General features: G+C 65.6%; 93 protein-coding genes and 1 other RNA gene. 49 read left to right on the top strand and 45 right to left on the bottom strand.

The features are described 5' to 3' along the window. Positions 1 to 198 precede the first annotated feature (198 nt). Genes bchO through bchI form a run of 3 tightly spaced genes read right to left on the bottom strand, consistent with a single transcriptional unit; the run spans position 199 to position 3,708 of the window. Positions 199 to 1,074, bottom strand: coding sequence for an alpha/beta fold hydrolase BchO (gene bchO, locus IOC82_RS05530; protein WP_290545185.1), 876 nt, complete (start codon positions 1,072 to 1,074; stop codon positions 199 to 201). A gap of 1 nt (position 1,075) precedes the next feature. Beyond that, positions 1,076 to 2,698 (bottom strand): magnesium chelatase subunit D, encoded by a 1,623-nt coding sequence (locus tag IOC82_RS05525; RefSeq protein ID WP_290545184.1) that lies wholly within the window; start codon positions 2,696 to 2,698, stop codon positions 1,076 to 1,078. Continuing rightward, positions 2,695 to 3,708, bottom strand: coding sequence for a magnesium chelatase ATPase subunit I (gene bchI, locus IOC82_RS05520; RefSeq protein WP_290545183.1), 1,014 nt, complete (start codon positions 3,706 to 3,708; stop codon positions 2,695 to 2,697). The genes IOC82_RS05525 and bchI overlap by 4 nt, the downstream gene beginning before the upstream one ends. A gap of 79 nt (positions 3,709 to 3,787) precedes the next feature. On the opposite strand from bchI, the gene IOC82_RS05515 reads away from it, so the two are divergent. Continuing rightward, the gene (locus tag IOC82_RS05515; protein ID WP_290545182.1) at positions 3,788 to 4,360 is read left to right on the top strand and encodes a DUF4202 domain-containing protein; all 573 of its coding nucleotides are present in this window, start codon (positions 3,788 to 3,790) and stop codon (positions 4,358 to 4,360) included. A gap of 29 nt (positions 4,361 to 4,389) precedes the next feature. On the opposite strand, the gene IOC82_RS05510 is transcribed toward IOC82_RS05515, so the two are convergent. The 14 genes from IOC82_RS05510 to ccoN all read right to left on the bottom strand — a co-directional run bounded on the left by IOC82_RS05510 (position 4,390) and on the right by ccoN (position 24,367). Beyond that, complete coding sequence (locus tag IOC82_RS05510; protein WP_290545181.1) at positions 4,390 to 5,151, bottom strand: FkbM family methyltransferase; 762 nt, start codon at positions 5,149 to 5,151, stop codon at positions 4,390 to 4,392. Between the two features lie 52 nt (positions 5,152 to 5,203). Then, positions 5,204 to 5,506, bottom strand: coding sequence for a hypothetical protein (locus IOC82_RS05505; RefSeq protein ID WP_290545180.1), 303 nt, complete (start codon positions 5,504 to 5,506; stop codon positions 5,204 to 5,206). Positions 5,507 to 5,738: 232 nt separating this feature from the next. Beyond that, positions 5,739 to 6,131 carry an AGE family epimerase/isomerase gene (locus tag IOC82_RS05500; RefSeq protein WP_290545179.1) on the bottom strand — a complete coding sequence of 131 codons (393 nt, stop codon included), beginning with the start codon at positions 6,129 to 6,131 and terminating at the stop codon, positions 5,739 to 5,741. Positions 6,132 to 7,228: 1,097 nt separating this feature from the next. Continuing rightward, positions 7,229 to 8,437 (bottom strand): AGE family epimerase/isomerase, encoded by a 1,209-nt coding sequence (locus tag IOC82_RS05495; protein WP_290545178.1) that lies wholly within the window; start codon positions 8,435 to 8,437, stop codon positions 7,229 to 7,231. A 361-nt stretch (positions 8,438 to 8,798) separates the two neighbouring features. Beyond that, on the bottom strand, positions 8,799 to 10,892 hold the full coding sequence (gene pbpC, locus IOC82_RS05490) for a penicillin-binding protein 1C (RefSeq protein ID WP_290545177.1): 2,094 nt from the start codon (positions 10,890 to 10,892) through the stop codon (positions 8,799 to 8,801). A 1-nt stretch (position 10,893) separates the two neighbouring features. Beyond that, entirely contained in the window at positions 10,894 to 16,110 is a 5,217-nt protein-coding gene (locus IOC82_RS05485) for an alpha-2-macroglobulin (protein ID WP_290545176.1), read from the bottom strand. A gap of 299 nt (positions 16,111 to 16,409) precedes the next feature. Then, positions 16,410 to 16,562: a cbb3-type cytochrome oxidase assembly protein CcoS gene (gene ccoS / locus IOC82_RS05480; RefSeq protein WP_290545175.1), complete on the bottom strand. Its 153-nt coding sequence runs from the start codon at positions 16,560 to 16,562 to the stop codon at positions 16,410 to 16,412. After that, positions 16,559 to 18,850, bottom strand: coding sequence for a heavy metal translocating P-type ATPase (locus tag IOC82_RS05475; RefSeq protein ID WP_290545174.1), 2,292 nt, complete (start codon positions 18,848 to 18,850; stop codon positions 16,559 to 16,561). The genes ccoS and IOC82_RS05475 overlap by 4 nt, the downstream gene beginning before the upstream one ends. Beyond that, complete coding sequence (locus IOC82_RS05470) at positions 18,850 to 19,332, bottom strand: FixH family protein (RefSeq protein WP_290545173.1); 483 nt, start codon at positions 19,330 to 19,332, stop codon at positions 18,850 to 18,852. The genes IOC82_RS05475 and IOC82_RS05470 overlap by 1 nt, the downstream gene beginning before the upstream one ends. A 4-nt stretch (positions 19,333 to 19,336) precedes the next feature. Next, positions 19,337 to 20,866, bottom strand: coding sequence for a cytochrome c oxidase accessory protein CcoG (ccoG, locus tag IOC82_RS05465; RefSeq protein ID WP_290545172.1), 1,530 nt, complete (start codon positions 20,864 to 20,866; stop codon positions 19,337 to 19,339). Between the two features lie 120 nt (positions 20,867 to 20,986). After that, positions 20,987 to 21,874: a cytochrome-c oxidase, cbb3-type subunit III gene (ccoP, locus tag IOC82_RS05460; protein ID WP_290545171.1), complete on the bottom strand. Its 888-nt coding sequence runs from the start codon at positions 21,872 to 21,874 to the stop codon at positions 20,987 to 20,989. Between the two features lie 3 nt (positions 21,875 to 21,877). Next, positions 21,878 to 22,039 carry a cbb3-type cytochrome c oxidase subunit 3 gene (locus IOC82_RS05455; RefSeq protein ID WP_290545170.1) on the bottom strand — a complete coding sequence of 54 codons (162 nt, stop codon included), beginning with the start codon at positions 22,037 to 22,039 and terminating at the stop codon, positions 21,878 to 21,880. 5 nt (positions 22,040 to 22,044) lie between these two features. Continuing rightward, on the bottom strand, positions 22,045 to 22,770 hold the full coding sequence (gene ccoO / locus IOC82_RS05450; protein WP_290545169.1) for a cytochrome-c oxidase, cbb3-type subunit II: 726 nt from the start codon (positions 22,768 to 22,770) through the stop codon (positions 22,045 to 22,047). A 19-nt stretch (positions 22,771 to 22,789) separates the two neighbouring features. Next, positions 22,790 to 24,367 (bottom strand): cytochrome-c oxidase, cbb3-type subunit I, encoded by a 1,578-nt coding sequence (ccoN, locus tag IOC82_RS05445; RefSeq protein ID WP_290545168.1) that lies wholly within the window; start codon positions 24,365 to 24,367, stop codon positions 22,790 to 22,792. A 297-nt stretch (positions 24,368 to 24,664) separates the two neighbouring features. Here ccoN and IOC82_RS05440 point away from each other — a divergent pair, with 297 nt between their 5' ends. Beyond that, the gene (locus tag IOC82_RS05440) at positions 24,665 to 28,171 is read left to right on the top strand and encodes a NahK/ErcS family hybrid sensor histidine kinase/response regulator (protein ID WP_366935648.1); all 3,507 of its coding nucleotides are present in this window, start codon (positions 24,665 to 24,667) and stop codon (positions 28,169 to 28,171) included. 184 nt (positions 28,172 to 28,355) lie between these two features. On the opposite strand, the gene IOC82_RS05435 is transcribed toward IOC82_RS05440, so the two are convergent. The 4 genes from IOC82_RS05435 to IOC82_RS05420 form a co-directional block, all read right to left on the bottom strand. Then, a complete protein-coding gene (locus IOC82_RS05435) occupies positions 28,356 to 29,420 on the bottom strand; it encodes a M48 family metallopeptidase (RefSeq protein ID WP_290545166.1) in 1,065 nt (354 codons plus the stop codon). Between the two features lie 4 nt (positions 29,421 to 29,424). Beyond that, positions 29,425 to 30,495: a YjgN family protein gene (locus tag IOC82_RS05430; RefSeq protein ID WP_290545165.1), complete on the bottom strand. Its 1,071-nt coding sequence runs from the start codon at positions 30,493 to 30,495 to the stop codon at positions 29,425 to 29,427. 87 nt (positions 30,496 to 30,582) lie between these two features. Further along, positions 30,583 to 31,236: a response regulator transcription factor gene (locus IOC82_RS05425; protein ID WP_290545164.1), complete on the bottom strand. Its 654-nt coding sequence runs from the start codon at positions 31,234 to 31,236 to the stop codon at positions 30,583 to 30,585. Between the two features lie 69 nt (positions 31,237 to 31,305). Then, positions 31,306 to 31,944, bottom strand: coding sequence for a hypothetical protein (locus IOC82_RS05420; protein WP_290545163.1), 639 nt, complete (start codon positions 31,942 to 31,944; stop codon positions 31,306 to 31,308). 84 nt (positions 31,945 to 32,028) lie between these two features. Here IOC82_RS05420 and IOC82_RS05415 point away from each other — a divergent pair, with 84 nt between their 5' ends. From IOC82_RS05415 to IOC82_RS05370, 10 genes are all read left to right on the top strand, one after another. Continuing rightward, entirely contained in the window at positions 32,029 to 34,317 is a 2,289-nt protein-coding gene (locus IOC82_RS05415) for an NADP-dependent malic enzyme (RefSeq protein WP_290545162.1), read from the top strand. A gap of 12 nt (positions 34,318 to 34,329) precedes the next feature. Then, entirely contained in the window at positions 34,330 to 36,321 is a 1,992-nt protein-coding gene (locus IOC82_RS05410) for a hydantoinase/oxoprolinase family protein (protein WP_290545161.1), read from the top strand. Between the two features lie 278 nt (positions 36,322 to 36,599). Further along, entirely contained in the window at positions 36,600 to 37,088 is a 489-nt protein-coding gene (locus IOC82_RS05405; protein WP_290545160.1) for a hypothetical protein, read from the top strand. A gap of 126 nt (positions 37,089 to 37,214) precedes the next feature. Beyond that, positions 37,215 to 37,982: a TerC family protein gene (locus IOC82_RS05400; RefSeq protein ID WP_290545159.1), complete on the top strand. Its 768-nt coding sequence runs from the start codon at positions 37,215 to 37,217 to the stop codon at positions 37,980 to 37,982. A gap of 83 nt (positions 37,983 to 38,065) precedes the next feature. Beyond that, the gene (gene ettA / locus IOC82_RS05395; RefSeq protein ID WP_290545158.1) at positions 38,066 to 39,721 is read left to right on the top strand and encodes an energy-dependent translational throttle protein EttA; all 1,656 of its coding nucleotides are present in this window, start codon (positions 38,066 to 38,068) and stop codon (positions 39,719 to 39,721) included. A gap of 85 nt (positions 39,722 to 39,806) precedes the next feature. Beyond that, the gene (locus IOC82_RS05390) at positions 39,807 to 40,406 is read left to right on the top strand and encodes a L,D-transpeptidase (protein ID WP_290545157.1); all 600 of its coding nucleotides are present in this window, start codon (positions 39,807 to 39,809) and stop codon (positions 40,404 to 40,406) included. 103 nt (positions 40,407 to 40,509) lie between these two features. Beyond that, on the top strand, positions 40,510 to 41,124 hold the full coding sequence (locus IOC82_RS05385) for a L,D-transpeptidase (RefSeq protein ID WP_290545156.1): 615 nt from the start codon (positions 40,510 to 40,512) through the stop codon (positions 41,122 to 41,124). 6 nt (positions 41,125 to 41,130) lie between these two features. Then, positions 41,131 to 41,823: a YafY family protein gene (locus IOC82_RS05380; protein WP_290545155.1), complete on the top strand. Its 693-nt coding sequence runs from the start codon at positions 41,131 to 41,133 to the stop codon at positions 41,821 to 41,823. A gap of 60 nt (positions 41,824 to 41,883) precedes the next feature. Continuing rightward, complete coding sequence (locus IOC82_RS05375) at positions 41,884 to 42,306, top strand: SRPBCC family protein (protein WP_290545154.1); 423 nt, start codon at positions 41,884 to 41,886, stop codon at positions 42,304 to 42,306. Next, positions 42,303 to 42,725 carry an EVE domain-containing protein gene (locus IOC82_RS05370; RefSeq protein WP_290545153.1) on the top strand — a complete coding sequence of 141 codons (423 nt, stop codon included), beginning with the start codon at positions 42,303 to 42,305 and terminating at the stop codon, positions 42,723 to 42,725. Before IOC82_RS05375 ends, IOC82_RS05370 begins: the two co-directional genes overlap by 4 nt. On the opposite strand, the gene IOC82_RS05365 is transcribed toward IOC82_RS05370, so the two are convergent. The 3 genes from IOC82_RS05365 to IOC82_RS05355 form a co-directional block, all read right to left on the bottom strand. Further along, positions 42,717 to 43,601, bottom strand: a complete 885-nt coding sequence (locus IOC82_RS05365) for a LysR substrate-binding domain-containing protein (RefSeq protein WP_290545152.1) — start codon at positions 43,599 to 43,601, stop codon at positions 42,717 to 42,719. The genes IOC82_RS05370 and IOC82_RS05365 overlap by 9 nt on opposite strands. Positions 43,602 to 43,708: 107 nt before the next feature. After that, the gene (locus IOC82_RS05360) at positions 43,709 to 44,257 is read right to left on the bottom strand and encodes an ABC transporter substrate-binding protein (protein ID WP_290545151.1); all 549 of its coding nucleotides are present in this window, start codon (positions 44,255 to 44,257) and stop codon (positions 43,709 to 43,711) included. 100 nt (positions 44,258 to 44,357) lie between these two features. Continuing rightward, a complete protein-coding gene (locus IOC82_RS05355; protein WP_290545150.1) occupies positions 44,358 to 45,269 on the bottom strand; it encodes a lysophospholipid acyltransferase family protein in 912 nt (303 codons plus the stop codon). Between the two features lie 250 nt (positions 45,270 to 45,519). Here IOC82_RS05355 and IOC82_RS05350 point away from each other — a divergent pair, with 250 nt between their 5' ends. After that, on the top strand, positions 45,520 to 46,140 hold the full coding sequence (locus tag IOC82_RS05350; protein WP_290545149.1) for a glutathione S-transferase family protein: 621 nt from the start codon (positions 45,520 to 45,522) through the stop codon (positions 46,138 to 46,140). Positions 46,141 to 46,184: 44 nt separating this feature from the next. Here the strand turns inward: IOC82_RS05350 and metF are convergent, their stop codons facing one another. Both metF and IOC82_RS05340 read right to left on the bottom strand, forming a co-directional pair. Then, entirely contained in the window at positions 46,185 to 47,066 is an 882-nt protein-coding gene (gene metF / locus IOC82_RS05345) for a methylenetetrahydrofolate reductase [NAD(P)H] (protein WP_290545148.1), read from the bottom strand. Then, positions 47,063 to 48,049: a metalloregulator ArsR/SmtB family transcription factor gene (locus IOC82_RS05340; protein WP_290545147.1), complete on the bottom strand. Its 987-nt coding sequence runs from the start codon at positions 48,047 to 48,049 to the stop codon at positions 47,063 to 47,065. Before IOC82_RS05340 ends, metF begins: the two co-directional genes overlap by 4 nt. A 201-nt stretch (positions 48,050 to 48,250) precedes the next feature. On the opposite strand from IOC82_RS05340, the gene IOC82_RS05335 reads away from it, so the two are divergent. Further along, positions 48,251 to 48,856, top strand: coding sequence for a phospholipid-binding protein MlaC (locus tag IOC82_RS05335; protein WP_290545146.1), 606 nt, complete (start codon positions 48,251 to 48,253; stop codon positions 48,854 to 48,856). Between the two features lie 73 nt (positions 48,857 to 48,929). Then, positions 48,930 to 49,520, top strand: a complete 591-nt coding sequence (locus IOC82_RS05330) for an ABC transporter substrate-binding protein (protein WP_290545145.1) — start codon at positions 48,930 to 48,932, stop codon at positions 49,518 to 49,520. A gap of 10 nt (positions 49,521 to 49,530) precedes the next feature. On the opposite strand, the gene IOC82_RS05325 is transcribed toward IOC82_RS05330, so the two are convergent. Next, positions 49,531 to 49,992 (bottom strand): c-type cytochrome, encoded by a 462-nt coding sequence (locus IOC82_RS05325; protein ID WP_290545144.1) that lies wholly within the window; start codon positions 49,990 to 49,992, stop codon positions 49,531 to 49,533. Positions 49,993 to 50,125: 133 nt separating this feature from the next. Here IOC82_RS05325 and IOC82_RS05320 point away from each other — a divergent pair, with 133 nt between their 5' ends. The 4 genes from IOC82_RS05320 to IOC82_RS05305 all read left to right on the top strand — a co-directional run bounded on the left by IOC82_RS05320 (position 50,126) and on the right by IOC82_RS05305 (position 52,574). After that, complete coding sequence (locus tag IOC82_RS05320; protein WP_290545143.1) at positions 50,126 to 50,779, top strand: extensin family protein; 654 nt, start codon at positions 50,126 to 50,128, stop codon at positions 50,777 to 50,779. 45 nt (positions 50,780 to 50,824) lie between these two features. Further along, on the top strand, positions 50,825 to 51,157 hold the full coding sequence (locus IOC82_RS05315) for a hypothetical protein (RefSeq protein ID WP_290545142.1): 333 nt from the start codon (positions 50,825 to 50,827) through the stop codon (positions 51,155 to 51,157). Between the two features lie 125 nt (positions 51,158 to 51,282). Beyond that, the gene (locus IOC82_RS05310) at positions 51,283 to 51,858 is read left to right on the top strand and encodes a DnaJ family molecular chaperone (protein WP_290545141.1); all 576 of its coding nucleotides are present in this window, start codon (positions 51,283 to 51,285) and stop codon (positions 51,856 to 51,858) included. Continuing rightward, a complete protein-coding gene (locus IOC82_RS05305; RefSeq protein ID WP_290545140.1) occupies positions 51,855 to 52,574 on the top strand; it encodes an N-acetylmuramoyl-L-alanine amidase in 720 nt (239 codons plus the stop codon). The genes IOC82_RS05310 and IOC82_RS05305 overlap by 4 nt, the downstream gene beginning before the upstream one ends. Here the strand turns inward: IOC82_RS05305 and IOC82_RS05300 are convergent, their stop codons facing one another. Continuing rightward, positions 52,575 to 53,039 (bottom strand): hypothetical protein, encoded by a 465-nt coding sequence (locus tag IOC82_RS05300; protein WP_290545139.1) that lies wholly within the window; start codon positions 53,037 to 53,039, stop codon positions 52,575 to 52,577. On the opposite strand from IOC82_RS05300, the gene IOC82_RS05295 reads away from it, so the two are divergent. From IOC82_RS05295 to IOC82_RS05185, 23 genes are all read left to right on the top strand, one after another. Further along, the gene (locus IOC82_RS05295; protein WP_290545138.1) at positions 53,038 to 53,343 is read left to right on the top strand and encodes a hypothetical protein; all 306 of its coding nucleotides are present in this window, start codon (positions 53,038 to 53,040) and stop codon (positions 53,341 to 53,343) included. The two genes, IOC82_RS05300 and IOC82_RS05295, sit on opposite strands and share 2 nt — an antisense overlap. Continuing rightward, positions 53,340 to 55,001 (top strand): amidohydrolase, encoded by a 1,662-nt coding sequence (locus IOC82_RS05290; RefSeq protein ID WP_290545137.1) that lies wholly within the window; start codon positions 53,340 to 53,342, stop codon positions 54,999 to 55,001. The genes IOC82_RS05295 and IOC82_RS05290 overlap by 4 nt, the downstream gene beginning before the upstream one ends. 49 nt (positions 55,002 to 55,050) lie before the next feature. Continuing rightward, positions 55,051 to 55,452, top strand: an RNA gene (gene rnpB, locus IOC82_RS05285) — RNase P RNA component class A. A gap of 110 nt (positions 55,453 to 55,562) precedes the next feature. Further along, positions 55,563 to 56,561, top strand: a complete 999-nt coding sequence (gene rsmH / locus IOC82_RS05280; protein ID WP_290545136.1) for a 16S rRNA (cytosine(1402)-N(4))-methyltransferase RsmH — start codon at positions 55,563 to 55,565, stop codon at positions 56,559 to 56,561. After that, positions 56,561 to 56,917: a cell division protein FtsL gene (gene ftsL, locus IOC82_RS05275; RefSeq protein WP_290545135.1), complete on the top strand. Its 357-nt coding sequence runs from the start codon at positions 56,561 to 56,563 to the stop codon at positions 56,915 to 56,917. The genes rsmH and ftsL overlap by 1 nt, the downstream gene beginning before the upstream one ends. Beyond that, positions 56,914 to 58,635 carry a penicillin-binding protein 2 gene (locus tag IOC82_RS05270; protein ID WP_290545134.1) on the top strand — a complete coding sequence of 574 codons (1,722 nt, stop codon included), beginning with the start codon at positions 56,914 to 56,916 and terminating at the stop codon, positions 58,633 to 58,635. The genes ftsL and IOC82_RS05270 overlap by 4 nt, the downstream gene beginning before the upstream one ends. A 2-nt stretch (positions 58,636 to 58,637) precedes the next feature. Continuing rightward, on the top strand, positions 58,638 to 60,092 hold the full coding sequence (locus tag IOC82_RS05265) for a UDP-N-acetylmuramoyl-L-alanyl-D-glutamate--2,6-diaminopimelate ligase (RefSeq protein ID WP_290545133.1): 1,455 nt from the start codon (positions 58,638 to 58,640) through the stop codon (positions 60,090 to 60,092). Further along, positions 60,085 to 61,509, top strand: a complete 1,425-nt coding sequence (locus IOC82_RS05260) for a UDP-N-acetylmuramoylalanyl-D-glutamyl-2,6-diaminopimelate--D-alanyl-D-alanine ligase (RefSeq protein WP_290545132.1) — start codon at positions 60,085 to 60,087, stop codon at positions 61,507 to 61,509. The genes IOC82_RS05265 and IOC82_RS05260 overlap by 8 nt, the downstream gene beginning before the upstream one ends. Further along, the gene (gene mraY / locus IOC82_RS05255; RefSeq protein WP_290545131.1) at positions 61,509 to 62,597 is read left to right on the top strand and encodes a phospho-N-acetylmuramoyl-pentapeptide-transferase; all 1,089 of its coding nucleotides are present in this window, start codon (positions 61,509 to 61,511) and stop codon (positions 62,595 to 62,597) included. Before IOC82_RS05260 ends, mraY begins: the two co-directional genes overlap by 1 nt. Before the next feature lie 3 nt (positions 62,598 to 62,600). Beyond that, positions 62,601 to 64,022, top strand: coding sequence for a UDP-N-acetylmuramoyl-L-alanine--D-glutamate ligase (gene murD, locus IOC82_RS05250; RefSeq protein WP_290545130.1), 1,422 nt, complete (start codon positions 62,601 to 62,603; stop codon positions 64,020 to 64,022). Further along, positions 64,006 to 65,151: a putative lipid II flippase FtsW gene (gene ftsW, locus IOC82_RS05245; RefSeq protein WP_290545129.1), complete on the top strand. Its 1,146-nt coding sequence runs from the start codon at positions 64,006 to 64,008 to the stop codon at positions 65,149 to 65,151. The genes murD and ftsW overlap by 17 nt, the downstream gene beginning before the upstream one ends. Continuing rightward, positions 65,151 to 66,239, top strand: coding sequence for an undecaprenyldiphospho-muramoylpentapeptide beta-N-acetylglucosaminyltransferase (gene murG / locus IOC82_RS05240; protein WP_290545128.1), 1,089 nt, complete (start codon positions 65,151 to 65,153; stop codon positions 66,237 to 66,239). The genes ftsW and murG overlap by 1 nt, the downstream gene beginning before the upstream one ends. Positions 66,240 to 66,243: 4 nt before the next feature. Next, the gene (gene murC / locus IOC82_RS05235) at positions 66,244 to 67,659 is read left to right on the top strand and encodes a UDP-N-acetylmuramate--L-alanine ligase (protein WP_290545127.1); all 1,416 of its coding nucleotides are present in this window, start codon (positions 66,244 to 66,246) and stop codon (positions 67,657 to 67,659) included. Then, positions 67,656 to 68,585, top strand: coding sequence for a UDP-N-acetylmuramate dehydrogenase (gene murB / locus IOC82_RS05230; RefSeq protein ID WP_290545126.1), 930 nt, complete (start codon positions 67,656 to 67,658; stop codon positions 68,583 to 68,585). The genes murC and murB overlap by 4 nt, the downstream gene beginning before the upstream one ends. After that, the gene (locus IOC82_RS05225; RefSeq protein WP_290545125.1) at positions 68,582 to 69,514 is read left to right on the top strand and encodes a D-alanine--D-alanine ligase; all 933 of its coding nucleotides are present in this window, start codon (positions 68,582 to 68,584) and stop codon (positions 69,512 to 69,514) included. Before murB ends, IOC82_RS05225 begins: the two co-directional genes overlap by 4 nt. Continuing rightward, positions 69,511 to 70,365 carry a cell division protein FtsQ/DivIB gene (locus IOC82_RS05220; RefSeq protein ID WP_290545124.1) on the top strand — a complete coding sequence of 285 codons (855 nt, stop codon included), beginning with the start codon at positions 69,511 to 69,513 and terminating at the stop codon, positions 70,363 to 70,365. The genes IOC82_RS05225 and IOC82_RS05220 overlap by 4 nt, the downstream gene beginning before the upstream one ends. A gap of 40 nt (positions 70,366 to 70,405) precedes the next feature. Then, positions 70,406 to 71,731 (top strand): cell division protein FtsA, encoded by a 1,326-nt coding sequence (gene ftsA, locus IOC82_RS05215; protein ID WP_290545123.1) that lies wholly within the window; start codon positions 70,406 to 70,408, stop codon positions 71,729 to 71,731. A 57-nt stretch (positions 71,732 to 71,788) separates the two neighbouring features. After that, positions 71,789 to 73,105, top strand: coding sequence for a hemolysin family protein (locus IOC82_RS05210; RefSeq protein ID WP_290545122.1), 1,317 nt, complete (start codon positions 71,789 to 71,791; stop codon positions 73,103 to 73,105). A gap of 138 nt (positions 73,106 to 73,243) precedes the next feature. Then, a complete protein-coding gene (ftsZ, locus tag IOC82_RS05205) occupies positions 73,244 to 74,842 on the top strand; it encodes a cell division protein FtsZ (RefSeq protein ID WP_290545121.1) in 1,599 nt (532 codons plus the stop codon). A 69-nt stretch (positions 74,843 to 74,911) separates the two neighbouring features. After that, positions 74,912 to 75,874 carry an outer membrane protein assembly factor BamD gene (locus IOC82_RS05200; RefSeq protein WP_290545120.1) on the top strand — a complete coding sequence of 321 codons (963 nt, stop codon included), beginning with the start codon at positions 74,912 to 74,914 and terminating at the stop codon, positions 75,872 to 75,874. A gap of 44 nt (positions 75,875 to 75,918) precedes the next feature. After that, positions 75,919 to 77,589 (top strand): DNA repair protein RecN, encoded by a 1,671-nt coding sequence (gene recN / locus IOC82_RS05195; protein ID WP_290545119.1) that lies wholly within the window; start codon positions 75,919 to 75,921, stop codon positions 77,587 to 77,589. A gap of 3 nt (positions 77,590 to 77,592) precedes the next feature. Then, on the top strand, positions 77,593 to 79,701 hold the full coding sequence (gene ligA, locus IOC82_RS05190) for an NAD-dependent DNA ligase LigA (protein WP_290545118.1): 2,109 nt from the start codon (positions 77,593 to 77,595) through the stop codon (positions 79,699 to 79,701). 150 nt (positions 79,702 to 79,851) lie between these two features. Further along, the gene (locus IOC82_RS05185) at positions 79,852 to 80,886 is read left to right on the top strand and encodes a hypothetical protein (protein WP_290545117.1); all 1,035 of its coding nucleotides are present in this window, start codon (positions 79,852 to 79,854) and stop codon (positions 80,884 to 80,886) included. Between the two features lie 10 nt (positions 80,887 to 80,896). Here the strand turns inward: IOC82_RS05185 and IOC82_RS05180 are convergent, their stop codons facing one another. Continuing rightward, positions 80,897 to 82,681: an aminopeptidase P family protein gene (locus tag IOC82_RS05180; RefSeq protein ID WP_290545116.1), complete on the bottom strand. Its 1,785-nt coding sequence runs from the start codon at positions 82,679 to 82,681 to the stop codon at positions 80,897 to 80,899. 301 nt (positions 82,682 to 82,982) lie between these two features. Here IOC82_RS05180 and IOC82_RS05175 point away from each other — a divergent pair, with 301 nt between their 5' ends. Both IOC82_RS05175 and IOC82_RS05170 read left to right on the top strand, forming a co-directional pair. Further along, a complete protein-coding gene (locus IOC82_RS05175; RefSeq protein ID WP_290545115.1) occupies positions 82,983 to 83,192 on the top strand; it encodes a cold-shock protein in 210 nt (69 codons plus the stop codon). 441 nt (positions 83,193 to 83,633) lie between these two features. Beyond that, complete coding sequence (locus IOC82_RS05170) at positions 83,634 to 83,828, top strand: DUF1127 domain-containing protein (RefSeq protein ID WP_290545114.1); 195 nt, start codon at positions 83,634 to 83,636, stop codon at positions 83,826 to 83,828. A 3-nt stretch (positions 83,829 to 83,831) separates the two neighbouring features. Here the strand turns inward: IOC82_RS05170 and IOC82_RS05165 are convergent, their stop codons facing one another. Together IOC82_RS05165 and IOC82_RS05160 are read right to left on the bottom strand one after the other, a co-directional pair. Continuing rightward, entirely contained in the window at positions 83,832 to 84,782 is a 951-nt protein-coding gene (locus tag IOC82_RS05165) for a 50S ribosomal protein L11 methyltransferase (RefSeq protein WP_290545113.1), read from the bottom strand. A 99-nt stretch (positions 84,783 to 84,881) separates the two neighbouring features. Then, positions 84,882 to 86,693 carry an ABC transporter ATP-binding protein gene (locus IOC82_RS05160; RefSeq protein WP_290545186.1) on the bottom strand — a complete coding sequence of 604 codons (1,812 nt, stop codon included), beginning with the start codon at positions 86,691 to 86,693 and terminating at the stop codon, positions 84,882 to 84,884. Between the two features lie 242 nt (positions 86,694 to 86,935). Here IOC82_RS05160 and IOC82_RS05155 point away from each other — a divergent pair, with 242 nt between their 5' ends. Continuing rightward, positions 86,936 to 88,327 carry a DHA2 family efflux MFS transporter permease subunit gene (locus IOC82_RS05155; protein ID WP_290545112.1) on the top strand — a complete coding sequence of 464 codons (1,392 nt, stop codon included), beginning with the start codon at positions 86,936 to 86,938 and terminating at the stop codon, positions 88,325 to 88,327. Positions 88,328 to 88,361: 34 nt separating this feature from the next. Here IOC82_RS05155 and IOC82_RS05150 read toward each other — a convergent pair whose 3' ends face one another. From IOC82_RS05150 to IOC82_RS05140, 3 genes are all read right to left on the bottom strand, one after another. After that, positions 88,362 to 90,719 carry an ATP-dependent helicase gene (locus tag IOC82_RS05150; RefSeq protein ID WP_290545111.1) on the bottom strand — a complete coding sequence of 786 codons (2,358 nt, stop codon included), beginning with the start codon at positions 90,717 to 90,719 and terminating at the stop codon, positions 88,362 to 88,364. Between the two features lie 58 nt (positions 90,720 to 90,777). Further along, positions 90,778 to 90,972, bottom strand: coding sequence for a hypothetical protein (locus IOC82_RS05145; protein ID WP_290545110.1), 195 nt, complete (start codon positions 90,970 to 90,972; stop codon positions 90,778 to 90,780). An 85-nt stretch (positions 90,973 to 91,057) separates the two neighbouring features. Beyond that, positions 91,058 to 91,543, bottom strand: coding sequence for a thioesterase family protein (locus IOC82_RS05140; protein WP_290545109.1), 486 nt, complete (start codon positions 91,541 to 91,543; stop codon positions 91,058 to 91,060). 35 nt (positions 91,544 to 91,578) lie between these two features. On the opposite strand from IOC82_RS05140, the gene IOC82_RS05135 reads away from it, so the two are divergent. Both IOC82_RS05135 and IOC82_RS05130 read left to right on the top strand, forming a co-directional pair. Next, complete coding sequence (locus IOC82_RS05135; RefSeq protein WP_290545108.1) at positions 91,579 to 92,970, top strand: FAD-linked oxidase C-terminal domain-containing protein; 1,392 nt, start codon at positions 91,579 to 91,581, stop codon at positions 92,968 to 92,970. A gap of 38 nt (positions 92,971 to 93,008) precedes the next feature. Further along, on the top strand, positions 93,009 to 96,776 hold the full coding sequence (locus IOC82_RS05130) for an AsmA family protein (protein ID WP_290545107.1): 3,768 nt from the start codon (positions 93,009 to 93,011) through the stop codon (positions 96,774 to 96,776). 42 nt (positions 96,777 to 96,818) lie between these two features. Here IOC82_RS05130 and IOC82_RS05125 read toward each other — a convergent pair whose 3' ends face one another. The 3 genes from IOC82_RS05125 to fumC are packed head-to-tail and all read right to left on the bottom strand — an operon-like array spanning position 96,819 to position 98,598. Continuing rightward, complete coding sequence (locus IOC82_RS05125) at positions 96,819 to 97,034, bottom strand: ribbon-helix-helix domain-containing protein (RefSeq protein ID WP_290545106.1); 216 nt, start codon at positions 97,032 to 97,034, stop codon at positions 96,819 to 96,821. Then, on the bottom strand, positions 97,034 to 97,210 hold the full coding sequence (locus tag IOC82_RS05120) for a DUF4169 family protein (RefSeq protein WP_290545105.1): 177 nt from the start codon (positions 97,208 to 97,210) through the stop codon (positions 97,034 to 97,036). The genes IOC82_RS05125 and IOC82_RS05120 overlap by 1 nt, the downstream gene beginning before the upstream one ends. Next, positions 97,210 to 98,598, bottom strand: a complete 1,389-nt coding sequence (gene fumC / locus IOC82_RS05115) for a class II fumarate hydratase (protein ID WP_290545104.1) — start codon at positions 98,596 to 98,598, stop codon at positions 97,210 to 97,212. Before fumC ends, IOC82_RS05120 begins: the two co-directional genes overlap by 1 nt. Positions 98,599 to 98,690: 92 nt before the next feature. Between fumC and IOC82_RS05110 the strand changes: the two genes are divergently transcribed. Further along, complete coding sequence (locus IOC82_RS05110; protein ID WP_290545103.1) at positions 98,691 to 99,878, top strand: MFS transporter; 1,188 nt, start codon at positions 98,691 to 98,693, stop codon at positions 99,876 to 99,878. Here IOC82_RS05110 and IOC82_RS05105 read toward each other — a convergent pair. Next, on the bottom strand, positions 99,828 to 101,027 hold the full coding sequence (locus IOC82_RS05105; protein WP_290545102.1) for an MFS transporter: 1,200 nt from the start codon (positions 101,025 to 101,027) through the stop codon (positions 99,828 to 99,830). The two genes, IOC82_RS05110 and IOC82_RS05105, sit on opposite strands and share 51 nt — an antisense overlap. Positions 101,028 to 101,199: 172 nt before the next feature. Next, positions 101,200 to 101,943, bottom strand: a complete 744-nt coding sequence (locus IOC82_RS05100; protein WP_290545101.1) for a DeoR/GlpR family DNA-binding transcription regulator — start codon at positions 101,941 to 101,943, stop codon at positions 101,200 to 101,202. Between the two features lie 82 nt (positions 101,944 to 102,025). Here IOC82_RS05100 and IOC82_RS05095 point away from each other — a divergent pair, with 82 nt between their 5' ends. After that, complete coding sequence (locus IOC82_RS05095) at positions 102,026 to 102,397, top strand: DUF4406 domain-containing protein (RefSeq protein WP_290545100.1); 372 nt, start codon at positions 102,026 to 102,028, stop codon at positions 102,395 to 102,397. Here the strand turns inward: IOC82_RS05095 and IOC82_RS05090 are convergent. The 6 genes from IOC82_RS05090 to IOC82_RS05065 form a co-directional block, all read right to left on the bottom strand. Then, positions 102,394 to 103,326: a CehA/McbA family metallohydrolase gene (locus tag IOC82_RS05090; protein ID WP_290545099.1), complete on the bottom strand. Its 933-nt coding sequence runs from the start codon at positions 103,324 to 103,326 to the stop codon at positions 102,394 to 102,396. The two genes, IOC82_RS05095 and IOC82_RS05090, sit on opposite strands and share 4 nt — an antisense overlap. Before the next feature lie 22 nt (positions 103,327 to 103,348). Further along, on the bottom strand, positions 103,349 to 105,235 hold the full coding sequence (locus IOC82_RS05085) for a potassium transporter Kup (RefSeq protein WP_290545098.1): 1,887 nt from the start codon (positions 105,233 to 105,235) through the stop codon (positions 103,349 to 103,351). 42 nt (positions 105,236 to 105,277) lie between these two features. Next, entirely contained in the window at positions 105,278 to 106,228 is a 951-nt protein-coding gene (mepA, locus tag IOC82_RS05080) for a penicillin-insensitive murein endopeptidase (RefSeq protein WP_290545097.1), read from the bottom strand. A gap of 8 nt (positions 106,229 to 106,236) precedes the next feature. Continuing rightward, positions 106,237 to 106,755, bottom strand: coding sequence for a ClpXP protease specificity-enhancing factor SspB (locus IOC82_RS05075; RefSeq protein WP_290545096.1), 519 nt, complete (start codon positions 106,753 to 106,755; stop codon positions 106,237 to 106,239). Between the two features lie 87 nt (positions 106,756 to 106,842). Then, a complete protein-coding gene (locus IOC82_RS05070; protein ID WP_290545095.1) occupies positions 106,843 to 107,235 on the bottom strand; it encodes a type II toxin-antitoxin system HicB family antitoxin in 393 nt (130 codons plus the stop codon). Between the two features lie 11 nt (positions 107,236 to 107,246). After that, the gene (locus IOC82_RS05065) at positions 107,247 to 107,429 is read right to left on the bottom strand and encodes a type II toxin-antitoxin system HicA family toxin (protein ID WP_290545094.1); all 183 of its coding nucleotides are present in this window, start codon (positions 107,427 to 107,429) and stop codon (positions 107,247 to 107,249) included. Between the last annotated feature and the right edge of the window lie 190 nt (positions 107,430 to 107,619).

Genomic DNA, 107,619 nt, shown 5'->3' with positions numbered 1-107,619 from the left:
TTAAATCCGCTCAGCCGCAACACCTGTGGAAATGTGGACAAGGCTCCGCCTTGCCCACAGTCCCACAGGAGAACAAAAGACAAGAAGCGGACATTTGATGTGCTACCAAAACCGGACAAGTTAATTAGCTATCGACAGGGGGCAGAAGAAAGATGCGCGCAGGGTCTTATCACGCGGTGCGGGAGAGGACTGTCGCCGCTACCGCAGCACGAAGGACGCTGGGTCGGCGATGATGGCGGCCGCACCCGTCGGGTCCTCCTCGTGGGCGAGGTGGCCGAGGCCCTTGATTTCGACGAGGCTCGCCCTGGGCGCGAGCTTCGCGGCCTCGGCGGCGCGGGCGGGGGGGATGGTGCGGTCGCCGGTGGCGTAGGCGAGCGTGATGGGGACGGGGAGGTTTTTCAGGTCCTGCGGCACCCAGTGCAGGTCCCAGGCGGCCATCATGCCCAGCGTTCCCGCGATGTGGCCTTCGTTGGAGAAGAGCTTCTGGTAGAGCGTGATGCCTTCCGCGTCGATGGTGGAGCCGGTGTCGCGCAGCAGGCGCTCCACCGCCTTGCGGTCGGCCATCTTCGCGAACATCTTTTGCACGATGGTGGCGTTGGCGAAGGTCCTGGCGAGCGGCGAGAAGAACTGGCCCGCCACGCCGGTGACGGGGAAGAAAGCGCCGTTGAAGCTCACGATGTCATGCGGCGCGAGGAGGCGCTCCACCGCCATGCGCACGAGAACGGCGGCGCCGGCGGAGTGGCCGGCGGCGCGCACGGGGTTGACGTTCAGTGTCCGGAGCAAGATGGCGACGGCGGCGGCCATGCCGGGAAGCGACAGGCTGTTCTTGGATGGCGGCTGGGTGAAGGCGTGGCCGGGAAGGTCCACCGCCACCACGGTGTAGTGGGCGGCAAGTTTCTGCATCACGCCGCGCCAGGAGTGGGTGGCAGCGCCCGTGCCGTGGAGGAGGAGCAGGGCGGGGCCTTCGCCCATCACCTGCACGTGCCAGCGCATGCCAGCGGCCTCGACGAAGCGGCTCGCTGCGTGGTTGGGCCAGTCGCGGCCATCCCTGGCCCAGTCGAGGTAGTAGCCCATGTCAGGCCTTCATGGCGGCGTTGACGGAAGCCGAGATGCGCGAAGCATCGGCGTGGGGCAGTGGCAGATAATCGGCCCCCATGGCCCCGGCCAGCTTGGCCGCAGGGCCGGTGCGCGTGCCGGAAAGGTCGATCATCAGCGTCCTGAAACCGGCAAGCCGCAGCGCCTTGGCGGCGGCCTCGGCATCGCGCAGGGCCACCGCGCGATCAGCGGTGCCGTCCCGCGCGATGTTAGCCTTGCCGTCGGTGAGGAAGACAATAAGCGGGATGCCGCCGGAGCGGCGCACTTGGGTAGCCACCAGCATCGACTGCTCGATCCCCGCCGCGAGCGGCGTGCCACCGCCGCCGGGAAGATCGGCCAATGACTTCTTGGCGCGCTGCAGCGAGCGGGTGGGCGGCAGCAGGACGTCCGCCTGCTTGCCGCGGAAGGCGATCAGGGCCGTGCGGTCACGCCGCACATAGCAATCCGCGAGCAGCAACTCGATGGCGCCCTTGGCCTCCGCCATGCGGTGGAGTGCGGCGGAGCCTGACGCATCCACCACGAAGATCGCCGTCGTCTCGCGCTTCTCCTTGAAGCGGCGGATTCGGAAGTCGGCCTTCTCGACCTGCACGCCTTTTCGAATGGGGTTGCTGCGGCGGCGCAGCGGCTGCCATGGGGCGGCGGCGCGCAGCGTGTCGATCAAGGCGAGGCGGGCGCCGTTCTTCGGCTCGCCCTGGCGCGTGCCGGCGGGGCGGCCGCGCCGCAGGCCGGCCTTCTGCGAGACGGCACCGGCCCCGGCCTTGGAGCCGGGCTGGCGCAGGTTTTTCTCCAGTGCCGCGAGAAGGCCCGGCGGCAGTGACGCCTTGACCGCGTCAAGCAGGCGGTCGGCCAGTTCCCGCGGGGCGGGGGAACCATCCTCCTCGCCGGGTTCGGGCGCATCCTGCGGCGCGGGCTGGTCAGGCTCCTCCGCCGGCGGTGCGGGCCAGGTGACGGCGCGCGGCGCGAGGATGAGGCTTGCGGCAAGCCGTGCGTCGTCTTCATCCACTTGCCCGCGGCCATCCAGTGCCGCCGCCGCGCGCGCCGCGCGCAGCGCCATGACGGCGGGGCGGATGGAGGAGAGGCCCAAGGCCAGCGCCGTCTGGCACAGGCCTTCGGTGATGGCATCAGCGATCTCGACGAGCGGCAGGAGAGTGCGCGCCGCGCCGATGTCGATCTCCAACGGTTCGAAGCCGGTGAGGTCGAGCCTGAAGGCCACGCGCTCGGCGAGGATCGGCGGCGCATGCTCGCCGTCGATGCCTTCGTCATGGGCGATGATGGTGAAGGCGGCGCCATGGTCCATGGCGGCGGCGATGAGGGCGGCCTTGTCAGGCGACAGGCGTTCGGCGGAGGTGAGGAGCAGCAGGCCATCGGTCTCGGCGAGGAGGCCGTGGTCGTGCACCGGAGCGCCCGATTTCAACGTGGCGGCGACGTCGATCGAACCCGTGAGGCGGTCGATGCCGATGTGGGGGGGGATGCGATGGGTCCGGCGCTGCGAGAGATGGCGGAGCGATGCGAGAAAGGCGTCGGCCGGGCCCTTGACGATGGCGCCCTTCAGGCCCTCGGGGTCGAGGGCCAGGAGCGCGCAGGCGAGGGCCCCCCCGCTCACGCGCCGAACACTTCGGTGACCGCACGGTCGATGCGGGTGGTGGAGCCCGTCTCGTCCAGCGGATTGCGGCGCAGGCGGTGGCGCAGTGACGGCGCTGCCATGCGCTTCAGGTGATCGTCGGTGACGCGCTTGGCGCCGTCATAAGCCGCGAGCGCGCGGGCGGCGCGCATCAGCGTCAGCTGGCCGCGCAGCCCGTCGGTCTTGAGGTTGATGCAGAGTGCTGCGGCGCGCTCGAGGACCGCATCCGGCACCTCGACGCCGTTCAGATGCTTGCGGGCTTTGACGATGCGGCGGCGCGTCTGGTCTTCCTGCCTCTCCCACAGCGCGGTGAAGCCTTCCGGGTCGCGCTCGAAGGCATCGCGGCGCTTGACGATCTCGACCCAGGTCTTGACTTCCGTGGGCGTGCGCACCTCGACGGAGAGGCCGAAGCGATCGAGCAACTGCGGGCGGAGTTCGCCCTCTTCCGGGTTGCCGCTGCCCACCAGCACGATGCGGGCGGGGTGGCGGACGGAGAGCCCCTCGCGCTCGACCACGTTCTCGCCCGAGGCGGCGACGTCCAGCAGCAGGTCGACGATGTGGTCCTCCAGCAGGTTCACCTCGTCGACATAGAGATAGCCGCGGTTGGCCTGGGCCAGCAGCCCCGGCTCGAAGCTCTTCTCGCCATGCGACAGGGCGCGCTCGAGGTTGAGCGAGCCCAGCACCCGGTCTTCCGTTGCGCCGAGCGGCAGGTCGACGACGGGGATGGGAACCTTCCGCACCTTGTGGGTCTCGGTCTTGCGGCAGGCCTCGCACTGGGCGGAGGGGCTGTCCGGGTCGCAGTGATAGGCGCAGGAATTGGCCCTGATCTCCGGCAGCAGGGCGGCCAGCGCCCGCACCGCGGTGGACTTGCCCGTCCCGCGGTCGCCAAAGGCGAGGAGGCCGCCGATTAGCGGGTCCACGGCGGTGAGGAGCAGGGCCTGCAACAGCTCGTCCTGGCCCGCAATGGCAGAGAAGGGGTAGCGCAGTGTCATGGCGGTCTGTGTAACATGAAATAGACACAGGGCAAATGCGCCGGTTGCACGGGGGGCCGGGTTCGGCCAGTCTCGACCCATGCCAGACCAAGCACCTGACCGGCTCACCCGGGCCTATGCCCTGATCGATGCCGCCAATGCCCGCGACCCGGCGAGCCAGGCGGAGCTTTACGGGCGGCGGATGACGGAGACGCTGGAGAGCTTCCGGCCGGATGCGCCCGAGACGCTGAAGATCGCCGCGCGGGCCCAGCACATCGAGCGCTGGACCATTCCGCGCGCCTCCTATCCCGAAGGCCGTATCGCCTATCTCACCTGGCGCAAGGACCTGCAGAAGCTGCACGCCCGCCGCGCCGCCGAAATCATGGCGGAGTGCGGCTATGCGGAAGACGAGATCGCGCGTACTGGCGCGCTGCTGCGGAAGGAACGGTTGAAGCAGGACGCGGATGCGCAGACGCTGGAGGACGTGATCTGCCTCGTCTTCCTGGCCCACGAGGCGGAAGCCTTCATCGCCAGGCACGACGACGGCAAGGTCAGGGACATTCTGGCGAAGACCGCGAAGAAGATGTCAGCGGTGGGATTGGCGGCGGCGGGGTCAGTCCCGATGGGTGACCGGCTGCGCAGGCTTCTCGGCGAGGCGCTGACCCAAGGCTGAATGTAGCTTCCTCCCGCAATCCGAGCGGATCAGGAGCGGGTGGCGACGATCCAGCCACGGCTGTCCGTCTGGTTCCGCACGGATGTCGTGAAACCGCATTGCCCGAGTTTCTCGAGCAGCATGCGCTCCCCCGCCCCGCTGACCAGATCGCAGTGATAGAGCACGAGCAGCTTCTCGAACCTTGACAAGGTGGGGACATCTGCAGACATCAGGATCGGGAATTCCGCGCCCTCGCAATTGAGCTTGGCGAAGTCCACGCGTGGGATATTGCGCTCGAACAAATAGCGCGCGAGGGTGGCGCAGGCCACGCTCTCTGCCGGTCCGCTGAAATCGAAGGTCGTGGAGTCGCCCCAGCTCTCGCCCTCGGTCGCGAGATAGAGGCGGCAGTAGCCGTTTCTGTCGCCCAGCGCGAGGTGGTCGGCAACCACATTGTCGGCGCCATTCACGAAGAGGTTCGTTTTGAGCAATGCGAAGGTCTCGCGCCGCGCCTCGATGGCGCAGACCCGCGCCACGCGGCGGGACAGGAGCAGGGAGAAGTCGCCGAGATGCGCGCCCACGTCGAGAACCGTGTCGGAGCTCTTCGGCTGATACTCGGGAACGCCGCAGAGAAAGATGTCGTTCTCGAAACTGTGCGAGAGCACGGCTTCATCGGATGATGCCGTCCAGTGTGCAACCGTGAAGCCCATGTGGCGGCGGAGCTTCAGTGTCTTGGCCTTCTCGGCGCTGAAGCCGGCCATTTCGGCGAAATTCTGCGCCCGCTCCAGCAAACTCCGATCGTCAGGCTCTGCCACGTGGCCGTTCTCTCTTAGTCTGTCCGCGCCGATATGCCGGCCGGCGGGCGGTTCACTCGTGCTCGCCATCGTGCCGGCGACCGGAAAAGCGCGCAAAGACCTGGGGCTTCGCCGCGGCCGTCGACAGCACGGCAACGGTGATGGCCGCAGCACCGATCAGAAGGGCGTGGCCCACGATGCTGGCCGCGAGAAAGGCGTAGCTTCCGATGGCCAGCGAGAAGCAGACCGCCCACATCAGGCCCAGGCCCTGCAGCACGTAGTGGCGCATGGCGATGTCGGGAATGTTACGGAGCGGGCTCACCTCATGGTCGAAAATGAAGTTCCACGCATGAACGATAGGATTTTTGTTTTTCATCCGCCGTGTATGGGCGCTCTTGCCCCGCCAGGCAAGCTGCGTTTACTCGGGCCGGCAGGAGCATCACGCGCAACACGAAGATGACGCCTGCGCGTCAGGGCACAGGCTTTCGGGCAGGACCGCGGCGCAACTTGCTATAGCGGCGGGCGGTCAATTGACTCCATTAGGATTTCCCTCCCCACAAGGGGGAGGGAAAACGATCGCGATTCTATATGACCGGCCGCCGCTCTAGTCATTGGCTCTCGACCGCCTTCATCAGGCTGCCCGTCGCGGGGAACAGCGGGATCAGGCAGGCCTGGAGCGCGTGGTAGATGTCGGGCTTTCCCGTGAAAAAGCGGTCGATGGGCTTCAGGTCGCCGCCGAGTTCTGGATACCAGCCGCCATTGGCGGGGTCGATGAAGTGGGTGGCCGAGAAGTCCCAGACCTTGCGGTACCAGTGCTCGTAGAAGGGGTCGGGCTGCAGCGCGTTGAGGAAGGCGGCGGCGCCGATCGCTTCGGTGGCAGGCCACCAGATCTTGTGGGTGATGGCGGGTTTGTTGTCGAAGTCGAGCGTGTAGTGGAAGCCGCCTTTGGCCTCGTCCCAGCCGCGGGTGACGGCGCTGCGGCGTGCGGCTATTCCGATCACGAGATCGCCCGCACCGGCTCGCTGCTCCGGAAGGAGCGGCTGAAGCAGGATGCCGATGCGCAGACGCTGGAGGATGTGAACAGAGGGTTGATGGTGCGCTTAAGGGGTAGCGGTAATCAAGACATCTAGAGCAGTATTATCACATTGGTAATTGGCATGAGGCTCAACAACAAAGTAGAGGCTGTCCGCTGGAACGACGGACACTGCTGTACCGAAAACAGCTCCATGATTCCCGTTGGCAATAACTCCACTTCCAAGAACAGTTGTGTTCTTGTAGACAACCCACTTCACTCCATCGCCACAGTTAGGGTCTATATCGGAAAAACGGGCTAGAACGCGAACTGCACTGGTCGTACTTCCCGCCCATTTTACGATTACTGGTTGAGTAGGACTGGGATGCAGCGACACCAGTCCCTTAGTGAAGTTGGCAGTAACAGACGTGAAAGACAGACCGGGAACTATAACAACTCCAGTAGTAAAAACATTCCCCCAGTAAAAAACGTTGGTCGCAGACGTAAAGGTGAGTAAGGGCAAAGGTGTACCGACAGTGCCAGACCAGAACGACCAAGTTCCGACAGCATTACCCACATAGGACGGGACAATGGGATACCCAGGGATCGACATTACGTCCCTTGATAAGTTCCAGGACCTGGCGGGAGCAGCGAGCACGTTTACACTGCTCATCAAAACAAAAGAAGCTGCACTTAGTGCCATAAGGCGACGACGCAACATTTTGGCCTCCTTGCAAGTTAAAATTTTTAATAGCACATCGAAACACCCTCCGCAAGCTCGAAGTGTCGTGAGGGAAATCTGACATTCCCGATCCAAGGCCCATCGAGCTTATTTGCAAGGCCCTCAAGGGTCAGGTCGCCGCCCGCTTCGATCTGCTGCAACATCCACTCCCGATGGGACCTCTGATGTTGAGAGGAACATGCCCGCCGGTCTTGCCCAGCTTGACGCTGCCCGTCTTTCGATAGAGCGCCATCTAAAGCATGATCCGCAAAAGTGGAACCACTTTTGCGATAAAATCATGCTCAAGCTATTGATCTGGCGCATGTTCTTGTCGATCAGGTGAGTCCACCTGATCGGAACATGCGCTAGGCGCTGCTGACTGCATGCATCAGGCTGCCCGTCGCCGGGAACAGCGGGATCAGGCAGGCCTGGAGCGCGTGGTAGATGTCGGGCTTGCCGGTGAAGAACTTGTCGATCGGATTCAGATCGCCGCCCAATTCGCCATACCAGCCGCCATTGGCGGGGTCGATGAAATAGGTGGCCGAGAAGTCCCAGACCTTGCGGTACCACGCTTCGAGAAACGGGTCAGGCTTCAACTGGCTGAGGAACGCGGCAGCACCGATCGCTTCGGTGGCGGGCCACCAGATCTTGTGGGTGAGCGCTGGCCGGTTGTCGAAGTCGAGGGTGTAGAAGAAGCCGCCCTTTTCCGTGTCCCAGCCGCGGGTGACGGCGCTCTTGAACAGCTTCTGCGCGGCCTCGATGTGCCAGGCCTCCTTCCTGCCGTCGAGCACCCAGAGCTGGGCCATGAGGCGTGACCATTCGAGCCAGTGGCCCGGCGTGGTGCCGGCGGGGCGGAACATGTCGGAGCCCTTGTAGCCCTTGTCGATCTTCCACTGCGCGTCGAAATGCTCGGCCACCACATAGTCAAGCGAGACGGCGTGTGTGCCGATGATGAGGCTGGCGATGCGCTTGGCCTTGTCGAGATAGGCGGCATCCTGCGTTGCCTCGAAGGCGGCCATCAGCGCCTCGGTTAAGTGCATGTTGGAATTCTGGCCGCGGTAATCGGAGATCTTCGCCCAGTCGCGGGCATATTCCTCCGACACCGCACCGTAGTGTTCATCCCAGAAACGGGTGTTCAGCACGCCGGTGACGTCGGCAAGCATCTCCTTGCCGAGCGGGTGGCCGGTCATGCTGGCGTCCGCCGCGGCCAGCAGCACGAAGGCATGGCCATAGGCCTGTTTCGAATCGTCCCTGAAGCCCTCGTCGTCGAGCGACCAGCAATAGCCGCCATGCACGTTGTCGCGGTGGCCTTCCCACAGAAACCGCATGCCGTGATCGACAATGCTCTCCGCCCCCGGCCGGCCGAGCCTGGCGGCGATGGCGAAGCAGTGAACCATGCGGGCCGTTGAATGTATCTGACGCACGGCGCCGAAGGGCAGGCCCGCCGCATCGAGATCGTGGAAGCCGCCCTTCGGGTTGACCGAATTGTGCTGGAACAGATCGAACAGGGCATTGGCCTGGGCCTTCAGCCAGTCGCGGTGCCAGGGGCGGGTGGTCCAGTTGGTGTCGGGCATGGCAATCCTTCACTGCAGTCTCTCTGGACCTAGAGCATGATCCGCAAAAGTGGAACCGACTTTTGCGATAAGATCATGCTCAAGCTATCGATCTGGCGCATGTTCTTATCGATCAGGTGATTCCACCTGATCGGAACATGCGCTAGCATGAGTGGGCGCGCAAATGAACGTCCCAACTGGCGCATCGCGCCGGCACGTGAAACGAATAGGATTCCCCTCCCCCTCGTGGGGAGGGGCAGGGGTGGGGGGCCCACGAGTCCAGATTTTTGAACATCAGAGCCCGGGGACCCCCACCCTTAATCCCTCCCCACAAGGGGGAGGGAAACGCGATCCGGCCCGCTATGACTGCTCTCGGCTCTTGTCATTCGACGCGCACGCGCGCCGAGGCTGTTTTGCCTTTGGCGTCGATCACCGACAAGCGGGCAAATCCATCTGGCGGCTGGTCCCAGAAGGCATCGCGCCGGAATTCGCCCTGGGCAATGGGAATGCCGTCGGCGAGCCAGGTGAAGGGGGGCGTTCCGCCATAGACCTTGAGGCTGACGGCGGGAGCTTGATCGCCATCGAGGTCGATCCGCGCGCCATCGGGTGGGAAGGCGATCGTGGGCGGCGCATCGCGGCTGGCGGTGGCGACCTCCGGCAGGGCGTTGGGGCGGAAGCGCTGCAGATTGGCAGGAAGCTGATTGGTGGTGGCGATGACGGTGCCCGGAGGCGCGGGGCCCAGCGGCACACGTGATGCGCCGATGCGCTGGAAGGCCTCGAACAGAATAGGGGCAGCGGCGATGCGGCCGATGACGCCGGGCACCGCCGCGCCATCCGGCCGGCCGGCCCAGACGGCAATGGTGTTGGCGCCGTCATAGCCCACCGCCCAGGCATCACGGTAGCCATAAGAGGTGCCGGTCTTGAAGGCGATCTGGCCCCCCAAGGCATTCTGCGGCGTGGGCGCGCCCTTAAGCACGTCGCCGATCATCCAACTGGCGTTGGGCTCGAACAGGCGGCGCAGTGGCTTGGCATTGCGCTTTTCCGACAGCTGCCAGCTGAGTTGGACCGGCTCGCCGCCGCGGGCCAGCGCCACATAGAGGGCGGCCAGATCGGTGAGGCGCACGCCCGCACCGCCGAGGCCCACGGCGAGGCCGGGGCCGGCATTCTGCGGCAGCACCAGTTTCACGCCCGCGTTGGTGAGGCGCGCCATGAGGCGGTCGGCGCCGATGCCATTGAGGACCTGCAGCGCGGGCACATTGAGCGACTGCTGCAGCGCGGTGCGCACCGTGACGGTGCCGTGGAAACTATCGTCGAAATTCTCCGGCGCATAGGCGCCGTAACGCACCGCGCGGTCGTCGATGAGCGTTTCGGGGTGGACGAGGCCATCCTCGAAGGCGAGGCCATAGATGAAGGGCTTCAAGGTGGAGCCCGGCGAGCGCAGCGCATTGGCAAGGTCCATCTGACCCGCGCGCAGCGTATCGAAATAGCCCGTGCCGCCGACATGGGCGCGGACTTCGCCGGTCTCGTTGTCGACGACGAGGATGGCGGTGGCGACACCGGAGCCGATGAGCAGCGCGCGGTCCCGTGCCAGGGTTTCGAGCGAGGCCTGCAGATCGCGGGCAATGGTGGTTTCCGCCACCGCGCCGGGTGGTGCGGATTTGGCGATGTGTTCGGCCACGTGTGCTGCCAGCATGGGAAAGGCGAGGCGGCCTTTCGGCGCATCTTCCGATGCGGCGGCCTCCGCCTGATCGGCATTGACGATGCCAGCCGCGTTGAGGAGCGCGATGACGCGGTTGCGCGCGGCGATGGCCTGCCTCGGGAAGCGGTCGGGGCGGCGCGTCTCGGGTGCCTGCGGCAATGCCACGAGCAGGGCCGACTCGGCGGTAGAGAGCCGCTTCGGCTCCTTGCCGAAATAGGCGAGAGATGCCGCACGCGTGCCCTCGATGTTGCCGCCATAGGGGGCGAGTGCGAGGTAAAGGTCGAGGATCTGCTGCTTCGACAGCAGGCGCTCGATCTGCAGTGCACGGACCATTTCGGCGAGCTTGTCAGAGACGCTGCGCGCGGGGCGCGGTTCGAGCAGGCGCGCCACCTGCATGGTGATCGTCGATCCGCCGGAAACGACATGGCCATGCGTTGCGGCCTGCCATGCCGCGCGAAGCAGGGCCCAAGGGTCAACGCCCGCATGCGCGTAGAAGCGCTTGTCCTCATAGGCGATGAGCATCGCGAGGAAGCGCGGGTCGACATCCTTCGACGTGACGGGCAGACGCCAGTAGCCATCCTTCGTGATGAAGGGGCGGAGCAGCTTGCCGTCCTTGTCCGTCACCAGCGTCGAATAGGTGATGCCCTTGCCGAGGGGCACCGGCCCCAGGCGACGCAGCACCTCGCTTGCCGTGAAGCCCGCGGCGTTGACCGCGAGGATGCCGGCAAGCAGCCCCGCATAGAGGCGCAAGGGCCATCTGCTGCGGGGCGTCTTCATGTCAGGGCGCCGTCACCGTCACGCTGCCGGTAACGGTGCGGGCGTTGAGTTCGGGGCGGTACATGTCCTCCACCGTCGCACCCGGGTGCACGTAAACGCCGGGCGAAACGGCGCGCACCATATAGGCGAGCTTGGCGGTGGAATTGGTGAAGCTTGCCACGAAACGATCATCCCGGAACTCTGTGTAGGACGCGTTGGTGGTGTCCGAGAGCCAGGCGAAACTTGCCGTCGAGCCGGAGGAGACGAGCGTGGGGTTCTCGATCTCGAAGCCGGCGGGCAGCTTGTCGACGAGCAGGTAGTTGCCGTTCTCGTCCACGCCATGCTGTTTCATCACGCTCAGTACCGCGACGAGGCGGGTGTTCTGCTTGACGGTTGCAGGGTCCACCGGCTGGCCATCGGGCGTGAAATACTTGCGCTCGATCAAGAGGCCGTTGCTGGCCGCGGGCTCCGGCACGAGGGGCGAGCCGGAGACGGCGACGACGGCGCGCACCAGATTGGGCCCTATGTTCGTCACGGCCACATCCTTAGCAAGGGCAGCGGCATAATAGACGTGGTTGAAGGCGCCCTCATGCGGCGCGCCGTCGATGTCGATGCGGATGGTCTTGTCCTCCTTCAAAACAGCGCGGGCGGCGAGCGCCATCCATGCCATTTCCTGGGTTGAGGTATACTTGGTCCTGGCGCCCTCCACCCTGATCACCCACATCGCGGTTTTGATGACCTCGGGCTTTGCCTTCGATTCGGTGGCGAGCGCTAGGGTCGCCGAGGCATCGCGCAGCACGCTGCCATAATCCGCGCGGTATACCGGATTGTTTGTAGACTCAATGTCAATGGCGAGATTTCTCGTGGCGGTGGTGAAGGCGGAATCGGCGCGATCCCGGTCGCCAAGTATCGCAAGAGCCGCGCCGATCTGCGCTTGGGCGAGTCTCGTGCCGAAATTGGCCATCTTGGTGTCCGCTAGGTACTTGAGGTCACCCACCGGGGCGCGACCGGCGCGCGCAAGCACATAGAGTGCATAGGCCATGTCCTGGCCGCCGCCGTCCTCGATGTCCGGCGCGTTGCCGACCGTATTGCGGAGGTAGTCGAGGCTGGAGACCAGCACGTCTTCCGGCATGACATAGCCCTTTTCGCGGGCGCGCAGCAGGAAGTCGGTCACATAGGCTGTGAGCCACAGGCTCGAGTCGCTTTCATAGGCCGACCACAGGCCGAAGGCGCCCGACTGCGTCTGACGGTTAACGAGGCGGGTGACGGCCTTCTGAATACGGTCGTTGAGATCGGCGTCGAGCTGCTTTGGATCGACGCCCAGATCGCTCAAATAGAGCAGCGGCAGGGCACGGCTCACCGTCTGCTCCGAGCAGCCGTAAGGGTAAATGTCCAGCTGCTTTATGATGCCCGCGGCATCGATCTGCGGCAGCGTACTAATCGAAAGGGCAACTGAGCCGGTGCCGGGCACCGTCTCGGCGAGGAGGTCTTTGGAGAGCTTGAAGGTTCCGCCCCTGCCTTTAGGAAGCATCGTGGTGCGCCGCGTCACCATCGGGTTCGCCGGCTCGACGCCGAGCGCGAACTCCTGGTCGAGCAATATGTCGCCCGGGCCTTTCAAGGTGGCCACGATGCTGGCCGTGCCGTAGCTCGCGCCCTTCACCGGCACGATAACCGTGGTGCGCGAGCCAGCGGCGCCGAGCGTGATCTTCTGGATCGCGGTATTGGCTTCGGGCGTCACCGGGCCGTCGATCGAGACGCCGAGCGTGTAGTCGCCCGCAGGGCCTTCGGCATTGACGATGTCGAAACGCAGTTGCGAGGAGTCTCCCACCGCCAGAAAGCGCGGCAGCGTGCCCGAGACGACGACCGGGTCACGCGCAATCACATCCTTCGCGGCGTGGCCGACCTTGGTTTTCGACCAGGCCACCGCCATCACCCGGATGGCGCCGTTGAAGGCGGGAATGTCGAAGTCGATGGAGGCCGTGCCGTCATCGCCGACCTTGACGATGCCGGAATAGAGCGCCAGCGGCTTCTGGGCGGGCGGCGGCGCGTTGAAGGCTGCCCCTCCATCGCCACCCGAGCGCAGCTTGCCGCGCTCGCCCTGCATGCCGTCGATGAGCATGCCATAGATGTCGCGCAGCTGGGCGGAGAGCTGCTTCTGGTCAAAGTAGAAGTTGTCCGGCGCCGGCGGGTCATAACGCGTGAGGTTGAGGATGCCGACGTCCACCGCCGCCACGGTGATGAAGGCCTCCTCGCCGGCGGCGAGGTTACCGATCCTGACGGGCACGGTGAGCTTGCTGCGCGGCTTCATCAGCTCCGGCGTGTCGAGCGCCACATCGAGGGTGCGCGCCGCGCGGTCGATGCCGAACCAGGCAAGCCCCATGGCGCGCGACGGCATGCGCTTGGCCTTCACGTCCATCGGCTTATAGAGGCTCGCAAGCACATAGGCGCCCGTACCCCAGCCGTCACCCACGGTGAAGGTGAGCGTGGCGCCGCCTTCGGGCACATCGACCTGCTGCGTGGCCAGAAGCTTCTCGCCCACGATCTGCACTGTGGCTTTGCCGGCATAGCGGGCGTCAATCTTGACGCTGATCGTGTCGCCGGTCTTCACATCCGACTTGTCGAGCGCCACCTTCAGCGTGTCGGGCGTATCGGCCTTGGAGGTGTTGCCGGAGTAATAGCCCGAGGCGAAATCGACGGAGGCGGGCGTGATGCCCGGCGCACCGATCTCGAGGCGGTATTCGCCCCAGGAGAGGGTCTGCGCGAAGGCGGTGGGCTTGCCGCCGCCAAGGTCCAGCGAGCCATTGGCGATCTTGGAGGTGCGCGTGACGGCCTCCCACTGCCACTGGCCGTCGGTGTTGAACCACTGCCAGTCACGCACCAGGCGCTTCAGCGTCCAGGTGGCGCCCTTGACGGGCTTCAGCTTGCCGTCCGGGTCCACCGCGATGAGCGAGAAGGAGGCGGGCTGACCTTCGGGTGCCGCACCATCTTCGAAGTTCGGCCTGATGCCGATCATCGGCTGTTTCGCTTCGATGGGCAGGCTCGCGGTGCGCTCGACGGCGCGGCCGCCGGGCTCGCGCATGCGCACCGAGACGTCGGCCTTCAGCGGCTGCGAGGTGACGGGAAGCTCAGGGAGCGTGATCTCGATGCCGGCATGGCCGTTGATGTCGGTTTGCGGCAGGTCGGCTGCTGTCACCTGGATCGGGTCGAGGCGCTCGTCCATCAGGCCGAAGCTATAGGCTTTCCAGTCTGGGAAGGGGGTTTTGTCGGCATTGACGATCAAGCTGGCCTCGAGCTCCAGCCCCGCGCCGGGGGCGCCAAAGAGATAGCGGCCGTCGACCGTCATCTTCAGCGTGTCCCTGACCTTGGGCGTCTTCGACACGAGGTCGAACGCGATGCGGTCGGGGATGTAGTCCTCGACGAGGAAGGAGGTCTCGCCCACCGGGTCGCCCGCCGGGTCGGTATAGGCCTTGATGCGCCAGGTGCCGCCTTGCGCGCCTGGCGCGATCGCGAAATCTTTCGCGAAGCCGCCAGCCCCCTTGTCGTCAAGCTTCTGGGTGAGGAAGGCGACGCCATCCGGGCGCTCGACCACGAAGGTGAGCGGGAGGCCGGCGATGGCATTGGCCTTGTCGTCCCTCAGCAGCACGGTGGCATGCACCGTCTCGCCGCGGCGATAGACGCCGCGCTCGGCATAGACGAAGGCGTCGACCGCGGCGGACGGCGCGCGGCCGGTGACGCCGCGGTCGGTCAGGTCGAAGGCGGGCTGCTGCAGGTCGAGGAAGGTATAGTCGTTGTCCGCCGACTGCGCCACGACGAGGGCGGGGGCCTGGCCGCCATCGCCCTTCATCAGCCCCGAATCGAACAGCACATTGCCCGACACATCGGAGGCCGCTTCGCCCAGCACCTCGTTGTTGCGCGCGATGAGGCGGACCTTCGCGCCGCCGATCGGGTCTGCCGTGGCGATCGAGCGGAGGCTGACATGCAGCCCGTCCTTGCCGGACATGGTGGCGAGACCTAAGTCGGAGACGACGAACCACTGGGTGGCGACGCTGTCATATTCGTCGGGCGAACGTGACGCGGGGGACGCCGCCATCACATAGAGGCCGGGCTCGAGCTTGCCCATGGCCTCGTCCACCGGAATGGCGGTGGTGATGTCCTGGTTCTGGGGGCTGGGCGTTTCGAGTGTGCCCTGCCAGACGAGCCTGCCGTTTTCGCGGGCGATCCGCGAGGCGGAATAGCCTGCGATCTGGCCGCGGAAGTCATAGCCCAGCACGCTGCCGATCAAGTTGCGGTCGCCGATGCGGTAAAGCTTGAGGCTCGCTTGCGTGCTGTTGACCGAGATCAGCGGAATGCCGGTCTGGCCGGTGCGCGGCAGCACATAGGCGTTGCCGGTGAAGCGCACGGACGGCGCGCGGTCACGCACGTAGAAATCGAAGGTCACGTCCTTGGCCAGCGTATCGTCAGTGGCGTTGGGCAGGCCCTGGCGGGCGGTGATGGAATAACGCTCGCCATATTTCAGGCCTTCAACACAGAGCCGTGTTCCTTCCGCCGTGACGGCGGCGACGGGGCCGGGATCCTGCGTGAAGTAGGACGTGAAATCTGTCACCGTGCGTGACACCGGCTCCGACATTTCGAAGCAGGCCCGCGGCGGTGCGGCATCGGTGTCGACCTTGTAGTCCGAGACGCGGAATCCATGGTCGGCGCGCATCTGGTCGAAGGCCTGGCGGATGGCGGGGTCTTCCTGCAGCTTGAGGCTCTCCTTGTAGGCAGTGAGTGCGGGGCGCCACATCTCGCGCTTGGCGAAGCCTTGGGCCGCGAGGTTGAGGGCGATGGCTTCCTGCTTCGGGTCGCTTTCCAGCAAATAGGCCTTGAGGGCCGCGCCGATGAGCTTGGAGGGCAGGGTGTAGCCGTCGGAATCATTAATCGGCGTGGCGGCGGAGAGTTGCTGCGCGAGGTCGAGCCACAGCGTGCCGTTGGTGGGCTGCTTGGTCAGCAACTGCTCGATCGAGGCGGCGGCGAGGCGGGCATTGTTGGCGGCGCGGGCAGCGGCGAGATCTGCCTGGATCTCGGGTTGGGTTCGCTTCAGATCCTTCGCAATCCTGGCCAAATCGTTATCGTAGTCCTGCAGGTACCAGTTGAACTGGTCCACTGGGAAGGGCTTGGCGGCTTCAGAGGGTGAGGCGGCGAGGACGAACGAGAAGAAGGCGGCGAGGAGGAGGACGAGAGTGTTGAAGCTGTGCACCAGTGTCCTCTCCCGCAGGGCGGGAGAGGAAGGGGCCCCAACGCAGTTGGGGGAGGTGAGGGGACGCAGGCGCCGGCGGTGTGGCTGCGGCCCCTCATCTCCCCGTTGCGTTTCGCAACGGGTCCCGTCTTCTCCCGTTGGAGAAACGGGAGAAGACGTCAGGAAATCGCCAGGCGCCAACATCGGGGGCTCTCCGCAAGCATCGGGTGAAGCGTGGAGGAAGTGTCCGTCCGCCGCCGCCCGGTTGTCAATCAGGCGGATGACAGTTTCACCGGCTTTGCGGCGGAATTACAGTGGCGTCACGGCTTCGGGGTGTCGTCGTCCTGCAGGATGCGCCAGGCGGCGCCTTCGAGGTCGTCGTACTGGCCGGACTTCAAGGACCAGATGAAGGCGGCAAGCCCGATGCCGCCCATGAAGAGCGCGATGGGGATCAGGTAGATCAAAACGTTCATGCGGCGTCCCTCAGGGCTTTCGCGCCGGGCGCGGTGTCTGCGCGGAGCCTGGCAAAGCCCGGTTCGGCTGTCCTGCCCAGGCCCACGCGGAGCGCGTTGGCGATGACGATGATGGAAGAGGTGGACATTGCAACCGCAGCGACCAGCGGGGATACGAAGCCCGCCATGGCCAGCGGCACGGCCAGCACGTTGTAGCCCACCGCGAGGACGAAGTTTTCCTTCGCGATGCGCTGGGTGCGGCGGCCGATCTTGACGGCATTGGCGACGGCTGCGGCCGACTCGCCCATCCAAACGGTTTCCGCCGCTGTGCGCCCGATGTCGGAGGCGGACGACGGCGCCATGGAGGTGTAGCCCGCCGCGAGGGCGGGCGCATCATTGATGCCGTCGCCCACCATCAGAACCTTCTTTCCCGCCTTGGTAAGGGCATCGACATAGGCAAGTTTTGCCTGCGGGCTGGCGCGGGAGACGGCGCTGCCGATCCCCACGGCCTCAGCCACGCGGGTGACGGCGGCCTGGCGGTCGCCCGAGAGCAGGTGGACGGCAAGGCCCATCTGCTTGAGCGCAGCAACGGTCTCGGCGGCATCGGGGCGGAGCTGGTCCTCGAACTGGAACAGATTGGGCGGCTTGGCCCCCCGCCGGAAGGCGAATTCAAGCAGGCCCTGGTCCTCCGCACTCTCCTCCATGCGGCACCAGGCACGGCTGCCGAGCTTAACGGGTTCGCCCATGTAGGTGCCGGAGAGGCCGAGGCCGGGATGCTCCGCGATGTCGATGACGGCAAGCGGGGCAAGGCCGCGCTTCGCCACCTCGTGCACCAGCGCGCGGGAGAGCGGATGCTTCGAAGCCTGGGCGAGGCCAGCGGCGAGGGCGAGCGTACCGGTGGAGACCATCAGCGGGGAGACAAGCGCGGGTTCGCCTTTGGTGAGCGTGCCGGTCTTGTCGAAGATGACGGTGTCGACGCCAGACAACTTCTCCAGCGCCGCGCCATCCTTGATCATCACGCCGGAGCGGAACAGACGTCCGCTCGCCACCACCTGCACGGCGGGAACGGCCAGCCCCAGCGCGCAGGGGCAGGTGATGATGAGCACGGCAATCGCCGCCATGATGGAATTGTGCCAGCCATTGCCCAGAACCAGCCAGGCGATGAGCGTGGTGGCCGCCAGGGTGTGGACCGCGGGGGAATAGAAGCGCGCCAGCCGGTCGGCGATGCGGATGTAGCGCGACTGGCCCTGCTCGGCGGAGGCCATGAGCCGCACCAGTTCGCTCAAGAAGGTGTCGTTGCCGGCCGCGGTGATCTCCACCGTGATGGGGCCGGTGACATTCATCTCGCCCGCATGGACGAGCGAGCCCGGCTTCACCGTTTCGGGAGCCGTCTCGCCCGTCAGCAGCGAGCGGTCCATGTCGGAGGCCCCTTCGCGGATGAGGCCATCGGCGGGAAGCCGGTCACCCGCTGCGACGGCCACCAGCATGCCCGGTTTGAGTTCCCGCGCCGGCACGTAGCGCCGCGTGCCGTCGTCCGCGATAACGGAGGCGCCCTCCGACGACAGCGAGATGAGCTGCGAGATGGCCGAGCGGGCGCGGGCGCGCATCAGGTGGTCGAGGTAGCGCCCGGCGAGCAGGAAGAAGAGGAGCGTGACGGAGGCATCGAAATAGGCGTGTTCGGCGCCGTTGATGGTCTCGAACAGGCTCATGAAGGAGGCGAGCAGCACGCCCAGCGAAATCGGCACGTCCATGTTGACGCCGCCCAATCGCAGCGCGCTCACCGCCGAATAGAAGAAGGGGCGGCCCGCATAGGCGACGGCGGGAAGGGCGATCATCGCCGAAAGCCAGTGGAACAGATCGCGCGTGGCGCCCTCCGCCCCCGACCAGACGGAGACCGACAGCAGCATGACGTTGGAGGCCGCGAAGCCCGCCACCGCAAGGGCGCGCAGCAGCCGCGCATTTTCCGTGTCGTCCTTGGTGAGGCCGGTCTCGCGCGGGTCGAAGGGGCGGGCCATGTAGCCCAGGAAACCGAGGCGGTCGATCAGCGCCTGCGGCGCGATGGCGCCATCCTCGTAGACGACGGCCACGCGGCGGCCGGTGAGGTTGACGCGGACGGATTTCACGCCGGTGAGTGCGCCGAGGTCGGCTTCGATATGCGGCATCGCCTCCGGCCTGTTGGCCTGCGGCACCAGGAACTCGATGCGTTTCAAACCGGGGCCAGCGGCGGAAATCCAGCGTGCCGCATCCTCGCCCTCCAGCGTGAAGGGCTGGAAGTATTCGCCGTCGAGGGTGCAGCAGGGAAGGGTCATCAGGGGTTCACGACGAAGCGGAAGATCTTGTGATAGCCGGCAACGCCGCCGCCCTTGCCATCGATCTCGACCTCCCACAGGCCGGGCCCCAGACGGGCAGGGGCGGAATAGAGGCCCGAGCCCATCCAGGCGAAAGTGAGCTGCTGGTCTTGCCTGTCGGTGACAGTGCGCTGCAGCCTGCCGGTGAGGTTGAGGGTGTCGATGCTGGCGCCCTTGGCGTCGGCGAAGGCGACCGTCACGCTGTCTCTGTCGTGGGAGAAGCCGACGTTCCAGCCGAGCGCTTCCTGGGCCTTGGCCCTGGCGAGATCGCTGTTGAAGGACTGGCTCGCCACATAGCCGTTCTCGACCACCAGGCCCGACCACGTGGCGTTGGCGAGATAGGCCATCAAGAAATTGACGCCGAAGATCACGCCGAAGAAGGCGACGATCATCGCCAGCACGTGATGGCCCTTCAGTTCCTTTTCGGCGCGTGCCATGGACATAATCTTACTCCTTGCCGTTGGGGCCGTGGAAGAGGGCGTCATAGGTCTTGGATTCGGGCGCAGCGCCATCCTTCCGGTACAGCTCCTCGACCTTGAATTCGAAATTGCTGCGTTCCTTCGTGATGATCGCGGGGTCATCGGTCGAGACATAGATCTTGACCGCCTTGAGCTTGTCGGGGTCCACGGGGATCTCGAAGCTCGTGCCCTTGGCGCCGGTGTCGCCCACCATTTCCATCGTTGCGCCGGGGAGGCCGTCCACTGACAGGCGGAAGGTGCGGGGCTCCTGGCGCTTGTTGAGGATCTTGACCGTATAGCCGTTGCGGATAGCGCCATCGGACAGCGTCACGTAGAGCGGGTTCCTGTCCGGCACCACGTTCACGTCGAGCTGTGTGCGGTGGACGAGGGTGAAGAGCATTGCGAGGCCGACGCCGGCCCAGGCGGTGAAATAGATGATCGTCCGCGGGCGGATGAGATGGCGCCAGCTCCAGTGCTCGTTCTTGCCGGCCACGTTGGCGGCATAAAGATCGGACGTCGTGTAGTTGATCAGGCCGCGCGGTTTGCCGGTCTTGTCCATCACGGCATCACAGGCGTCGATGCACAGCGCGCAGTTGATGCACTCGAGCTGGTTGCCGTCGCGGATGTCGATGCCCATCGGGCAGACGGCGACGCAGGCGTTGCAGTCCACGCAGTCGCCGGCCTTGAGACCCTGTGCCTCCGCCTTCTTGCGGCCCGCGTGGCGTGGCTCGCCGCGCCAGGCATTGTAGGTGACGATGAGCGATTCTTCGTCCAGCATCGCGCCCTGGATGCGCGGCCAGGGGCACATGTAGGTGCAGACCTGTTCGCGCATGAAGCCCGCGAAGGTAAAGGTGGTGGCCGTCAGGACGGCGATGGTGAAATAGGCGACCGAGGGCGCCTGGCCGGTGACGAGGTCATGAAACAGGCTGGGCGCGTCGGCGAAGTAGAACACCCAGAAGCCGCCGGTCGCAATGGCGATCAGCAGCCAGACGAACATCTTGAGGGCGCGCTTCGAGAGCTTGGAGACAGACCATGGGGCCGCATCGAGCTTGATGCGGGCATTGCGGTCGCCCTCGATCTTGCTCTCGACCCAGATATAGAGGTCGGTCCACACTGTCTGCGGGCAGGCATAGCCGCACCAGGCGCGGCCGAACAGTGAGGTGACCAGGAACAGGCCGACGCCGGCCATGATGAGCAGGCCCGCGATATAATAGAATTCCTGAGGCCAGATCTCGATGAAGAAGAAATAGAAGCGGCGGTTGGCCATGTCGATGAGGATGGCTTGGTCCGGCGCATCGCCGGGCCTTGTCCAGCGCAGCCAGGGCGCCACGTAATAGATGCCGAGCAGGACGATGAGCAGCGTCCATTTCAGCCGGCGGTAGAAGCCATGCGCCTCCTTGGGGTGGATCGCCTCGCGCGAGGCATAGAGGGAACGGTTCTCGGCCTTGTTGACCGGAACGGCACTTTCCCTGTCGACCTCCTGCGGAGTGTCGAGCGTGTTGATAATCCGAACCATCATTCCCCTCGGAAACCCGGCTTTCCATTAGCAGATACTAATAGAACCGAAATCCGCCGTCTGCAGTGTGGCCGGAGGCCGCATGCCGTGATGTGATGGCATGCGGCCTCGCTGGCCTGATCGTTACTGGGTGACGGGCGCTTCGCCACCGCCCAGCGAGTGCACGTAGATCGCAAGTTCCTTGATCGCCGCATCATCGAGGCGCTTGGTCCAGGCCGGCATGACGCCCATGCTCGGCTTGTGAATCTGGGCCTTCACATTGTCGATGCCACCGCCATAGAGCCAGAGTTTGTCGGACAGGTTGGGGGCCCCGAACTCCCGGTTGCCCTTGCCGTCCTCGCCATGGCAGGCCGCGCAATTCTCCGCGAAGATCTGCTTGCCGGCGTCGGCCTTGCCCGCATCCGCCGTTTCGCCCGAGAGCGTCATGACGTAGTTGGCGACCTGGTCGATCTGCTCCGGCGTCAGGATGCCGTCGATTCCGAAGCTGGGCATCTGCGAGTCACGGGTGTTGGGATCGTCCGAGTAGCGGATGCCATGCTGCAGCGTCACGTAGATAGCCTCGGGCGTTCCGCCCCACAGCCAGTCGTCGTCGTTGAGGTTGGGGTAGCCCTTGCCGCCTGCCGCACCCGCGCCATGGCACTGCACGCAGTTCACCTTGAAGGCCGCTGAACCGCCCGCCTGCGCATAGGCGAGGAGCTTGGGGTCCTTCAGAATGTCAGGAAGGCTCATCGCGGCGATCTTGTCCACGGTTTCCTTCTGGCTGGCGGCGGCGGCCGCCATCTGCTGCTCGAGCTGGCCGCGAGAGGTCCAGCCGAGCACGCCCCTGCTGGCGCCGCCGGGCAGCGGCCAGGCCGGATAAAGGATCGTGTAGCCGATGGCCCAGATGACGCAGGCATAGAAGGTGTAGAGCCACCACTTGGGGAGCGGCGTGTTCAGCTCCTTGATGCCGTCCCAGGTGTGTCCGGTGGTCGCGGTTCCCGAGACGTCGTCCTTTTCTATGTTCGTTGCCATTTGTCAGTCCTCGGAACCGTTATCCAGGGGGATTTTCGCCAGCCTTTCGTATTCGGCCTTGGAACCGGGCCGGAAGACGAAGACGATAGCGCCGATGAAGAACAGGAACATCGCGACGAGGCCCCAGCTATCCGCCAATTGGCGCAGTAAGGTGTAATGTTCCATCGCCATCACCTCGACATGTCGGCTTTGAAGGTCGAGAAATCGACGAGCGTGCCGAGCACCTGGAGATAGGCGATCAGCGCGTCCATCTCGTCAAGCTTGCCGTCGCCTCCGAAGTCGCGGGCAACCGCCTTCGGATAGCGCTTGAGCAGGCCTTCGGTGTTCTGGCCAGTGGCCTGGGCCACCATGTCGGCCTCGGCGTTGTCGATGTCCTCCTGGCTGTACATGCCGCCCTTGCCGTTGTTCACCGTGAGGTTCATGGCCACCAGGTTGGCGCCGAAGCCCTTCGGATCGAGGGGCTTCTCCGCAAGAAAGGGGTAGCCCGGCATGATCGACTCCGGCACGACGTCGCGCGGATTGACCAGGTGCTGCCTGTGCCACTCGTCGGAGTACTTGCCGCCCACGCGCGCCAGATCCGGGCCGGTGCGCTTCGAGCCCCACTGGAAGGGGTGGTCGAACTGCGACTCGGCGGCGAGCGAGTAGTGGCCATAGCGTTCGACCTCGTCCCGGAAGGGGCGGATCATCTGGCTGTGGCACACGTAGCAGCCTTCGCGCACGTAGACGTTGCGGCCCGCCAACTCGAGGGGCGAATAGGGACGCATCCCATCCACCTTCTCGATCGTATTCTGGATGAAGAACAGTGGAACGATCTGGACGAGACCGCCGATGGTCACCACGAGCAAGCTGAATATCAGCAGCAGCGTGGCGTTCTTTTCGAGTGCTTCGTGCTTCATGGCGCCGGTGTCCTTGTTCTTATGCCGCAGCCGAAACCATGCCGACAGGCTGGCTCACGGGCTGGGCGCCCTTGATGGTGCGGTAGAGGTTGTAGACCATGATCAACCCGCCCACGAGGAACAGGGCGCCCCCGAAGGCGCGGATCACGTAGTACGGGTGCATGGCCTCGACCGTTTCCACGAAGGAATAGGCGAGGAAGCCGTTGGCATCGTACTCGCGCCACATCAGGCCCTGCATGATGCCGGCAACCCACATGGCCGCGGCGTAAACCACGATGCCCAGCGTTGCGAGCCACACATGCCAGCTGACGAGGCGCAGCGAGTAGACTTCCTTGCGGCCCCACAGGCGCGGGATCAGATGATACATGCAGGCCATCGAGATCATGCCCACCCAGCCAAGAGCGCCGGAGTGAACGTGGCCGATGGTCCAGTCGGTATAGTGCGACAGCGAGTTGACGGCCTTGATGGACATCATCGGGCCTTCGAAGGTCGACATCCCGTAGAACGCGACCGAGATCACCATCATGCGCAGCACTGGGTCCGTGCGGAGCTTGTCCCAGGCGCCCGAGAGCGTCATCAGGCCGTTGATCATGCCGCCCCACGAGGGCATCCACAGCATAATCGAAAACACCATGCCCAAGGTCTGCGCCCAGTCGGGAAGCGCCGTGTAATGCAGGTGGTGCGGACCGGCCCAGATATAGAGGAAGATCAGCGACCAGAAGTGCACGATCGAAAGGCGGTAGGAATAGATCGGCCTATTGGCGCGCTTCGGGATGAAGTAGTACATCATGCCGAGGAACCCGGCGGTGAGGAAGAAGCCCACCGCGTTGTGGCCGTACCACCACTGCGTCAGCGCGTCCTGTACGCCCGAGAACAGCGAGTAGCTCTTCGAGCCGAAGACCGAAACCGGGATCGACAGGTTGTTGACGATGTGCAGCATGGCGATCGTCACGATGAAGGCGAGGTAGAACCAGTTGGCCACGTAGATGTGGCTCTCCTTGCGCTGCAGCAAGGTGCCGAAGAACACCAGGAAATAGGCGACCCAGACGACGGTGAGCCAGAGATCGACGTACCACTCGGGTTCGGCGTATTCGCGGCCCTCGGTGACGCCGAGGAGATAGCCCGTGGCGGCCAGCACGATGAACAGCTGGTAGCCCCAGAACACGAACCAGGCGAGGTTGCCGAGCGCCAGCCTGGTGCGGTTCGTCCGCTGCACCACGTAGAAGGAGGTGGCGATCAGCGCGTTGCCGCCGAAGGCGAAGATCACGGCCGATGTGTGCAGCGGGCGCAGGCGGCCGAAGTTGAACCACTCGAGATCGGGGTTCCAGGCCGGATAGGCGAGCTGCAGGGCAATCACCACGCCGACGAGCAAGCCCACCACACCCCAGAACACCGTGGCGATGGCGCCGTAGCGCACCACGCCGTCCATGTAGCCCGAGGTGTCGGGCGCGGGCTTGCCGAAGCCGCGGGCCTTGAAGATGAGGGCGAGAATCGCCGCCAGCGCGAAGATGAACATGTGGATGGCGAAGGGCGTGTCCACCGCCTTGGCCCCCATGGTGATGGCAAACAGGGCGAGAAGGCCCCAGAGGGCCATCATCACCATGGCGCCGCCCCCGGAGGGCTGTCCCTTTTGTGTCAGTGTACCAGCCCCCATCGGAGACCCCCTTTCTGAAAATAATCCACCTGCACGAATGCGTTTTGGGGCGGGCAGGGGCATTGACTTGGATCAACAGGTTGCGGAGGCTTCCACGTCTGCGTGACGATTTGCGCACAAAGTCGGGGGGGCCGGGAGCGCTGAAAGCGTCGTCTCCCGCTTGAAGCAGCGGGAGAGAGGACATGTGCCCTTGATTCGGCGGGCGCACGCGCCGATCATCGCTTCGCGATGCTTGGGCAATTGACCATTCTGGGCGCGGGGCTGGCCTATCTGGGGGCGCTGTTTGCGGTGGCGGCGTGGGGCGACCGGCGGTCCAGGACCTCGACCACCCGGGCCGGGCGGCCCCTGACCTATGCCCTGTCGCTGGGGGTCTACTGCACGTCTTGGACCTATTTCGGCTCTGTGGGAATCGCCTCGCGCACCGGATTGGACTTTCTGCCCGTTTACCTGGGGCCGATTCTGGTCTTCGCGCTGGGTTGGAAGCTGATCCAGTCGATTGCCACCCTCACCAAGCGGCACAATATCGCATCCATCGCCGACTTCCTCTCGGCCCGTTATGGCAAGTCGGAGGCGCTGGGGGCGCTGGTGACGGTGATTGCGGTGATCGGCATCGTTCCCTATATCTCGATTCAGCTGAAGGCCGTGGCGGTGGCGCTGCACGTGCTGGTCTCAGAACCGCAATGGTCGCGCGACATCCTGCCGCCGTCCTCAGGCCTCGACGGTTTGTCGCTGTTCGTGGTGCTCACCATGGGCATCTTCGCCATCCTGTTCGGCACGCGGCACATCGACACGACCGAGCACCAGGACGGCATGATCCTGGCCATTGCCGTCGAATCGATGGTGAAGCTCATCGCCTTCGTGGCGGTGGGCCTGTTCGTGGTGTTCGGCATGATGGGGGGCATCGCCCCTTTCCTCGAAAGCGCCACGGCAGACCCGCGGGTGCGCGGCCTGTTCTCCGGCGGGCTCGATGGCGGGCAGTGGCTCACGCTCACGCTGCTCGCCGCCTTCGCAGTCGTCCTGCTGCCGCGCCAGTTCCACGTGGCGGCGGTGGAGAACGCCAATGCGGGGGAAGTCAAGCGCGCCGCCTGGCTGTTCCCGCTTTATCTCGTGGCCATCAACCTGTTCGTGATCCCAATCGCGGTGGCGGGCCTCCTCCTGCTGCCCAAGGGGGCGGACGGCGACACCTTCGTTCTGGCGCTGCCGGTTGCGGCGGGGAACCCGTTCATCGCGCTGATCGCCTTTATCGGCGGGCTTTCGGCCTCCACCGCCATGGTGATCGTCGAGTGCGTGGCGCTCTCCATCATGGTGAGCAACAATCTGGTCGTTCCGCTGCTGCTGCGCCGCCAGGTGGAGCGGGCCAGCCTGCACCAGGACATGGGCGAAACGCTGATCCTGATCCGGCGCTTCGCCATCATCTTCGTGCTCGCTCTTGCCTATGCCTATTACCGGATGATCGGCGCCCCAGTGGCGCTGGCCCAGGTGGGGCTGCTCTCCTTCGCGGCGGTGGCGCAATTCGCGCCGGCCTTCTTCGGCGGACTTGTGTGGAGGCGCGCCACGGCGCGGGGCGCCATGTGGGGCATCACGGCGGGCTTCCTCGTCTGGGTCTATACGCTGCTGCTGCCGGCCTTTGCCGACGCAGGCTGGATGGGCCGCGGCTTCATCGAGCCGGGACCCTGGGGGATCGGCCTGCTCAAAGCGCGCGCCCTGTTCGCCATGGAGTTCGACACGCTGACCCATGGCGTGATCTGGAGCCTGCTCGCCAATATCGCGGCCTATGTGGCGGGCTCGCTCACCCGCCAGCCGACGCCCATCGAGCGGGTGCAGGCCACGAGCTTCGTGTCGCGCGATATCCAGGCAGGCAACGGCACCGGCTTCAAGCTGTGGCGCACTGCAGTCACGTCCGACCGGCTGGAGGACACGGTGGCGCGCTATATCGGCGCGGACCGCGCGCAGGCCGCCTTCGAGGGCTTCCGGGCGCAGCAAGGGCAGACCGGGGTGAAGGGTGGGGAAGCCGACGTGCGGCTGATCCGCTTCGCCGAGCATCTGCTGGCCTCCGCCGTGGGTGTCGCCTCGGCCCGCCTCGTCATCGCGCTGATGCTGGAGCGGCACTCGACGCATGCCCGCGGCGCCATGAAGCTGCTGGACGATGCCTCGGCCGCGATCCAGCACAATCGCGATCTCCTGCAGTCGGCCATCGACAACGTGGACCAGGGGCTCGCCGTGTTCGAGCCGGGCCTGACGCTGATCTGCTGGAACGCGACGCTGCAGGACTTCCTCGGGCTGGGGAGCGACCTGAACCGGGTGGGAACACCAATCACCGAGGTGCTGGGCGCCTTTCTGGCGCGCACCGCGGCGGGCAAGGGCGCGGCCGACGACCGGGTGCGCAGGATTGCACTCACCCACGACGTGTTCCGCGAGCGGCGCACCGACACGGGCCATGTCTTCGAATTCCGCTCGAGCCCGATGCCGGATGGTGGCGTGGTCGTGACCGTGATCGACGCCACCGAGAGTGTGCTGGCGGCGGAAGAGCTGCAGCGGGTGAACGAGTCGCTCGAGCGCCGCGTGACGGAGCGCACCGCACAGCTCACACAACTGAACGAGCAGTTGGCCGCCGCCAAGGCCGAGGCCGATGCGGCGAACCTGTCGAAGACGCGCTTCATCGCGGCGGCGAGCCACGATATCCTGCAGCCTTTGAACGCCGCGCGGCTCTTCACCTCGACTCTGGTCGAGCGCATGAAGCGCTCCAAGGATGGCGAGCTGGTGCGCAACGTCGATTCCTCGCTGGAGGCGGTGGAGGAGATTCTTTCCGCCCTCCTCGATATCTCGCGGCTCGATGCCGGGGCGATGAAGGCGGAGGCCCAGCCCTTCCACATCGACGGCATATTGCAGGCGCTTACGGTGGAATTCGGGCCGGCGGCGCGCAAGAAGGGGCTGCAGTTCACCGTGGTGCCCTGCGGGCTGACGGTTCACTCCGACCGCAAGCTGCTGCGCCGTGTGCTGCAGAACTTCGTGTCCAACGCCATCAAATACACGAAGGAAGGCCGCGTGCTGATGGGCTGCCGGCGGCATGGCGATCTACTCAGGATCGGGGTGCATGACACGGGGCCGGGCATCCCCGAGTCGAAGCTGGAGATCATCTTTCAGGAATTCCAGCGGTTGCAGAGCGATGGCGATGGAACGTCAGGCCTGGGGCTCGGCCTCTCCATCGTCGAGCGCATGGCGAAGGTGCTGGAGACGCCCGTTCACGTGCGCTCGACACCGGGCAAGGGCTCGGTCTTCGCGGTGGATGTGGCCGTGGCGGCGGAGCGGCTGCGCGTGACCGCCGTTCCCAAGCCGCGCAAGGCGCAGCCGCCGGCACTGGCCGCCGCGGTGCGCGTGCTCGTCATTGACAATGAGCGGCCGATCCTCGAGGGCATGGAGATGCTGCTCACCGGCTGGGGCAATATCGTGCACACCGCGACGGGCCTGGAAGAGGCGCTCGCGGCACTCGCCGCGGCGGACGGCAAGGTGGACATGATCCTCGCCGATTATCACCTCAACAACGAGGACGGGATTTCGGTGATCCGTGCACTGAGGACCCGTGCGCGGCGGCCAATCCCCGCCGTGCTGATCACCGCGGACCGCACCCCGGCTGTGGCGGACCTCGCAGTTGCCCACGACGTGCACCTGCTCAGGAAGCCGGTGAAGCCGGCGGCGCTGCGGGCCGCGATGTCGCATGTGGCGATCCGGGCGGAGGCGGGGGTCTGATCCTCATTCCGGCATCGCCGCGAAAGTATAAGAAAGTTCGGATATAAGGAAAAAAAAACCTTGACAGCGCGCGCTCGGTGTGCTATGGTCGGATATTCTCAACAATTGGGTTTCGGGATGGCCTGCTCCACTTCGGTGCGGGCTGTTTATGCTTGGAAAGGGGGCGGGAATGGCGGGTCTGGCGTTACTGTGCGCCACCTTTTTTGCTCTCATCCGTTGGACAGTCCTTGCACCAGCCCAGCGCGCGGGCTTCGGCCTCCGCGGCGGCGCGGCGGTCGGCGGCGCCGGGGTGGGTGGAGAGCATGGTGGTTTGGTCCGAACCGGAGGCGCCGGCGGTGATGCGGTCGAGGAGGTCGATGAAGGCGAGAGGGTTGCGGCCATCGCTGACCATGATGGCCACACTGCGCTTGTCGGCGGCATCCTCGAACTCGCGGGAATAGGCGAAGGTCTGGAGCACGGCGGCCTGGTTGACCGCGTCATGCACCAGCTGGCCGGAATCGCCGCCGGCCAGCACCACCAGGGCGCTCAGCCCCAGCGCGCGGTAGACCTGCTGCAGACTGTGGCGCTGCTCGACATGGCCCACCTCATGGGCCAGCACGCCAAGGATCTCGTCATCCGACCGGGCCAGCTCGATGAGCTGGTCGGTGATGATGATGGTGCCGCCGGGAAGCGCTATCGCATTGGGTCCAATACGGCCGCCGTCGCGGAACAGGAGCTCGTAATCCTGGGTCTCGACCAGGGGTGCCGTGAGGCCGGCGAAGAGCGCGCGGATGTGGGCGGTGCGCTGCTCCGGGAGCTTAGAGGGTTCGAAAATGAAACGGTCGACGGTGTCGAGCGTGCCCTCGTTCATCATGCCGGAGATCGCCGGGGGGGTGATATCCGCCGCGGCGCGGGCGGCGAGCGGCAGGCCGTAGCGGTAGGTGACGGCAAGCAGCAGGATGGTGATGACCCCGGCCGCGGCGGCATATTTCCAGCTCGCCTCCAGCCAGTGGGCCACGGCGAAGAAGCGGTCCTGCCGCGGCAGGAGGCCATCGACCGGCGCATCGGCGGGGACCTCGAGCAGGCTGCCATCGGCGAAGGACAGCTTGCGCGGCAGGCGGCCGAGTTTTTCCGAGATGCCGCGCAGCTGCGGGCGGCGCGGATGCTCCTCGCCATCGACCAAGAGGCTGAGGCCCTCCGCATCGCGGGCGAGCCGCGCCGGGCGGCTGAGCGAGCGTTGGGCGTCGAAGAACAGGCCTGCCACATCCATGGTGCTAGAGTCCGAAATCGAAGCCGCCGAGATCGAGATATTCGGCGGCGGCGACGCTGCTTTTTTGGCTTTCGCGGCCGAGGAAGCCATCAAGCGGGCCTGCCGGGTGGAAGTGCGTCGATTGCGCAAGATAGCGCCAGTGCCGCACCGAGGCCACCGGCCAGAGCAGGCCCAACGTGCCCAGCACCATCAGCGCATTGCTGATCATGATCCACACATAGCGCCGGCGCGACAGGGTGGAGGACAGGCGGTGACCGCCGTCCAGTGTGGTGGTGTTGAAGACGATGTTGCGGACGCCGGCGCGATAGGCGTAAAATACTAAGAAGTAGGAGATGTAGAAGGAAATCACGCCCAAAAGGATGAAGATGGCCACCCTGTCATCTCTGCTGCCGCCCGTCACCAGGCGGGATTCCAGCATCAGGCCGCCGAACACCAGCACGGCCAACACGATGAGGAAGAACATCGTGGCGCCGAGATTGGCATAGAGACGGCCAAGCGGCGCATCGGTGTCGAACCAGGCGGTTCCAAAGCGCGTGTGGCTGCCCAGGTAATTGGCCCGGAAGCCGGAGGAGAAGGGGGCGAGAAGCCCCGCCGAGATGATGGCGAGCAGCGGCATCAGCACGAAGGCGCCCAGCCCCGCGAAATAGGCCCCCTGGAAGCCGAAGCGGAGGTTGCGGTAGCTCGTCATCTGGGCATTGAAGGCCAGCGACTGGTTGATGAACCACGGCAGCGCCACCAGCCAGGGAACGATCAGCAGCAGAAACACCGGACTGGTCTGGCTCAGAATATTCACCACCATCAGCGTGCCGACCACGATGAGCCGGCCGATGAGAATGCGGACAGGATCGGCGTGGTAGTCGAAGCCATGGCCCTGAAGCAGCGTGTTGCCATAGAAGTAGCGCAGCCGCCGGACCTTGGCCCAGGCGGAATAGATGCCCAGCGTGACGACGGTGAGCATAAGGTTGACGATCCAGATGCGATAATATTCGCTGGCGCTGCCGGTGAAGACGAAGGGTTCGGCCGGGCCCAGCGGCGCGGCGGCATCGGTTGGCTGTGGCCCGGACCCGTTGTTCATGAATTGTTTTCCTCCCCCAAGGTCATGCTTGGGCGCATAATGAATGGAAGGGCGGCGACAGCCAATGGCGGGCGTAGACGGCCAGGGTTAATGCTCCGCCGCCGCCACGCCGTCGATCCTGGCGGCGGCGATCACGGCCTGGGTGCGGCTGGAGACGTTGAGCTTCTGCAGGATGGCCGAGACATGGGCCTTGATGGTGGCCTCCGAGACGTTCAGCTCATAGGCGATCTGCTTGTTGAGGAGGCCTTCCTTCAGCATCATCAGCACGCGGATCTGCTGGGCGGTGAGGGTGGCGACGCGGCGGGCGATCTCCTCGCCCTCCTTGCCGGCGGCGGAGGACTGGGCAGACCCCTCGGGCACCCAGATATCGCCCTTGAGCAGCGCATTGACGGCGCCGACGATGGTGTCGATGCCAGCGGTCTTGGGGATGAAGCCGCAAGCGTTGAGGTTCAGCGCCTTCTGCACGAGGCCGGGGTCATCCGCCGCCGTGATCACCGCGACGGGCACGTTGGGGTATTGCGCGCGGAGGTAGATCAGGCCCGACAGCCCCTGGACTCCCGGCATGCGCAGGTCGAGCAGGATCAAGTCGAAGTCATCGTCCTCGTCGAGCAGTGCGGTGGCCTGACCGAGGGAGCCTGCGAGCGACACCCGGGCGTTGTCCACACCGCCGGAGACGGCGTGCTTCAGCGCCTCGCGGAACAGCGGGTGGTCATCGACGATCAGGATGCGCGTTGCCGCCATGGTTCAAAGGTTCTCCCCAATCCACCCGCGGCGATCTTCACCCAAGGGGAAGCGCTTGGCAAGCCTGGGCTATTCGATGGTCCCGCGGGGAGAGGACCCGAGCCGGCGCCTGGCATCGAGGAAGGTGCGGCGCATCCAGGGCACGTCAGGCGCCTGCCAGTTGGGAGGAAGCCCCACCACCATGTCGAAAAAGGCGATGGCGTTGGCGGGGTTCTCCGCCACGTTCTCGCGGAAGCTGTCCCAGAATCCGGGGTCGTCCGCAACACCCGACTCGGCCGGCTCGCCGGCCCCCATTTCGCGCAGCACGGCGGCCGCAACCGAGAGGCAGAAACTCGTGTAGGCATAGCCTTCCGGCCAGCGCTTCAGCCGGTGGTCGATGGTGGCGGGCAGCGCCGGCAGGCCTAGCCCGTCCGGCACGATGGCGGTGATGGGACGGGCGGCCAGGAGCTCCTTCAGCATCATGCCGGCGGCGAAAATGGTGAAGTCCTTGCGGTCAAGGCCGGCCAGGTGCTTGGTCTGGTCGAAGTTCTGTCGCCAGCGGGAGAAGGCCTCGGCGAGGGCCGCGTGGTCCACTTCCGCCGCGAGGCCCGTGCCCTTGAACAGGAGCTCGATGTTCTTCTCGAAGCTCCACAGGATCGTGCGGAAGCGGCGCGCCTCGTGGGCGAGGTCGCCGACTTTCCCGACTTCGGTCTTGAGGGGCGTAAGCATGGTCTCAGTCTAGCCCCAAGGGGCGGAGGCTTGCAAATCGGCGGCGAACGGGGCCACAAAGGCCTCCGAAGAGGGGAATTCCAGATGCCGTCACCCATGTCGAGCGACCTGAAGTCGGGCGCGCTGTTCTATCACGCCGAGCCGAAGCCCGGGAAACTGGAGATCCGCGCGACGAAGCCGCTCGGCAACCAGCGCGATATGGCATTGGCCTATTCGCCGGGTGTCGCCGCCGTGTCCGAGGCGATCGCCGCCGATCCGGCCCTGGTGTCGAAATACACCAGCCGGGCAAACCTGGTGGGCGTGGTCACCAATGGCACGGCGGTGCTGGGGCTTGGCAACATCGGGCCGCTCGCCGCCAAGCCGGTGATGGAGGGCAAGGCGGTGCTGTTCAAGAAATTCGCCGACATCGATGTGTTCGACATCGAGCTGGCGGCAACGAGTGTCGAGAGCATGGTGGCCTGCGTGGCGGCGCTGGAGCCGACCTTCGGGGGCATCAACCTCGAGGACATCAAGGCCCCGGAGTGCTTCGAGATCGAACAGCAGCTCCGTGAACGGATGAATATTCCGGTGTTCCACGACGACCAGCACGGCACGGCGGTGATCGTGGGGGCGGCCGTCACCAACGCGCTGATGCTGGCGGGCAAGGACATCGCCAAGGTGAAAATCGTGGCGAGCGGCGCGGGGGCCGCCGCACTCGCTTGCCTCAACCAGCTCGTGAGCCTCGGAGCGAAGGTGGAAAACATCTGGGTGACCGACCTCGAAGGCGTGGTGTTCAAGGGCCGCGGGAAACTGATGGACCGGTGGAAGGACGTTTTCGCCAAGGACACGCAAGCGCGCACGCTTGCCGATGTGATCGCCGGCGCCGACATCTTCCTTGGCCTTTCGGCGGGCGGCGTGCTGAAGCCGGAGCTTGTGAAGCAGATGGCCAAGGACCCCCTCATCCTGGCGCTGGCCAACCCCAACCCGGAAATCATGCCGGAGGAGGCGGTGGCGGTGAGGCCCGATGCGATGATCTGCACCGGGCGGTCGGACTATCCGAACCAGGTGAACAATGTTCTCTGCTTTCCCTACATTTTCCGCGGTGCGCTGGATGCGGGCGCCTCCACCATCAACGAGGCGATGAAGCAGGCGGCGGTGAACGCCATCGCGGGGCTTGCCCGCGAAACGCCGTCGGACGTGGTGGCCAGGGCCTATGGCGGCGAGGCGCGGCTGTTCGGCAAGGAGTCGCTGATCCCCGCGCCGTTCGATCCCCGCCTCATCTTGCGTGTCGCGCCGGCGGTGGCCCGGGCGGCGATGGAGAGCGGTGTTGCCACAAGGCCCATCGCGGATTTCGATGCTTATGAAGAGCGGCTGGGGCGCTTCGTGTTCCGCTCCGGCTTCGTGATGCGGCAGATCTTCGCCGCGGCCAGACAAGCGCCGAAGCGGGTGATCTATGCCGATGGCGAGGACGAGCGCGTGCTGCGCGCGGCCGAGGTGCTGCTGGAGGAGGGCATCGCCAGGCCCATTCTCATCGGCCGGCCGGCGGTGATCGAGAACCGGCTCAAGCGTTACGGACTCACCATTCGTCCGGGCACGGATTTTGCCATCGTCAACCCCGAGGATGATCCGCGCTACAAGGACTATGTGCAGACCTATGTGGATGTGGCGGGCCGCCGCGGCATCACGCCCGATGCGGCGCGGACGCTGGTGCGCACCTCGACGACTGTCATCGCGGCGCTGGCGCTCAGGCGAGGCGAGGCCGATGCGATGATCTGCGGGCTTGAAGGCCGCTACCGCGCCAAGCTCCGCCACATCCGCGACATCGTTGGGCTGGCTCCGGGCGCGCGCGAATTCGCGGCGATGAGCCTGATGATTACCTCGCGCGGCATCGTGTTCCTGACCGACACGCATGTGCAGGCGGAGCCTTCGGCGGAGGCCATGGCGGACACGGTGCTGATGTGCGCCGCCCACGTGCAGCGCTTCGGCATCACGCCCAAGGTTGCGCTCGTCGCGCATTCCGATTTCGGCGACTTCGACACGCCGATGACACTTCGCATGCGGGCTGCCCTCGCGATGGTTCATGCCCGCGCGCCGGACCTGATGATCGACGGCGAGATGAAGGCCGATACCGCGCTGATCGAGGCGGTGCGGCAGCGTAAGCTGCCGTCGTCCACCTTGAAGGGCGAGGCCAACCTGCTGGTGATGCCCGGCTTGACGTCCGCGAATGTCGCCTACCAGATCATGAAGGTCTTCGGCGACGCGCTGCCCGTTGGCCCCATCCTGCTTGGCACGGCGAAACCGGCGCATATCCTGACCGGCTCCGTCACCTCCCGCGGTGTCGTGAATATGACGGCCATTGCCGTTGCCGAGGCAGCGACCGGGGCCCGGGGCTGATGATCTAGGCCAATGACAGCAAAGACTTACCTGATCGGCGTCGATACCGGGGGAACCTATACCGATGCTGCCGTGATCGAGGCCCAGGGGCACCGTGTGGTGGCCTCCGCCAAATCCATCACCACCAAGGGCGACCTCTCCATCGGTGTGACGGGAGCGATTACGGCTGCGGTGGCGAAGCTGCCCGACGGGTTGAAGCCGGAGGACATCTCGCTCGTTTCCGTCTCCACCACGCTTGCAACCAATGCGGTGGTGGAGGGGCATGGCTCCGCTGTGGGCGTGATCCTGATCGGCTTCGACCAGGCCATGGCGGAGCGCACCGGGATCGCCAAGGCCTTCCCCGGCATGCCGATTGCCATGATCGGCGGCGGGCATGACCACAATGGCGAGGAATTAAAGCCGCTGGACGCCGGGGCGCTGGCCAGTGCTGTTGCCGCCATGCCGGTCGATGCCTTCGCCATTGCCTCGGCCTTTGCCGTGCGCAACCCCAAGCACGAGCAGCGCGCCCGCGAGATCGTGGCGCAGGCGACGGGGAAGCCGGCAACGCTGTCGACCGAGCTGACCTCCGCCCTCGACGCGCCGCGCCGCGCGCTGACGGCAGTGCTGAATGCGCGGCTGATCTCGCGCGTGTCGATGCTGATTTCCGCCGTGCGGCGCTCGATGAAGGAACTCCGCATCGACTGCCCGCTGATGATCGTGAAGGGCGACGGCACGCTGGCCCTTGCCGAGCGCGTGGCGCTCAGGCCCATCGAAACGGTTCTCTCCGGCCCCGCCGCCAGCCTTGTGGGGGCATCCTGGCTGTGCGGACGCAGCGACTTCATCATGTCCGATATGGGCGGCACGACGACGGACCTGGGCGTGCTGCGCGACGGGCGGCCGCAGGTGGCGGAGCAGGGGGCCGAGGTTGGCGGCTGGCGCACCATGGTGAAGGCCATCGATGTCAAGACCATTGGGCTGGGTGGTGACAGCGAGATTGCCATCGGGCTCAATGGCGCGATCGCCGTGGGCCCGCAGCGCGTTGCGCCCGTCTCGCTGCTGGCGTCCCGCTACCCGGAAGTCGTGGCGATGCTCGAAGCCGATCTCGCCGACACCGAGGGCGGGTCGCTGCACGGGCGTTTCGTGCTGAAGCCCTTCGGCGCCACTGCGTCATTGACCGCCGAGGTGACGCCCAAGGAGGCCGATCTGCTGGCGATGATCGGCGAGCGGCCGAAGCCCATCCGCAAGATCGCCGTTTCCTCCGCGGCGCAGCGCGCGCTCGCCTCGCTGAAGCGCAAGGGCCTCGTGCAGACGGGCGGCTTCACGCCGTCGGATGCTTCTCACGTGCTGGGGCTGCAGGACAACTGGCCAGGACCCGCGGCGGAACTCGCGGCGAAGCTGATGGTGCGCTTCCGCGACATGAAGCTGGGCGATGCGGCGCGCGTCGAGGCCTTCTGCCGTGAGGTGTGGTCGGAAACGGTGCGGCTGACCGCGAAGGTCATCCTCGACACGGCCTTCGGCAAGAGCTTCGGCGCGCATGAACTGGTGGATGCGGTGAGCTCCGGGCGTGGCAGGCTGGGGCTGGCGAAGGTGTCGCTGTCGCCGGCCCTTCCCGTTGTCGCCGTGGGCGGCCCGGTGCGGGTTTATTACGAGGAGGTGGGCAAACGGCTTGGCTGCGAGATGATCTTCCCTCCCTTTTTCGATGTGGCCAACGCGGTGGGCGCGGCGACGGGCGTCGTGGCGCAGGTGGTGACCGTCTCCGTGGAGGGTGACGGCAGCGGGCTGTTCCGCGTGCTGGGGCCGAAGGGTGCCAGCGTGTTCACGTCAGGCCCGCAGGCGCTGGCGGCGGCGGAAGAGCAGGCGCGTGCGCTGGCGCTGGAGGCGGTGCGGCAGCTCGGCGCCACGGATGCGCAGGTGCAAGTGTCGGTCACCAAGAGCCACCTGCCCGATGCGGTGGACGACAATGGGCTGCTGGAGGCGAAGATCAAGGCTGAAGCGATCGGGCGGCCGGAAACGGGAAGCCGCTGAGGGAGGACCGGGGCTGAAGCCGGGGTGAACCCTGCCGCGTGGCCAGAGCCCTCATCCGGCCTTTGGCCACCTTCTCCCATCCTGCGGACGGGAGAAGGACTCGTGGTGACACCGTCCAACGAGTCCTTGCCGCTAAAGCGGGAGAGGTTGATTGGCCGCAGTCACATGGGTGTTCGCGGCAATCCGCCCAACGCGCGAGGCGGCAATGAGTGCTCCGTTTGCATGACGTTGCATAGTGGGTAAAGCTGCGCCGAGAAACAGTTCTTTGGGTGGTGAGAATGAGGGTGTTGCTCGCGATATGGTGTATCGTCTATCTTGCTTGCACCGTGGGTCCCGGCTCTTACTTGATTTACGCCGGCGCGAAGGAACCAGCGCGTGCCATCTTCGATCACTTCGGGGGAATCGGCGCTCCGATGAACGACAATGTCGTCATCGAAGCCATGTTTTATGGCCTTGGTTTTCTGCTCCTGACGGCTGTGTTATATCTCGCCATCGCCGTTTTGAACGTCGTTGTGCTGGTGGATCTGTTCAGCGGGATGCGCAGCCGCTGGGCATTCCGCTATCTGGCCATTCTGAACGTGGTGTGTTGCGCGATCCTTGTCCTCCCGGCCGTGTGGCTTCGGATCAACTGGCCAACGGCTGCCATTCAGTACATCGTCTTCATTATCGTTCCTTCGTTTGTGTTCTTGCTAGGCCAGGCGTTGGCGGTCCTTGCAGTGATGCGGAGCGAGTGGGCTCGCGGTGCCAGCCCGCCTATTGGCGGATGAGGCCCCTGGAACGGTCTCATCGCACGGCGGGACTGCTGGCACAGCCCCGTGCCGGGCGGCGCTCAGGGTTGAAGGGCGGGCTGCTTCGAGCCATAAAGTTGCGTTGGGTATTTGGGGGGCACGGGCATGCAGGACTTCTTTGCGGAGCATTTTACCTTCATCACGACCGCGGAGGGCTGGGTGGCGCTGGTGACGCTGGTCGCCATGGAGGTGGTGCTCGGCATCGACAATCTGATCTTCATCTCGATCCTGTCCAACAAGCTGCCCGAGGCCGAACGCTCCCGCGCCAGGCGGCTGGGCATCGGCGGGGCGCTGATCATGCGCCTCGTGCTGCTGGCCGCGGTGGCATGGATCGCGCAGCTGACGCAGCCGGTGTTCGCGGCCTTCGGCCAGTCCTTCTCGTGGCGAGACCTGATCCTGCTGGCGGGCGGGCTCTTCCTGGTCTGGAAGGCGACGAAGGAAATCCATCACTCGGTTGACCCCGATGACGGCAAGGAGAACATGATGGGCCAGGCGACGCTGACCATCGGCGGCGCGATCTTCCAGATCCTGCTCTTGGACCTCGTGTTCTCGGTCGACTCGATCATCACCGCGGTGGGCATGACGGACCATCTGGCGATCATGTATATCGCGGTGATCGTGGCCATGGCGGTGATGCTGTTCGCGGCCGACCCGCTGGGCCGCTTCATCGCGGCGAACCCGTCGATCGTCATACTGGCGCTGGGCTTCCTCCTCATGATCGGCATGACGCTGATCGCCGACGCCTTCGAGTTCCACGTGCCGCGCGGCTACGTCTATGCCGCCATGGGCTTCTCGACGCTGGTGGAGGTGCTGAACCTCATGGCGCGGCGGGCGCGAAGGAAGAAGGGTGCGTTGGACCCGGGGCATGGATAGACGTCTTTTCCCGGCTTGCGGGAGAGCGCGCCGATCGGCTAGAAGCGGCGCAAATCCCTCAGTGCTGAAAGAGATCTTACACGATGGCCCGTCAGTTCATCTATCACATGCAGGGCCTCACCAAGGCCTATGCCGGCGGCAAGAAGGTGCTGGAGAACATTCACCTCTCCTTCTACCCCGATGCCAAGATCGGCATCCTCGGGCCCAACGGCTCGGGCAAGTCCACCCTGCTGCGCATCATGGCGGGCATCGACAAGGAGTGGAACGGCGAGGCCTGGCTGGCCGACGGCGCGACGGTCGGTTACCTGCAGCAGGAGCCGGAACTCGACCCGGCCCTCGACGTCATGGGCAACGTCATGGAGGGGGTGGCCCATAAGAAGGCGATCCTCGACGAATACAATGCGCTGATGGCCGACTATAATGACGAGAACGCCGAGAAGGCCGGCAAGCTGCAGGATGTGATCGATGCCCAGAATCTGTGGGACCTCGACTCCCAGGTGGAGCAGGCGATGGATGCGCTGCGCTGCCCGCCGGGGGATGCGCAGATCGACAATCTCTCCGGCGGCGAGAAGCGCCGCGTGGCGCTGACCCAGCTGCTGCTCCGGAAGCCTGACCTGCTGCTGCTCGACGAACCGACCAACCATTTGGACGCGGAGTCTGTGAACTGGCTGGAGCATCACCTGCGCGACTATCCGGGCGCCATCATGATCGTCACCCATGACCGCTACTTCCTGGACAATGTGACGGGCTGGATTCTCGAGCTCGACCGCGGCCGCGGCATTCCCTATGAAGGCAATTATTCCGCCTATCTTGGCCAGAAGGCCAAGCGCTTCGCGCAGGAATCGCGCGAGGATGCGGCGCGCGAGAAGGCGCTGGCGCGCGAGTCGGCGTGGATTTCCGCCAGCCCCAAGGCGCGGCAGGCCAAGTCCAAGGCCCGCATCAAGGCCTATGACGAGCTGCTGAAGGTGAACGAAGACCGCCTGAAGTCCACGACCGCGCAAATCATCATTCCGCCGGGCGAGCGGCTGGGCAATACGGTGATCAATGTCGAGGGCCTCAGCAAGGCCTATGGCGACCGGCTGCTGATCGACAATCTGTCGTTCAAGCTTCCCCCCGGCGGCATCGTGGGCATCATCGGCCCGAACGGGGCCGGCAAGACGACATTGTTCCGTATGCTGACGGGGCAGGAGAAGCCGGACAAGGGCGCCATCACCATCGGCGAGAGCGTGCATCTGGGCTATGTCGACCAGTCGCGCGATTCCTTGGATCCCGATAAGACGGTCTGGCAGGAAATCTCCGGCGGCAACGACGTGATCTATCTGGGCAAGCGCGAGATGAATTCGCGCGCCTATACGGGGGCCTTCAACTTCAAGGGCGCGGACCAGCAGCAGAAGGTGGGCAACCTCTCGGGCGGGCAGCGCAACCGCGTGCATCTGGCCAAGATGCTGAAGTCAGGCGCCAATGTGCTGCTCCTCGACGAGCCGACCAACGACCTCGACACCGAAACGCTGGCGGCGCTTGAAGAGGCGCTGGAGGATTTCGCGGGCTGCGCGGTGGTCATCAGCCACGACCGCATGTTCCTCGACCGTCTGGCCACCCACATCCTCGCCTTCGAGGGCGACAGCCATGTGGAATGGTTTGAGGGCAACTTCCAGGACTACGAGGAAGACAAGAAGCGCCGCCTGGGCGAGGACAGCGTGATGCCGAAGCGCATCAAGTACAAGCAGTTTGCAAGGTAGTTCCGGACTCACGGGTGATGGTTCAGCACGCCTTGACGAAATTTCGGCGCATTTCTGAACGATTTCTTACGGCATGGAGGTGGCCATGTCTCTCGACCGGCGGGCAGTGCTTAAACTCGGTTTTGCGGCGGGATGCTTGGCGGGCGGGACCGCTGGCCTTCGGGCGGAGGAGGTTGCGCCGGTTTTCGCCTCGGAGGCCCAGCAGGTGCCTTACCGGTTCCGGCGGCGCGACGTGTCGTATGAGACGGCGGAGCCGCCCGGCACGATCGTCGTGGATACGCCGCAGCGGTTCCTCTATTTCATCACCGGCCCCGGCACGGCCACGCGCTATGGCGTGGGCGTGGGCATTCGCCAGAAGCTCTGGTCGGGCGAGGCCGTCATCAAGCGCAAGGCGGAATGGCCCGTGTGGCACCCTTCTCCGGAGCGGCTGGCGCAATTTCCGAAGCTGATCAGATACGAGCCCGATGGAATGCCGGGCGGCGCGGACAATCCGCTGGGAGCGCGCGCCATGTATCTCTATCAGGGCGATGCCGACACGCTCTACCGCATCCACGGCACCAACCGGCCCACCGGCATCGGGCGGCGGGTCACGTCCGGCTGCATCAGCATGCTGAACATCGACGCCGTCCATCTCTATGACCGTGTCCCTATCGGCACGCGCGTGGTGGTGCTGCCTGCCGCTTAAAGCCTTCGATCGCGCCTGCGGGAGACCGGGAGCAGAGGTGGATGACGCCGCCGGCGGCGCGTGCTAGGAAGCCCGGACTTTCAACCCTCGCGACTCGGATGCCATGACCCTCTCCCGCCGCCTGTTCCTTGCCTCGCTTGCCGCCGCCGCCGCCGCCGCCGCGACCCCGGCGCTTGCCGATGATGTTCCCGCGCCGGACCTGAGCCAGGAGCCCTTCCCGGTGAAAGACGACGAGCGCAAGGTCGAATACAAATATCGCCGCAAGCAGATGGCGTACAACACTTCGGAAGCGCCCGGAACCATCGTGGTCGATCCCAAGGCGCGCTTCCTCTATTTCGTGCTGGGGAACGGCGAGGCGATCCGCTATGGCGCGTCGGTGGGCAAGCAGGGCCGGACCTGGTCCGGGCAGGCCACCATCGGCCGCATGGAAAAATGGCCGACCTGGACACCGACGCCCGAGCACATCGCGGAATTCCCCAAGCTGGTGAAATACGTGCCGGGCGGCATGCCGGGTGGCCCCGAAAACCCGATGGGCGCGCGCGCCCTCTATCTCTATCAGGGTGACGTCGACACCATCTACCGCATCCACGGCACCTATGACCCCTCGATGATCGGGCGCAAGAAGACCGCGGGCTGCGTGAGCCTCTTGAACGTCGATATCATCGACCTTTACAACCGCGTCCAGCTTGGCACCAAGGTGGTGGTGCTGGAGTACTAGGCACGCGTGACCCGCTCCACCAGGCTCCTCGCCATCATCCAGTCGCTGCGCCGCCGGCGGCGGCCGGTGGCAGCGGCGGTGCTTGCGGATGAACTCGGCGTGTCGGAGCGCACCATCTACCGTGATATCGCCACACTCGTGACGGAGGGGGCTGCCATCCGCGGTGGCCCGGGGCAGGGCTATGTACTGGATGGCGGCTTCATGCTGCCGCCCCTGATGTTCAGCGATGCGGAGATCGATGCCCTGGTGCTTGGCCTTCAGCTTGCGGCGCAGGAGGGGGATGAGGAGCTTGCGGAAGCCTCGGACAATGCGCTGGCCAAGCTCGCCGCCGTGCTGCCGCCGGAGCGGCGGCGGCTGATGGAGGAGTCCGGTCTGGCCGTAGCCCCTCGCAGTGACGTGGATGACGTTCGCGTGTCCATGCCGATGCTGCGTCAGGCCCTGCGCGAGGAACGCAAGCTGCGGCTTCGCTACCGCGACAGAAACATGGCGGTGACGACGCGCATCGTGTGGCCCGTGGCGCTGGCATTTTTCGATGAGGCGCAGATTCTGGCAGCCTGGTGCGAGCTCCGCCAGGACTTCCGCTCCTTCCGGCTGGACCGCATCGCCGCCGCCGAGCTGCTGGAGGAGCGCCTGCCGAAGCGCCGCGCCACGCTGATGCGCGCCTGGCGCGAGGCGGTCGGCGCGCCGGACCCCGGCTGATCCGCTCCTGACAGAAACTGTCAGCGCCATGCGATAGCATCTCCACAACAGGAGAGCGCCATGCCCACACGCGATTTCGAAAGCACCGTCGAGACAAGCCCCGAGCGGCTGTTCGCCGCTTTGGCCGATATCGGCTCCTGGCCGGAGTGGGACCTGGCACTTGAGCGCATCGATCATGATGGCCAGGCGGTGCGCGCAGGCACCGCTTTCCGCCTCAAGCCGAAGAGCGGGCCCGCAGTGACGATGCGGGTCGAGGCGTGCGATGGCCCACGTCACTTCGCCGTAAGCGCGCGCCTGCCGCTGGCGCGCATGCGCACCGCCTATCGCCTGCTTCCGGCGGACGGCCGCGGCACACGCGTTTGCGTGCGCGTCGAGACGCGGGGCCTTCTGGCCTTGATGTGGGACAGGCTGATCGCCGCGCCGCTGGAGGAGGCGGCGGCCGCCCATGCGCAGGACCTGGCTGCCTTTGCGGAGCGCAGGTGAGCGCCCGGCGCGACTGGCTGGCGGTGGCCAGTGCGGAACATGTGGCGCGCGGCTTTGAGGGCGGCTTCATGCAGGTGTGCCACGGCAAGAACGCGCCGCTGCGGCGGCTCCGCGCGGGCGACCGTATTGCCTATTATTCGCCGGGCCCGCTGATGGGCGGCCCTGCCACGCTCAGGAGCGTTACAGCCTTCGGCGTGGTGGCTGATGAGGTGCTCGAACAGGTGGAAATGGCGCCGGACTTCCGCCCCTGGCGGCGGCGTGTCGGCTGGATTTCGGACCGTGCCGTTCCCATCCACCGCCTGCGAGCCGATCCGCGCTTCGTGCTGGCAGGGCCCGGCTGGGGGGTGAAGCTGCGCTTCGGCTTGCTCGCCATCGATGCGGCGAGCATGGACATGATCGCGCAAGCCATGTCAGGCTGACGCGGCTTCCTTCAGCACCCAGTCCCTGAACAGCCTGATCTTGGCGGTCCTGCGGTGTTCGCGCGGGTAGGCGAGGTAATAGCCTTCGCCCGATGTGGCGGTGATGCCGAAGAGCTGGACGAGCTTTCCCGCGGCGAAGCTCTGGGCCTCGAAGCGGGGGGTGATGATGGCGATGCCGTGGCCGGCGAGCGCCACGCTCGCGGCCATTTGCTGGGTTTCGACGTCGATGCCGGGCCTCGTAAAGGTGATGGGCGTGGCAACGCCTGCGGCGCGGAACCAGATGTCCCACCATTCATCCGACGGTGCGATGAGGACGTGGCCCAGCATATCGGCGGGCGTGCGCGGCTTGCCCTCACGGGCGAGGTAGGCCGGGCTCGCAACGGCGGTGAAGGTCTGATCGAAGAGGAGGTGTGACTCGAGGCCGGGCCAGTCGCCGCTGCCCGAACGGATCGCGACGTCGATGCCGTCGGCCGCGAAGTCCGCGAGCGTTGCCGAGATGTCGAGCCTGACCGCGAAATCCGGATGCAGCATCTGGAAGGAGCCGATGCGCGGGGCGAGCCAGTTGCCGGCAATGGTTTGCATGGTGGAGATGGTCAGCACCGAATGCGCCCTGTCGGACACCGCGCGGAAGGCGCGTGACAGGCTGGCGAGGGCCGCCTGCACCATGGGGGCCAATTGCTCGCCGCGCTGGTTGAGCCTGACGCCGCGCGCCTCGCGCACGAAAAGGGGAGCGCCGACGAAGGCCTCGATCTGCTTGATCTGGTAGCTGACCGCCGACTGCGTCATGTTCAGCTCCTCCGCCGCGCGGCTGAGGTTCTGGTGGCGGGCGGCGGCATCGAAGACGCGGATGGTGGTAAGGGGCGGCAGGTCACGCATGGCAAGACACATAAGGCCGTTCGGTGGCCCAGGCCAGCGGGGGGCGGGGCGGAGGCCGGCTTGGCTTTCCGCGGCTGTTCATGGTGGGCCTGCGCTGAGCCTCCGGTTCAGCTGCCGAGATAGGCGAAGAGACCGTCGATGCCTTTGCGCGAAATGGTGGCGGTGAACTTGGAGCGCATCTGCTGGGCGAGCCAGATGCCCTGCATGTTGACGTCCTTCACGGTATAGCCGCCGCCGGCCTTGGCGAGGCGGAAAACGATCTTCTTGCCCGAGGCGGAGCGGGCGGTGACGGTTAAGACGCCTCCGGCGGAGTCGCAGTCGAGGATGTCCGCGATGCCGCCGCTCAGGCCTTGGCCATATTCCTTGAGCGTTTCGCCGATGAAGCGGCGGGTCAGGCTCAGATATTCGGCCTCGCGCGATTTCGGCAGGTCATTGCGGTATTTGCCCAGCGCGAACAAGCTGAGCGCGCGCAGGTCGGAATAGCGCGCGGCGGCGCTGGCGAAGGCGGAGGGAGAGCCGGCAGCGGCCGCCCGGTCATAGGCCTGGCCGGCGTTTCTCACAAAGGACTCCGCCGGGCAGCTTGCCGCCTCGGCGCCGGTGAGGCAGGCAAGGGTGGAGATGAGGAGAACTGTCAGAGCAGCGAGGAAGCGGCGCACGGGAATCACCTTCGGTAAGCCATCGACGTGCCAGAAACAGCACCATAACTCGATTGAGGAAGGTTTAAGCTACCTGCCGCTCTAAATGCCGTGATGCGGATCACTCGTCCGGCTTTCGCCCTCCCGCGATCTTCGCCTCGCGCAGGTGGAGGTTGAGGTTCGAGCCCTTGATGTCTTCGGGCCGGGCCAGGGCGAAGGTGCGCTTTCTCAGTTCCATCACCAGTTCGGCGCGGTCCTCGATATGGGCGATCTCCTCGAAGGGGATGGGCTCGCCCACCCGGATCTTGAGCCTGGAGCCGATGCGCCGGGCGGTTTCGCGGAACACCAGCGACAGGCGGAGCGTGAGGCTCAGGTGGCTTGCCAGCTGGAACAGCCGCGAATTCTGGCCGACGAAGAAAACCGGCACTACGGTGGCCTTCGACCCGCGCAGCAGCTTCGCCGTGAAGGGCGCCCAGGGCAGGTCCACCGCCGGGCCCTTCAAGGGCTTTTCGGAGGTCGAGACGCCGCCGCCGGGGAAGATGCCGATGGCATGGCCGGCGCGCAGCCAGGCCTGCGCCTCGATGCGGGAGCGGACATTGGTCTCGCGCGCCTCGCGGGTGGGGGCGAAGGCGACGGGTAAGAGGTTTCCCGCGGCCTCGGGGGCCTGGCAAAGCACGTCATTCGCCAGCACCTTGGTGTCAGGCCTCACCTTGGTGGCAAGCCAGGTCAGCGTGATGCCGTCCAAGACGCCGTAGGGGTGGTTGGCGATGAAGAGCACGGGGCCTGTCTTCGGCGTGCGGGCAAGTGCCGCCTCGTCATAGTCCAGTTTCATGCGCAGCAGGCGCAGGGCGGAATCGAAGAAGTTCTGGCCGTCCTTCAGGTTTTTCTGATGCTGGAGATAGAGCTTCTTGAGCTTGCGCTGGCCGCCAATCTTCTCGATGGCCTGGATCACCGCCCGCTGCAGCACCGGCTGATCAGCGGTGGAATAGCTGAAGCGGACCTTCTTGGGGGCGAGTGCGATGCTCTTTGGCATGGGCGGCCGGACGTCATAATTCCACCCATCCATCGCACTTCGCGCGTGTTCATGCAATGGAGACACATCGAAGAAGGGGAGTTCCGCCATGGAATCAAGCCGTTTTCTCGCAGCAATATGATGCCGCAACCTTTCGCCTGCCCCGTGACGGGCATGTGACGGCTGCAAAACTGTGAACAGCCGGGCGTGAGCATTGCCCTGGCCGCGCAGTGCGGCCAGACTTGCCGCCTCAAATGTCCAGGGAGGCTGAATGTACACGCTCTATGCCCGCAACCAGGCCGGATCGATGGCCGTCGAGGCACTGCTCGCCGCCTGTGGCGCGACCTATGAGGTGATCGTGCTGAACCGCAAAGAAGACGGCTCGTTCGAGGACTTCTTCCGCGCCATCAATCCCAAAGCCGAGGTGCCCACCCTTGTGCTGCCCGACGGCAGCGTGATGACCGAGAGTGCGGCGATGATGATCTACATCGCCGAACAGTTTCCCGAGGCGGGGTTGGCGCCGTTGCCGGGCGAGGCGGGCCGCGCCCAGTTCCTGCGCTGGCAGGTCTATCTCGCGGCAGCGCTATATACGAGTGACCTGCGACTGTTCTATCCGCAGCACTTCACCACGGATGCCAATGGCGCGGAGGGCGTCAAGACGCGGGCCGCCGAGATGATGGCGCAGGAATTCGCCATCTACGCCGCTGCGCTGGGCGAGAAGACGTTCATGCTGGGCAGACTCAGCGCCGTCGACATCTATGCCGCCATGATGTGCACCTGGGCGCCGGACATGGGCGTGCTGTTCGCCGCGCATCCCAACCTGAAGCGCATGTATGATACGGTGCTGCAGAATGCTGCCGTGAAGACGGTGTGGGAGCGGAACGGGATGTGAATGTTGTCCTCTCCCGCAGAAGAGGCGGGAGAGGGCATTAAGTGCTAAGCCGCCTTCTTCTCCGCGCCGAGCCCCAGCACGCGGCAGATGGCGTAGACGAGGTCGGCGCGGTTCAGCGTGTAGAAGTGGAAGTGCTTGACGCCCTCGCGCCGCAGCGCGTCCACCTGTTCGGCGGCGACCATGGCGGCGACGAGTTTGCGCGTCTCGGGTTCGTCATCAAGGCCGGCGAAGCGGGTGGCGAGCGCTGGCGGCACATGGGCGCCGCACTTCGCCGCGAATTCGCTGACACGCGCGAAAGAGGTGATGGGCAGGATGCCCGGGACCAGCTCGATATCGATGCCGCGCGCCGCGATGCGGTCCCGGAGCCTGAGGAAAAAGGGGTTGTGGAAGAAGAACTGCGAGATGGCCCGCGTCGCGCCATGTTCGGCCTTGTCGGCCATGAAGGCCAAGTCTTCCTCGATCGAGACGGATTCGGGGTGGCGTTCGGGATAGGCCGAAACCGAGACCTCGAAATCGCCGAGCTGCCGGATGCCGCGCACCAGATCGGCGGCGTTGCGATAACCATCGGGGTGCGGCGTGAAGCGCGTGCCCACGCCACCCGGCGGATCGCCGCGCAGCGCCACGATGTGCCGCACACCGGCCGCGGCGAAATCATTCACCGCGGCGTTCACTTCCGCCTTCGATGCGCCAACGCAGGTCAAGTGCGCGGCGGGCCGCAGCGCCGTCTCCGAGGCGATGCGGCGCACGGTCTCCAGCGTCCGGTCACGCGTGGTGCCGCCAGCTCCGTAGGTGACGGAGACGAAAGAGGGGTTCACCGTCTCGAGCTTGGCGATGGTTGACCAGAAACTCTCCTGCGCATCGCCCTTGGGCGGGAAGAATTCGAAGGAGACGGTGATGCCGGAGACGTCTTCCGCGAAAGCGATCATGTGGCGTGGTCCTTGAGGGCAGGTGTGGTGACGGTGGAACGCGGTTGTGTCGCAAGCCACAGCGACACGGTGAGGCCCTTGCCCTGGGGCCGCCATGGTGGGGCCAGCACATCATGCTGGGTGAGGCTCAAACCGGCGCGGGCGAGCCATTGCGCCATGTGCTCGGCGGCTATCCCTAAGCGGCGGTGGGCGTGCTCGGTGCGCAGCTCGTCGAGATCGTGCGGCGCGAAATCGACGATCATCAGCCGGCCGCCGGGCTCGAGGATGCGCGCGGCCTCCGTCAGCGCACGCACGGGATCTTCGAGGAAGTGGAGGACCTGGTGGATGGTGACGAAATCGGCGAAGCCATCGGGGAAGGGGAGGGCATAGATCTCGCCGTGGCGGACCTGCGCATTGCGCACCCCCGCGGCATCCAGATTGACCCGCGCGATGGCCAGCATGTCACGGCTCGAATCGATGCCGATCGACTGCTGGGCCTGCCCGGCGAAGCGGCGCAGCACCGCGCCCGTGCCGGTGCCGAGGTCGACATGGAGGCGGATGGCAGCGGAACCTGCGAGCTTCGCCATCGCCTGCTCGACATCCTCCTCGCGCACGTGGAGCGAACGGAGCTGTTCCCAGCGCGCGGCATTGTCGGCGAAATAGCGCGAGGCGGCCTCGGCACGGCGGCTCCTGATCTCCTCCAGCCTTGCGAGGTCGCCCGCCAGAACCTTGTCGGCACCGGGCAGCAGGTCGACGATGGCTCGGGCCAGCGCCCCGCCCATGTCCTCCTCGCGCAGGCGGAAGAGCACCCAGTTTCCCTCCTTGTGGCGGCTGATGAGGCCGGCTTCCGCCATGAGTTTCAAATGGCGGCTGACGCGCGGCTGGCTCTGGCCCAGGATCTGGGTCAGCTCGCTGACATTTGCCTCGCCATGGGCGAGGATGAATAGGATGCGCACGCGCGTCGATTCCGCCGCAGCGCGCAAGCCGGAGAGCAGTTCTTCCATCTCAGAACCTCCATAACCATATAAACATATCCTTATGTTGTTCGCAAGGACGGAGATGGAGGCCCGGGTGGATCGCGGCGGCCTTACGGAACGGGGCGTGACTTGGACCCAGTCAGGACCCAGTCTTGCATTCGACAAGATTTCGCGGCGTATTATGAGAAGTTAGGGGCTGCTCCAGCGGCCCAGTGTGGAGGCGTGATCATGAACCGGGGGAACGGCCCGCTGACGCGGCGGGAAATGTGTGGACTGGCGGTGGCGGTCCTGTTCGGCTTCGCCGGTCCGGCCGCGGCAAGCTCGGCCGCGGAGGACTATGTTTCGGGGATCGCCGACCAGGTGATGCGGCTCGCCAACAATGGCAAGAAGGGGCCCGCCCTCAAGGCCCAGTTCGCGGCTCTTCTCAACCGCTACATCAACCTCAAGGGCATCGCCGATTTTGCGCTGGGGCCCTACGCCAAGCGGTTGCCCGCCGGCAGGCGCGCCGAGTTCTACAATCTGGTGAACAATTACGCCGCCGCGCTGTTCAACTATTACGTCGATGATTTCCGCGGCAACCAACTCGACATCATCTCGACCACGAATCAGGGCAAATTCACCGTCATCCAGTCGGCGATCACCGGCGGAAACGGGCGCGAGCAGGTGAAGTGGCGGCTCATCCCCGCGAGTGGCGGCTTCCGCGTGGCGGATGTCAACGTCAAGGGCGTGTGGCTGACCATCTCGATGAAGGACCGCTTCTCGAAGGTGCTGAAACAGTCGAAGGGCGACTTCGACCCGCTCTTCGCGGAGCTGCGCGAAGCCAACACCTGGTGAGGCGGGCGGCGTTGTTGACGCAGCCTCCGCCTGTCCGTTATGGCGGAGAGGACAGCTTCAAAGAAAGCGAATCATGTCGAAGTTCCGCCCGCCCCTGACCGCCGCACTGACGCGCCGCGCCGCGCTGGCCGGTCTGGCGGCCGCCTTCGCGTCGCCGGCGATTGCTGCGGGCGAGGATGCCGCAGTCGATTATATGAAGAAGGTGGCCAAGGATATGCTGGCGGCCCACCGCCAAGGCACGGTGGCGAGCTTCAAACGCGCTATCCTGCGCCATGCGGACGTGGCGGCGATCGCCGATTATTCGCTGGGCCAATACAAGGCCAAGCTGTCGCCGGCGCAGAAGAAGGCCTATTACGGCGGCACCGCCTCTTTCATGGCGCGTTACTTCGCCGACCAGTCGCGCGAATACGTGGTGTCGAAGTACGAGATCGGCGAAGCCGATGCCGATGGCGGCGACATCAATGTTGGAACCAAGGTCTATCTCCTGAACGGCCAGTCCTACACAGTGGTGTGGCGGCTCGGCAAACGGGGATCGGGCTTCAAGGTCGAGGATGTCAAGGTGCTGGGCTTCTCGCTCACCTATCTGCAGCGCGGCATCTTCACGTCCTTCCTGTCGAAGCGCGACGGTGACGTGGCGCAGCTGGTGGCGGCGCTGAACCGCTGAAGCCTCCGCCTCACTTCACCTGGATGCTTTTCAGATAATCGATCAGCGAAGCGATGCGGTCACTGACGATGAGTTCGCGCGCCGCCTTGCCAGTGCCGGAGTCCGCGGCCTCGCGGTTGAACCAGTCGCCCCACACCGGCATGTCGCGCATCCCATGCACCTTCACGTCGGCGCGGCCGTCGATCACCTCCATCACCCGTTCTTCCGGAAACTTGCCGGCATTGAGCTTGCTGAGCATGGTCAGATCGGGCACCCTTAGGGTGAGGAATTCGCCCAGCGTCCCGTCGCCCTTGGCGTCAGCGCCGTGGCAGGCGGCGCAATAGTTCAGATAGTCGCGGTGGCCGAGCCCGAGGCTGATGCCCTCGCTCACCAGCGGCGCGCCCATCACGCTGCCCTCGGCAGCCGCCTCATGCAGGCCGCCCGCCATCAGCCCCGCGACCGCCAGTGCCAAGACGGGATATTTGCGTTTCATGGTTTATTCCTCCGCATCAGAAAATAGCATCGCGCCCGCGCCGGGTGTAGGCTTTGACATCGGTCAATTAAGGCTTCGCTAACCTCGAGGAACTTAACTCAATCCACGTTTTCTGTAAGTGGCGTTCCCTCCGGTGTCCTTGACCTCGCTGCCGCGAAAGATTCTCGTTGCCGCCGCGATTGCCGCGGTGCTGGCAGCCTGCAGTTCGTCGAAGAAAGGCAAGTTCACTACAAAGGGGCTGCGCCCGCCGGAAGCCTCCTGCCGGGTGAAGCCATCGCGCATCGGGCTGGCCGAGAAGATCCGCAACATCAACGAACACAATGGCTGCATGGTGCCCAATGCCTGGAAGGTCGAAGCCCTGGGCTCCGTCAGTTTCAGCCAGCCCGCCATCCTCAACTGCGGCATGGCCGAGCCCGTCTACAGCTGGCTTGAGGACGTGGTGCAGCCCAGCGCTCAGCGTACCTTCGGCGAAAGCGTTGTGAGCATCGACATCGCCGCCTCCTATGCCTGCCGGCCGCGCAACAACCAGAGCGGCGCAAAGATGAGCGAGCACGGCTTCGGCAATGCCCTCGACATTTCCGCCTTCACGCTGGAAAGCGGCCGCAAGATCACCGTGGAGCAGGGCTGGTGGGGAAGCTATGAGGAGCGCCGCTTCCTCCACACCGTGCACGACCGCGCCTGCGGCGAATTCCGCACCGTGCTTGGCCCCGGTTCCGGCCGCGACCACAAGGACCACCTGCACCTCGACCTGCAGAACAGGGAGAGCCAGCCGGCCTATTGCCGGTAGGCGCGATTATTGCAATTTCTTGCCATCCGGCGCATATGGTCGGTCATGGAACAGGAAATCATCAAACCTGACGCTGCACCAAAGACAGGCACCCAGGCCTTCAGCCGCACCGGCAGTCTGATGGCTGCCCTCGGCGCCACGCTGCTGATGCTGTGCTTCACCGGCTCCGCCATGGTGGCGACGGTGTGGGCGGTGTCCAGGCTGATCGGGCTTCCCGACATGTTCATGTATGGGCTTATGGCGCTGGGCGTGCTGCCGGTGCTGTGGATCACGGTCTGGACGGCCGGCCGCGCCTGGCATGTCGAGAAGCTGCTGGCCCAGCACCGGGACATCGACGTTCCTGTGTTCAGCCTGACCTATTACTTCAGGAACGGCTGAAGCCAACCGTCCGCCCCATGTCCATCTGGAGCAGCATCTCCGATTGTCTTGGCTCGATCGGTGGGTCGCTTGGGGCGTTCCTTCAGTCGGCTGCAAGCCCCGGTCCGGCCGCGCCTGAGAAGTCGGTGGCCTTCACCATCGGCATGATCGGGCTTGGCGCCAAGATGGCCAAGGCCGACGGCGTGGTGACCGAAAACGAGATCCGCGCCTTCAAGCGGGTGTTTCATGTTCCGCAGAGCGACCTCGCTACGGTGGCGCGGGTGTTCAATCTGGCCAAGCAGGACGTGGCGGGCTTCGAGACCTATGCCCGGCAGATCGCCAGGCTGTTCGAGACGAAGAGCGAGATTCTCGAGGACGTGCTCGACGGACTGTTTCATATCGCCAAGGCGGATGATGCCTTCCACCCCGGCGAACATGGCTTCCTGCGCCGGGTGGCGGCAATCTTCGGCTTCTCGGAAGCCGATTTCGCGCGCATCCAGGCGCGGCATGCGGATGTGCCGGACGACCCCTATCCGATCCTCGGCCTGCCGCACAATGCGCCGATGGAGGAGGTGCGCAAGCGCTATCGCGACCTGGTGCGCGAGCATCATCCGGACCGCCACATCGCGGATGGCGTGCCGGAAGAAATGGTGGAGATCGCCACCCGCCGCCTGCAGAAGATCAACGAGGCTTATGACCGCATCATGGAAATGGCGGCGTGATCGTCTCGCCGCTGGCGCATCGCTATGCCGCCGCCGCCAACCGTGAGCTGCGCCGCAACGGCCGCAGCGTCGATATGCTGCTCCTCCACTACACCGGCATGAGCAGTGCGGAGGCCGCCTTCGAGCAGCTGTGCAGTCCACAGTCCGGCGTGTCCTGCCATTACCTGATCGGCGAGGACGGTGCGATCACCCAGATGGTGGGCGAGGAGGAGCGTGCCTGGCATGCGGGTGTCTCCTCCTGGCAGGGCGAGACCGACACCAACTCGCGCTCCATTGGCATCGAAATCCACAATCCGGGCCATTCGATCGGCTACCGCGATTTTCCGGCGCCGCAGATGCTGGCGGTGGTGGCGCTTTGCCGCGACATCCTTACCCGGCATGCCATTCCGCCGCAAAACGTGCTGGCCCATTCCGACGTGGCGCCGGGCCGCAAGATCGACCCGGGCGAATTGTTCGACTGGCCGCTGCTGTTCCGCAACGGGATCGGCCACTGGGTGCCGCCCGCCGCCGCCGATGAGCGGGAGCTGGCAGGCGGGGAACTGGCCGCCTTTCAGCGCCTGCTTAAGGACTATGGCTACGCAATCGAGGTGACGGGCGAGCGCGACGAGGCGACACGCAAAGTGACGGACGCCTTTCAGCGCCATTTCCGGCCGGCTCTGGTCAACGGCATTCCCGATCGATCCGCGCTCCGCACGGCGGAGCGGCTGGTTGCCTGATTAGCCCTTGCGGCAGAGCGCTACAAGGCCAGCGACGTCCGCGTCATAGAGCGGGAACACCAACTCCTGGCCATGCACCTTCACGCTGAAACGGTCGGCCTTTTCCAGGGCCTTGAGGATCGGACTGTCCACCGCCAGCTCAACCTCGACGCTGGAGGAGGGCGAGTCCGGGTTGAAGTTGGTCTTGCCGCCGAAGGTGGCGGTCTCACCGCCTGCCGTTACGGTCACCGGCACTTTGCGGCGCGACAGCTTCCGCAGCTCGGCGGAGGGGCGGGGAATATAGAGGTTCACCATGTCCTTGCCTGTGGGGCACCACAGGCTGACACCCACGTCGTCGCTATCGGCCACGCCGAAGATCAGATACGCCTCCTGGTCGCTTGCATCCAGCGTCCATTCGCGCTCCTGTGCGAGGGCCTGGCCCGAAAGCAGGCCAAGGGCAAAAACGGCGGCGAGTGAACGGTGCATGGTGGTTGAAGAACCCGGAAATCAGCAATCTGTCTATCGGCTCTTCCGGGATCGGGGAAGTGCCAATATCGCGCCGCGCACCGCGCGCCGGGAAACCGCCTGCCGCAACGCGCAGAAAAAGAGGCTTGGGCGCATGTTGTTGCAATTTAAGTCAGCTTCGGTACCGGGTGAACTCCACATGCTGAGCAGCCGTTGCCCCGCTTTCAACCTCAACCGCCTGACCGGCCTCGTGACTGTGCGCACTGCGCGGGTGAAAGCGACGCTGGCCTCAGGCATCGACTGGATCGAAGCCGCCACATCATGACCACTCTCATCATCATCAATGCCGCCATCATGACGATGGACGAGGCCCTCCCCACGGCGGAGGCCATTGCCGTTTCCGGGAATCGAATCATACGCTTGGGGAGCCACGCTGAAGTGATGCGTGAGGCCGGCGTCAACACCCGCGTGGTGGACGCCGGCGGCGGCACGGTGATCCCCGGCTTCGTCGAGGGGCACATGCATCTCTTTGCAGGTGCGGCCGAACTCTCGCATCTCCAGCTCTTCGGCACGCGCGGCTTCGATGAACTGAAGGCGCGGACGGAGGCCTATATGCGCCAGAACCCGGGCGATGACCTGATCATCGGCGAGCAGGCGGATTATGTGATAATCGGTGAGCACGAGCCCTTGTCGCGCCAGCACCTGGACCGGATCGTGAAGGACCGGCCTATCCTTCTCTTCTCGCCCGACCATCACACCGCCTGGGCCAATACGCTGGCCCTGGAGAAGGCAGGGCTGCTCAAGGGCAAGAAACTCGGGCCGGGGAACGAGATCGTCATGGGCGCCGATGGTCTGGCCCAGGGCGAGCTGCGCGAGGGCGAGGCCATCGACCCCGTGCGCCGGCTCTCGCAGAAAGGCACGCGCGACCGGCTGGGGCTGGCGACCGGGGGCGAGCCAGACCCATATCCCACAGCTGCGGAGTTCGAGTCCGACCTCGAAACCATGCGGGTGGGGCTGCGGCACTGCGCGGCGCATGGCATCACCTTCATCCAGAACATGGATGGCAACCTCTATACGCTTGAACTGCTTGAGGAACTGCAGCGCCGGGGCGAGCTCACGGCGCGCGTCAGGGCGCCCTTCCACTTCAAGAACTTCATGGACATCGCGATGCTGGAAAAGGCCTCTCAGATGGCGGCGCGCTGGACGGGCGACATGCTGTGCTCGGGCTTCGTCAAGCTGTTCATGGATGGCGTGGCTGACAGCGCCACCGCGGTGATGATCGAGGATTATGCGAGCCGCCCCGGCTGGAAGGGCGAGCCGCTGTTCGAGCCCGCGCGGTTTGCGGCGATTGCCACTGAGGCCGACCGGCGGGGCTTGCAGATCGCCGTCCACGCCATCGGCGATGGCGCGGTGCGGATCGTGCTCGACGGCTATGAGGCAGCCCTCAAGGCCAATGGCCGGTGCGATTCGCGCCACCGGGTGGAACATGTGGAGGTGATCCACCCCGACGACATTGCGCGCTTTGCAAAGCTCGGCGTCATCGCGTCGATGCAGCCCCCGCACCCGCCGGGCAACCACGGCCTGCCGCTCGAACCCTATCTCTCCAACATCGGGGAAGCACGCTGGCAATGGGCCTTCGCCTGGAAGGCGCTGCGCGAGCAGGGCGCCCGGCTGGTTTTCGGCACCGACTGGCCGGTCTCCGACATCGATCCGCTGTGGTCCGTCCAGTCCGCCATGACGCGCGGACGGTGGAACGGAGCCATGCCCGACAACCGCCAGAGCCTGCACCAGGCGATCCACTCCTATACCGCGGACGGCGCCTTCGCGGGCTTCATGGAGGGCAAGACGGGCGTGCTGAGGCAAGGCATGCTGGCCGACATTTGCGTGCTGCCGGTGAACCTGCAGCGCATGGACCCGTCAAGCTTCAAGGGCATCAAGCCGCGCATGACGGTGTGCGACGGTCGGGTGGTGTTCGGGGGGTGAGGCGACGGGCGCCTTGCCTTTCCCCTTCCGATCCCCTACCTCCCCCTTGCCAGCTGGCTGGATGACCGCTGCCGCTACGCCTGAAAGGGTGCGGGGGAGGAAAGTCCGGGCTCCATGGAAACACGGTGCCGGGTAACGCCCGGCGGGGGCGACCCCAGGGACAGTGCCACAGAAATGATACCGCGGACCCGGGCTTGACGCCTGACGCAAGGGTGAAATGGTGCGGCAAGAGCGCACCGCGCCCCCGGCAACGGGGGTGGCATGGCAAACCCCACCGGGAGCAAGACCGAATAGGGGTGGCGCGGCGGACGCAAGTCCGTCAGGGACGTTTCCGTTCCAGCCGCCCGGGTAGGTTGCGTGAAGCGTCCGGCAACGGGCGTTCCAGATGAATGGTCATCCAGTGCGGAGCGATCCGCATGGACAGAACCCGGCTTACAGGCCGGCTGGCATTATCCCCTGCTCAACGCTCCGCAATCGCGGAATGGAAACCAATTGTTAAGCAGGCCGATTGCAATGTCAGAATGTCGATTAACGCCTTCTTCACCGTGATTTAGGCTTGCCATGGCCGCCCGAGAAAACCTGAACCCGCCGCATGTGCCCGTGATGCTGGCCGAAGTGCTGAGTGCACTTTCGCCGCGCAACGGGGCCGTTTACGTTGATGGCACCTTCGGGGCCGGCGGCTATACGCGCGCCATGCTCGGCGCCGCGGACTGCCGGGTGATCGCCATCGACCGCGACCCGTCCGCCATCAGGGGGGGGCAAGCCATGGTGGCTGAATTCGCACCCCGCCTCAGCCTGCGCGAGGGCCGCTTCGCGGACATGGAGGCCCTCGTCGGCGGCGAGCGCATCGACGGCATCGTGCTCGACATCGGCGTGTCCTCGATGCAGCTCGACGAAGCGGAGAGGGGCTTCTCCTTCCTGCGTGACGGGCCCCTGGACATGCGCATGGCGCAGGCGGGCGCTTCCGCCGCGGATGCGGTGAATGCGCTGCCGCAGGAGGCGCTGTCCAACATCATCTATGTTTTCGGCGAGGAGCCGCGCTCGCGCGCCATCGCGCGCGCCATCGTCGAGGCGCGGAAGGACGCGCCGATTACCACAACGCAAGGTCTGGTGAGGGCCATCGAGCGCGCCACCGGGCGGCCGCGGCCCGACAAAATCCATCCCGCGACGCGCACCTTCCAGGCGCTGCGCATTCATGTGAACGGCGAACTCGACGAGCTGGTGGAGGCGCTGCATGCCGCCGAGCGGATGCTGCCGGAGGGCGGGCGCCTCGTCGCCGTCACCTTCCATTCGCTGGAGGACCGCATCGTCAAGCGCTTCTTCGCCTCGCGCGCCGGCAAGCTGTCCGCAGGCTCGCGCCACCTGCCCGATGCGGTGAAGGGGCCGGCGCCGTCCTTCACGCTGCCCTTTAAAGGCCATATCGGCGCCAGCGGTGAGGAGGCGAAGCTGAACCCGCGCGCCCGCTCGGCCAAGCTGCGCGCCGGCATCCGCACTGCCGCACCGCCCATGCCCGCCATTGGCGGCGAGATCGGTCTCCCGGTCCGGGGGACGCGGCACTAATGCACAAGCTCCTGAACCTCTTGCTCGTGACGGCCGTGCTGGTCTGCGGCTTCGTGCTCTATTCGCTCGAACACCAGACACGCGGGCTGGAGCGCGAGGCCGCCAAGTATCAACGCGGCATCAACGAGGAGGTCGAGAACATGCGGCTGCTCAATGCCGAATGGTCGAGCCTCATCCGGCCGGACCGCATCCGCACCCTGGCGGAGCGCTTTCTCGGCCTCTCCACGCTGAAGGCCCAGCAGATCGTGAAGCTCGGCGAGATTTCGAACCACGTTCCCGCCGAACCCATGACGAACCTTCAGGCCGAGGGAACGGACCCGATCGGCGCCATCATCGACGGGATGAAGAAGCAATGACCGAGCTCATTTCCGACCATCAGCAGGCGGATGAAATGCCGCCGCGACTTGCCGGGCAGAACCGGCTGCGCCTTATCGGCATGTGCTTTGCCGCGGCCTTCATGACCATCGCGGGGCAGCTCGCCCATCTCACCATCTTCCCCGCGCAGGATGACGGGCCGGTGCGCCCGATCGCCGAGGGCCCGCTGCCGCGCCCCGACATCGTCGACCGCAACGGCGTGCTGCTGGCGACCGACGTCGCGGTGGCCTCGATCTTCGCCGACCCGTCGAAAATCATCGACATCGACGAGGCGGTGGAAGCCTTGACCGCCACCATGCCGGATCTCGACGCCAGGGAGCTGCGCCGCAAGCTCTCGACGTCCAAGCGCTTCGCCTGGATCAAGCGCCAGGTGCCGCCGGAGGAGCGTGATGCCGTCTACAATCTCGGCATCCCCGGCGTCAGCTATGTGAACGAGCGCCGCCGCGTCTATCCGCAGGGGCGGCTCTCTTCGCATGTCGTGGGCTATGTCGACGTCGACACCAAGGGCATCGCCGGAATCGAGAAATATCTCGACGACCGCGGCGCGCTCTACACAGCCTCGCTGGCCGAGCCCACCGAGCACCGCACCGAGCCGGCGCAACTCTCCCTCGACATCCGCGTGCAGGCCGCGATGATCGACGAGGTGGCCAAGGCCATCGGCAAGTTCCACGCCATCGCCGGCGGCGGCATCGTCATGGATATCGACACCGGCGAAGTGCTGTCCATGGTGTCGCTGCCCGATTTCAACCCGAACCAGGAGAACAAGAACTTCTCCAGGGACCAGCAGAACCGCATGACCAGCGGCGTCTATGAACTGGGCTCCGTCATCAAGGCGGTGACCTTCGCCATGGCGCTCGATTCCGGCAAGGTGACGCTGGAAAGCGTGTTCGACACGCGCTTCCCGCTGGTCATCGGCAGCGCGCGCATCCACGACTTCCACCCGCAGAAGCGCCCGCTGACAACCGAGGAGGTGTTCTGCGAAAGCTCCAACATCGGCACGGCCAAGATGGCGCTGGAAGTGGGCCTTGCGGAGCACCAGGCCTTTCTGCGCAAGGTTGGCCTTTTCGACAAGTTGCAGACGGAACTGCCGGAAGCCGCCCGGCCCCTGCTGCCCAAGCGCTGGAGCAGGCTCGTCACCGCCACCACCGCCTTCGGCCATGGTTTTGCCGTTCAGCCGCTGCAAGGTGCGGCGGTGGTTGCAGGACTCTTGAATGGCGGTCATCTCATCACCCCCACCTTCCTCCGCCGCAATGAGGAGGAGGCGATGGCTATGGCCACGACGGTGATCAAGCCCACAACCTCCGAGACGCTGCGCTATCTCTTCCGCCAGAACGCGCTGCAAGGTTCCGCCAGCAAGGCGGACGTGATCGGCTATCGCGTGGGCGGCAAGACGGGCACCGCCGAAAAAGTGGTGAACGGCCGCTATGACAAGAACCAGCGCCTTGCCTCCTTCATCGGCGCCTTCCCGATGGACAATCCGAAGTACCTCGTGATGGTGATGCTCGACGAGCCCAAGGCCATTCCCGGCACCTATGGCTTCGCCACCGCCGGCTGGAACGCCGTGCCCACCGCGGCCAGCGTCATCGAACGCATCGCGCCGATGCTGGGCGTCGAACCGGTGTTCAGCGAGCAGGACCTGCAGAAGCTCGCAAAGCTCGAAGCCAAGGACAAGAAGACCAAGGGGGATGCTCCGGATTGACGATGCGGCTTTCCCATCTCGTCGCCGGCGATGCTCCGCTTCCGAAAAAGGCAGAGAGCTTGTCCGTTGCAGGCCTCACGGCGGACAGCCGCGCGGTCAAGCCGGGCTTCGTCTTCGCCGCCCTTCCGGGCACGCATGCCGATGGCACGGCATTTATTCCGCAGGCCATTGCGGCGGGCGCCGTGGCCGTGCTGACGGGCGAGGGGGCCGAGGCGCCGTGCGTGCCGCTCATCGTCTCATCCAATCCGCGCCAGCTTTTCGCGCGCATGGCGGCGCGCTTTTATGGCCGCCAGCCGGACACCGTCGTCGCCGTCACCGGAACGAGCGGCAAGACCTCGGTTGCCACCTTCGTGCGCGAGATCTGGACGGCCATGGGCTTCCGCGCCGCGAGCCTCGGCACCGTGGGCCTCGTCTCGCCGTCCGGCGCCATCGAGCTCGAGCACACCACACCCGACGCGATGAAGCTGCAGGAGCTGGCGCACCGGCTTGCGGCTGAAAAGGTGGAGCATCTCGCCATCGAGGCGTCGAGCCATGGCCTCGACCAGCATCGCCTCGACGGCCTGCGCATCGCGGCGGCGGGCTTCACCAATCTCTCGCATGACCATCTCGATTATCATCCGACGGTCGAGGACTACTTCAATGCCAAGATGCGGCTGTTCGAGGAGCTGGTCGCACCGGGTGGCGCTGCGGTGATCAATGTTGATACGCCACGTGGCGAAGAGGCCGCGCGCCGCGCTGCCGCCCATGGGCTCAAGGTGTGGAGCGTGGGCCTCAAGGGCGGGACAATCCGTGTGCTCGGCGTGCGGCGCGAGGCGCGGAGCCAGCACATCACAGTCGCCGTCCATGGCCGGGCCTATGACGTGGACCTGCCGCTGGCCGGCGATTTCCAGGTGTCCAATGCGCTGATCGCCGCCGGTCTCGTGCTTGCCACGGGCGGCGACGAGGCGCAGACGATGCATGCGCTGCAGTCGCTGAAGGGGGCGAAGGGCCGGCTCGAACTCGTCGGGCGCACGGCGGCGGGAGCACCCGTCTTCGTCGATTATGCCCACAAGCCCGATGCGCTGGAGAATGCGCTCGCCTCGCTCCGGCCCTATACGAGGGGCCGTCTCTTCGTGGTGTTCGGCTGCGGCGGCGACCGCGACCGCGCAAAGCGCCCGATCATGGGCGAGATCGCGACGAGGCTCGCCGACAAAGTCTATGTCACGGATGACAATCCGCGGACCGAGGAGCCTGCTTCCATCCGCGCCGCCATCATGGCCGCAGCACCCGGCGCCACCGAGATCGGCAATCGTGCCGCGGCGATCCGCGCGGCGGTCGACGCTTTGCAGGCGGGCGACGTGCTGATCGTCGCCGGCAAGGGCCATGAGGAGGGCCAGAAGATCGGCAAGGAGGTTCTTCCCTTTAGCGACCATGAGGCCGTGAAGGCCGCCATTGCGGGGCGGGATTATCGTGGCTGAGGCGCTGTGGACTATTGACGAACTCCTCGCCGCCACCGGCGGCAGGCTGCATGGCAGCGTGACGGAGCGGCTCACTGCCGTTACCATCGACTCGCGCGCCGTGGGGCAGGGCGACATCTTCGTTGCCATCAAGGGCGGCAAGCACGATGGCCATGACTTCGTCGCCAGTGCGCTCAAGGCCGGCGCGGGGCTGGGCCTCGTGTCGCGAGTGACGCCGGAGATGCTGGCGGCAGGGCCGGTGCTGGAAGTGGCGGACGATCCGCTGCGCGGCCTTGAGAAGATGGGTGTTGCGGCCCGCGCCCGCAGCGAGGCGCAGATCGTCGCCGTCACGGGAAGTGTGGGCAAGACCTCGACCAAGGAAATGCTGCGCACCGCACTTTCCGCATCGGGCGGAACGCATGCTTCCGCGGCTTCCTTCAACAATCACTGGGGCGTGCCGTTGACGCTGGCGCGCTTGCCGCGCAGCGCCGCCTTTGGGGTTTTCGAGATCGGCATGAACCACGCGGGCGAGATCACGCCGCTCGTCGGCATGGTGCGGCCGCATGTGGCAATCATCACGGCGATCGCCGCGAGCCACCTCGGCAATTTCGCCTCCCTCGGCGAGATCGCCGATGCCAAGGCCGAGATCTTCACCGGCATCGTGCAGTGGGGAAGCGCCGTCATCAGCCGCGACACGCCCTATTTCGAGCGGCTCTCGGCTGCGGCCTGGGCCTGCGGCGTGCGGAGCGTGGTCTCCTTCGGCAAGCACCCGGACGCGGATGTGCGGATGGAGCGCGTGGCGCTGCTCCCCGACTGCTGCTGCGTCACGGCCGACGTGATGGGCGAAACCGTGTCCTATAAGCTGGGCCTTCCCGGCGAGCACATGGCGGTGAACAGCCTTGCGGTGCTGGCGACAACCAAGCTGACAGGCGCCGATCTGGCGCGCGCGGCACTGGCGTTGGCCAAGGCTGCGCCGGCCAAGGGCCGCGGCGTGCGCGAGAGACTCTCGATTGCGGGCGGTGAACTGCTGCTGATCGACGAGAGCTACAATGCCAATCCAGCTTCCGTTGCGGCGGCACTCGGGCTTCTGGGCGCGGCGCAGCCGCAGCGCGGCGGACGCCGCATCGCGGTGCTGGGCGACATGCTGGAGTTGGGCGAGCAGAGCCCTGAACTGCACGCCGGATTGCTCGAACCGATGGACGCCGCCAAGGTCGATGTCCTATACGCTGCGGGTCCTCTCATGGCGAATCTCTGGGCGCGTGTGCCTGAAGGCCGACGCGGCGCCTATGCTGAATCCTCCGAAGGATTGCGCGACGTGCTGCTCAAGAGCCTGAAGGCCGGCGACGCTGTGATGATCAAGGGTTCGCTCGGCAGCCGCATGGGGCCGCTGGTGGAGGCGATCCGGGCGGCCCATCCGCCGCTTGTCAAGGAGACCTGATGCTCTTTCTTCTCTTCAGCAGCCTCGCGGATGAGGTGTCGCCCTTCAATGTGTTCCGCTACCAGACGTCGCGGACCGGGCTTGCCATAATCACCGCACTCGTCTTCGTCTTCCTGTTCGGGCCGCGCATCATCTCGCTCCTCAAGGTGAAGCAGGGGCGCGGCCAGCCCATCCGCTCCGACGGGCCGCAGCGCCACATCGTGGAAAAGCAGGGCACGCCGACCATGGGCGGCCTGATGATCCTGTCCGGCATCTTCGTTGGCACGCTGCTGTGGGCGGATCTCCGCAACCTCTATGTCTGGGCCGTGCTGTTCGTCACGCTGGGCTTCGGCGCCATCGGCTTCTACGACGATTACCTGAAGGTCACCAAGGCGACGACCAAGGGCTTCTCCGGCAAGGTGCGGCTCGCGGCTGAATTCGTCATCGCCGGCATCGCGGTCGGCATTTTCATGTGGATCGGCGGCAAGCCGCTCTCGACCTCGCTGGCGGTTCCCTTCTTCAAGGACCTGCTCATCCCCTTCGGCATGTTCTTCATCTTCGTTGGCGTGTTCGTCGTGGTGGGTGCGGGCAATGCGGTGAACATGACGGACGGGCTCGATGGCCTCGCGATCGTTCCGGTGATGATCGCCGCGGCGAGCCTCGGGCTCATCGTCTATCTCGTCGGCAACTACAATTTCTCGAACTATCTCGAATTGCATTTCGTGCGCGGGGCGGGCGAGCTCGCCATCATCTGCGGGGCCATCGTGGGGGCAGGGCTGGGCTTCCTCTGGTTCAATGCGCCGCCCGCGATGATCTTCATGGGCGACACGGGGTCTCTGTCGCTGGGTGGTGCTTTGGGCGCCATTGCGGTGGCGGCCAAGCACGAGATCGTGCTCGGCATCATCGGCGGGCTCTTCGTGCTCGAGACGCTTTCGGTCATCATCCAGGTCGCCTCCTTCAAGATGACGGGCAAGCGCGTCTTCGCCATGGCGCCGCTGCATCACCACTTCGAGCAGAAGGGCTGGAAGGAACCCACCATCGTCATCCGCTTCTGGATCATCGCCATCGTGCTGGCCCTCATCGGGCTTTCGACGCTGAAGCTGAGGTAGGCCTTGTTTCCAGCCGCCACATTCAAGGGCAAGACCGTCGCCGTCTTCGGCCTCGCGCGCTCCGGCACCGCGACGATCGAGGCGCTGCAGCTGGGCGGCGCAACGGTTCATGGCTGGGATGATTCTGCACCTGCGGTCGATAAGGCGAAGGCTGCCGGCCTGCCGGTCAGCAACTTGCACCAGCTCGATTTCGCAACGCTCGATGCCCTCGTGCTGAGCCCCGGCGTGCCGCTCACCCACCCCGAACCGCACTGGACCGTGCTGAAGGCGCGCCATGCCGGGATCGAGGTGATCGGCGACACGGAGATCTTCGCGCGCGAGGCGGCGGCCGCCGGCGCGCGCATCGTCGCCATCACCGGCACCAATGGCAAGTCGACGACGACCGCACTCACCGGCCATGTGTTGAGCGAGGCCGGGCTTGACGTCGATGTCGGCGGCAATATCGGAAAGGCGGTGTTTCTGCTGCGCCAGCCGGTGAAGGGCCGGGTCTATGTTCTCGAGCTCTCCTCCTTCCAGATCGACCTGATGCCGCAACTCGACCCGGAGGTCGGCATTCTCACCAACATCACGCCGGATCATCTCGACCGCCATGGCACGATGGAGAACTATGCCGCGGTGAAAGCGCGCATGTTCGCCCGCCAGCATGAGGGCGATACCGCGCTGTGCGGTGTGGATGACGAGTGGTGCGCGGCAGCCGCCGGGCGTGTCCTTGCCACGGGCGCGGACGTCAGGCGCGTGTCTGTAATGAAGGACCTGATGGACGGCATCACCGCGCATGACGGCGTGCTGCGCGACAAGCGGGCGGGCGCCGTGAAGGCCGAGATCGATCTGCGCGCCATGCCGGCGCTGAAGGGCCGGCACAACTGGCAGAATGCCTGCATGGCCTATGGCGCGGCCACTGCGCTGGGCGTGGACGTCAAGACCATCGCTGCAGCGATGATGAGTTTTCCCGGACTCGCGCACCGCATGCAGCAGGTTGGCCGTGTGGGCGCCATTCCCTTCATCAACGACTCGAAGGCTACCAATGCCGATGCGGCGGAGAAGGCCCTCTCGTCCTTCACCAACATCTACTGGATCGCAGGTGGCATCGCCAAGGCCGGCGGCATCGAACCGTTGAGGCCGCTGTTCGGCAATGTGGCGCGGGCCTATCTGATCGGGCAGGCGGCGAAGTCCTTCTCGGCGGCCATTGGCTCGGCAATTCCTCACGAGGACTGCGGTACTTTGGAAAAGGCCGTCGTTGCCGCACTGCGCGATGCGCAGAAGGACGGGAAGCCCGGTGCGGTGGTGCTGCTGTCGCCCGCCTGCGCCAGCTTCGACCAATATCCCAATTTCGAGGTGCGGGGCGATGCCTTCGTCAAGGCCGTTGCCCAGCTTCCCGGTGTCGAGATGACAATCCCAGGAGATGCCCATGCTGCTCGGACGTAGCGACCGCGGCCTGCTCGCGCGCTGGTGGTTCACCGTGGACCGCGGCCTGATGTTCGCTGTGCTGTTGCTGATGGCTTCGGGCGTGCTCGTGTCCATGGCGGCGAGCCCGCCAGTCGCGGAGCGCATCGGCGCCGATACCTTCCACTTCATCAAGAGCCAGATGTTCTATTTGACTATTGCCGTGCCGGTGCTGGTGACGCTCTCCTTCTTCCCGCCGCGCTATGCCCGCCGGGCGGGCCTGCTGGTGTTCTTCGCGGCGCTGGGGCTTATGGTGGCGGCCCTGTTCTTCGGGCCGGAAATCAAGGGCGCGCATCGCTGGATCAACATCGGGCCCATCAACCTGCAGCCCTCGGAATTCGCCAAGCCGGCCTTCGTCATTGTCGCGGCCTGGTTTCTGGCCGAGCACACGCGGCGGCCGGAAATGCCCGGACAGATCATTGCGCTGTTGTTCGCCGCGGCTTTCATCGGCCTTCTCGTCATCCAGCCAGACTTCGGGCAGACCGCACTCGTCATCCTCACCTTCGGCTCCATGCTTCTGATTTATGGCATCTCGTGGTTCACCGTTCTTGGGCTTGGTGCGCTCGGCGCTGCGGGCGTGTTTGCTGCCTATGAGCTGGTCGACCATGTGCGTTCGCGCATCGACCGCTTCATGAGCCCGGACAAGGGCGACACTTTTCAGGTTGACACCGCGCTGCAGGCCTTCAGGAATGGCGGGCTGATGGGCACCGGCCCCGGCGGGGGCGAGGCGAAGCTGGTGCTGCCCGACGCCCACACCGACTTCACCTTCGCCGTGGTGGGCGAGGAATTCGGTCTCATCGCCTGCCTCATCCTTATGTCACTCTTCGCCTTCGTGGTGCTGAAAATCCTGGTGCGCGCCAGGCAGGAGCCGGACCCGTTTCCGGCGCTGGCGCTCTCCGGCCTCGGCCTGGTCTTCGGCTTCCAGGCCGTCATCAACATGGGTGTTAACGTGGCGCTGCTGCCAGCCAAGGGCATGACGCTGCCCTTCATCTCCTATGGCGGCTCCTCGCTCATGGGCATGGCCTTCGGCATGGGGATTGTGCTGGCCTTGGGCCGCAAGCGTTTCGGCGGGCGCTCGATGGTGCCTGAGCTCAACGTGTCCTACGCCTAATGAGCAGGGGCACTTTCGTCCTTGCGGCCGGCGGCACGGGCGGCCATCTGTTTCCCGCCCAGGCGCTGGCGGAGGAGCTGACCCGGCGCGGCTACACCGTCCATCTGATGACGGATGAGCGGGTGCGGGACTATGGCAAGTCCTTTCCCGCCGCAGAGACGCATGTCGTGCCGTCCGCAACCTTGCCGCTGTCGAAGCCGTGGCTTGTGCCGGGCCGGGCGCTGCGGCTCTATGGCGGCTACCGGGCGGCCCGCGCAATTTTGAAGCGGGTGAAGCCGCTCGCCGTGATCGGCTTCGGCGGCTATCCGTCCTTTCCGCCAATCATGGCGGCGGCGCGGCTGAAGATTCCTTCCTGTGTGCACGACCAGAACGCCGTGATGGGCCGCGCCAATCGCGCGCTTGCCAAATGGGCCGATGCGGTGGCCTCCTCCTTCCCAACGCTGATGGGGCTTCCGCCCGAAGCGAAGTTCAAGCTCGCCTTCACCGGCAACCCGGTGCGCGACATTGCGCTGAATGAGAAGGCTGCGCCCTATCCGGGCTTCGAGACATTCAACCTGCTCGTCTTCGGCGGCAGCCAGGGTGCGCGGTTCTTTGGCGACTTCATGCCCAAGGTCTTCGCGGCGATGACGCCGGAGCAGCGCAAAGGCATTAGGCTCACCCAGCAGGTGCGGGCGGAGAACATGGATGCGGTGTCCGCCGCCTATACTGCGATGAAGCTCGACTGCGAGCTCAATCCGTTCTTCATGGACATGCCCAAGCGCATCGCTAATTCGCATCTGGTGATCTGCCGCTCCGGCGCCTCTACCGTTGCGGAACTGGGCGTTATCGGCCGGCCGGCGGTGATGGTGCCGCTGCCGCATGCGCTGGACAATGACCAGCTGCGCAACGCCGAGAGCTTCGCCCATGAGGGGGCCGGTTGGGTGCATCCACAGGCCTCCCTGGAGCCACAGGGCTTTGCCCAATTTCTGACATCACTGCGCTCTCAACAGGGCCAACTTCAACAGGCGGCGGCGGCGGCGCTGAAGCACGGGAAACCCGATGCGGCACAGCGGCTTGCGGACCTCGCCGAGAAACTCGCAGGGAAATGACCCCATGAAACTTCCGGGTAGTGTCGGCCCCATCCACTTCATCGGCATCGGCGGCATCGGCATGAGCGGCATCGCCGAGGTGATGGCGACGCTGGGCTACAAGGTGCAGGGTTCGGACCTCACCGACAATTACAACGTAGCGCGTCTGAGAAAGAACGGCATCGATGTCCATGTCGGCCACAAGGCGGAGAACCTCGGCGAGGCGCAGGTCGTCGTCGTTTCCTCTGCGGTGAGGGACGATAATCCGGAACTGGTCGAGGCGCGCAACCGCTACCTGCCAATCGTGCGCCGGGCCGAAATGCTGGCCGAGCTGATGCGCTTCAAGTCCTGCGTCGCCGTTGGCGGCACCCATGGCAAGACGACGACCACATCTCTGGTGGCTGCGCTGCTCGATGCGGGCAACCTCGATCCGACGGTGATCAACGGCGGCATCATCAATGCCTATGGCACGAACGCGCGGCTCGGCAAGGGCGACTGGATGGTGGTGGAGTCGGATGAGTCCGACGGCACCTTCGTAAAGCTGCCCGCCGACATTGTGATTGTCACCAACATCGACCCGGAGCACCTCGACCACTACGGCACCTTCGACAAGGCCAAGGAGGCCTTTCTCGCCTTCGTCGAGAACATTCCCTTCTATGGCTTTGCCGTGATGTGCATCGACCATCCGGTGGTGCAGGAGATGATCGGCAAGGTTAGGGACCGCCGCGTCATCACCTATGGCCGCAGCCCCCAGGCCGACGTGCGGCTGAAGGACGTGCGCTACGAGGATGGCGAGACGCGCTTCTCGGTGCGGTTCACCTCCCGCCGCACCGGCGAGACGCACGACATCGATGACCTGAGCCTCGCCATCCCCGGCGACCACAATGCGCTTAACTCCACCGCGGCACTGGCGGTGGCGAAGGAGCTGGGCATTTCGGATGACAACATCCGCAAGGGCTTCAAGAGTTTCTCCGGCGTCAAGCGCCGCTTCACCCGCACCGGCGAGCACAATGGCATCACCGTGTTCGACGATTACGGCCACCACCCGGTGGAGATCGCCGCGGTACTGAAGGCGGCGCGTGGTGTTGCCAAGGGCAAGGTGATCGCGGTGATGCAGCCGCATCGCTTTACGCGCCTCTCCTCTCTGTTCAACGAGTTCTGCACCTGCTTCAACGATGCCGACAGCGTGGTGGTGGCCCCCGTCTATGCGGCGGGCGAGCAGCCGATCGAGGGCGCATCGCATACCGCACTTGCCGAGGGCCTCAAGTCACGCGGGCACCGTTCGGTCTACGCCATCGACAAGCCGGAGCAGCTGGCGCCGCTGGTTCGCGGTATGGCCAGGCCCGGCGACATTGTGATGTGCCTTGGCGCCGGCACCATCACCCAGTGGGCCTATGCGCTGCCGGGCCAACTGGAGGCCTTCGACAAGGCACAGTCGTGACGAAGCTGCACGGTGATGCGCTGCTGACGCGCCTGCCGCAGGCGAGGGGCCGGATCGAGGCCAATGCGCCGCTTGCCGAGCTCACCTGGTTCCGCGCCGGCGGTCCGGCCGAAGTGCTGTTCACGCCGGCCGACGAGGCCGACCTCGCGGCGTTCCTGAAGGCCACGCCGAAGGAGGTGCCGGTCCATGTAATCGGCGTCGGCTCCAACCTGCTGGTGCGTGACGGTGGCGTGCCGGGCGTGGTGATCCGGCTCGGCAAAGGCTTTGCCGGGGTCACGGAGGAGCCGGACTATCGCGTGCGGGCCGGAGCGGCGGCGCTGGACGTGCGCGTGGCGCGTTTCGCGCTGGAGAAAAGTATCGACTCGTTAACCTTTCTGAGAGGTATACCGGGCACGATCGGTGGCGCGCTGCGCATGAATGCCGGGGCCTATGGCGGAGAGACCAAGGACATTCTGATCGAGGCGCGCGCAGTCGACCGGTCAGGGGCCATTCACGTGCTTTCCAACGCGGACATGCAATACACTTACCGCCACTGCGGCGCGCCAGAGGACCTTGTCTTCACGCAGGCGCTGTTCCAGGGCCGTGCGGGTGACCCGGCCGAAATTTCCGCCGCCATGGACAAGATCACGGAAAGCCGCGAGGCGACGCAGCCGATCAAGAGCCGCACGGGCGGCTCCACCTTCAAGAACCCGCAGGGCCACAAGTCCTGGCAGTTGATCGACAAGGCCGGCATGCGCGGCTTCGCGGTGGGGCCCGCCAGGGTGTCCGAGCTTCACTGCAACTTCCTGATCAATGAGGGCGGCGCCACCGCTGCGCAGATCGAGGAGCTAGGCGAGACCGTTCGCGCTAGGGTGAAGGCCACATCCAGCATCGAGCTCGACTGGGAGATCAAGCGCATCGGCCTTAGGCCCGAGGATGCCGCATGAGCCGAGTGCCGTCCAAGACGACGGTCGCCGTGCTTCTCGGAGGCTGGTCTGCCGAGCGTGAGGTGAGCCTCAGCTCCGGCAAGGCCTGCACCGCGGCGCTGGAGCGCGCCGGCTTCAAGGCCGTGCCAATCGATGCGCAGCGCGAGACAATCGTTTCCGAGCTGCAGCGGGTGAAGCCCGACGTTGCCTTCAATGCGCTGCATGGCAAGTGGGGCGAGGACGGCTGCTGCGCGGCGATCCTCGAGACGCTGCAGATTCCCTATACGCATTCGGGTGTGCTGGCCTCCTCACTCGCCATGCACAAGGAAAAGTCGAAGGCGTTGTTCCGCGCTGCCGGCATTCCGGTGGCCGAAAGCATGCTGGTGCCGCTGGAAGAGGTGGCAAAGAGCCATCCGATGAAGCCGCCTTACGTCGTGAAACCCGTGGCGGAAGGTTCCAGCGTGGGTGTCCATATCGTGTGCGAAGGCGCCAACACGCCGGTGACGGCGGTGCTGTCCGAGCGCGCCGTCTTCGGCAGCCATGCCATGGTCGAGCGCTTCATTCCGGGCCGCGAACTCACCTGCGCGGTGGTCGGCGATACGGCGCTGGGCGTGATCGATATCGTGTCCAGAGGCTCCGGCTGGTATGATTACGAGGCCAAATACGCCCCCGGCGGTTCGCAGCACATCCTGCCCGCGCAGATTCCAACGGATGTCTACAAGGCGTGCCGGCACTATGCGCTGGCCGCGCACGATGCACTGGGCTGCCGCGGCGTGTCGCGCACCGATTTCCGCTATGACGACTCGGCGGGCGAGCTGATCGTGCTGGAGGTGAACACTCAGCCCGGCATGACCGGCACATCGCTGGTGCCCGAACTCGCCGCCCATGCGGGCCAGAGCTATGAGGCGCTCGTGACCTGGATGGTCGACGATGCGTCGGTGGACAGATGACGCGGGACGCCGCCGTCTACGCGCGCCGCAGACGCAGCTGGCTCGACCAGGGCGACAGCTTCAAGCTGCGCGTCCTGACGCGCGCCTCCGCGCTGCTCATGCTTGGCGGCGTCATCATGTCCGGCCTCGTCAATGGCGGCCACCTTGCCTACGACGGCAGCCCCTGGCTGCTGCTGCCCGGCAAGGCGGCGGGCATGGCCGGCATGGCCGCTCAGGAGATCACCATCACTGGTCTCGAGCATCATGAGCCGGAAACGCTGCTGTCGGCTATCGGCGTCGAGCCTGGCGGCTCGCTGATGGGCTTCGATGCCATTCAGGCCCGCAACATTCTGCAGAACCTCGACTGGGTGCAGTCAGCCAAGGTGCAGCGGCTGTTTCCCAACCAGCTTGTCGTCGAAGTGAAGGAGCGCGAGCCCTTCGCCATCTGGCAGCGCGGCACGGCTTATTACGTGATCGACAAGGCAGGTGCGGCGATGAGCGGCCTCGAGGCTTCGCAGATGGTTCGCCTGCCGCTGGTGACGGGTGAGGGGGCCAATGCCGCGGCGGCGGAACTCATTAACCAACTTGCAGCCTATCCCGAATTAATGTTGCAGGTGAAGGCGTCGGCCCGCGTCGGCAGCCGGCGCTGGACCCTCTATCTCGATAACGGCATCACGGTGCAGTTGCCGGAAAGAGACTGGCGGCAGGCGATCGCCACGGCGGACCAGCTGAACAAGACGCAGAGGATTCTGGCGCGCGGCATCCGCTCGCTGGACCTTAGGCTTCCGGGCCGGGTGACGGTGGAAGTGGCGGACAGCGCCGCGGCCGGCGCACAGCCCGCAAACAAGAAGACGGTGGCCGGCGCCAATTGACGCAGGCCAAGGTAACGTGAGTTCCGGGGGTTTGGCGTAGATGACGGTCGTTCAGTTTCAGGGCAAGAGCGCGGCAAAGGGCGCGGTGGCGCCGAAGGGTGGCCTTGTCGCAGCGCTCGACATCGGTTCGACCAAGATCGGCTGCCTCATCGCGGAGGCCGTTCCCGCCAAGCACCGTACATCGGAGTCGGACGACAGGCACACCCTCAAGGTTCTCGGCACCGGCTATCAGCTTTCCCGCGGCATCCGTGGCGGCGCCATCGTGAACTTGGACGAGGCCGAGCGCGCCATCCGCCTCACGGTGGATGCCGCCGAGCGCATGGCCCAGCGCACCATCAGCGAGATCTATGTGAATGTCTCGGGCGGGCGCCCGCAGTCGCAGCGCTATATCGGTTCTGTGCCGACACAGGGCGGACAGGTGATGCAACGCGACAAGAACCGCGCGCTCGACGCGGCCCTCGACCAGGTCGACCCCGGCCGCCGCTCCATCATGCACATCACGCCGCTGCAATATCACCTTGACGACGCCAGCGGCATCAAGGAGCCGGTTGGCTTGTTCGGCGACAATCTGGCGCTGGACCTCAGCGTCGTCACCGTCGAGGCGCCGCATCTCAAGAACCTCATCATGGCGGTGGAGCGGGCGCATCTCTCCGTCGCCGGCTTCGTGATGGCGCCCTATGCGGCGGCCCGCGCCGTGCTGGCCGAAGACGAGAAGGCGCTCGGCGTCACCGTCATCGACATGGGTGGCTCCACCACCTCCTTCGCGGTGTTCCACGACAACCACCTGGTCATGGCGGACGTGCTGCCAATCGGGGGCCAGCACATCACCAACGACATCGCGCGCGGTCTTTCCACCACCATCGCGCATGCCGAGCGCATGAAGACGCTTTGGGGATCGGCGCTCTGCAGCAGTGTCGACGAGCGCGAGATGATCTCGGTGCCGCTGCTCGGCGAGCGCGGTGTGGACACGGTGCAGCAGGTGCCGAAGTCGATGCTGACCGCCATCATCCGCCCGCGGCTCGAAGAGACCTTCGAGATGCTGAGGAACCGCTTGGACGGATCGGGTCATGCCCATTTTGGCGGCTGCCGCATGGTGATCACCGGCGGCGCCAGCCAGCTCAACGGCGTGCAGGAGGTGGCCCGCCAGTGGACCGGCCGCCAGGTGCGCCTTGGCGTTCCCGCCCACGTAAAAGGCATGCCGGAAACTGCGCATGCGCCTGCTTTCGCGGTCTGTGCGGGACTGCTCAACTATGCGCTGAAGCCGGACGAGCACTATGAGCTTCCCAGGCACAAGGTGAAGCAGGTGGAGCGCGCCCAGCAGAATTACGTCACCCGCGTCAGCCGCTGGATCGCCGAGAGCTTCTGACTCCAGGACAGCCCGGATTTGCTCCGTGGGCTCTGAGGCCCTATATGCGTGGCCTCCATGTTCGCGCTTGAAATCCTGCTGGTCCTCGCCCTCGTGGCGCTGAATGGTCTTCTCGCCATGTCGGAGCTGGCTATCGTCTCCTCCCGCACCGGGCGCCTCAAATCGATGAGCGACAGGGGGGTGAAGGGCGCGCGTGCCGCCCTGCAGCTGGCGGAGAATCCGGGCCGTTTCCTCTCCACCGTGCAGGTCGGTATCAGCCTCGTCGGTATTCTCGCCGGCGCATTCTCGGGCGCTACACTGGGCGACAGGCTGGCAGGCGTGCTGGAAGGATACGGGGTGCCGCATAATTATGCTGGGCCGATCGGCTTCACCCTGGTTGTTACGATTATCACATATATATCTGTTATAATTGGAGAATTGGTGCCGAAACAGCTGGCGCTGCAGCACCCGGAGGCGATTGCCTGCCGGGTGGCCTATCCGATGGATCTGCTGTCGCGTATTGCTGGGCCCTTCGTCTGGCTGCTCGACGGTTCGGGCCGGGCGCTGATCCGCCTTCTACGCCTCAAGGAATCGAGCGAGGCGGGTGTGACAGACGAGGAGATCAAGTCGCTCATCGCCGAGGCCGAATCTGCTGGCGTCATCGAGAGCGGTGAGCGTGACATGATCGCGGGCGTCATGCGGCTGGGCGACCGCCCGGTGCGGGCGCTGATGACGCCTATGACCGACATCGACATGATCGGCATCGACGACGGGCCAAGTGACCTCAAGAAGAAGATCGTGGCAACCCCGCATTCGCGCATCCCCGTCCATGGCGAGGATGCCGACGAAGTGATCGGCATCGTCGTCATCAAGGACGTGGTGGACGCGCTGCTCGAGCGGCGCAAGCTGGAAATCGGCAAACTGGTGCAAAAGGCGCCGGTGATCCCGGAATCGATGCCTGCTCTTGAGGCGATGGAGCTGTTCCGCGGCTCGTCCATCCATGTGGCCTTCGTGCAGGACGAGTATGGCCGCACGCTCGGACTCGTCACCGCCGCCGACCTGCTCAGCGCCATCGCCGGCAGCCTGGAGCCGGCAGACGAGGGCGGGGACCGCGCCTTCCAGCGCGACGACGGGTCGTGGCTGCTGCCGGGCGACATGGCAGTGGACGAGATGGCGGAGCTGATCGGCTTCGCCCTGCCGCCCAAGCGGCGCTATGAGACGGTGGCTGGCCTTGTCATCGACGCGTTCAAGCATCTGCCGTCGCTTGGGCAGGCGGTAAAGCTGGGGAGCTGGCGATTCGAGGTTGTGGACCTCGATGGCCGCAGGGTCGACAAGGTTCTGGCAAGCCGCGCGGCCGAGACCCATCGCCCGGCGCGCAGGACGACATCAGCCTGAACCGGGCGTTACCCCGGCGGCCCATTACTGGCCATAGGATAAGGCAAGAAGGGGCAATGGTTAGCGCGCATTAACCATTTGTTATGGATTTGGTAAGAAATAGGTAAGAGGGCAAATCATTTCCGGGCGCCACGCAACATGACCATCAACCTCACCGTTCCGAATCTCTCCGATCTCAAGCCCCGCATTGCCGTTTTCGGCGTCGGAGGCGCCGGCGGCAATGCCGTCAACAACATGATCGAGAGCCGGCTGGAGGGGGTCGAGTTCGTCGTCGCCAACACCGATGCGCAGGCCCTCATGCAGAACGCCGCGCAACGCCGCATCCAAATGGGCACGGCCCTGACCCAGGGGCTGGGCGCCGGCTCCCAGCCGCAAATCGGCGCCGCCGCCGCCGAGGAAGCGCTGCCCGAAATCCTCGACCATCTCGCGGGCGCCCACATGGCTTTCATCACCGCCGGCATGGGCGGCGGCACCGGAACGGGCGCAGCCCCCGTCATCGCCCGGGCTGCGAAGGAGCAGGGCATCCTCACCGTCGGCGTCGTCACCAAACCGTTCCAGTTCGAGGGCGTGCGCCGCCAGCAGACGGCCGAGCGCGGCATCGAACAGCTGGCCAAACACGTCGATACGCTGATCGTCATCCCCAACCAGAACCTGTTCCGCGTCGCCAACGAGAAGACCACTTTCGCCGCGGCCTTCGCCATGGCCGACCAGGTGCTCTATTCCGGCGTCGCCTCGATCACCGAGCTGATGACCAAGGAAGGACTGATCAACCTCGACTTCGCCGACGTCCGCGCCATCATGAGCGAGATGGGCCGCGCCATGATGGGCACCGGCGAAGCGTCGGGCGACAAGCGCGCCATCGAGGCGGCCGAGGCCGCCATCTCCAACCCGCTTCTCGACGATGTGTCGATGCGCGGCGCCCGCGGCCTGCTGATCTCCATCACCGGCGGCCCGGACCTGACCCTTTATGAAGTGGACGAAGCCGCCACCCGCATCCGCGAGGAAGTGGACCCGGAGGCCAACATCATCCTCGGCGCCACCTTCGACGAATCGCTGGAGGGCATCATGCGCGTGTCGGTGGTCGCCACCGGGCTTGCCGCCGAAGCTCTGAAGGGTGGCAAGTCTGCTCCCGCCGAGGAAGAGACCGAGAAGCCCTCCGTCTTCGGCTGGACCGGCAAGCAGGCTGCGCCGTTGAAGAAACCGCTGGCGCCCGCCGTTGCCGCCCCCACGCCGGTTGCCGCCGCGCCGGTCATCCCCGTGGCCCCTCGCGTCGCTGCGCCTGCGCCGCAGGCGGCAGCTGCCCCTGCGCCGCTCGCTGCCCATGCCCGCACTGGGGAAGAGCCCGACTCGACGCTGCCGCTTTCCGCTGCCGCCATTCCGGAGCGTTCGCCCGCGCCCGCAGCCCGCGTGCGCATGCCTGCCATCGAGGATTTTCCGCCGCAGGTGAAAAAGCAGATCGAGGCCCAGCAGACCCGCATCGAAACCATCGCCGCCCAGGCCGAGAAGAAGAAGCCCGGCCTGTTTCAGCGCCTTGCCTCGGTGGGGCTTGGCCGCAAGGACGATCCGCCGCCGGCGCCCGCTCCGCGCGAGCCCTCGATTGCCTTGCAGCCCGCGCCGCAGCGCCCGGCGATGCAGCCGCGCGCTCACGCGCCGGTCCCCCATGCGCATCACAATGAACAGCACCTTGACGATGACCAGCTGGAAATTCCGGCCTTCCTGCGCCGACAGGCCAACTGACTGAACTAGCAGGGGAATAGGTCAAACCCGGCGGGTCACACTTCCGCCGGTTTTGGCGCATTAAACGCTTTGCATGCTGGCGTCGGGCGCGCCGCGGTCAAGGTGTGGCGGGTGCAGGTGGGGTTTTCGGTGAAGGTGACGGGACGGATTTCGCAGGGGGTTGCGGCGGCACTGATTGGCGTCTTGTTGTCCGGCTGTGCCACGAGCCTGATGGACGGGCTCTGGGGTGACGACAGCGCCTCCTCCTCCGCCACTGCCTCCTCCGCTGCCGCGGTTGCACCCGACATGGCCGCCGCCCAGGAGACGGCCACCGTCGCCAAGCTCTACAATGCGGCGCTCGCCGACCTGAACGGCGGGTCGCTGAAATCGGCGCTGAAGCAGTTCGGCGAGGTGGAGCGGCAATATCCCTATTCGAGCTATGCCACCCAGGCCATACTGATGCAGGCCTATATCGCCTACAAGCTGGCCAAGTGGGACGACGCGGTGAACGCCGCTAACCGCTACATCACGCTGCATCCGGGCGGAAAGGATGTGGGCTATGCTTATTACCTCGTCGCCGTCTGCAATTATGACCAGATCGGAAACACCAAGCTCGACCAGTCCTCGACCAAGAAAGCGCTCGAGGCCCTGCAGGAAGTGGCGCAACGCTTCCCCGGCACCCCCTATGCAGCGGATGCCACGCGGAAGGTGCTGGTGGCGCGCGACCACCTCGCCGGCAAGGAAATGGAGGTCGGCCGCTATTACTACCGGCAGGGCGCTTACCTCGCCGGCATCAACCGCTTCAAGACAGTGGTCACCGACTACCGCAACACCAGCCAGACGCCGGAGGCGCTCTACCGCCTGACGGAAGGCTATATGGCGCTGGGCGTCGTGTCTGAGGCCCAGACGGCGGCCGCGGTCCTCGGCACCAATTACCCCCAGTCGCAGTGGTACAGAGACGCCTATACGCTGGTTTCGAACGACGGCGTGATGCCGGAGGCCAGCAAGGAATCCTGGATATCCAAGGCCTTCGACGCGGTCAACCCGCTGTAATTCGGCTGTCGCGCCGGCATGCGACTCCGCTATATATCCGGGCCATGCTGACTGCTCTCTCCATTCGCGACATCGTCCTAATCGAGAAGCTCGACATCGCTCTCGAGAAGGGGCTGACGGTGCTCACCGGCGAGACCGGTGCGGGCAAGTCAATTCTGCTCGATGCGCTGGGCCTGGCGCTGGGGGCGCGCGGCGACTCCTCGCTGGTGCGGGCCGGTGCGGAGCGTGGCGTGGTGACAGCGGCCTTCGCCCTGCCGCGCAGCCACCCGGCCTTCGCGATCCTGAAGGAGCAGGGGGTAGATGCCGAGGGCGAACTCGTCATCCGCCGCATCCAGAACGCCGATGGCCCGAGCCGTGCCGCCATCAACGACCAGCCGGTCAGCCTCAATCTGCTGCGCCAGATCGCCGGCGCCTTGGCCGAGATTCACGGCCAGCATGCCGACCGCGCGCTCGTCGACGTCACCGTGCACCGCCGCCTGCTCGATGCCTTCGGCGGGCACGACGCCGAAGTGAGCGATGTGGCCGCCCTGTGGGCGCGCTCATCCGCCGCCGAGGAGGCGCTGAACGAACACCGCGCGCTGATGGACCGTGCCGAAGCCGAGCGCGACTATCTTGAACATGCCGCGGACGAACTGCGCGCCCTCAACCCGATCCCCGGCGAGGAGGCACTGCTCGCCGAGGCCCGCCAGATGATGATGTCGGCCGAGCAATATGCCGAAGCCCTGACCGATGCCGGGGAGGCGCTGGCGGGGGACGGCACATCGGTGGCGCGGCTCAACGCGGCGCTGCGCAAGCTCGAACGCCGCCGCGAGACGGCCGGCGGCCGGCTCGACCATGTGTGCCAGGCGCTGGACCGTGTGCTGGCGGAAGTGTCGGAAGCCGAACGCGCCATCGCGGAGGCGCAGCGCGCCTTCGTCTTCGATCCGAAGGAGCTGGAGAAATCCGAGGAGCGGCTCTTCGCGCTGCGGGCTGCGGCACGAAAGTTCAAATGCACGGTCGACACGCTGGCCGATGTGCGCGAGCGCTTCGACAACGAGCTCAAGGCGCTGAGCGATGGTGGCGGGCGGCTCCGGAAGCTCGAGCGGGACTTCAAGGCGGCGCGCGAGGCCTATGATGCCGCGGCGGAGAAGCTCTCCAACAAGCGCCGCAAGACGGCGAAGTCGCTCGACAAGGCGGTGATGGATGAATTGCCGCCACTGAAGCTCGAGCGCGCCCGATTCGAGACCGCCCTCGACACCGACGCCGGCAGGCCGGGGTCCACCGGCATCGACCGTGTCGAGTTCATGGTCTCCGCGAATCCGGGCACGCCGCTTGCGCCGCTGATGAAGGTGGCCTCGGGTGGCGAGCTTGCGCGCTTCATGCTGGCCTTGAAGGTGATCCTCGCCTCCAAGGGCTCCGCCCCCACGCTGATCTTCGACGAGATCGACACGGGTGTGGGCGGCGCCGTGGCCGATGCCATCGGCGCCAGGCTGGCGCGGCTTGCCTCGAACCTGCAGGTTCTCGCCGTCACGCACAGCCCGCAGGTGGCGGCGCGCGCCTCGCAGCACATGCTGATTTCGAAAATGGAGGAAGTGGCCTCCAGGCGCATGGTGACGCGCGTGCAGCCGCTCTCCGGCCAGAGCCGCCGCGAAGAGGTGGCCCGCATGCTGTCGGGCGCCAGGGTGACGGACGCCGCGCGCGCCCAGGCCGACGAGCTGCTGGGGGGCAGGGGATAGAACATGGCCAGCAAGACTCCCGCACCCGTCGGGGATCTGACGCTCCTTGAGGCCTCCGCCGAATTGGCCGCACTTGCCGCGGAGATCGCGATGCACGACCGCGCCTATCACGAGCATGACGCGCCGCTGATCTCGGATGCCGAGTACGATGCCCTGCGCCAGAGGAACGAGGCCATCGAGGCGCGCTACCCTGAATTGATCCGTGACGACTCGCCGTCGCGCCGCGTGGGTGCCGGACCGGCCGAGAAGTTCGGCAAGGTGCGGCACGCAGTGCCGATGCTGTCGCTCGCCAACGGCTTCTCGGAGGAGGATGCGCGCGACTTCGTGGGCCGCATCCGCCGCTTCCTCGATCTGCCCGAGGATGAAGAGGTGGCGGTCACCGCCGAGCCGAAGATCGACGGCCTCTCCATCTCGTTGCGCTACGAGAACCGCAAGCTGGTGCAGGCAGCGACGCGCGGCGATGGCTATGAGGGCGAAAACGTCACCGCCAATGTGATGACCATCCACGACGTGCCGAAGCGGCTGCATGGTTTGGCTCCCGGGCTGATCGAGGTCCGCGGCGAAATCTACATGAGCCACGAGGATTTCGCCGCGCTGAACGCCAAGCAGGACGCGGCGGGCGGGAAGGTCTTCGCCAACCCGCGCAATGCCGCGGCGGGCTCGCTGCGCCAGCTTGATGCCTCTATCACCGCGTCGCGTCCGCTGAAATTCCTCGCCTATGCCTGGGGCGAGGCGCCGGAGCTGCCGGCCAAGACGCAGATGGGCGTGATCGAGGCCTTCGCGTCATGGGGCCTGCCGACCAATCCGCTAACCAAGCTCTGTCATTCGGTCGAGGAGCTGCTGGCGCAATATCGCCTCATCGAGTCCGAGCGCGCCGAGCTTGGCTATGACATCGACGGCGTCGTCTACAAGGTGAACCGGCTGGACTGGCAGCAGCGGCTGGGCTTCGTCTCCCGCAGTCCGCGCTGGGGCCTTGCCCACAAATTTTCCGCGGAGAAGGCGGCGACGGTGCTGGAGAAGATCGACATCCAGGTGGGCCGCACCGGTGCGCTCACCCCCGTTGCGCGGCTGAAGCCCGTCACCGTCGGCGGCGTCGTCGTCACCAACGCGACGCTCCACAACGAGGATGAGATCGCGCGCAAGGACATCCGCGAGGGCGACACGGTGATCGTGCAGCGCGCCGGCGACGTGATCCCGCAGATCCTGGGCTTCGTGGCGGAGAAGCGGCCGGCAGAGTCCACGCCTTATCTTTTCCCGCGGGAATGCCCCGTTTGCCACTCCCATGCGGTGCGCGAGGAGCGGACCTCGGGCAAGGTGGATGCGGTGCGCCGCTGCACCGGCGGGCTCATCTGCGCGGCACAGCGGGTGGAGCGGCTGAAGCACTTCGCCTCGCGCAATGCCTTCGACATCGAGGGGCTGGGCGACAAGATCATCGCGGAGTTCTATGCCGATGGCCTCATCGCCTGGCCGCATGACGTGTTCACGCTGGAAGAACGCGACAAGAATGAGCTGAAGCGGCTGAAGAACCGCGAGGGCTGGGGCGAGGCAAGCGTGAAAAAACTCTTTGCCGCCATCGACGAGCGCCGGACGATCGCGCTCGACCGCTTCATCTTCGCGCTCGGCATCCGTCATGTGGGCGAGACCACGGCGCGAGCGCTGGCCCGCGCCTATGGCACGGCCGATCATTTCCGCGCGCAGATGATCGAGGCGGGCGCAATGGAAGGCGAGGCCTGGGACGAGCTCAACACCATCGAGGGCATCGGCGAGATCGTCGCCGAGGCCGTCGTGCAGTTCTTCGGCGAGCCTCATAACCGCGATGTGGTGGACGGGCTGCTGAGGCACGTCACCGTCACCGCGCTCGAAGCACGCAGCACCACCTCGCCCGTCGCCGGCAAGACTGTGGTCTTCACCGGCGCGCTGGAGCGCATGACGCGCGAGGAGGCCAAGGCCATGGCGGAACGGCTTGGCGCCAAAGTCTCGGGCAGCGTGTCGAAGAAGACCGATCTCCTCGTCGCCGGGCCCGGCGCCGGTTCCAAACTGAAGGATGCCGGAAAACACGGCGTCGAGGTAATCGACGAGGCCACCTGGTTCGAACGGGTGGGTGGCTTGTGAGTTCGGCGCGGCGTTTTCGCCCGGCGGCGTTGCCGCGGGCGATCGATACTGTTGAAGAGCCATGGATTTATTCAATTGATCGGTCCATTCCACATGGGCGATGCAGGACGAGGTTGCTGGCAGCGTCAGCCCTGAAGAAAAGGCGGCAGAATGTCCTTAGGCAGAATCAAGGTCTTCCTCGGCTCCAAGGAAGCCCGCAAGAAGCCCCTGCGGTTGATCGGGGAGTCGGCACAGCGTCTGGGCTTCGACTGCGAAATGGTGACCGGGCTCCACTATTCGGACTGCGACGTCGCCGTGATCTGGGGGCTCATCAAGAAAGACAAGCCAACGTGGGGCGAAGCTGCAATCCGGCGTCATGAGTTGCGCCGCGCCATTCTTGAGCGCCACCAGGGTCAAACGGTGGTGATCGAGGCGCCGGCCATCGGGCGGCGCGTGCGCGCGCCCGGCAGCAAGCCCTGGATCCTGCACAAGCTGTTCCCCGCTTCAGCACCCTGGACCCGCCTGCTGCTGCCCGAACGGTTTTATAAGAACGATCCGTTCCACCACTACCGCGTGGGCCTTGGCGGGTTCGGCGATGACGGCGGGCTGGCGCTCGCCGGACACGCCCCGCCACGCTGGCAGGCGCTGAGTTCGCAGCTGGGCATTCCGCCCGTCAAGCCCTGGCGCCGCGATGGCCGCCACATCCTGGTCGTCGGCCAGGTTCCGGGCGATGCCTCGCTGCGCGGGATCGACATTCATGATTGGATCCTGCGCAGCTGCACGGAGCTGCGCGGCCTGACCGGCAGGCCCATCGTGGTGCGGCTCCATCCGCTGGCGCGCGGCGCCGGCATGGCGGAGCTTCCAGGCCGTCTCGCGCCACTCGGCGTCACCCTTGCCGACGTGAACCGCCCCATGGCGGAAAGTCTGGAGGATGCCTGGGCGGTGGTGACCTATTCCTCCGGCGCCGCCATCGATGCGCTGCTCGCAGGCGTTCCTGCCATCGCCACCTCTCCCGCCAGCTTCGCCTGGGAGGTGACCGACCACGCCCTGGCAAGCGCGGTGTCCCCCACGCTTCATGATCGCGAGCCCTGGCTCGAAAGGCTCGCCGCGGCCCATTGGTCGGAGGAGGAGCTGGAGAGCGGCGCCGTCTGGACCGCCTTATCCGGGGCGATCGAGTCCAGCCGGCAGCGCCGGGCCGCGCAGTAAGCGCCGAACGTCAGCCCAACGGCGCGCAGGACTTCCTGAGCCACACAAGTTCCTCGCCAGCGAGGAAATCGCCCACCTCTTTCAGCACCCGCGCGTGATAGGCGTCGAGCCATTGACGTTCGACTTCCGAGAGCAGCCCCACGTCGATGAGCCGCCGGTCGATGGGGGCGAGCGTCAGCGTCTCGAAGCCGAGCATGGGGCGCTCGCCGCCGGCGACGGGCTTTGCCTCATGCACCATCACGAGGTTTTCGATCCGGATGCCGTAGCCGCCCTGCTTGTAGAAGCCGGGCTCGTTCGACAGGATCATGCCGGGCTCCAGCGGTGTCCGGTCCGATTTGTTGATGCGCGCCGGGCCCTCATGCACCGAGAGATAGGCGCCAACACCGTGGCCCGTGCCGTGGTCGAAATCGAGCCCGGCACTCCACAGATGCTGGCGCGCCAGAATGTCGATCTGCGAGCCCGTCGTGCCTTTCGGGAAGCGGATCATGGAGAGGCCAACCATGCCCTTCAGCACGCGGGTGAAGCGGTCCTTCATCTCGGCCGTGGGCGTGCCCACGATCACCGTGCGGGTGATGTCGGTAGTGCCGTCGATGTATTGCGCGCCGGAGTCGATGAGGAAGATTTCGTCGCGGCCGAGCTTGCGGTTCGACTCTTCCGTCGCGTGGTAGTGCGGGATCGCCGCATGCGGACCCGAGGCCGGAATGGTCTCGAAGGAGAGGTCCTTCAATTCGCCTGTTCCGGCGCGGAAGGCCGCGAGCTTCGCGGCGACATCGAGCTCGGTGAGGCCGCCATTCGGCGCTTCCTTGTCGAGCCAGCACAGGAAGCGGCTTACCGCGACACCGTCACGCTTCTGCGCGGCGCGCGCGCCTTCCTGCTCGGTCACATTTTTGCGCGCCTTGGGCAGCGACACGGGATCGGCGCCCGTCGCCACAGTCGCCTTCGCCTTCTCCAGAAGTGCGCGGATGCGTTCGGGCGTCCAGGCGGGGTCGATCAGCACGCGCGCCCTGGCCTTGCCGAGCGCCTTCAGCGCCGCGCCGATCTCGCTTGGCTCATGCGTGGTGGCGGTTGATTTCAGATGCTGCCTTACGTCCTCGGGGAGCTTCGCCTTGGCGATGAAGAGCTGCGCCTTGCCCTTGGCGGGCAGGATCGCGTAGGCCGCCACCACCGGCGAGTGCGGCACGTCGAAGCCGCGCAGGTTGAACAGCCAGGCGACCGAATCCGGTTGCGTCAGCACCACCGCATCGACCTTGTCCAAGCCCTTGCGCAGGTCCTTGATCTTCTCCGCCGCGGTGCGTCCGGCGAATTGCGTGGGCTGGGTGGCGAGGGCCGCCGTGGGGCGGGGCGGCTGGTCCGCCCACACGGCATCGATGGGGTTCGATTCCACCGGCACGAAGCTCGCCCCCACCGCAGCGCAGGCCTCGGCGAGGCGCGTGGCCTGCTCGGCGGTGACCAGCCACGGGTCGAAGCCCAGCTTGTCGCCCTTCTTCAGGTTCTTGCCGATCCATTGCGAGGGCGGCTCCTCCATCAAATGGAAGGGCGCGAAAATCTTCTCGTCCACCTGCTGGCGCACCTGGATCACGTAGCGCCCGTCGACGAAGATCGCCGCCTTCTTCAGTGTCACGATGGCGATCCCCGCGCTGCCGCGGAAATTGGTGAGCCAGCGCAGCCGCTCGGCATGGGCGGGCACGTATTCACCCTGGAATTCATCGGCGCGGGGCACGAAGAAGCCGGTGAGCTTGCGCCTTTTCACTTCGGCACGGAGCAGGGCGAGCCGGGTCTTGTGTGTCTCAGTCATGGGCAAGACTTAACAAGAGCCTCGCGTAGCGTCTACATCCTGAGACCGATCCGCCCCTCCACCTTCGGGGCCACCGTCTTCTGCGCGCCGGCAATCCCGCAGCGGAAACACCAGTAATTGATCTTGCAACACCGAATGAACTGCGACATATATTCCTCATCGGAAACCGGGCCGGACGATTGGCCGCTTCGCCCCCCGTCGGGCCGCGCACGCAAGACCCTTCCAATTCTCGACCAATGTCCTGGCGTGCCCCGAAAGACCGCGTCAGGGCTGACGGCAACCCAACGTAAGGAAGACACCCATGGATACGGGTACTGTGAAGTGGTTCAACGAGCAGAAGGGCTACGGCTTCATCCAGCCGGACAATGGCCAGAAGGACATTTTCGTCCACATCTCCGCCGTCGAGCGCGCTGGTTTGCGCACGCTGAAGGAAGGCCAGAAGGTCTCCTATGAGGTCGTGACCGACAAGCGCACCGGCCGCGCCTCGGCCGGCAACCTCGCCGCCGCCTGATCGGACCACCAGGTTCACACCGGATGCCCGGCCGAAAGGCCGGGCATTTTGTTTGGTGTGACGCCAGAAATGCGGCGGCGCACAATGAAAGTCCTACGCCTCCATGCGCCAGAAGCATGCAAATAGCTCGAAAGCGACACTACAGAATGCAAAAGAGACTGGTTAACGGCGATTAAGTTCTTGGGCTGAAATAAGTCTTTTCCTGCAATAAAACCGACGTAATCCGACTCTAGAAAGCCTGCGTAACGAGGTGCATTCGGGGAAGCTTGCGCGACACTCGATCCATGTATTGATTGCATGGCTGAGAAGCGAAGCGATATCTGGTTTGTGTTGCGACTGCTCTTTATATGAGTGACTAATAATGCAACGCACAATGACCCCTCGAGAAATCGCCCGCGGCCAGACAAGCCCGGATTTTGAGAGATGAGAAGGAGACTGACGATGACCACGATCACCTACGGCCGCGAGACGGTCCGCAGCGAAGGCTTCACCATGGGCTCTGGCCTCCTTGGCCGGGTCAAGACCTATCTCGCCCGCAGCCGCGCCGAGCGCCAGCTGGCGCAGCTCGATGACCGGTTGCTGGCCGACATTGGCATGAAGCGGTCCGAGATTTCGAAGATGGTCTGGGGCTCGTAAGCCTCAGCGATCGAACTCCCAGCCGGCTCCTCTGGAGCCGGCGAAAGCCAAGCGCCCGGGTGTCCTCCCGCCCGGGCGCTTTCGCTTTTGCGGCAGGGTAAAGACGAGGGTCGCCCAGTTGCCGCGCGTGATGCGGGAGGCGAGCGCCAGCCCGCGCGACAGGTAAGTCGCCTCGATCCAGCGCATCTGCTCCAGCGTCAGGCCGGAAAGGATGAGGTTGCCACCCGGCGCCAGGGCGCGCGCAAGACCGGTCGACAGCGCCACCAGGGGGCGCGCCAGGATATTGGCGAAGATCAGGTCATAGGGGCCGGACGCGGCGATGCGCGGATGGCCGAGGCCTGCCGCCACGAGGCTGGCGATCCGCGGCTTCACCCCGTTGAGCGACGCATTGGCGCGCGTCACCCGCACCGCTTCCGGGTCGATGTCGCTGGCGATTGCGGGGCGGCCCGTGGCCTTGGCGGCGGCGATGGCGAGGACGCCGGTGCCGCAGCCGACATCGAGAATGCTTTCCGGCCTGCGCCGCTTCAGGATGTGGTCGAGGGCGATCAGGCAGCCCTCGGTGGTGCCGTGATGGCCGGTGCCGAAGGCCGTGCCCGCATCGATCTCCAGCGCGATGCCGCCGGGCCTGCGCCGGTCCCGGTCATGCGAGCCGTGCAGGAAGAATCGCCCGGCGGTTACGGGCGCAAGGCCCTCCAGCGACTGGCGCACCCAGTCCTGCTGCGTTATGGGAGCGATAAAGCCGTGTTTGAGTTCATCGAGCGCGCGGGCATTCTCGGCGTCCTGTTCGGTCTCGAAATAGAGCGCCACCTCCCACAGACCCTTCGCCTCGTCCGTCTCGTTGATGGTGATGGCCATCGGGTCGATGCGGAGGCTGTCCTCCAGCGCGGAAGCAAGCGCATTGGCTCCGTCATGGGAAAGTGCGGGGATGGTGAGGGTGCAGCAGGCTTCGGTCATAGGATCGGTTTAGCGCCCTGACATGCCGTAATGCCAGCGAAAGCCGGCGCCCAGCCTTCGCGGGGGCGCCGCGCGGGGCGACGAGGCGCATGCGAAAGCCTATTCGGCGGCCGCCAGATCCTCGTCCTCGAGCAGGAAGCCGCCCGACTGGCGCTGCCACAGGGAGGCATAGAGCCCACCCTTGTCGAGCAGTTCGCGGTGCGTGCCGTCCTCGACGATGAGGCCCTTGTCCATGATGACGAGCCGGTCCATCGCCGCGATGGTGGAGAGGCGATGCGCCACCGCTATCACCGTCTTGCCCTCCATGAGCGCATAGAGATTTTCCTGAATAGCCTGTTCGACTTCCGAGTCCAGCGCACTCGTCGCCTCGTCCAGCACCAGGATCGGCGCGTTCTTGAGCAGCACGCGGGCAATGGCGATGCGCTGGCGCTGGCCGCCCGAGAGCTTCACGCCGCGCTCGCCCACATGCGCCTCGTAACCGCGCCGGCCCTTGGGGTCCATCAGCGTGGCGATGAATTCGTCGGCATGCGCCTTCCGCGCCGCGGCCTCGATCTCCGCCATGGTGGCATCGGGCTTGCCGTAGCGGATGTTGTCGATCACTGAACGGTGAAGGAGGGAGGTGTCCTGCGTCACCACGCCAATCGCGGCGCGCAGAGAGTCCTGCGTCACCCGCGAGATGTCCTGCCCGTCTATAAGGATGCGGCCTTTCTCGAGGTCGTAAAAGCGCAGCAGCAGGTTGGAGAGCGTCGACTTGCCCGCGCCCGACCGGCCGACGAGGCCCACCTTCTCGCCGGGCGCGATCGACAGGGTGAGGTTCTGCACCACCGGCCTGTCGCGCGTGATGAGCGGCTTGCCGTAATTGAAGGTCACGCCGTCGAACAGGATGGCTCCTTGCCTGACAGCGAGCGGCTTCGCATCCGGTGCATCCTTGATCGAGCGGTCGCAGGCGATAGTCTCGATGCCGTCCTGGATGACGCCCACATTCTCGAACAATCCCGCCACTTCCCAGATGATCCACTGCGACATGGCCTTCAGGCGCAGCGTGAGGCCCACCGCGAAGGCGATGGCGCCGGTGCTGATCGAACCCTGATGCCACAGCCAGATCGCCATGGCCGACATGGTGAAGATAAGGACTCCCGACAGAATCTGCAGCGCCGTCGTCATCAGCGTCGACATGCGCATCGAGTCGTTCACCGACTTCAGCATCCAGTCCATGCCTTCGCGCGCGTAGCCGTCCTCGCGGTCGGCGTGGGCGAAGAGCTTGACGGTGGGGATGTTGGTGTAGCTGTCCACCACGCGGCCCGTCACCAGCGAGCGGAGCTCCGCCTGCACCTGGGAGAGCTTGCCCAGCCGCGGCACGAAATACCAGCAGGCGGCGGCATAACCCGCAAGCCAGATCAACAGCGGGATCATCAGCCAGCGGTCGGCGCTGGCCACCAGGATCAAGGCGCCGAGGAAATAGACCACCACATAGACCAGCACCTCGGTGAACTTCATCACAGCATCGCGCACGCCGAGCGCTGTCTGCATCACCTTGGTGGCGACCCGGCCTGCGAAGTCGTTGGTGAAGAAGTCCATCGACTGACGCAGCACATAGCGGTGCGCCACCCAGCGGATGCGCATGGCATAATTGCCGCGCAACCCCTGGTGCGAGACGGCTTCCGAAAAGAAGTTCAGCAGCGGCAACAGCACCAGCGCCACCGCGCCCATGATCATGAGCTGCGTACCATGATCCGCCCAGAAGGTTTCGCGGTTCGCCGCCGCCAGCACGTCGACGAGCTTGCCGAGGAAGGCGAAGAGATAGACCTCGAGAAAGGCGATGACCGCGGAGAGCAGGGTGGAGACCAGGAGCAGCGGCCAGAACGGCCGGGTGTAATGCCAGCAGAAGGCGAGGAAGCCCCGCGGCGGCATGTCCGGCTGCCCGGGCGGGAAGGCATCGACCAGCGACTCGAGCCAGGTGAAGAAACGGTCAATCACAAGATGCTCCGGAGCGCGCAGGGACGGCGGAGCGCGCCAATAACTCTGATTCAATGTGAAGTCCCTTATAGACAAGGCAATTCGGGCCGGAAAGGGGCGGGGGCGGCAGGCGTGGCCAAGTCACCTTTGCGCAATCGGCATGAATGCCGGCGCGCCGGGCGTGCTATCGGATGGCCATGTCGTCCTCCCGGCTGATCCCCCTCATCATCGCCTCCGCGCTCTTCATGGAGAACATGGATTCGACGGTGATCGCCACCTCGCTCCCCGCCATTGCCACGTCGCTGGGAACCGACCCGATCATGCTGAAGCTGGCCTTCACGACTTATCTCCTCAGCCTCACGGTGTTCATCCCCGTCAGCGGCTGGCTGGCGGACCGGTTCGGCTCGCGCCACGTGTTCCGGGTGGCGATCGCCGTCTTCACTCTCGGATCGCTGGCTTGCGGCATGGCCAATTCGCTAGGCGGACTCGTGGCCGCCCGCGCACTGCAGGGCATCGGCGGGGCCATGATGGTGCCAGTGGGCCGCATCATCCTGCTGCGCACTGTCCCCAAGGCGGAGCTCGTCGATGCGCTGGCCTGGCTCACCATTCCGGCGCTGATCGGCCCGCTTGTGGGGCCGCCGGTTGGCGGCTTCATAACCGACACCTTCGGCTGGCGCTGGGTGTTCTGGATGAACCTGCCCTTCGGCATCCTCGCCTTCGTGCTGGCCACCGCGCTGATGCCGGACATCCAGGCCGACGAGGCGCCGAAGCTCGACGCGCCGGGCTTCCTCCTGTCCGGCCTCGGCCTTTCCTCCTTCATCTTCGGGCTCACCATCATGGGGCGCGGCCTGTTGCCGGGGTGGACGCCGACATTGCTCGTGCTGTTCGGCCTCGTACTCGTTGGCTTCTATGTCCGCCACGCGCTGGCGACGCCCAACCCGATCCTCGATCTCAGGCTCCTGAAAATCGAAACCTTCCGCGCAGGCGTCATCGGCGGCAGCTTGTTCCGCATCGGGGTAGGTGCAGTTCCCTTCCTGCTGCCGCTGATGTTCCAGCTCGCCTATGGCATGAGCGCCTTCCAGTCCGGCATGATCACCTTTGTCGCCGCGGCGGGTGCTATCTCGATGAAACTGGGTGCGGCGAAGATGATCCGCCGCTTCGGCTTCCGACGCTTGCTGATTGTCAACGGGCTGCTGGCCAGCGTCTCGATCTCGGTCATGGGGCTCTTGTCGTTATCCACGCCCTATGTGCTGGCGATCGCGCTGCTCTTCGTGGGCGGCTTCCTGCGCTCGCTGCAGTTCACCGCCTTGAACGCCATGTCCTATTCCGACGTCGATCACCAGCAGGTGAGCTATGCGACCAGCCTTTACACCGTGGTGCAGCAGCTCTCGCTGTCGCTCGGCGTGGTGCTCGCCGCCTTCGTGCTGGAGGCCGCGCAGTGGTTCCGCGGCGAGATGGCGCTGACGCCGGCGGACTTCACCATCGCCTTCGCCGCGGTGGCAGCCTGCTCGCTGATGGCCTGCCTGCAGTTCCGCACCCTGTCACCCGGCGCGGGCGAGGCGGTGAGCGGGAAAAAGGCGATGGCTTAGACTCTCAGACGGCGCTGTTCGTGCGTCCGCTCCGTCAGGCCCTGGTCACAAAACTGTCGATCACCCGCTTCTCGCCCGCTTTGTCGAAGTCGATGGTCAGCTTGTTGCCCTCCACCGCGCTGATCACGCCATTGCCGAATTTTTCGTGGAAGACGCGCTCGCCCTTGGCATATATCGCCGCCTCGGTGTCGCGCGCCACCATCTCGCCTTCGATGAAATGCGGCGTGGATCGCGCTGCCTTTCCTTCGCTCCAGCGCTGTTGCGCGCGCTGCCAGCCTGGCGTTGCATAGGTGTTGCCGAAGGGCTTGGCTTCCGTCTCTTCGAAGCGGCTCTTGCCGTAAGAGCCCAGCCCGAAGCCGCCATAGCTCGTGGCCATGGGGGCCACCTCCACATGCATCTCCGGCAATTCGTCGATGAAGCGCGAAGGGAGCGCATTCTGCCACAGATTATGCACGCGCCGGTTCTGCGCGAAGGAGATGGTGGCGCGGCGCTTGGCGCGCGTGATGCCAACATAGGCGAGGCGGCGTTCTTCCTCCAGCCCCGCGCGCCCCTTCTCGTCCAGCGAGCGCTGCGAGGGGAACAGGCCTTCCTCCCAGCCGGGCAGGAACACCGTGCCGAATTCGAGGCCCTTGGCGCCATGCATGGTCATGATCGAGACCTTGTCTTCCTCCGTCGACTGTTCGACGTCCATGACGAGCGCGATGTGCTCGAGGAAGCCGCTCAAGTTCTCGAAGTCACCCATGGAGCGCACGAGTTCCTTGAGGTTGTCGAGGCGGCCCTGCGCCTCCGGGCTCTTGTCGTTCTGCCACATCTCGGTGTAGCCGGATTCGTCGAGCACGATTTCGGCGAGCTCGGTGTGGGGCAGCCCTTGCGCCATCCGGCGCCAGCGGTCGAAGCTCTCGATCAGCTTGCGCAGCGCGCTGCGGGCCTTGGACGGCAGCTCGCCGGAGAGCGACATGGCCTCCGCCGCGCGGTAGAGCGGGATGCCTTGCGCGCGGGCGATGGCATGCATGCGCTTCACCGAGGCGCCGCCGATGCCGCGCTTGGGGGTGTTGACGATGCGCTCGAAGGCGAGGTCGTTGTCGGGCGAGGCGACGATCTTCAAATAGGCCAGCGCATCGCGCACTTCGGCGCGCTCATAGAAGCGCGGGCCGCCGATGACGCGATAGGGCACGCCCAGCGTGATGAAGCGGTCCTCGAAGGCGCGCATCTGGAACGACGCGCGCACCAGGATCGCCATGTCGTTCAGCTTCTCGCCCTTGCGCTGGAAGTTCTCGATGTCCTCGCCGATGACGCGGGCTTCCTCGTCGCCGTCCCAGTGGGCGCGCACGTTGACGGTCTCGCCATCCTCGCGGTCGGTGTGTAGCGTCTTGCCGAGCCTGCTCTCGTTCCTGGCGATGAGGCCCGAGGCGGCGCCCAGGATCTGCGGGGTGGAGCGGTAGTTGCGTTCGAGCCGGATCACCCTGGCGCCGGGAAAGTCCTTCTCGAAGCGCAGGATATTGTCGACCTCCGCGCCGCGCCAGCCATAGATCGACTGGTCGTCATCGCCCACGCAGCAGATGTTCCTGTGGCCCTGCGCGAGCAGCCGCAGCCAGAGGTATTGCGCCACGTTGGTGTCCTGATATTCGTCCACCAGCATGTATTTGAAGCGCCGCTGGCAGTCCCTCAGCACGTCCGGGTGTTCCTGAAAGATGCGCAGCACCTCAAGCAGCAGGTCGCCGAAGTCGGCCGCATTCACCACCTTCAGCCGCTGCTGGTATTCCTTGTAGAGTGTGCCACCCAGACCGTTGGCGAAGCTCCCGGCTTCGCCCGCCGGAATCCGGTCCGGCGTCAGCCCGCGGTTCTTCCAGCCGTCGATGAGGGAGGCCAGCTGCCGCGCCGGCCAGCGCTTCTCGTCGATGTTGTGGGCTTCGAGCAATTGCTTCAGCAGCCGGATCTGGTCGTCCGTGTCGAGTATGGCGAAGCCGGAGCGCAAGCCGGCCAGCTCCGCGTGGCTCCGGAGGATCTTCACCCCGATCGAGTGGAAGGTGCCAAGCCAGGTCATGCCCTCCACGGCGCCGCCGATCAGCGCGCCGATGCGGTCACGCATCTCGCGCGCCGCCTTGTTGGTGAAGGTAACGGCCAGGATCTGCCCCGGCCAGGCCTTGCCCGTGGCCAGAATGTGGGCAAGCCGCGTCGTCAGCACCCGTGTCTTGCCGGTGCCGGCCCCGGCGAGCACCAGCAGGGGGCCGTCGGTGTTCTCGACGGCCGCCCGCTGTTCGGGGTTCAGGCCTTTGAGGTAAGGAGGTTCGCCCTGTTGGCCCATGGCACGCGCCGCAAGGCCCCCGGGCTTGATCGCGGGGGCCGGCTGCTCGTCACCGAAGTCGTTCAGGTCGAAAGTCTTGCTGCTCATCCCGAAGGTCCGAATCCTCCGGACCTATATAGAGCTTCCGGGAACGAAAAGCGAAACTTCAGGCGGCCCGCATCGTACCGTCCGGTGGGCGCTTCAGGCTGCGCACCGCGCCCTGCAGCTGACGCCACGTCTCCGCCGTGTCCATGTCGCCCAGGCGCTCGCAAATCTGCGCATGCTTGGCGGCCTCCGATTCGGCACCCTTGCCGTGAACGAAAACAAGCGCTTCGGCGAACAGGTTGAGACCGGTGTTCATGATACTCGCCTCCTTCGTTTCTGATCTGCACGTTATGGAGGCTTAATGCGCCGTTAATGTTGCGCGAATGTGACGTCTTCCGAACTTACGCCTTTTTTGGGATTCCAATCTTGTGTCCCACTTGTGGCGGCACCGGCAGATGGCGGTGCGCCTCGCGCATGGCGGCGATCTTTTCCATCACATCGGGCGGGAAGGGAGCGGATTTCTTCAGCCCCATGTCGATGTGCATCACGATGATTTCGGTGACGCAGGCGAGCCAGCCCTCGGCGGCATGGAACATCTGCTGCACGTAATGGACGCGTTTTGCGTCGCAATCGAGGATTTGCGTCGCGATCCGCACCGAATCGCCGGCATGCAGCTCGCGGAGATAGGTGTTGTGGCATTCGAGGGTGAAAAACGAGGCGTTGCGCTGCTTCACGTAATCCGGCCCCAGCCCCACCGCCGCGAAAGCCTCGTCACCCGCCCGGTCGAACAGCACATTGTAATAGGCCATGTTGAAATGGCCATTGTAGTCGATCCACTGGTCCTCCACCTTCAGCAGGCGGCCCACAAAAGGGGCAGGATAACCCATCGCAAAAACTCCGGTTTCCGGTTAATTTCGTTCCCATGGATAGCCCGCTTCCCAAGACCAGCACAACTCGGACCATCGCCGACATCCGCTCCTGGCTCGGCGACCGTCTTTCGACAGCCCCCGCCGTGCGCGAGCAGCACGGCAAGGATCAGACCTGGAACCCGGGCGCCCCGCCGGATGCCGTGGCCTTCGTCCGCAGCACGCAGGAGGTGCAGCGCATCGTCGCCGCCTGCGCGCAGCACGGAACGCCCGTCATTCCCTATGGTACCGGCACCTCGCTCGAAGGGCACTTCTCCGCCCCCTTCGGCGGAATCTCCATCGACCTTTCGCAGATGAACCACATCCTCGAGGTCAATGCCTCGGACCTCGACTGCCGGGTGGAGGCGGGTGTGACGCGGAAGCAGCTCAACGCGCATCTGCGCGACCAGGGCCTGTTCTTCCCCGTCGATCCGGGGGCCGACGCCAGCCTCGGCGGCATGACGGCCACCCGCGCCTCCGGCACCAACGCCGTGCGCTACGGCACCATGCGGGAGAACGTCCTGAACGTCACCGCCGTCATGCCCAATGCGCAAATCATCCGCACCGGCTCACGCGCCAGGAAGTCCTCGGCGGGTTATGACCTCACGCGGCTGATGGTGGGCTCGGAAGGCACCCTTGGCGTCATCACCGAGGTGGCGCTGAAGCTCTACGGCATTCCCGAATCCATCGTCTCGGCGGTGTGCCCGTTCCCAAGCGTCGAGGCCTGCTGCAATGCCACCATCACGGCGATCCAGATGGGGCTGCCGGTGGCCCGCATCGAACTGGTCGACGCCGAGCATGTGAAGGCCTTCAACGCCTATTCCAGGCTCGATCTCAAGGTGACGCCCACGCTATTCCTGGAGTTCCACGGCACCGAAGCCTCGGCCCGGGAGCAAGCGGAAACCTTCATGGCCATCGCCGAAGATCTGGGCGGCGGCCCCTACAGCATCGCGACGAAGGAGGAGGACCGGCAGAAGCTGTGGCAGGCGCGGCATGATGCCTTCTGGGCCACCAAGGCGCTGATGCCGGGAAAGGAGGCCTTCGCCACCGATGTCTGCGTGCCGATCTCGCGGCTTGCCGACTGCGTGACCGAAACGCAGGCCGATCTTGCCGCCAACAATCTCTATGGCCCCATCGTGGGCCATGTGGGCGACGGCAATTTCCACGTGGTGCTCTACTGCGACCGCGCGGATGCCGATGAGTACGCGCGGGTGAAGGCGGTCTATGGCCGCATGATCGAGCGCGCCATCGCCATGGGCGGCACCTGCACCGGGGAGCATGGCATCGGCTCCGGCAAGCGCGCCTATCTCGAGAAGGAGCATGGTCCGGCGCTGGCCTTCATGCGCGAGATCAAGCGCGCGCTGGACCCGGACAACATCATGAACCCCGGCAAGAACGCCGCCCTCTGATGGCCCGCCGCGAGCGACAGCGCCCGGGGCGAAGGACGGTGTGGAAGTCCCCCGTCCTCTATTTCGGTATCCTGCTGGTCATGCTGGTCGCGGGTCTGCTGGCCGCGCCCTTCGTCATCGACTGGAGCCGCTACCGCGCCGACCTTGAGGCCTATGGCAGGAAGCTGACGGGCCGCGCGGTGAGCATCGAAGGGCCCGTTTCGGCACGGCTCTTCCCGTGGCCGCGCCTCACGGTCGAAAACCTCCGCGTCGGCAGCCCGGAGAACATGGACGCCCGGGAATTCGCTTCGGCACGGCGGCTCACGGTCAACATGACGCTGCAGGGTCTGCTGCAGGGCGGCATCGATGTCGAGAGCATCGCCATCGAGGAGCCGGAGGTGAATTTCGAGCGGCTGGAAAACGGCGGGAGCAACTGGGAGCTCACGCCCTCGGCCGATCTCGCCGGCAGCGGCATTCTCTCTCGCGTAAAACTCGACAAGATCACGCTCTCCGGCGGCACGTTGAACTACAGGGATCGCCGCCGCGGCGAGACGGTGACGCTTGACAGCATTGACGCCGGCGTGGCCTCGCCCGGTGTTGCCGGTCCCTGGCGGCTGCGCGCCACGGCGGTCTACGGCGGCAAGCCGGTGATCGTTGCGCTCAACACTGCAGCCTGGGTGAAGGGCCAGCCCTTTCTGTTCGGCGTCAAGCTGCAGGCGGCGGACAATTCGGGCTATGTCTACAGCTTCGACGGCAGCTACAAGGACGGTCTCGCCCAGGGCGACATTCAAGTGTCTCCGGCGCAGCGTGACGGCGGCGAGAGCGATGCCGGGGGTCAGTTCCGCCCGCTGGTCTTTACCGCCAAGGCAGAGGGCAATCTAGACCGGGTCGACTTTACCGGCATCCAGGTGGCGCGTGACGGCCCGGCCGATGCAACCGCCATCGCCACCGGCTCCGCCTCGCTCAGTTTCGGCCGTCACATTGCTGCTGCCGCCGATCTCTCTGCCTCAGTTCTCGACCTCGACGAACTGGCCGGCGCCACGGCGCGCGACGCGCTGCGCCAGGCTGGCAGCATCGCGGTCATTGACGGCCTTCTGGCGCTTCTGCCGCAGGACATGAGCCTCGACGGCAGCGTGAAGGTGACCTCGCTCAGAAGCGAGGGCCAGAGCTTCGACAATGTCGAACTCGTCATTGCCGCCGACCGTGACCGGCTCAGCATCGACCGCCTTGCCTCCGGCCTGCCCGGGCGCAGCGAAATGCTGTTCAAGGGCAGCTATTTCACCGCGCCCGGCGGCGGCGAATTGTCGGGCGATTTGGGCCTCGAGGTCAATGACCTGCGCGAATTCACGCTGTGGCTGTGGCCCGGTCTGAGAGAACGCCTGGCGCCTCTGTGGACGGGAAGCCGCGGCCGCCTCAAGCTGCAGACGGGCCTCAGCCTCGCGCCGCAGGGCCTGCGCCTCACAGGGAGCGAATTCGAGCTCGATGGCGAGCCGGGCAAGGGTTCGCTCGCCGTCACCTCGGCCGGGCGGGGCGCGGTGGATGTCGACGCCGAAAGCGGCCGCTTCGACCTCGATGCCTATGCGCCGCAGGGAATTCCTGCCATCCAGGCCGCGGCGCAACAGGGTGCGGACGGGCTTCTTGGCGCGCTGCTGCCGCGGCCCGATGCGCCGGACCTGCGCCTCGTGGTCAAGGCCGGCGAACTCGCCATGAACGGGGTGACGGCGAAGGACGTGACGCTCGACCTGCAGTCCGGCGCCAATGGCATGGACCTCCGTACACTGAGCATCGGGGCGGTGGGCGGCGCCAGTGTGGGGGCCTCGGGCCTCATTCTCGATAATGGCAAGGGGGCGGACGGTTCCATAAGCCTCGACATCAAGGCCGAGGACCCGGGCGAACTGATCAAGCTGATGGGGCTGGCAGGCAGTGCCGGCCTGCCGCCTTGGGCGCAAGACCTCGGCGCCACCGTGCTGCGCGCCGATCTCGGCGTGAAGCCGGGCGAGGGGGGCTCCGTCACCACGCTCAAGGCCGGCGGCACGGCGGGCCCGCTCACCATCGCCGCCTCGGGCAGCGTCGCGCCGGACAGCAGCTTCACCGGGACTGTGAAGATCGATGCGGCGAGTTCGCGTCCCATCCTCACGCTTATCGGCCTCGCGCCACGGGGGCAGGATGCATTGCCCGCAAGCATCGCGCTTGCGGCGCAGGGCAGCATGGCGGCGGGCTTCGACGCCTCTGCAACCTTGCAGGCGCTGGGCGGGCGGCTGGATTACCAGGGCGCCTTCAATCCGCTGGCGGGGGGCTATGGCCTCAACGGCAAACTGGCGCTGCGCGCCACCGACGCCGCACCGCTCTTCGCGGCGGCGGGCCTGCCCGTGGCGGACTATGCGAGCGGCGTTCTGGTGGGCGATGCGGCGCTGGGCTGGGGCGATGGCAAGTGGACGCTTGCCGAAATCAAAGGCCGGCTCGGCGCCGCGCCCTTCAGCGGCGCAGCGAGCCTCACTCCCGCCATGGTGCTGGACGGACGGTTCGACACCGGCACGCTGCGCCTTGGCGACCTGATGGCCGCAACCTTCCTCGACTGGTCCGGCCCCGCCGGCGGGCTGGAGACGGGCTTTGCCCCGGCACTGCCCCTCGGCCTCACAGGGCAATTGTGGCTCACGCCCGCCTCGCTCGAGGTGCATCCCACCTTCATGGCGCAGAGCGCCTCGGTGGGAATCGAAGCGAAGCCCGGCGAGATTCATCTCGCCATGCTGGGCAAGGATGCCGGCGGCCGTGGCGCGCAGCTCGACCTCACGTCGTCTGGCACCGATCAGAGCCGCCGGATCTCCGGCAAGCTGCGCATGCCCGTGGACCTCGGCCGGCAGCTTGCGCTGGTCACCGGCGGTCCTGTCGCGGCGGGCGAGGGCGAGGTCGATCTCACTTTCTCCAGCGTCGGCCGCAGCCCCGGCGCCGCGCTCGCGGCGGCCCAGGGCCAGGGCAAGTTCGCGGTGGACGATTTCCGGCTGCTGAACCTCACGCCCGCTGCCTTCACGTCCGCTCTTGCGGCGGCGAAGGACGCCACCGGCATATCCGGCGCTTTTGCCGCGATGCGCGGCGGCGATGGGCTGGATTTCGGCGCGGTGAGCGGCAGCATCGGGCTGTCTGGCGGCGAAATGCGCTTCGCAACGGTGCAGCACGCCGATGACGATGCCGGTGTCTTTGTGAGGACGGTGGCTGACCTTGCGCAGGGCGCGCTCGACATGGAGGTGGGCCTCTCCCTCAAGGCGCGGCAAGGCCTGCCGCAGATGAGCATCGCCTATGCCGGGCCGCCCCTGGCGCTGGTCAGGAGCGAGGACAATTCCGAAATCGCCACATCTCTCGGCGTCACCCTCATGCAGCAGGGCATCAGCGAGCTGGAGCGCCTGCAGCAGGAGCAGACGCGGCTGGCGCAAGAGGAAGAAAAGCAGCGCGCCGAGGACGAGGCGCGGCTCGAGGCCTATTACGCCCAGCGTGACGAGCTGCTGCTGAGGAGGCGCGAACTCAAGGTCCAGGGCGAGATGCAGGTGATGGAGGCCGGCCGGCTCCGCCGCCAGATCGAGGCGGAGCGCGCCGCCAATACCGAGATCAACAAGCAGGAGATGCGCCAGCGCCTGCGCGAGATCAAGACCTGGCGCAAGGCGGCGGATGCGGGCGCGGCAAAACCGGTCTTCGGGCAGAACAACGATGCGGCGCCCACCCGTCCGTCACCCATCATCCGCAAGCCGCCGAAACCCGGCCCGGTGATCCTCGCCAACCCGCCCGGGGCGCCGGTGATCATTTCCCCGCCGCCGGACCAGTCCTTTTCGCAATAACGCATGTTCCGGTCAGGTGAGTCCGCCTGACCGGAACATGCGCTATCGGCTCTCCCCCGCCTCCCGCAGCAGCCACACCCGCACCGCGCTGGAGAGATTCCGGATGCCGCGCGTCTGGTCGATCTCTGCCACCAGCGATGACGCCGTCACCTTTCGCCTTGACGCCGCCTTCTGCAGCGCCTCCCAAAATTCCGGTTCGAGCGACAGCGAGGTGCGATGACCCGCGATGGTGAGCGACCGTTTGAGATCCTTCGCCATCACTCCTCGCGCTTGTGGGAGTCGATTTCCTTTGCCGCCGTTTCGTTCAGCTTCCTGGTCAGCGTCTTCTCGGCCTTGCTGCGGCCGAACTGAACGCGGTTCTCCGCGGCGGTTTCCTCCTTCGCGGCGCGCTCTTTCCGCTTGCGGTGGAGCTTGAGGCTGACGATGTCGCCCATCACTTCGGCCCGATCATGTCCTCGGGGCGCACGATCAGGTCGAAGTCATCGCCGGGTATGCCGTCCTTGAGCGCCTCCTCACGCAGCGTGGTGCCGTTCTTGTGCGCAGTCTTGGCGATCTTGGCCGCGCGGTCATAGCCGTACTTTGGGGCCAGCGCGGTGACGAGCATCAGCGAATTTTCGAGAGCACGCTTGATGTTGTCCTCGCGCGCCACGATGCCGGCGACGCAATTATCGGTGAAGCTCACGGCGGCATCCGAGATCAGCCGCACCGACTGCAGGAAGTTATAGGCCATCACCGGATTATAGACGTTGAGCTCGAAATGGCCTTGGCTGCCGGCAAAGCTCAGCGCCGCCTGGTTGCCGAACACCTGCACGCAGACCATGGTGAGGGCCTCGCACTGCGTGGGGTTCACCTTGCCCGGCATGATGGAGGAGCCGGGCTCGTTCTCCGGCAGCGACAGTTCGCCCAAGCCAGAACGCGGGCCGGAGCCCAGCAGGCGGATGTCATTGGCGATCTTGAACAGCGACACGGCCACCGTGTTGATGGCGCCATGCGTCATCACCATCGCATCGTGCGCTGCTAAAGCCTCGAACTTGTTGGGGGCGGAGGTGAAGGGCATGCCGGTGATCCTGGCGATCCTGTCCGCCACCATCTCGGCGAAGCCCACGGGCGCGTTGAGGCCGGTGCCCACCGCGGTGCCGCCCTGGGCGAGCTCCATCAGCATCGGCATGGTCATCCCGATGCGCTTGATGCCGTTTTCGACCTGCTGGGCATAGCCCGAGAATTCCTGTCCCAGTGTCAGGGGCGTTGCATCCTGCGTGTGGGTGCGGCCGATCTTGATGATGTGGCTCCAGTCATGGGCCTTCTTGTCGAGCGCCTTGTGCAGGTGGCGGAGTGCGGGCAGCAGCCGGTGCTCAACCTCTTCCGCCGCCGCGATGTGCATGGCGGTGGGGTAGGTGTCGTTGGACGACTGGCTCATGTTGACGTGGTCATTGGGGTGGACAGGCTTCTTCGAGCCCATCGCCCCGCCCATCATCTCGATCGCGCGGTTCGAGATTACCTCATTGGCGTTCATGTTGGACTGGGTGCCCGAACCCGTCTGCCAGACGACGAGGGGGAAGTGCTCGTCCAGCTTGCCGTCGATCACCTCCTGCGCCGCCTTGACGATCGCCTCGCCGATGGTGGGGTCGAGCCGGCCCAAGGCCATGTTGGTTTCCGCGGCAGCGCGCTTCACAATGCCGAGCGCCCTCACCACGGGCAGCGGCTGCTTCTCCCAGCCGATCCTAAAATTGCCGATCGAGCGCTGCGCCTGCGCACCCCAGTAGCGGGTGGCGTCGACCTCAATGGGGCCGAAAGTATCCGTTTCGGTGCGCGTCTTGCTCATGACGTCCTCGAAATCCCGGTATTGCGGAAAGGTTTCGGGGGGCTGATTATCACTTCGAACCCCATCCCGCCAGTCAGACGGAAGTTGACCCGATGTGGCCGAAGAACCTGCCCCGCGGCATCTGGATGCTGGGCTTCGTCAGCCTTTTCATGGATGTGTCCTCCGAGATGATCCACGCCATCCTGCCGCTTTTCGTGGTGGGAACGCTGGGCGCGTCCGCCGCCCTGCTGGGCCTGCTGGAGGGCATCGCCGAGGCGACCGCGCAGGTCTCCAAGCTGTTCTCGGGCGTGTTGAGCGACCGCTGGGGCAGCCGCAAGGGCCTGGCGCTGCTGGGCTATGGACTGGCCGCTGTGGTGAAGCCGCTGTTCCCGCTCGCCGGCTCGGTCGAGCAGGTTTTCGGCGCCCGGTTCATCGACCGGGTGGGCAAGGGCATCCGCGGCGCCCCGCGCGATGCGCTGGTGGCCGACATCGCGCCGCCACAGCTGCGCGGCGCCGCCTTCGGGCTCCGCCAGTCACTCGACACGGTGGGCGCCTTCGCGGGGCCGCTCATCGCCATCCTGCTCATGTCAGTGCTGATGTTCGACCTGCGCAGCGTCATGTGGGTGGCCTGCATCCCGGCGTTCATCGCGGTGGCCTTCCTCGCCTTCGGCGTCGAGGAAGCCCCGCACTGCGAGCAGGGCGAGAAGAAGCCCGGCTTCAACCTGCGCACCGCCTCGTCCCTCGGCCGCGCCTTCTGGGAGGTGACGGCGGTGGGGGCGGTGATGATGCTGGCCCGCTTCTCGGAGGCGTTCCTCGTGCTCAAGGCGTCCGACACGGGCCTCTCCAATGCCTGGGCGCCGCTGGTGATGGTGGTGATGAGTGTTGTCTATTCGCTGTCGTCCTATCCGGCGGGCGTGCTCTCCGACCGCGTCGGCCGTGCCGGTCTGCTGGTGGCGGGCCTCCTCGTGCTCGTCGCCGCCGACCTCGTGCTGGCCTTCGCGCACTCCATCACGTCCATGATGATCGGCGTGGCGCTGTGGGGCCTGCACATGGGCCTCACCCAGGGCGGGTTTTCCGCCATGGTGGCCGACACCGCGCCCAAGGCGCTGCGCGGCACGGCCTTCGGCATGTTCAATCTCGCGAGCGGGCTGGCGCTGCTTTCGGGCAGCGTCCTCGCCGGCCTGCTCTGGGATGGTTATGGCCCCGCCGCCACCTTCCTCGCCGGCGGCGGCTTCGCCATCCTCACGCTGCTAGGTCTGCTGTGGGTGAAGCCGCGCCAGCCACAGCATGAAGAGCGTTGAGGCGAGCGCCGCACCGCCCGCGATCAGCAGCGAGGCCTGCGCCGAAACAACGCCGAGCAGCAGCGCGAAGAGCAGGGGGGCCACCGCATTGACGATCAGATTGGGAGCCGAGATCACGCCCAGCACCTCGCCATAGCCTTTGGCGCCGAACAGCATCAGCGGCACCGCCCCCTTGGCGATGGTGACGAGCCCGTTCGATGCGCCATAGAGCACCGCGAAGACGATGGCCGCGGGCCACGAGAAGCCCATCAGCGCGAAGAGAGCGACCGCCACGGGCAGCAGCCCGAAGGCGATAAGACCGAGGTGCATTGGCGTCAGCCGCCGGCCCATCAGGATTTCGCCCAGGCGGCTTGCGACCTGCGAGGGCCCGATCAGGGCCGCCATGAACACCGCCTCGTCGCCGGCAAAGCCCAGCCCCTGGAACAGCGGCACCACATGGGCAGAGATCGACGAGAAGACGAGCCCGTTGAGCGCAACGGCGCTGGCAAACAGCGTGATCGCCACCAGCCGTCCGCGGCCGGTCACATGCACCGACTGCGCAGTGTCGGCCACGCGCTCCGTCACGCGGTCACCCTTTGCCCCGTGCAGCACCGCCCAGTGGATGGGTAGGCAGACCAAGAGGTTCAGCGCGGCGTAGGCGAGCAGCGTGTGCGACCAGCCGATGTTGAGCGCCAGGTAATGGCTCACCGGCCAGAACACGGTGGAGGCCAGCCCACCGAACAGCGTGAGATAGGAGATGGCGCGGCGCGCGCCCTGGCCGGCGATCTGCGTCAGGCTCGCAAAGGCCGCATCATAGGTGGCAAAGCGCATGGCAAGGCCCAGCAGCAGCCAGCCCGCCACATAGGTCACAGGATGCGGAAACAGCCCCATCACCGTCAGCCCCGCCACGGCGCAGAGCGAGCCCGCGATCATCACGCGCCTGCCGCCGATGCGGTCGGTCAGCCGCCCGCCACTGCGCGAGATCAGCCCGCTCAGCAACAATGCGGCGGAGAAGGCGCCGAAGATCAGCGTGCCGGACCAGCCGGTCGACTGCGCAATGTCCTGCGACAGGGCGCCCAGCATGTAATAGGTGGTGCCCCAGCCAATGATCTGGGTGAGCCCCAACCCGCAGATGACGATCCAGAGCGGCAAGGCGTCAGAGCGCGCCATCGGTCACGATGGCCGTGCGGTCTGCGCGGTTGAAGATCCTTGAAGAGGATGGAAGGCCTGCCATGTTGCCCCACTTCCGGTCATGCGATCAGCTTAGTAGCAGGCACGCCGGCAGCAAGGGCCTTGGGGCGCCTGCGGCTCCGCCGCATGACAGATCATCGCCGCTGTCATGTCATGCCGCGAAGAGATGCGACACCCCGCTTGGCAACCAGCCCGGGCGGTCCTCCGTGGTGATCAATATTGCAACTCGCTCGAGCGGCATGATGCACCACGGGTTGGCGCGGCCCATCTTGTCGGGGGTTACGGCAACCACTGTTTCTGCTGCTGCGCCCGCCATGAAGCACTTCAGCGCCGCTTCTTCGGCATCGCCGGTGGTGAGCCCGAGTTCGGGGTGAATGCCGGTTACGCCCAGCAGGCACAGGTCTGCCCGGATGCGGCTGAAGGCCTGCGCTGTCTCCGTGCCCAGCGCCACCATGGAATGGCGGAAGATGCGGCCGCCGATCAGGATGATGTCCACATTGTCATGATGCTCGAAGCTGGAGGCCACGGCAGGGCTATGGGTGACCAGCGTGAACGGCTGACCGCGCGGCACGGCGGCAGCAAGGTGAAGATGTGTCGTTCCGCCATCGACGATGACCACGCTGCCATTCTCGATGAGGCCCGCGGCCGCGCGCGCCAGCCTCTGCTTTTCCGCATCGTGCATGCCGCGTCGCGCGGCCACCGGGCGATGGGTGGGGGAGGACGGTACCGCACCCCCGTGCACGCGAACCAGCAGGCCTTCGGATGCAAGGTCGCGGAGATCTCGGCGCAGCGTGTCCTCCGAAACGTTCAGCTCGGCGGCCAGCGGGGTCACGGACAGCGTTCCGTCCCGGCCCAGCCGGTCGAGCAGCAGTGCCTTGCGGGCGGCGGTCAACATCTGCGCTTGCTCAGGTCCGGTGTGTGTTGCATGATACTGCATGATATTACACGAAACTGCATGAATTGGAAGGAAAATGGCAATGTCGAACAGCCTCATGATCCTGATTGCCGGTCCCTATCGCTCCGGGACTGGCGATGATCCGGAATTGATGGCCCAGAACCTTGCGCGGCTCGAAGCAGCGGCCTTGCCGATCTTCGACAAGGGTCACGTTCCCATGATCGGGGAGTGGGCGGCGTTGCCCATTCTGCGGGGGGCTGGCGGCGGCGCTCCGGGAAGCCCGGCCTATGACCGCGTGATGCACCCGACGGCCCACCGGCTGCTCGCCAAGTGTGACGGCGTCTTGCGCCTGCCGGGCCCCTCCACGGGCGCCGACAATGATGTCCGCATTGCCAAGGCGCGCGGGATTCCGGTCTGGTATGACGTGGCGGAGATACCCGCCGCCTCGGCCTAGCCGAGTTCGTCCCACCAGATCGGATTGCTCCATGCCCGCTTGCCTGCGCCGTCGATGACGGTGACGCGGAACCACGGGCTCGTCTTCCTGAGGAGCCAGCCCTTTTCGAGCTTGGCGAGGTCGAAGCTCGCCTCGGTGATGGCCTTGCCCATGCGCACCGCACTGCGCGAGGTGCCGCAGACCACCGTGATGGTGTCGACCGGCGAGCAGGAGATCGAGATCTCCTTGCCGTTCATTTCGATGGCGTGAAGCTGCGGCCCCATGCTGGAATAATAGAGGCCTTTCTTCAGGCTCTCGAGCAGCGCGTCGGGGTCGAGGCTCCCGGCCTTCACGTGCACCCAGCCGCCGAAATAGTCGGGCCCCTTGAAATGCGCGTCATCGGTGGCGAAGGCGGTAAGGCGGTGGCCCTCGGTGAAGAGCTGGTCGGCCAAGTACCAGCCATCGCCGCGGTCATTCTCCACCGCACAACCGTGATTGTAGATCTCGACTGCATGCGCCGCGTCGATGGCGCGGCCGTCCTCGATGGTGAGCTGCGACCAGGCGGGATGCGCGATGCCGATGAAGGCGCCGGCCTCGCGCGCGCGGCGTGCCAGCTGGGCGCCCGTCTCGCCCGCGAGGTTGCGGGAGAAGTCGAGCGGCAGGCCCGCGGCCACGATGTGCCAGAGTTCGCCCACCTGGGTTTCCGGCGCATGGAGTTCGACGCCAAGCAGCGTGGTGAAGCTGTTGGAGCGGAAGCCGCGGGTATCGGCGATCGGGAAGCCGAACTGGTCGATGAAGTGCTCGGAGAGCTGCATGAAGTCATAGCCCGCGCCCTTATAGGCATCGACCACCTGCTTCGGCTCCAGCGCGCCGTCCGACAGGTTCGAATGCGTGTGCAGATTGCCGCGCCAGAAGCGGCCTGGAGCGGAGAACGGGGCGAGGAGGGCCATCTCGGAAATCCTGTGCTGAAGGTCAGACGCTCATCTGCATGCCGAGTTCGACCACGCGGTCGGGCGGAATGCGGAAGAACTCGATGGCGCGGGACGACTGGTTCGCCATCATGATGAACAGCCGCTGCTGCCAGAACGGCAGCGACGACCTGGCCGACATGCGTATGACCCTTCGGCCAAGGAAATATGACGCATGGCGCGGGTCGATCTCGAGGCCGAATTCGGCGCAGGCCTTGAGCGCCTTGGGCACGTCCGGCTGCTCCATGTAGCCGAAGCGCGCCTCGACCAGCCAGGCGCCCAGCGGCAGCTGCTTCACCGCCACGCGGTCCTCGCCTTCAAGCCGCGGCTGGCTCGTCGTCTCCGCCGTGATGAAGACGAGGCGGTCATGCAGCACGCGATTGTGCTTGAGGTTGTGCATCAGCGCGGAGGGCGCATAGAGCGGATCGGTCTGCAGGAACACGGCAGCACCCGCGACGCGCGTCGGCTGCCGGCGCTCGAGGCTTTCGAGCAACGGGATCAGCTCGACCGACTCCTTCTTCAGCTTGTCGGTCAGCGCCCGGCGGCCGCGCATCCAGGTCATCATCAGGAGAATGATGGTGGCGCCCATCAGCACCGGCACATAGCCGCCATTGGCGAGCTTCAACCCATTGGCGGCAAGGAAGGTCGCCTCGATGACGAAGATCACGGCGAGGATCGGCAGCACGATGAAGGGCGGCAGGTTGCGCGACTTCCAGAAGAAGATGCAGGCCAAGACCGAATCCACCAGCATCGAGGTGTTGACCGCGATGCCATAGGCCGAGGCGAGGTTGGAAGACGACTGGAAGACCAGCACAAGGATGACGACGCCGGCGAGAATCATCCAGTTGATCTGGCCCACATAGATCTGGCCCTGTTCGGTCTCGCTCGTATGCGTGATGCCCATGCGCGGAAACAGGCCAAGCGACATCGCCTGCTGGGCGATGGAGAAGGCGCCGGTGATGACGGCCTGGGAGGCGATCACCGTCACCGCGGTGGCGAGCAGCACCAGCGGGATCACCATCCAGCCCTGGACCATGAGAAAGAAAGGGTTGGTCACCGCCTCCGGGTGCGAGATGATGAAGGCCCCCTGGCCCAGATAGTTGAGGACGAGGCCGGGGAACACCACGGCAAGCCAGGCCATGCGGATGGGCTTCGCGCCGAAATGGCCCATGTCGGCATAGAGCGCCTCGCCGCCGGTGACGGCCAGAAACACGCCGCCGAACACCAGCAGCGCCATGCCCGGCCGGTCAATCAGCATGCCGACGCCATGCATCGGGTTGAAGGCGTTGAATATCCCGAGATCGTCCGAGATGTGGAACAGGCCCATGACGCCGAGTGTCGCGAACCATATCATGGTGATCGGCGCGAAGAGCCGGGCGACACCGGCCGTGCCCTTGTACTGGAACAGGAACAGCGAGATCAGGATGGCCAGGGTCAGCGGCACCACATAGGGCTCGAAATGGTGGTTCACCACCTTGAGGCCCTCGACGGCGGACAACACCGACATGGCCGGCGTGATCATCGCATCGCCGAAGAAAAAGGCCGCGCCGATGATGCCGAGCGACAGCACGAAGCCGCCCTTCCGGTTGAGCAGGCTCTCGACCAGCACGACGAGCGACAGGATGCCGCCTTCGCCCTTGTTGTCGGCGCGCATCAGGAAGAACACGTATTTGACGGTGACGATGAGGATCAGCGCCCACAGCAGCAGCGAGGCGACGCCGAGCACCGCCTCGCGCAGGTCCGCGCCCGAGGCGACGACCGGGTGCAGCGCTTCGCGCATGGCATAGAGCGGGCTCGTTCCGATGTCGCCGAAAACCACGCCGATCGAGGCATAGGCAAGCTTGAGGGAGGCCTTGCCGGCGCCGTTATGCTGCGCTTCGGTGTTATTCATGGATGCGCCCACCGGCGCTGGCCCCTGTTTGCAACCGTCCGTCTATTCGGCTGTCACGACGGCGCGGCATTCAGCAGGAAGCGATGCGAGAGTCAAGGGCGGCGGGGGCTTCACGGGTTTCGGCGGCTTCTTCTCCGGGGGCTTCTTCTCGCTTTTCCACGGGCCGTTGCCCATCCAATAGGCGAGTTCCTTGCCGCATCCGGTGCCATCCGCCGGCCGCACCGATGGCTGGGGCTTGCAATTGTTGGCGCCCGCCGGACACCTGAGGCGGATGTGGAAGTGGTAGTTGTGATTGAAATAGGGGCGCACCTTGGCAAGCCAAGAGCGGTCGCCCGTGGCCCATTTGCACAGCTCCGCCTTGATCGGCGGGTTGACGAAAATGCGTTCCACCTCGGGGTAAGAGGCGGTGCGTTTAAGGAGCCGCGCATGGGCCTCCGTCCACAGCGACTTATCGAGGCCATGGCGCGTCGGCGCCACCACCTCGGGCTTGATGTTTTCACGCTCCTTCGCGGTCATGCGGCGATCAGGCATGGGTTTGAACCAGATGTCGGCATCGAGTCCGATCTGGTGGCTGGCATGGCCGGACGGCATAGGCCCGCCGCGCGGCATGGACATGTCGGCGACGAGCAGCCCGTTCCAGCCGTCCTTGGCCTTGGCCTCGGTCGCGAGGCGCTCGATCACATCGACGAGCACCGGCTGGCCCCAGTTGCGGTTGCGCGACAGGCGGATCACCTGCCAGGCCGGCCCGTCGATGGGCAGCGCCACAGCACCTGCCTGGCAGCCCTTGGCATAAAAGCCGATGGGGCGGGATTTCATGGAGGCGGCGGGCGTGGTGAAGCTGGAGAACAGCTTCTTGGCCGGAAGTTTCATCAGCTCGGCGTCGGACAGCGCTGCCAGAGCCCGCATGTCCACAACGGATTGCGACCACGCCGCGCCGATGATGCCAAGCCCCGCGGCAAGCAAAGCAGTGGCAATGAGGAGGGGTCGTTTCATCAGCATTCTCACTTCTTGCGGAACTGGTCGAGCGACACGACTTTGGCGGCCTCGTCCTGCGCCTGCTCTTCGCCTGCTTCGCCATGGGCGGAGGGGATTGCCGGGGCAGGCTGCGGCTCGGCCTTGGCCGTGGCGGGCTTAGGCTGCTCCACCTCGCGCGGACGGGGTGCTGCCTGGGTTTCGAACTGCAGGCCGAACTGCACCGCGGGGTCGAGGAAGCCCTTCACGGCGTCGAAGGGGATCACCAGGTGCTCCGGCACATTGTCGAAGGAGAGTTCGACCTCGAAGCGGTCGTCATGCACCTTAAGGTTCCAATACTGGTGCTGCAGCACGATGGTCATCTCGCGCGGATAGCGCGCGGCGATCTTCTCGGAGAGTTCCACACCCGGCGACCTGGTGTTGAAGGCGATATAGAAATGGTGCTCGCCCGGCAACCCCTGCGTCTCGGCAATGCGCAGGGCCTCGCGTACGACGCCTTTCAGGGCATTCTGTGCGAGCAGGTCATAGCGCATCAAGTCGTCAGGCATCAGGCGAATCCGGGGTCACTGCCAGTCGTGTCTGGCGGGGTAGCATAGCCGGGCAGGGGAGGCAAAGCCATCCGGATGGCGCTCGAGTCAGCGCTCGATCTCGCGCTTGGCCGCCTGGGCCAGAAAGGCGGAGCGGGTGAGCTTACGGGCGTTGGCCGCTTGGTCAATGGCTTTCACCATGCCGCTCTCCATGCTGACATTGATGCGGACGATCCGGGCGTCGTTTTCAATGAAGGGAACGGCCACCAAAAAGGCCCCGGCGGCAAGGCTTTCGGCAACCCCCGGGTCGCGCCGCACCTCGTCGAGGATGCGGGGCGCGGGAAGGGCCTCATCCTCGGAAAAAAGCGCAAGGGCTTCCGCCGCCTGCGGGATCACCTCCGCCATATCCTCAGCCGCGGAAAACACCCCCGGCACATCGGGAAACGACACGCCGAAGCTCGAATCCTCGTCCTTGTGAACAACGCCGATGTAGTAGCGCATGCGAAACTCCTTCAAATCCACCCCGCTGCCTTGGCAATGGCGCGGGCCGTGCCGAGGGGCAGGTCCTTCTTGGGGTGAGGGACAATGATCGTCCTGCTGTCCTTGCGAAATTTGTGGTGCGAACCGCGAATGCTGACGAGCTCATATCCCTCGCTCTTCAGGCGCTTGACGATCTCCCGGCTATCGCGCTCCATGCGCAAACATATGCGCAAAAAGCTCGCGGGTTCAAGCGACTAAGCGCAATGTGTCGGTAGCACACGATATGACCGGTTTAAGTAGCACACGATCTGTCCGGTAGGCTGGCCCTTTTTTGGGGGTCAGCATGAGCCGGACGGAAGCCCGAAGGGTTGTGCGAATGATGAAGTTCATGAGCGTTTTTGGCCG

Origin of the sequence: Aestuariivirga sp. (assembly GCF_020252395.1) — a bacterium.
In the GTDB taxonomy this organism is placed as follows: Bacteria; Pseudomonadota; Alphaproteobacteria; order Rhizobiales; family Aestuariivirgaceae; genus Aestuariivirga.
Note: the sequence above shows the minus strand (reverse complement) of the source record. Positions and strands in the feature narration are given on the sequence as shown.

Coding starts and splice junctions, on each gene's coding strand:
- bchO (WP_290545185.1), bottom strand. CDS start 1,074: ATGGGCTACTACCTCGACTGGGCCAGGGATGGCCGCGACTGGCCCAAC.
- bchI (WP_290545183.1), bottom strand. CDS start 3,708: ATGACACTGCGCTACCCCTTCTCTGCCATTGCGGGCCAGGACGAGCTG.
- IOC82_RS05515 (WP_290545182.1), top strand. CDS start 3,788: ATGCCAGACCAAGCACCTGACCGGCTCACCCGGGCCTATGCCCTGATC.
- IOC82_RS05505 (WP_290545180.1), bottom strand. CDS start 5,506: ATGAAAAACAAAAATCCTATCGTTCATGCGTGGAACTTCATTTTCGAC.
- IOC82_RS05495 (WP_290545178.1), bottom strand. CDS start 8,437: ATGCCCGACACCAACTGGACCACCCGCCCCTGGCACCGCGACTGGCTG.
- pbpC (WP_290545177.1), bottom strand. CDS start 10,892: ATGAAGACGCCCCGCAGCAGATGGCCCTTGCGCCTCTATGCGGGGCTG.
- ccoS (WP_290545175.1), bottom strand. CDS start 16,562: ATGAACGTTTTGATCTACCTGATCCCCATCGCGCTCTTCATGGGCGGC.
- IOC82_RS05475 (WP_290545174.1), bottom strand. CDS start 18,850: ATGACCCTTCCCTGCTGCACCCTCGACGGCGAATACTTCCAGCCCTTC.
- IOC82_RS05470 (WP_290545173.1), bottom strand. CDS start 19,332: ATGTCCATGGCACGCGCCGAAAAGGAACTGAAGGGCCATCACGTGCTG.
- ccoG (WP_290545172.1), bottom strand. CDS start 20,866: ATGATGGTTCGGATTATCAACACGCTCGACACTCCGCAGGAGGTCGAC.
- ccoP (WP_290545171.1), bottom strand. CDS start 21,874: ATGGCAACGAACATAGAAAAGGACGACGTCTCGGGAACCGCGACCACC.
- IOC82_RS05455 (WP_290545170.1), bottom strand. CDS start 22,039: ATGGAACATTACACCTTACTGCGCCAATTGGCGGATAGCTGGGGCCTC.
- ccoO (WP_290545169.1), bottom strand. CDS start 22,770: ATGAAGCACGAAGCACTCGAAAAGAACGCCACGCTGCTGCTGATATTC.
- ccoN (WP_290545168.1), bottom strand. CDS start 24,367: ATGATGGCCCTCTGGGGCCTTCTCGCCCTGTTTGCCATCACCATGGGG.
- IOC82_RS05435 (WP_290545166.1), bottom strand. CDS start 29,420: ATGGATGTGGCAGGCCTGTTCTTCGACGCCCAACGCTCGCTCAGCCGC.
- IOC82_RS05430 (WP_290545165.1), bottom strand. CDS start 30,495: ATGAACAACGGGTCCGGGCCACAGCCAACCGATGCCGCCGCGCCGCTG.
- IOC82_RS05425 (WP_290545164.1), bottom strand. CDS start 31,236: ATGGCGGCAACGCGCATCCTGATCGTCGATGACCACCCGCTGTTCCGC.
- IOC82_RS05420 (WP_290545163.1), bottom strand. CDS start 31,944: ATGCTTACGCCCCTCAAGACCGAAGTCGGGAAAGTCGGCGACCTCGCC.
- IOC82_RS05415 (WP_290545162.1), top strand. CDS start 32,029: ATGCCGTCACCCATGTCGAGCGACCTGAAGTCGGGCGCGCTGTTCTAT.
- IOC82_RS05410 (WP_290545161.1), top strand. CDS start 34,330: ATGACAGCAAAGACTTACCTGATCGGCGTCGATACCGGGGGAACCTAT.
- IOC82_RS05405 (WP_290545160.1), top strand. CDS start 36,600: ATGAGGGTGTTGCTCGCGATATGGTGTATCGTCTATCTTGCTTGCACC.
- IOC82_RS05400 (WP_290545159.1), top strand. CDS start 37,215: ATGCAGGACTTCTTTGCGGAGCATTTTACCTTCATCACGACCGCGGAG.
- ettA (WP_290545158.1), top strand. CDS start 38,066: ATGGCCCGTCAGTTCATCTATCACATGCAGGGCCTCACCAAGGCCTAT.
- IOC82_RS05390 (WP_290545157.1), top strand. CDS start 39,807: ATGTCTCTCGACCGGCGGGCAGTGCTTAAACTCGGTTTTGCGGCGGGA.
- IOC82_RS05385 (WP_290545156.1), top strand. CDS start 40,510: ATGACCCTCTCCCGCCGCCTGTTCCTTGCCTCGCTTGCCGCCGCCGCC.
- IOC82_RS05375 (WP_290545154.1), top strand. CDS start 41,884: ATGCCCACACGCGATTTCGAAAGCACCGTCGAGACAAGCCCCGAGCGG.
- IOC82_RS05365 (WP_290545152.1), bottom strand. CDS start 43,601: ATGCGTGACCTGCCGCCCCTTACCACCATCCGCGTCTTCGATGCCGCC.
- IOC82_RS05355 (WP_290545150.1), bottom strand. CDS start 45,269: ATGCCAAAGAGCATCGCACTCGCCCCCAAGAAGGTCCGCTTCAGCTAT.
- IOC82_RS05350 (WP_290545149.1), top strand. CDS start 45,520: ATGTACACGCTCTATGCCCGCAACCAGGCCGGATCGATGGCCGTCGAG.
- metF (WP_290545148.1), bottom strand. CDS start 47,066: ATGATCGCTTTCGCGGAAGACGTCTCCGGCATCACCGTCTCCTTCGAA.
- IOC82_RS05340 (WP_290545147.1), bottom strand. CDS start 48,049: ATGGAAGAACTGCTCTCCGGCTTGCGCGCTGCGGCGGAATCGACGCGC.
- IOC82_RS05335 (WP_290545146.1), top strand. CDS start 48,251: ATGAACCGGGGGAACGGCCCGCTGACGCGGCGGGAAATGTGTGGACTG.
- IOC82_RS05330 (WP_290545145.1), top strand. CDS start 48,930: ATGTCGAAGTTCCGCCCGCCCCTGACCGCCGCACTGACGCGCCGCGCC.
- IOC82_RS05325 (WP_290545144.1), bottom strand. CDS start 49,992: ATGAAACGCAAATATCCCGTCTTGGCACTGGCGGTCGCGGGGCTGATG.
- IOC82_RS05315 (WP_290545142.1), top strand. CDS start 50,825: ATGGAACAGGAAATCATCAAACCTGACGCTGCACCAAAGACAGGCACC.
- IOC82_RS05295 (WP_290545138.1), top strand. CDS start 53,038: ATGGTGGTTGAAGAACCCGGAAATCAGCAATCTGTCTATCGGCTCTTC.
- IOC82_RS05300 (WP_290545139.1), bottom strand. CDS start 53,039: ATGCACCGTTCACTCGCCGCCGTTTTTGCCCTTGGCCTGCTTTCGGGC.
- IOC82_RS05290 (WP_290545137.1), top strand. CDS start 53,340: ATGACCACTCTCATCATCATCAATGCCGCCATCATGACGATGGACGAG.
- rsmH (WP_290545136.1), top strand. CDS start 55,563: ATGGCCGCCCGAGAAAACCTGAACCCGCCGCATGTGCCCGTGATGCTG.
- ftsL (WP_290545135.1), top strand. CDS start 56,561: ATGCACAAGCTCCTGAACCTCTTGCTCGTGACGGCCGTGCTGGTCTGC.
- IOC82_RS05270 (WP_290545134.1), top strand. CDS start 56,914: ATGACCGAGCTCATTTCCGACCATCAGCAGGCGGATGAAATGCCGCCG.
- IOC82_RS05265 (WP_290545133.1), top strand. CDS start 58,638: ATGCGGCTTTCCCATCTCGTCGCCGGCGATGCTCCGCTTCCGAAAAAG.
- mraY (WP_290545131.1), top strand. CDS start 61,509: ATGCTCTTTCTTCTCTTCAGCAGCCTCGCGGATGAGGTGTCGCCCTTC.
- ftsW (WP_290545129.1), top strand. CDS start 64,006: ATGCTGCTCGGACGTAGCGACCGCGGCCTGCTCGCGCGCTGGTGGTTC.
- murG (WP_290545128.1), top strand. CDS start 65,151: ATGAGCAGGGGCACTTTCGTCCTTGCGGCCGGCGGCACGGGCGGCCAT.
- murC (WP_290545127.1), top strand. CDS start 66,244: ATGAAACTTCCGGGTAGTGTCGGCCCCATCCACTTCATCGGCATCGGC.
- IOC82_RS05225 (WP_290545125.1), top strand. CDS start 68,582: ATGAGCCGAGTGCCGTCCAAGACGACGGTCGCCGTGCTTCTCGGAGGC.
- IOC82_RS05220 (WP_290545124.1), top strand. CDS start 69,511: ATGACGCGGGACGCCGCCGTCTACGCGCGCCGCAGACGCAGCTGGCTC.
- ftsA (WP_290545123.1), top strand. CDS start 70,406: ATGACGGTCGTTCAGTTTCAGGGCAAGAGCGCGGCAAAGGGCGCGGTG.
- IOC82_RS05210 (WP_290545122.1), top strand. CDS start 71,789: ATGTTCGCGCTTGAAATCCTGCTGGTCCTCGCCCTCGTGGCGCTGAAT.
- ftsZ (WP_290545121.1), top strand. CDS start 73,244: ATGACCATCAACCTCACCGTTCCGAATCTCTCCGATCTCAAGCCCCGC.
- recN (WP_290545119.1), top strand. CDS start 75,919: ATGCTGACTGCTCTCTCCATTCGCGACATCGTCCTAATCGAGAAGCTC.
- ligA (WP_290545118.1), top strand. CDS start 77,593: ATGGCCAGCAAGACTCCCGCACCCGTCGGGGATCTGACGCTCCTTGAG.
- IOC82_RS05185 (WP_290545117.1), top strand. CDS start 79,852: ATGTCCTTAGGCAGAATCAAGGTCTTCCTCGGCTCCAAGGAAGCCCGC.
- IOC82_RS05180 (WP_290545116.1), bottom strand. CDS start 82,681: ATGACTGAGACACACAAGACCCGGCTCGCCCTGCTCCGTGCCGAAGTG.
- IOC82_RS05175 (WP_290545115.1), top strand. CDS start 82,983: ATGGATACGGGTACTGTGAAGTGGTTCAACGAGCAGAAGGGCTACGGC.
- IOC82_RS05170 (WP_290545114.1), top strand. CDS start 83,634: ATGACCACGATCACCTACGGCCGCGAGACGGTCCGCAGCGAAGGCTTC.
- IOC82_RS05165 (WP_290545113.1), bottom strand. CDS start 84,782: ATGACCGAAGCCTGCTGCACCCTCACCATCCCCGCACTTTCCCATGAC.
- IOC82_RS05160 (WP_290545186.1), bottom strand. CDS start 86,693: ATGCCGCCGCGGGGCTTCCTCGCCTTCTGCTGGCATTACACCCGGCCG.
- IOC82_RS05155 (WP_290545112.1), top strand. CDS start 86,936: ATGTCGTCCTCCCGGCTGATCCCCCTCATCATCGCCTCCGCGCTCTTC.
- IOC82_RS05150 (WP_290545111.1), bottom strand. CDS start 90,719: ATGAGCAGCAAGACTTTCGACCTGAACGACTTCGGTGACGAGCAGCCG.
- IOC82_RS05145 (WP_290545110.1), bottom strand. CDS start 90,972: ATGAACACCGGTCTCAACCTGTTCGCCGAAGCGCTTGTTTTCGTTCAC.
- IOC82_RS05140 (WP_290545109.1), bottom strand. CDS start 91,543: ATGGGTTATCCTGCCCCTTTTGTGGGCCGCCTGCTGAAGGTGGAGGAC.
- IOC82_RS05135 (WP_290545108.1), top strand. CDS start 91,579: ATGGATAGCCCGCTTCCCAAGACCAGCACAACTCGGACCATCGCCGAC.
- IOC82_RS05125 (WP_290545106.1), bottom strand. CDS start 97,034: ATGGCGAAGGATCTCAAACGGTCGCTCACCATCGCGGGTCATCGCACC.
- IOC82_RS05120 (WP_290545105.1), bottom strand. CDS start 97,210: ATGGGCGACATCGTCAGCCTCAAGCTCCACCGCAAGCGGAAAGAGCGC.
- fumC (WP_290545104.1), bottom strand. CDS start 98,598: ATGAGCAAGACGCGCACCGAAACGGATACTTTCGGCCCCATTGAGGTC.
- IOC82_RS05110 (WP_290545103.1), top strand. CDS start 98,691: ATGTGGCCGAAGAACCTGCCCCGCGGCATCTGGATGCTGGGCTTCGTC.
- IOC82_RS05105 (WP_290545102.1), bottom strand. CDS start 101,027: ATGGCGCGCTCTGACGCCTTGCCGCTCTGGATCGTCATCTGCGGGTTG.
- IOC82_RS05100 (WP_290545101.1), bottom strand. CDS start 101,943: ATGTTGACCGCCGCCCGCAAGGCACTGCTGCTCGACCGGCTGGGCCGG.
- IOC82_RS05095 (WP_290545100.1), top strand. CDS start 102,026: ATGTCGAACAGCCTCATGATCCTGATTGCCGGTCCCTATCGCTCCGGG.
- IOC82_RS05090 (WP_290545099.1), bottom strand. CDS start 103,326: ATGGCCCTCCTCGCCCCGTTCTCCGCTCCAGGCCGCTTCTGGCGCGGC.
- IOC82_RS05085 (WP_290545098.1), bottom strand. CDS start 105,235: ATGAATAACACCGAAGCGCAGCATAACGGCGCCGGCAAGGCCTCCCTC.
- mepA (WP_290545097.1), bottom strand. CDS start 106,228: ATGAAACGACCCCTCCTCATTGCCACTGCTTTGCTTGCCGCGGGGCTT.
- IOC82_RS05075 (WP_290545096.1), bottom strand. CDS start 106,755: ATGCCTGACGACTTGATGCGCTATGACCTGCTCGCACAGAATGCCCTG.
- IOC82_RS05070 (WP_290545095.1), bottom strand. CDS start 107,235: ATGCGCTACTACATCGGCGTTGTTCACAAGGACGAGGATTCGAGCTTC.
- IOC82_RS05065 (WP_290545094.1), bottom strand. CDS start 107,429: ATGGAGCGCGATAGCCGGGAGATCGTCAAGCGCCTGAAGAGCGAGGGA.